Raw genomic sequence first — 115,343 nt, forward strand, 5'->3', positions numbered from 1 at the left:
ATATCGACCTATGGAATCGCGGCAGAGTCACCGGCGACTTCGCCGATCAGGCTCATCGCTCAAAGCAAGTCTGGTTTTGGGAGCTGCCATGATCAAACGAGCGCTGCTGGCGGCGTTGTCGAGCAGTCTTTTCCTAAGCCTGAGCGCTTGCGCCGAACAGACCGACCCTGCGGCTGCACAAAGCGTTCAGGTCGATCTCGCCGGCCAGACCCTGACCCTGGAAAACCACGGTCAACGTTGTGCCTTGCGCAAACCAGACCAAAGCCTGCTCACGCTGGACATGCCGTGGCCCTGCCACTTGAGCGTCGACCGTAAAGGCTTGCCACGCGTCGAGCGTTTTAACAACGCCTTGATCATCATCGTGCAGCATTTCGAACCAGAACCGGCGCCCAGCACTGAATGTCGCTCTCAATACCAAGCCATCAGACAAATCGAAGGCCGGCTGGAGGCATCGATTGTGGCCGGTGGCGGCCGTTGCATGGCCGGCGCCCTTGATCAGAAAAACTTTGTGGCCCTTTTTACGTGGTAACCGAAATCGCCACCCGCGATCGCCTGCAACCGTCCCTGCTGGACCGGTTGACCGACGACGATCCGACCAACCCCAAGGAAAGCGCCGACAAGCGCGTGCTGTCGCTCACCCAGTTGAAAGCCTCGGTGCTGCGTGACCTGGCGTGGCTGCTCAACACCACGTCATTGCTCGACGCCGATGCCACGCTGCATATCCCGGCGGGCACCTCGGTGGTGAATTTCGGCCTGCCGGCGCTGGCCGGCAACAGCGCGTCGAACGTCGATGTCTCGGCCCTGGAAACCTTGATCCACCAGGCCATTGCCACCTTCGAACCGCGCATCCTGCGTCACACCCTGCGGGTTCGGGCCCGGGCGACGGCCGAGATGAACCACAACGCCTTGAGTTTCGAGATCGAAGGCGACCTCTGGGCCCAACCCGTTCCGTTGCGTCTGATGCTGCAAACCGACCTGGACCTGGAAACCGGCCACGTGCGCGTGGTCAACGCCGACCAGCGGAGACGCCCATGAACCCGCGCCTGCTGGAGCTGTACAACCAGGAACTGCACCACGTGCGCGAAAGCGCGGCGGAGTTCGCCAAGGAATACCCCAAGATCGCCAGTCGGCTGACGTTGTCCGGCATGGACTGCGCCGACCCGTATGTCGAGCGCCTGCTGGAAGGCTTCGCCTACCTGACGGCGCGGGTGCAGCTCAAGCTCGATGCCGAGTACCCGACCTTCACCCACAACCTGCTGGAAATCGCCTACCCGCATTACCTGGCGCCGACACCGTCGATGACCGTGGTGCAAATGCAGGCCGACCCGGACGAAGGCTCGCTGAGCAGTGGTTTCCCGCTGCCCCGCGATACCGTCCTGCGCGCCGCCCTGGGTCGCGAAACCCAGACCTGCTGCGAGTACCGCACCGCCCACGCGGTGACGTTGTGGCCGTTGCAGGTCAGCCAGGCCGAATACTTCGGCAACCCGTCCGCCGTGCTCGGGCGCCTGGCCGCCAGCGAACCCAAGGCCAAGGCCGGGCTGCGCATCACACTGCGCACCGGCGCCGAGCTGCCGTTCAACAGCCTGGCCCTGGACAACCTGCCGCTGTACTTGAGCGGCGCCGACGAACAACCCTTCCGCCTCTACGAACAGCTGCTGGGCAACGCCTGCGCGGTGTTCGCCCGCAAGCCCGGCGGCGACTGGGTGGAGCGCCTGCCCCAGGATGCGTTGCGCTCGCGGGGTTTCGACGATGCCGACGCTGCGCTGCCGGTGGTGTCGCGGGCCTTCCAGGGCTATCGCCTGTTGCAGGAATACTTCGCCCTGCCCCACCGCTTCCTGTTTGTCGATTTCACCCAGTTGAGCCGCGCGGTCAAACGCTGCGACGGCCAGGAACTGGAGTTGATCGTGCTGTTCGACCGTCACGACCCGAGCCTGGAAGGCAGCGTCGGTGCATCGCAGTTCCTGCCGTTCTGCACCCCGGCCATCAACCTGTTTCCCAAGCGCCTGGATCGCATTCACTTGTCGGAGCGGGTCAACGAACACCACGTGATCGCTGACCGCACCCGACCGATGGATTTCGAAGTGCATTCGCTGAGCGGCCTCACCGGCCACGGCACCGGACCGGAGCAGCCGTTTTTACCGTTTTACGCCGTGCGCGATCCGTCCCGCTACGGCCGCGACCAGGCCTACTACACCGTACGGCGTGAGCCGCGCGTGCTGTCCAGCGACCAACGGCGCAACGGCCCGCGCTCGACCTACATCGGCAGCGAAACCTTCGTCAGCCTGGTGGACAGCCAGCAAGCGCCGTACCGGCATGACCTGCGCCAACTGGGCGTGACCGCGCTGTGCACCAACCGCGACCTGCCGCTGTTCATGAGCGTGGGCAACGGCAAGACCGACTTCACCCTGGCCGACAGTGCCCCGGTTGGCGCCGTGCGCTGCGTGGCAGGTCCCAGTCGCCCACGGGCCAGCCATGCCCACGATGCCAAGGCCTGGCGGCTGATCAGCCAGTTGTCGCTGAACTACTTGTCGTTGAGCGAACAAGGCCAAGGCGCCGCCGCCCTGCGGGAACTGCTGCGCCTGTACGGCGACAGCAACGACGCGGCGCTGCAATTGCAGATCGAAGGCCTGCGCGAAGTCAGCAGCAAGGCCTGCACCCGGCGCTTGCCGATGCCCGGCCCGATCGTGTTCGGTCGGGGCCTGGAGATCACCCTGGAATTCGATGAAAACGCGTTTCGCGGCACCGGGGTGTTCCTGCTCGGTGCGGTGTTCGAGCGCTTCCTGGCACGCTACGTGTCGATCAACAGTTTTACCGAGACGGTGATCCGTACCACCGAACGCGGCGAGATCATGCGATGGAAAGCCAAGCCCGGACGTCGTCCGACCCTGTGAGTACCCTGGAGGCGATGCACCAGGAACCCTGGGAATACGACTTCTTCCAGGCGTTGCGGCGCATCGAGTGCGAATCCCCCGAGCTGCCGCGCCTGGGCCATTCCCTGCGCCTGGCCGATGACCCGCTGCGCCTCGGGCAACAGGCCGACTGCACCTTCGCCCCGGCCACCCTCGCCTCGGTGCAACCGGGCGGCGACGGTACACCGGCGCGCCTGGAGCAATTCTTCTTCGGCCTCGGCGGCCCCAACGGCCCGATGCCGCTGCACATCACCGAGTACGTGCGCGAACGCCAGCGCAACAACGCCGACAGCACCAGCAAGCGCTTCCTCGATGTGTTTCACCATCGCCTGCTCAGCCTGTTCTACCGGGCCTGGGCCGAAGCGCGGCCGACGGTCAGCCATGACCGCCCGGACGACGACTATTGGTCGGCGCGCCTGGCGGCCCTCAGCGGCCGGGGCATGCCGAGCCTGCTCAACCAGGGGCTGATTCCCGACACGGCGAAGCTGCACTACAGCGGCCACCTGTCGGCGCAAACCCGCTACCCGGACGGCTTGAAGGCGATCCTCAGCGAGTACTTCGGCTTGCCGGTGGAGATCGAAGAATACGTCGGCCAATGGCTGGAACTGCCCGAACGCAGCCGCGTCGGGGTCAGCGCTCACCAATTGGGCGTGGACTTCTGCCTGGGCCGTTTCGTGTGGGATCGCCAGCACAAATTCCGCATTCGCCTGGGGCCACTCAAGCTCGTTGACTACATGGGCATGCTGCCCGGCAGCCAACCGTTCAACGAGCTGGTGGCCTGGGTCGCCGAATACCTGGGCCACGAGCTGGACTGGGACCTGAACCTGGTCCTGGAGCAGCCCGAAGTCCCGGCACTGCAGCTCAATGGTCGTTTCCGCCTGGGGTTCAATACCTGGCTGGGCCGCCCCGAAACAGATGCCAACGATTTAATACTGGCCCGGCATTACGCCGAACAGGCCAACACCTCACAGACCTCAAGGAGCCATGAGCATGGGTGAAATCAGTCGCGCCGCGTTGTTCGGCAAACTCAACAGCGTGGCCTACAAAGCCATCGAAGCCGCCACCGTGTTCTGCAAGTTGCGCGGTAACCCTTATGTGGAACTGGCCCACTGGTTTCACCAGTTGCTGCAACTGCAGGACTCGGACCTGCACCGCATCATCCGCCAGTTCAACATCGAGCCGGCGCGCCTGGCCCGTGACCTGACCGAAGCCCTGGACCGCCTGCCACGGGGTTCGACGTCGATCACCGACCTGTCCTCCCACGTCGAAGAAGCCGTGGAACGCGGCTGGGTCTACGGCAGCCTGATGTTCGGCGAAAGCCAGGTGCGCACCGGTTACCTGGTGCTGGGCATCCTCAAGACCCCGAGCCTGCGCCACGCGCTGCTGGGCCTGTCGTCGGAGTTCGACAAGGTCAAGGTCGAAGCCCTGAGCGAGCGGTTTGACGAATACGTCGGCGACTCGCCGGAAAACGCCCTGACCGCCAGCGACGGCTTCAATGCCGGCGCCGTGCCGGGCGAAGCCAGCGGCGCCATGGCCCCCAGCGCCATGGGCAAGCAGGAAGCCCTCAAGCGCTTTACCGTCGACCTCACCGAGCAGGCCCGCAGCGGCAAGCTCGACCCCATCGTCGGCCGTGACGAAGAGATCCGCCAACTGGTGGACATCCTCATGCGCCGCCGGCAGAACAACCCGATCCTCACCGGTGAAGCCGGCGTGGGCAAGACCGCCGTGGTCGAAGGCTTTGCCCTGCGCATCGTCGCCGGCGACGTGCCGCCGTCCCTCAAGGACGTGGAACTGCGCAGCCTCGACGTGGGCCTGTTGCAGGCCGGCGCGAGCATGAAAGGCGAATTCGAACAGCGCCTGCGCCAGGTCATCGAAGACGTCCAGGCCTCGCCCAAGCCGATCATCCTGTTCATCGACGAAGCCCACACCCTGGTGGGTGCCGGTGGCGCCGCCGGCACGGGCGACGCGGCCAACCTGCTCAAACCAGCCCTGGCCCGCGGCACCTTGCGTACCGTGGCCGCCACCACCTGGGCCGAGTACAAGAAGCACATCGAAAAAGACCCGGCCCTGACCCGCCGTTTCCAAGTGGTGCAAGTGGCCGAGCCGTCGGAAGACAAGGCCCTGCTGATGATGCGCGGCGTGGCCTCGACCATGGAAAAACACCACCAGGTGCAGATCCTCGACGAAGCCCTGGAAGCCTCGGTCAAGCTGTCCCACCGCTACATTCCCGCGCGCCAGTTGCCGGACAAATCCGTGAGCCTGCTGGACACCGCCTGCGCCCGCGTCGCCATCAGCCTGCACGCCGTGCCGGCCGAAGTGGACGACAGCCGTCGGCGCATCGAAGCGCTGGAAACCGAGCTGCAAATCATCGCCCGTGAGCACGCGATTGGCGTGGTCATCGGCACTCGCCAGACCCACAGCGAAAACCTGCTGAGCGCCGAACGCGAGCGCCTGGCCGAACTGGAAAGCCGCTGGGCCGAAGAGAAGACCCTGGTGGACGAACTGCTCGCCGCCCGCGCCACCCTGCGCGAGCGCGTCGGCGTGGTGGACAGCGAGGATGGCAGCGAGACCAGCCACGAGCTGCGCGAGAAACTGGTGGACCTGCAACAGCGCCTGACCGCCCTGCAAGGTGAAAACCCGCTGATCCTGCCGACCGTGGATTACCAGGCCGTGGCCTCGGTGGTCGCCGACTGGACCGGTATCCCGGTGGGCCGCATGGCCCGCAACGAACTGGAAACCGTGCTCAACCTCGACCAGCACCTGAAAAAACGCATCATCGGCCAGGACCATGCCTTGCAGATGATCGCCAAGCGCATCCAGACCTCCCGCGCCGGCCTCGACAACCCGAGCAAGCCGATTGGCGTGTTCATGCTCGCCGGCACCTCCGGCGTGGGCAAGACCGAAACCGCCCTGGCCCTGGCCGAAGCCATGTATGGCGGCGAGCAGAACGTCATCACCATCAACATGAGCGAGTTCCAGGAAGCCCACACCGTGTCGACCCTCAAGGGCGCGCCACCGGGCTACATCGGCTACGGCGAAGGCGGCGTGCTGACCGAAGCCGTGCGGCGCAAACCGTACAGCGTGGTGTTGCTGGACGAGGTGGAAAAAGCCCACCCGGACGTGCATGAGATCTTCTTCCAGGTGTTCGACAAAGGCGTGATGGAAGACGGCGAAGGCCGGGTGATCGACTTCAAGAACACCTTGATCCTGCTGACCACCAACGCCGGCACCGAGTTGATCGCCCAGGTCTGCAAGGCCCCGCAGAACGTGCCCGAGCCGGAAGAAATCGCCAAGGCCCTGCGCCAGCCGTTGCTGGAGATTTTCCCGCCGGCCCTGCTCGGCCGCCTGGTGACGATTCCGTACTACCCGCTCAGCGACGAGATGCTCAAGGCCATCACCCGCCTGCAACTCAACCGCATCAAGAAGCGCGTGGAGAGCACCCACAAAGTGGCCTTCGACTACGACGACGCGGTGGTCGACCTGATCGTCTCGCGTTGCACCGAAACCGAAAGCGGCGGGCGCATGATCGACACCATCCTGACCAACAGCCTGCTGCCGGACATGAGCCGCGAGTTCCTGACCCGCATGCTCGAAGGCAAGGCCTTGGCCAGCGTGCGGATCAGTGCCGTGGATAACGAATTGCAGTACGATTTCAGCGACGCGGCCTGACGGTAAGGAACACCGTACAACCCTGTGGGAGCGAGCTTGCTCGCGATAGCGCAAGTTCATTCAACATCAATGTTGACTGATACGCCGCCATCGCGAGCAAGCTCGCTCCCACAGTGGCATCTTCCACAGTGGGGTTGCGTTCCTTCAGCCATTACAACTTGCACGAGACACTCGATGTTATTCAACCAAGCCTCACGCCTGGCCAAGATCACCAGCCCCCTCGGGCCCGAGGTCCTGTTGCTCAAGGACATGGGCGGCGGCGAAGAGCTGGGGCGGCTGTTCAACTACGAGTTGCAGCTGCACTCGCTGGACAACGCCATCGACTTGAATCAGCTGCTCGGCAAGCCCATGTGCGTGAGCCTGCAACTCGATGGCGGTGGCGAGCGCTACTTCCATGGCATCGTCGCCCGGTGCAGCCAGAACGTCGACCAGGGCCAGTTCGCCAGCTACCAGGCCACCTTGCGCCCGTGGCTGTGGCTGCTGACCCGCACCTCCGATTGCCGGATTTTCCAGAACCTCACCATTCCGCAGATCATCAAGCAGGTGTTCCGCGACCTTGGGTTTTCCGATTTCGAAGACGCCTTGAGCCAGTCCTACCGCGAGTGGGAATACTGCGTGCAGTATCGCGAGACCAGCTTCGATTTCGTCAGCCGCTTGATGGAACAAGAAGGGATTTACTACTTCTTCCGCCATGAACAGGGCCGTCATGTACTGGTACTGGCCGACGCCTATGGTGCCCATGCCACGGCACCCGGCTACGGTTCGGTGCCGTACTACCCGAAGAATGAGCAACAGCGCGAGCGCGATCACATCCACGATTGGCACCTGGCCCAGGAAGTCCAGCCCGGCTCATTGGAGCTCAACGACTACGACTTCCAGCGCCCCAGCGCGCGCATCGACGTGCGCTCGGCCATGCCGCGCCCGCACATCGCCGGCGACTATCCGCTGTACGACTACCCTGGCACCTACGTGCAAAGCGCCGACGGCGAACACTACGCCCGTACCCGCATCGAAGCCTTGCAGACCCTGCACGAGCAAGTCGAGCTGGCCGGCAATGCCCGGGGCCTGGGTTCGGGGCATCTGTTCAGCCTCACCGGCTTCAGCCGCCAGGACCAGAACCGCGAATACCTGATCGTTGGCGCTCGCTACTACCTTTCCCAGGAAAGCGGCGAAACCGGTGGCGGCGCGCCGACCGCGCAGTTCGAAAGCAGCCTGACCTGCATCGACGCCCAGCAAAGTTATCGCCCGATGGCGACTACCCATCGGCCCATCGTCAAAGGCCCGCAGACCGCGTTGGTGGTCGGCCCCAAGGGCGAGGAAATCTGGACCGATCAGTTCGGCCGGGTGAAGGTGCATTTTTATTGGGACCGGCACGACCAATCCAACGAAAACAGCTCCTGCTGGATTCGGGTGTCACAGGCTTGGGCCGGGAAAAACTGGGGCTCGATGCAGATCCCGCGCATCGGCCAGGAAGTGATCGTGAGCTTCCTCGAGGGTGACCCGGACCGGCCAATCATCACCGGCCGCGTCTACAACGCCGAACAGACCGTGCCTTACGACCTGCCGGAAAACGCGACCCAGAGCGGCATGAAAAGCCGTTCGAGCAAAGGCGGCACGCCGGCGAACTTCAACGAAATCCGCATGGAAGACAAGAAAGGCGCCGAGCAGTTGTACATCCATGCCGAGCGCAACCAGGACATCGTGGTCGAGGTGGACGAGAGCCATTCGGTGGGCCACGACCGCAACAAAAGCATCGGCCATAACGAAACAGTGACCATCGGCAACAACCGCCTGCGCATCGTCAAGCAGGAAGACATCCTCTCGGTGGGCCAGCGCAAGACCGACAGCATCAGCCAGAGCTACGTCATCGAAGTGGGCGAGAACCTGCGCCTGGTGTGCGGTGAAAGCATTCTGGAGCTCAACGCCAGCGGCCAGATCAACCTGACCGGCGTGCAGATCAGCTTCTACGCCAGCGGCGATGCCGAGTTCAACACCGGCGGCGTGCTGCACCTGAACAACGGCGGCGGCCCCGGTGCCACGCCGGACGGCCAGGGCGTCAAGGGCAGCATCGACGCCAACATCAGTGCCGCGTTCCCCAAGGGCTAACTTCGAGATTTATGCGCCATGACTTACCGCCTCAATGAATTCCAGCTCCAGTTGCCGCCCAGCGAGTTGCTGGACGCGACGATCAACATCCTCAAGTTCCCTGAATTGGGCACCTCTTTGATCGTCAGCCGCAGCCTGCTGGCCGACGGCGAGACCCTGCAAAGCAACCTCGACGACCAGCTCAAGCGCCTGGAAAAACAAGTCCAGGACTTGCGCTGCCAACCAGGCGCCACCCTGCGCGTTGGCGCCAACCAGGAAGTCGAAGCTATCGAGCTGCGCAGCCAGTTCAACAAAGGCAACGAAAAGGTCTTCCAGTACCAATTGGCGCTGGTACTGCCGGGCACCCGCAAGATGCTTGCCTTGAGCTATGTGAAGGCGGAAAAACTCGGCGACGCCGAAGCGGCGCATTGGGCAACAATCAAGGGGTCGCTGTTGTTCGACGTTCCGGCTTGATGAGCACCTTGCATGTCTGATGCACTCTGGGCCGCCCGGCTGGGCGACGCACTGAACCACACCTCGATGATGGCCGATATCCTCGGCGGCGTCTTGGAAGTGGCCGCGAACATTGCGATCACCGCCGTGGCGACAGCGGCCGTGGTGGCCGCTACGGGCATCACTGTTGCCACGGGTGGGTTGGGTTGTTTCCTGCTCGGCGCCGTGGTGGGCGCCGTCGTCGGCCTTGCCATGAGCAAGACTGGAGCCGATAAGGGCTTGAGCGATATATGCGAGGGCATCGGCAACGCCTTGTTCCCTCCCACGGTGCAGGCCAACATCCTCACCGGCTCCACCAACACCCTGACCAACAATATCCCGGCCGCTCGAGCCGCCGGGGCGATTCAATCCCATGTCGCGCCAGCCGGTACCGAGCTTGAGGCCCCCGAGCCAGAAGCCGAACCCAGTTACCTGGACATGGCCGAGCATTTCTTTTCGCAGATGTGGCGTCCCACCGTCGCCACGCCCGCGCCCGGTGCCGTGCCCAAGCCGCTGGACATGATCGCGTGCATGAAGCATCCGCCTATGCCGCCGCAGTTCCTGGCCGAAGGTTCGGACAAAGTCACCATTAACGGCCAGCCCGCCGTGCGCAGCGGCGATCGCAGCACCTGCGATGCGACCGTGGTGTCGTCCGGGTTGATTTCCCCTGACGTGACCATTGGCGGCGGTTCGGTGGTGGTGCGCGAGATCCGCAGCGGCAAGACCCCTGGCGTAGGGTTGGCCGTCACCGCCTTGCTGATGCTCAAGGGCGGCAAAGGTAAATTCCTCAGTAACCTGCCGTGCATGCTGGTGGGCGGTGCGGCTTCCATGGCCGTCAGCAGCGCGATGGGCGCAGTGGCCAACGCCGCCATGGGCTCATCGAACCCCGTGCATGCCGCCACCGGGGCCAAGGTACTGGGCGATGTCGAAGAGATGGATTTCGTCCTGCCCGGCATCTTGCCGATCGACTGGCAGCGCTTCTATAACAGCCGCGACGAACGCCATGACGGGATGTTCGGGGCAGGTTGGAGCGTGCCCTATGAGGTACGCGTCGAAATCCTGCCTCACCCCGAGGGCGGCGAAACACTGGTCTACACCGATGAACAGGGCCGGCGCATCGACATGGGCTCGATTGCCCTGGGCGGCGCCGTGTTCAGTGCCGGTGAAGGCCTCAGCGTGCGGCGCCATGCCAACGGCGAACTGCTGATCGAAAGCGCAGACGGCTTGTACCGGCTGTTCGAACCCTCGCCCGCCAATGCAGCGCTGCTGCGCCTGAACCAACTGGGTGATCGCAACGACAATCGCATCTACCTGGACTACGACGACACCGGACGCCTGGCGCAATTGCGCGACACCTTCGACCTGACCCGCATCGCGCTGGCGTATGACCAGCGCTGGCCGCAACGGGTCAGCCGGATCGACCGCCTCTACGCCGATCAACGCCGGGAAGTGTTGATGCACTATGACTACGACGGCCTGGGCAACCTGGAACAGGTCCGTCAGTCCAACGGCCAGGTGAAACGTCGCTATGCCTACGATGCCGGGCGGCGAATGGTGGAACACCAACTGCCCACCGGGCTTCGCTGTTTCTATGAATGGGCGCTGGTTGAAAACCTGGAATGGCGGGTTGCTCGTCACTGGACCGACGCCGGCGATGCCTACACCTTCGACTACGACCTGGTCGCCGGCACCACCCGCATCACCGACGGATTGAATCGCATCAGCACCCGTCGCTGGGATGCCCGCTATCAGATCACCGAAGCCACCGACGCGCTGGGCCGCACCTGGACCTTCCAGTGGAACGACGAAAGCCAGTTACTGGGGGCGACCGCTCCCAACGGCGGGCAGCATCAGTTCAGCTATGACGAAGCGGGCAACCTCTGCGAAACCCGCGACCCGCTGGGGCGTAGCGAATCCACACTGTGGCTCGAGCACTGGGCCCTGCCCCTGGCTGAAACCGATGCCGCGGGTAACACCTGGCAGTATCGCTATGACTCACGGGGCAATCGCATTCGGGAAACCGACCCGCTGGGCAACATCACCCGCTATCGCCACGACGCCCACGGCCAGGTGGTGGAGGTCATCGACGCCACCGGCAAAAGCAAAACCATGCGCTGGACGGCCCTTGGGCAACTGAGCGAGCACACCGACTGTTCGGGTTACACCACACGCTTGAGCTACTGCGAGCGCGGGCTGTTGCTCAGCAGCACCGATGCGCTGGGGGAGCGGACGCTTTTCAGCTACGACGATCAAGGCCGCTTGCTTAGCAAGCAACTGCCGGACGGGCGCACCGAGCACTACCAGCGCGATGCGAGCGGACAGTTGATCGGCTATAGCGACCCGGCCGGGCACACGACGAATTTCCAGCACACCCCAAGCGGTCAGTTGCAGGTACGCACCGACGCCCATGGCCGCCGGGTGGAACTGAGCTACGACCACTACGGGCGCCTACTGGCGCTGACCAACGAAAATGGCGAGTGCTACCGATTTACCTGGGACGCCGCCGACCGCTTGAGCGCCCAACACAGCCTGGATGGCAGCCTCAAGCGCTACGCCTACGACCCGCTGGACAACGTCACCCGCGTGGAAGCGCTCGCGGTGCCCGGCAGCACCGACCTGGACCTCTCGCCACACGCCCCCATCATCCATGAGCTGGAGCGCGACGCGATGGGACGGCTGGTGGCAAAAGTCACCGAAGACGGGCGTACCGAGTACAGCTACGACGCGCTCGACCAAGTCAACGCCATCACCTTCACCCGCCAGACCGGCGAAGTGCAAACCGTGGGTTTTGGTTACGACGCGTTGGGACAACTGGTGACCGAGCAGAGTTGGGCCGGATGCCTGGAACATCGCTACGACGAACTGGGCAACCTGACCCAGACGCTGCTTCCCGATGGCCGTTGGCTGAACCGCCTGCACTACGGCAGCGGCCACCTGCACCAGATCAACCTCGATGGCCAGGTCATCAGCGATTTCGAACGCGACCGTCTGCACCGCGAAGTGCTGCGCACCCAAGGACGCCTGAGCACCCGTAGCGAATACGACCGCAGCGGTCGCCTGCGCGCCCGCCAGCGCCGACAGCAAGGCCAATCCACATTGCGGCCCCCAGCGGCGCAATCGCTGTTTGGCTATGACGCCAGCGACCAGTTGGTGGAACGCTTCGACAGCCAACCCGATGCCGCCCATCGCCAGTTACTGCACTACGACGCCACCGGCCGCATCCTCGCCAGCCAGGACAACCTCCAGGGCCAGCGTGAAGGCTTTGCCTATGACCCCGCCGCCAACCTGCTCGACGGGCTCACGACCGGTGCAGGGCGGGTCGCGCATAACCGCCTGTTGACCTACCAAGACAAGCGCTACCGCTATGACGGTTTCGGTCGCATGGTCGAAAAACGCAGCGCCCGGCGTGGCGTCCAACGTTTTCGCTACGACGCCGAACAACGCCTTGTGGAGGTTCACAACGATAATGGCTCGGTCGTCAAAATGACCTACGACCCGCTGGGTCGACGCATCGAGAAGACCGAATACGACCGCCACGGCACTGTGCTCGGCTGCACCCGTTTCACCTGGGATGCGCTGCAACTGTTGCAAGAACACCGCGACAGCCAGACCAGCCTCTACATCTATGTCGACGACAGTCACGAACCCCTGGCGCGCGTCGACGGCCTGGGCGACCAGCAGAAGGTCCGTTATTACCACAACGATTTCAACGGCCTGCCCGAACAGCTTTCGGAAGCCGATGGCCACACACTCTGGCGCGCCCGCCACCAGATATGGGGCGGCACGGCCGAAGAATTGCGCGAACCCTATTACATCGAAGAGCAGAACCTGCGTTTCCAGGGCCAATACCTGGACCGCGAAACCGGGCTGCACTACAACACCCTGCGCTTCTACGACCCGGACATCGGCCGCTTCACCACACCGGACCCCATCGGCCTGGCGGGTGGGCTGAACCTCTACCAGTACGCGCCGAACCCGGTGAGTTGGATCGACCCGTCAGGGCTGATGAAATGCTCGACGCCACCCAAGGGTCGCAAGGTCAACCGGACGGTCTATCGCTTTGAAGAGCCAGGGCGCATCAGCACCACGTGGACAGCGCACAAATGGAACGTCGCAGCCCGGCACCGCTACACCGCCCCGGGGCTGGGCGGTGTCTATGGCGCCAACTCACGCAAGACCGCCATGGGCGAAGTCAATCACTGGGGTGTGGACCTCTCCACCCGGGTGCTGGTGAGCAAGAAAGTGCAGCTCAACAATGTCCTGGATCTGACCCGGGCCGATGTGCGCAAGCAATTGGGGGTTTCCCTCAAGAGCATCACCGGCGATAAATACACCCAGACCCATCAAATCGGCGCCTGGGCCAAGGCTAATGGCTATGATGGGATCCTGGCGCCGTCGGCGCGAAACCCGACCGGCAGCAACTTGATTTCCTTTGCGGGTTTTTAGAATGGGACTGGAAGACGAATACGTCGGCGACGCCGATTGGCAGACGTTCGTGCGGCTGTACGAAGAAGACTACCTCGACGACAACGCCCGCACGCTGGCCAAGGCCATGGACGAGCACCTCGACATGGCCGTGGTGCTGTACGGCAAAAGGGGGCTCAAGGAAGGTTTATGGTGGCTGGAACAGACCGTGCCCGCCTTGGGCAACAAACGGCCGGCCGATTGCCTCAAGACCCCGAAACTGATCAAGCGCCTGAGAATGGCCTTGATGAGCATGCCGTAACCCACAAGGACACCGGTGCAATGGAAGGCATCAAATTGCTTGAACACACGTTTCCCCGCCACCCTACCCGCCTGAGCGCCCTGCATGTCTGACGCGCTCTGGGCCGCCCGCCTGGGCGATGCACTCAACCACACCTCGATGATGGCCGACATCCTCGGCGGCGTATTGGAGGTGGCGGCCAACATTGCGATCACCGCCCTGGCGACCGCCGCCGTGGTCGCGGCCACGGGCATCACCGTGGTCACTGGCGGCCTGGGCTGCTTCGTCCTGGGCCTGGTGGTGGGCACCATCGTCGGCCTGGCCATGAGCAAGACCGGGGCCGACAAAGGCCTGAGCAATTTATGCGAGGGTATCGGCAACGCCTTCTTTCCGCCCACGGTGCAGGCCAACATCCTCACCGGCTCCAAGGACACCTTTACCAACAACATCCCCTCGGCCCGCGCCGCCGGCGCTGTTGTTTCCCATGTCGCGCCGGCCGGCACCGAGCTGGAAATGCCCGAGGCGGAAGAGGAAGCCGAAGCCAGTTACCTGGACATGGCCGGCGATTTTTTCTCGCAGATGTGGCGCCCCACGGTCGCCTCCCCCGCCCCCGGTACGGAGACCCGGCCGGAAGACCTGGTGATCTGCACCAAGCACCCTCCCATGCCGCCGCAGTTCATGGCCGAAGGTTCGGACAAGGTCACCATCAACGGCCAGCCCGCCGTGCGCAGCGGCGACCGCAGCACCTGCGATGCGACGGTGGTGTCGGCCGGGCTGATCTCCCCCAACGTGACCATTGGCGGCGGCTCGGTGGTGGTGCGTGAGATTCGCAGCGGCAAGACCCCGGGCGTGGGCCTGGCGGTCACCGCGTTGCTGATGCTCAAGGGCGGCAAGGGCAAGTTCTTCAGCAAACTGCCGTGCATGCTGGTGGGCGGCGCGGTGTCCATGGCTGCCAGCAGCGCGGCGAACGCGGCCGCCAATGCCGCCATGGGCTCGTCGAACCCGGTCCATGCCGCCACGGGCGCCAAAGTATTGGGCGGTGACGAAGAGCTGGATTTCGTCTTGCCCGGCATCCTGCCGATTGACTGGCAGCGCGTGTACAACAGCCGCGACGAGCGCCGTGACAGTTTGTTCGGCGCCGGCTGGAGCGTCGCCTACGAAGTCCAAGTGGACATCCTGCCCCACCCCGACGGCGGCGAAACCCTGGTCTACACCGATGAACAAGGCCGGCCCATCGACATGGGCTCGATCCCCTTGGGCGGCGCGGTGTTCAGCGCCGGCGAAGGCCTGGCCGTGCGCCGCCATGTGAACGGGCAACTGCTGATCGAAAGCGAAGACGGCCTGTACCGCTTGTTCGAACCTTCGCCAGCCAACCCATCACACCTGCGCCTGAGCCAACTGGGCGACCGCAACGATAACCGCATCCACCTCGACTACGACGACGCTGGCCATCTGGTATGGCTGCGCGACACCTTCGACCTGGTGCAGGTCGAGCTGATCCGCGAAGGCGAACGCGTCACCCAGATCGAACGCCTCTACCCGGACCAAACGCGAGAGGTGCTGGTCAGCTACGCCTACGACGCGGCCAACACCCTCGCCGAAGTGCGCGACGCCACCGGCCAGGTGCAACGGCGCTTCCGCTACGACGCCGGGCAACGGATGGTCGAGCACCAGTTGCCCACCGGCCTGCACTGCTTCTACGAATGGGCCCTGATCGATGATCAGGAATGGCGCGTGGTCCGCCACTCGACCGACGAAGGCGACGCCTACCAGTTCGACTATGACCTCAAGGCCGGCATCACCCGCATCAGCGACAGCCTGCAGCGCGTCAGCACCCGGCACTGGAACAGCCAGCACCAGATCATCCAGTTCAGCGACAACCTCGGCCAGACGTGGCTGTTCGAGTGGAACGATGAGCGCCAGTTGCTCAGCGCCACCGATCCACAGGGCGGCCAGTACTCATTCAGCTACGACGACGCCGGCAACCTCATCAGCGAAACCGACCCGTTGGGCCGCAGCGAATCCACCCTCTGGCTCGAACACTGGGCCCTGCCGCTGGTGGACACCAACGCCGCCGGCCACAGCTGGAAGTACCGCTACGATCAACGCGGCAACTGCACCGCGGAAACCGACCCGCTGGGCCATGTCACTCGCTATCGCCATGACGCCCACGGCCAGGTCGTGGAAATCATCGACGCCACCGGTAAAAGCAAAAAACTGCGCTGGAACCCGTTCGGGCAATTGGTGGAACACGTCGATTGCTCGGGTTACCCGACGCGCTTCAGCTACGACGCGCGCGGTTACCTGCAGACCATCACCGACGCCCTCGGCGAACGCACCCAATTCAGCTACGACGCCCAGGGGCGCCTGCTCGGCAGCCAATTGCCGGACGGCCGCACCGAGCACTACCAGCGCGACACCGCAGGCTTACTCACCGGCTACACCGACCCGGCCGGGCACACCACGCGCTACCAACACAACCGCCGCGGCCAGGTTCGCCAACGCACCGACGCCCAGGGCCGGCAGGTGCAGTTCGCCTACGACAGCTTCGGCCGGCTGCAAGCGCTGACCAACGAGAATGGCGAGAGCTACCGGTTTGCCTGGGATGCCGGGGATCGGTTGACCGAACAACAAGACCTGGATGGCAGCGCCAAGCGCTACGACTACGACCGCCTCGACAACGTCGCGGCAGTGACGGCGATTCCGGCACCGTACGGCACGGGCCTGGCGCTCATTCCCGAAACACCACCGGCACCCATCGTCCATCGCCTGGAACGCGACGCCGCGGGCCGGCTGATCGCCAAAGTCACCGACGATGGCCGCACCGAATACAGCTACGACCCGCTGGACCAACTCACCGCCGTCACGTTCACCGACCTGCAAGGCAACGCCCAGACCCTGAGCTTCGCCTACGACGCCCTCGGCCAGTTGCTCGTCGAAAACAGCGCCGCCGGCAGCCTGCAACACCACTACGACGAACTCGGCAACCTGATCCAGAGCCAACTGCCCGATGGCCGCTGGGTCAACCGCCTGTACTACGGCAGCGGCCACCTGCACCAGATCAACCTCGACGGCCAGGTCATCAGCGACTTCGAACGCGACCGCCTGCACCGCGAAGTGCTGCGCACCCAAGGGCAGATCAGCACCCGCAGCGAATACGACCGCAGCGGCCGCCTGCGCGCACGGCAACGCCGTCACAGTAGCCAACCCTCGCTGTTGCCGGCGGCTGTGCAAAAACACTTCGAGTACGACCCCGCCGACAACCTCATCGGCAAACTCGACCAGCAACCCACCGCGCAACAGCGCCAGCTCCTGCACTACGACGCCACCGGCCGCATCATCGCCAGCCAGGACAGCCTGCACGGCCAGCGCGAGACCTTCACCTACGACGCCGCCGCCAACCTGCTGGACGGCCCGGCCCCCGGCGCCGGGCTGGTGGTGCATAACAAGCTGCTGACCTACCAGGACAAGCGTTACCGCTACGACGCCTTCGGCCGAATGATCGAAAAACGCAGCGCCAAACGCGGCGTGCAGCACTTTGCCTACGACGCCAACAGCCGCTTGATCGAGGTGCGCAACGACGACGGCAGCGTGGTCAACATGGCCTACGATCCGCTGGGCCGGCGCATCGAAAAAACCGAACACGACAGCAATGGTTACCCGCTGGGCGAAACCCGTTTCACCTGGGATGGCCTGCGCCTGTTGCAGGAACACCGCCACCAGCAAACCAGCCTGTACCTCTACGAAGACGACGGTTACGAACCCCTGGCCCGCGTCGACGGCAGCGGCCCGCTGCAAAAGATCCGCTACTACCACAACGACCTCAACGGCCTGCCGGAACAACTCACCGAAGCCGACGGGCACAACGTGTGGCAGGCCACGTATCGGGTGTGGGGCAATACGCTGGAAGAAGTGCGCGAGCCGTATTACATCGAAGAGCAGAATTTGCGGTTCCAGGGGCAATACCTGGACCGGGAAACCGGGCTGCATTTCAATACGTTCAGGTTTTATGATCCGGATGTGGGGCGGTTTACTACGCCGGATCCGATTGGGTTGGAAGGTGGGCTCAATCTTTACCAATACGCTCCGAACCCTATCGGTTGGGCGGATCCATGGGGCTGGGCGTATGCCGGGGTAGATTTCACGGGAAGCAGTGATCTGTATCCGATTAAAGGCGCACAAAAAAATATCGTGACGATCAAGATGCAAGGCTCCAGGTCGCGTGACTTTACTCAAGCCTATAAAGAAGCCGGTATTCCAAGGAGTGCCAAGAAGGACTATACCTGGCACCACGTCGATGACTTCGACCCTAAAACGGGTAACACAACGATGCAGCTTGTCAGGAAATCTGCCCATGAAGCCACCTATCCCCATGGCGGTTCAGTTGCGCAATATGAGAAACATTTCAAAGTTAATTACGACAGCAGCGAATCAGTCCTAGCAGCGTCCAAGAAAGGCTGGCTCGCCAACAAAATTCCCAACACCAAAGTCAAACCTGGGCGCTGCTCATGATTGGAGATTTCGATGCTTGAAAACAAATTCTCAGATTACGAAAAGGCCATTACCCCGGCGGATTTGGACCAGCTGGAGTCCGTGATCGGCAAGAAGCTACCGGCTCCCTTTCGAAACCATTACCTCAAGTACAACGGCGGCATGCCGGAACGAGCTTATTGGGTCAGCGAAGACTTTTTCGACCCCATCGAAGTCGCCTCTTTCAGGCCGATTACCTATGGTGAACCCACGCTACTGTCCACCTACCAATTGATGCTGAAGAAACAAGTTCTGCCTGCACATCTCCTTCCTTTCGCAGACGACCTGGGTGGCAATTTCTTTTGCTTGAACCTTGATTCGGGAGCCATCAGTTATTTCACGACTGACACGTTTGATAGTGACCTCAGCCCAGAAGAGAACCAGGCTGAATCCGAGAAGCCTATTTGCTCGAACTTCCTCCGCTTCGTTCAAGGGCTGATCGATGAGGAAGATTTGGACGAGGAATAAATCAGCGAACGCCACAGCGTTGATCTGAAGCGCTAATCCCGTGGCGAGGGAGCTTGCTCCCGCTGGGCGGCGAAGCCGCCCCAAAACAAGCTGACACATTTCTCCGGAAAAACGCATCAGCCGGTTTACGACGGCTGCGCCGCCGAGCGGGAGCAAGCTCCCACGCCACGGTGTTTGACCAGGAATGTGCTGCAGCCTTCGCGAGCAAGCGCGTACAAATGATTGGCGGTGCGCCCCCACGTGAAGCTCGACCTGCGCGAGAGTTCTGAAATGCCCGATGGATTGATCACGGCCAACTCACCTTAATTTTTATCGGCGACCCCGCCATCTAGCGCTTTTGAGATGCGACGCCTAGGCGTCCGTTTCACCTTGGAAATAGATTACGGCCACTCATCAAATTTGTTTGACGGTACGCTTAAAGGCGAATAGCCTTACCCCTGAGCGCGAAACCAGTTGCCTCCCAGCGGCTATAACTGGCGTAGGAACCCCGTCGATGGCTGGGACATCAGCGTAGGGTGAGACCTCCACACCCCTGCTTGAGGGTGTGTATATGAATATCAAGCTTAAAATTCAAGGGCTACTGTCACCAGTAGCCCTTTTCTTTGCCTGTCACAAAAGGGTGTAGCGCTTGTACAGCAGCTCGCCATGGCGGTGCTTGTTGAGCGACTTCGCGTCAGTGTGCATGAAGTTCCACAGCATCTGCCCCTCGAAGAACACAACGCTTACCAACATCTGCCGCTTTGACTCATACGCGCCGATGAATGCCAGACGATCAGTGCCGTCAGTAAAGGCCACTTTCCACACTTCTAGCGGCCCTGTGAGCGTATCTAGAGCAAGTCTCACGTAGCGCTCACGGGCATCCTGTCGCTTTTCGACGATGTGATAAATGCTGCTGCGCAGAATGGTCACGTCGCCCATGGGCGTCTCGACGGTTAGGGACAAGATCGCAGGGTCAACAAATCCCAGGTACTGAGCCGTCACCTCGATGGCGTCTTCATGGCTGGTCGCCGCAATCACTTCCTCAAGGGCATGTATACGCAGTTCACGCGCCAAAGTACGCAGGTCGGGAAGATTGCTATCAACCCAAGTGGGCTGGCCCTTTACCTCAGAAATCCCAGGTAGGAGATTGTCCGTGCTCAACGTCGTCGCTCAATCTTGGCGGCGGTTAGGGTTGATCTGCTATTTGCTAGCGACGTCAGGCGGCGATCTGTCGCGACAGTTTTAATTCTCTGAAAAGACCTCAGCGAAACTTGGAGGGAGCTTGCTCTCTCACCACGGTGTGCGTACACCTGAAGCCAGGTATGTAGGGGCCGCCTTCGCGAGTAAGCTCGCTCCCACGGGGAGACTGTCACCACCAGGACGGCCCTTCCTCCAAAACATCACGCAACCGAGCCGCACCAATACGCCGCTGCTCCGGATCAAACGCCAACGCCATTCGCAGCGCCGGCCAGCAGCGCCTGGGCAGGTTGCGCGGTGCCTTGAGCCCGCGTTCCAACCGGGCATCGCGAGCCTGGGTAGCGGATAAGCGTTGGAACGGGTGTTTACCGCTCGCCAGTTCATACAGCACGCAAGCCACACCATAGACATCGGCAGCCGCTGACAGGGGCGCACCTTCAAGCAGTTCAGGCGCCGCGTACCCTGGCGTCCAGGCGTTAAGCCGCTCACGGTTCAGGTTCGGCAGGTGCTGCGAGGGCCCCTCCTCGGCCAGGCCCAAGCCAAAATCGAATAGGCGCAGGCCTTCCTCGCTCAACATGACGTTGCTCGGTTTCATGTCGCCATGCAGCACGCCCCGGTTATGGGCGTACGCCAGGGCATCGAGCAGCGGCACGGCAATCGCGTTCAGCTCAGGCCAAGGCAGCCCGAGGGGCCGTTCGCACAGCAGTTGGTCCAGGGTCAGGCCGCGCATCAGTTCCATGGTGATGAAAGCCCGCCGTTGGGCGGCATCCACTTCGAAAGTGTAGGGACGCAAAATATTCGGGTGTTGCAACCGCCGCATCAGGGCGAACTCGCGGTAGAGCAGCGCACTCCCATCGGCTGACGCGTCGAAGGCTTCACTGAGCATCTTCAAGGCAAGATACGGATCGGGATCGGCGTATTGTTCATGCAACAGATCCCGCGCGCGATAAACAACACTCATGCCGCCCGCCCCAAGCAAGCGCTCGAGGCGATAGCGCCCTGCGAGCATGTCCGGTGCTTCGCTGGCGCAACGCTGGTTGGACTTCACAACAGGTGCCGCGTTGGCGAAGGCGAAATACGTGGGATGACCACCCTCTTCATTCACGGTCGGATCACGACGGCCGTCAGGTTATCCCGCGCCGGGCCATGCAAGACCTCATCGAAAAGCTGCTCCAACACCCTACGTGGCGAGGCCAGGCCCAAGGCATTGCCAAGGGCTTGCGCGCCAAGGCCTTGGTACAGGCCGTCACTGCACAGCAAAAACGTATCGCCCGAGTGAACATCCAGCTCCAGCACCCCCAACGTCAGTTCTGGCGCGGCGCCCACCGCGCGAGTCAATGCCTTGGCCGCAGGATGGGTACCGGCTTCATCGCGGCTGATGTGTTGCGTGTCCATCAGTTGCTGTTGCAATGAGTGATCCTTGGTCAATTGGTACAACCGGCGACCGCGCCACAGGTAACAACGGCTGTCGCCCGCCCAAATGCAGACCCCGCGGTTTCCTTCCAGCAACAGCACCACCACCGTGCTGCCGGTAATACCGGGATGATCTTCAGTGACGGTAAGCTCCTGGCTCAGCCGTCGGTTGGTCCAGCGCAGGCACTGGCGCACCGCTTTCGAACGTTCATCCAGGTCCTGGTACAGCGGCAGTTCCGTCAGGTTGGCAACGATCAACTGGCTGGCGATGTCACCGCCCGCGTGGCCGCCCATGCCGTCGGCGACCGCCCACACGCCTTGGTGTGGGCCGTCGAGAAAGGCATCCTCGTTGCGTGCCCGGGTCTTGCCAGGATCCGTGCGCGCGGCGCTGCGCCAGGAGCCGGGCGTCTGTTTCACAGCTGCACCGGCAGGCGAAATGTGCGCAGCACACTCATGTCGAAAGGATTCGGTGTGCGTTGGCTTGTCAGTAGGTAATTGGCGCGCAGGCCACCCATCTCCGCCTTCAATACACGGACATCGCGCCCGATCAGGTATTCGCTCTGCATCAGGTCGAACAAACGAAACAGCGACCACGGCCCGGTATTCTTCTCAATGCCGACGCCGCGACCGATCATTTTGTCCAGCACCAGGGCGGTTCGACCATTCTGCGCGTCGCTCGGCCAGGTAAACGCCATCGGCAGGATCGGACCATGGCGGTACTCAAGCGTCTGGTCGCCAAAACGGAATTCAGCACGGCTCACCGCCGGATCCAGGGTGTACGGCTCAAGCTTGAACTGCACTTGCGGTTCGGTCGGGTTGTCGGCGAAAAAGCTCCGGCGGATGGTATGCACGGTCGCCATCTGCTCCAGATAGACCCGGGACATCGGCAAGCTCTGGCCGTCGATGCTGCGCAGGCGATAGTGTCCCGCGGGACCGCTGACGAAGGGTTGCATGTAATGGTCGAAGAATCGATCGACGATGCCCTGTTCCTTGAAGAATTCCCGGAAGTCATTGAGCGCGACGTCGCTGGCACTGTGAGCGTTGAACGGGTATCGCTTGTTGATCGCCTTGCCGTAAAAACTGTACAGCTCGCTCTGATAACGCTGGTTCAGGTAGCGGTACGAGTCGTTGAGCACCAAGCGCCAGCTGTCCTCGGCCAGCACGTTGAACCACGCATTGACCGGCCGCGGCAGGCGAGCAGAGGCGTTGCGCAGGCTGCTCAACGCATCGCGCTGCCCGCCCATGCGGTGCCTGGCCAGTTCGAACGCCGCTTGCTCCGGCGCACTGGCCCGGGCCAGGTTCGCCAGTTGCAATTGCACTTCATCAAGGGCCCGCAAGGCCTGGATCAGATCAGCCGTGGGCCCTCCCTCCCCGTCCAGCAAGCGATGCAGCGGTTCGAAACGCCGTCGCAAGGATTTTTGCGCGGTATCCGGCAGATGCTCGGCCACCGACGTAGCGGCTCTCCCAGTCACGGCGGCAAGTTTTGTAACGACCTGTCCTCCCTTCCCGGCCGCAGGCGTCAGTTCGTCGAGTTGCTCGGCAACCGCCTGGAGTCGAGTGTTCTCACGTACTTGTACCAGCAGCCGCAGGATCGGCGAATGAGCCGAGGTCAGGCCCGCGAGTTGCTCGGCGCCTTCACCCGCATGGCTGATGGTTTGCAGGGCGACCTGGCCGACCGCTTCGCTCCAGTGGTCGGCATAATCACGAAAATACAGCTGCTCCAGTTCGACCATCAGGCGACGCATGTCCATGCTACTGAGGCCCTCGCCTTCACCCAATACCCAGTTGTCCCGCAGCAGTTCGGTGACCAGGGCCGCGCCCTGGACCGAAAAGTAGCGTTCGTAACCCTGACGGGTGTAGAAACCGGGAATCACACGGTCGGTACCCACCAGCAACGCACCTTGTGAACCCAGGTGTTGGCTGAGTCGGTAGGGCGGCAGAGGACTGGCCTGTTCGTGCAGCATCCTGTACACGACGGCGGCCAAGGACTCACGACGAAGGGCCTCCCGAGCCTGGGCTACCAGCGGCTCGTTGAGCACATGGATGAAGGGCAGCTCCAACAGGCGCGCGAAGTGAGCATTCAAACGCTCTTGCAACGCCATGTTGCCGGGGTAACGAAGCGACCCATCGTTGGCTACCCGATCCTTGAGCCAGGCAATATCGCGACGCTCTTTCAGGCCCAGCATCAAATACGCGCGCAGGCTGTTGAGCAGTTGCTCGCGGTCAGCTCGGTTGTTGCGGACATGCTCCTCCAGCCTCTGCGCAATTTTCGGCAAAAATTGCGCCTGAAGCTCGCGCTCGTAAGCGTCGGTCACCGCAGCCTCGATCGCTTCCCCCTGATACAGGCCGACACGCTCATGCAACGGCACCGCACTGTAGGGTGGGAAAACCCGAGTCGCCTCGAAACGGGTATCCAGTGATTCGAGCATCGCGGTCCAATCATCAGCGTTTACCTGGGCCGACTGCTGCTGGTCCCAGCGCTGCGCCAGTGTGCGCAAGCTGTCCAGGCGCTCGTGGTTGGTTGACAAACCGTTCGCCCACAGCAATCCGCACAGGCCAACGACCGTCAGCGCCCCAAGGTACAAGGCCCGCTGTCCCCAATGGATACGACGGCGTTCGCGTTGAACGAGGTCGCTCAGATCAGCTTCCGGAAAGATCACCCGGCTAAGCAAGTGATGAATGAACCGCGAGCGCCGGCCAGGTGCGGTATGGCTGGCACCCAAGCCGACATTGCCAGGTTCGACGGTCGAGGTCGCCCTGCGGTCCGGCGACGATGCGCAGGTCAAATAGAAACCACGCAACGTCCCGACGTTGCCGCTGAACGCCTGCTCGACCAGCAGGCACAGGCTCGCGCCGAGCTGTCCCAGTTGATGAGGAAAATCAAGCATGCGGCTACGGCGCAGCGTGTCGCGTTCCTGATGCATGCGCATGATCATTTGGCTGTTGAGCCGATGCAACAGCGCCTCGAACTCGGCACGTAACACGGTGATTTCGCTGCTGCGCTGTTCCCGGCTGAAACTCGCCCCCAGCACCTGGTCGTTTTCCTCGCGAGTCAGCGAATCAAAGAACTCATTGAAGCCGGGCACGCTGTCCGCTTTGCTCAGGACCAGGTAAATCGGGACATCGATGTGCAGTCGCCGTTGCAGTTCCTGCAGGCGACCGTGAATCTGGCGGGCCAGCGTGGTCACTTCGTCCTCGCTGCCTTGCAACAGAAGCTCGGTCGGCACCGTCACCAGTACACCGCCCAACGGACGACTGCGGCGACGCTTGCGCAACAGTTCGAGCAATACGGCCCAGCCGTGGCCGTCGACCTCACTGTCCGTCTGGGTCAGATAGCGCCCGGCAGTGTCGACCAGCACGGCGTGTTCGGCAAAATACCAATCGCAATACCGAGTGCCGGCTGCGTCGCTGGCAGCGCTGCGCTCTAGCCTGCTGAGAGGAAACTCCAGGCCCGAGCACTCCAGCAGACGGGTCTTGCCGCTGGCGGGCGGGCCTATCAGCAGGTACCAGGGCAAATCGCTGCGGCCGGCATAAAGGTTCGAGGATGTTGACGTGGTCAAGGCCTGCTTGAAGCGCGAGCGCATTTCGCGCCGCTCATCGTCCATCCTGGCTTGGTGCAGAGCCCGAGCCTGATCGGGAGCATTTTGTTGAGGCCCCGTGTTTGAAGCGGCGCGCCCATTGACGAAAACCATACCCAGGCCCCAGCCCAGCGCCAGCACGCTGGCGGTCAGCAATCGCGCCGTCGGGCTCGCCCAGAACTTGTAGTCATTGACGGCCAGGAGTGGCCCGGCGAACCACACCAACAGCGTGATACACAGCACCAGCAGCAGTGTCCAAACCCAGGTCTGGCGCACCCAGGCGCCAGCCTTCCTGAAAAACAATTTCATGACACGTCCCTGTTTACGGCAGCGGCTGAGCAGCGACCGGTTCTGGCAGTTGATAAAGTTGCAACACGCTTTTGCGTTGCTCATCCAATACCCAGGCGAAACTCGAATACATCACCCCCAGGCAGACCAGCGTGAACACCGCCACCGTCCAGGCCGGTACAATGCGCACCGGACGGCGTCGCGCACCGTCGAAGCCTGCCCAGTGAGGCGACAGTTCACGCGGGGTGTCGCCACGGGTCTGGAGAATCAACCGATACAGGGCGTCGCGCAGGCTTTCGAGTTCGAGCATCCCACGGGTCTGAATCCGGTATTTACCCTCGAAACCCAGGGACAGGCACAAGTACAACAACTCCAGCATGGGCAGGTGCTTGATGGGGCTCTTCGACAAGCGCTCAAGCAGTTGAAAGACTTTCTCGCCACCGAAGGTTTCATTGTGGAAGGTGCTGAGCAGGCTTATTTGTGACCAGCCGCCCCCGTGGCCCCATGGCGTGGTGACAATCGCCTCATCGATCACCGTGCACAGCACATAACGCGCGGCGATCAACTGACTGTTTTCAACACCGCCCTGCAAGGCACAGGCTTCGAACTGCTCCAGGCCGCGCTTCAGCTCCCCTTTAAGGGCGTGCAGGTCCTCGCGTTCGCGACCGTGCTTGAGCTGCACCATGTGCGACAGCAATCCGGACGCCGCCGCGACCAATGGATTGAGGCTGACCGTGAATGCCTGGGACTGCGGCAGGTGCGCCGCGTAAATCATTCGCGCTTGCAACTGTTCGAAGCGCGGCGGCGCGGCAGCGTCGGTCAAGGGCTCTGAAACAGGGCGTTGTCCATGGTGATCGAGCAGGACCGTTTTTTCGTCCTGAAAATGTTCCTTATCCATTTGGTTCAGTTCCTGATGGCCCAAAAATTCAGTTCAAGCTCGGCGAAATCACCGCTGACATGGAACGCAAAACCTGCGGAGCGCTTCAGTTGCGCCAGGTCTTCGGAGTTGGGCTCGAGAATGAAATAGGTTTTGTTGGCATGGAATGCAATCTGCCGCGGGGCCACGGGCAAAGGCCTGATCTTGATGCCGGGCAGATGCAGGTTGACCAACTGGCGGATGCGCTCCACCGAACCGACCTTGAGGTGCGCCGGCAACCGATGACGCAGTTCTTCGCCGTCGCAGTGGGCACTTGCCGCCAGTACGAATGAAGCGGTGTCCAGCAGTGACAGATCCTGCACCGGCGAGACGATGATTCCGTATTGGCGCGGCTGCAGTTGCAGCTCGATAGCGTGTTGCTCGAGCACCATCGACAGAACCTGGCGAATCGCTTGCATCAGGCCTCGAAAACAAGCGCCTTGGTCGCTGTGCTGGTAGCGGTTGTCGAGTGGCGGGCGCTTGCTGTCACTGGAGAACGTTGCCAAGTCACCCAGCAAGGCCAGCAGCGCTCGGAACAGTGTTTCGGGGTGCACCTGCTCCAGGTCCAGGTAATGACGCAGCAACAGTTCGCTGCGGTTGATCAGTTGCAGCATCATGAAATCGCCGACTTGCGCACCACCGGTCTTGCCACTGAAGCGGGCCCGCTCGGCCAGGCTATCGCCACGATGAGCAAGCATGCCGATGATCTCCTTGAGGCACGCCAGCAAATAATGGGAGGAGCGGGCCTGGATGAAGGTCGGCACAAAGTTCGGATCGAGCCTGATGACGCCATCGGCGGTGGTATCGAGCACCTCGCAGAGCTTGAGCTTCACGAACGCATGGTCACTCTGCTGCTCGCCCAACAGCAGGCGCAGGTCCGGACGGCCGCAACTGATCTGGCTTGCGCCGGCATCCCCGGCGTTGGAGTCGGTCACTTGCGCATCGTAGAGGGTGTAGCGTGCCAATACATCAGACTGCTCTGGACGACGGGACTCGATGTGATTGCCGGTCACCAATGGCAGCGCGAGGTAGATCGGTGTATTGCGGGTATTGGACGGTACTTCCAAGGCCAGCGGCTCGGCGTTGCCACCCAGCTCGAACAGACTGCCGTCCGGCAGGACCCCGCTGGCCTGGCTGACCACCAGTTGCCCCATGTTGAGGAATTGCAGATCGATCTCCAGCGCCAGGAATCCCCAGGCGTAGCTGGCCAGCAACCGGGTGCGAACCTTCAACTGGTGGTCGAAGTAGCGATCGTTGTGTTGCAGATGTTGCGGGCGCAACAGCATGCCTTCCTGCCAGATGACCTTATCGTGATTCATCGCTCATCCACCTTGGCCAGTCGCTCCAGTGTGTTGGCGATCCCATCCTCGTCGAGGGTCAGGTTCGCTTCGGTCAACTGCGTCGCAGCAGCCGGCAGTGTGTAGCGCCAGCGGGCGTGTGGCAGGTCACGGTACGCCGCCAGTATGCCGACGTAACGGCCATCTCCGCTGATAGCGAGCCTGAGCTCGACGGTTTCGCCTGGGCGCAGCTCCAGCTCCTCGCTGGAAACCAGATCCGGGGCCAGTGTTTCCCTCGGGCGCTCATAGAGGCTGAAGAAATCTGCGTTTTCATAAGCCACGGGGTGCTTGAGTTCGAACAACCGCACCACCACGGGCGATGGTCGTCCATTGAGGTCGGGGTTGAGTCGATCGCTGGCCGTGAGCGTGAGGTTGAGCTTGGTCATCGTCGAAAAGGGCGACAGCGTGGTGCAACCGGCCAACAGCAGGGTCGTGGCGAGCGCTGCCAAAATCTTGGATAAGTGCATCGTGCAGTGCGGCATGGGCATCATCCGTGGTGATCGATTTGCAGGCCGGCAATCAAGCGAACCTGTTCTTCATAGGTCTGGGCCTGGCCCAGTTCGCTTTTCAACGCCGAGCGCGTACGCAGGCTCTGTTGCAAACCCTGGATGCTTTGCTTGAGCAGCAACGCGGCATTGATCGCCAGGGCTTCGCGGGCCTCGCCATCCAGGCTTTCGAGATCCATGCCCAGGGCGGTACCGAAGCGCTGCCAAAAACCTTCGTGGGGGTGATCGATAACGTCGGTGGGCGCGACTGGTTCAATGGGTGCTTCGACCAACTCCGGCCACAGCAGGCTTTCCATGTCGATGCGCGCATAATCTGGCCGCCCAAGGGCGTCCGGCGACACGACAGCTGGGTTTATCAGCCCATCGATGTCCAACAAGGCCCGCTCCTGCTGATCCAGCGCCTTCAGCGGGTCGAGCTCCAGAAAGGCGTCGTCCGGAATGAGGCTGTCGACCGGCACCGGACGACTCGCTGCGGCAAGGTTGCCCGCCGGCCCGGAGACAAGGCGAGCAAGGACCTCGAAATCGCCCATGACGTAGGCATTTCCATCCCGTATCGGTACCGGCTCGCCCTTGGGCAGGCGCGCGCCGCTTTCGCGATGGGTCGTGCCGTTGCCACTGGTGTCGGTCAGGAAAAATATGCCGTCACGGAAACTGACGTGCGCGTGACGCTTGGACAGCAGGCGCTCGCGGTCAGGGATGACCCAGTGGCAGCCATCGCCCCGTCCGATCACGCCACCGGCCGGCCCAAAAGTCTTTCGGCACAGCCGTGACGGGACGAACTGGTTGGCGTTCAGCATTTCGAAAACAAGTTCCATCTATCAAAGGCTCCTTGGGGTCACTTGCCGCGATTGACCGCCTGTGGATCACCCAGAGGGCGATAACCACTGTCGTTGAATTTGTAATTGGCGTTGCAACCGCCCAGGGCGAATGACACGAAAACCGCCAGCAGGACGGCTCGCCAGGGAAAGACAGGCATCTAAAAGTCTCCAGGAATGAAAGGATCGGGCTGGAACGGCTACGAATAGGCCGAGGACAGGGTCAATCATTGAAATCACTGCGCTGGACGTTCAGGCGCGCGAGGCGATAGATCAATGTGCGCAGCGGCAGGCCGAGTTCGCGGGCGGCACGGGTCTTGTTACCCGAGTGCTCGCGCAGGCAATCGATCAGCAGCCCACGTTCGATCTGCTCCATCCGCTCACGCAGGTTGATGCGGCCGCGCTCGGAGGGGGGCTCGATGTGCAGCGCAAAATGCTCGATGAGCAGTTCGCCGCTCTCGCACAGGAGCACCGCCTTTTCCACGACGCTCTTGAGTTCACGCACGTTACCCGGGAAGCCGTAGGCAGCCAGGTGATCGAGGGCCGCGTCTGACCAACGCACCGGAGCACGCTGCAGGAGCGTGCAAGCCTTCTCGGCGAAATGCCGCGCCAGCTCAATGATGTCGCCATCGCGCTGACGCAACGCCGGTAACTGGATCGGGAATTGTGCGAGACGGTAATACAGGTCTTCGCGGAATTTGCCCTCCTCCGTCAACTGCTTCAGGTCGCGGTGAGTGGCGGCAACGATGCGCACGTCGACGTGATGGGTGTCGTTGGACCCCAACGGACGAATTTCTCCCTCCTGCAGCACGCGCAGCAATTTGGCTTGCAAGGACAACGGCATGTCGCCAATTTCATCGAGCAACAGCGTGCCACCGTTGGCCGCGTCGAACAGCCCGGCACGGTCCCGGTCGGCACCGGTGAACGCGCCCCTGCGATAGCCGAACAGCTCACTCTCCAGCAGATTCTCGGGAACCGCCGCACAGTTCTGCACGACAAACGCTTTGGATCGACGCGGGCCGTGTTCATGAAGGACCCGGGCCACCACCTCCTTGCCGGTGCCGGTCTCGCCCCGCAGCAAGACGGTATAGGGGCTGTTCAGCACTTTACTGATCAATGAGCACGTCTTGCGCATCGCCATGCTCTTGCCGATCAGGCCGTAGCTGATGCCGCTCGGCAGGCTTGAGGTGACGGATACGGACTCGTCGACAGGACGGCGCAGGCGCTGCAGCAGATGCATCTGGCCCAGGGCAAAGGTCCCGAGATGCCCTAAGGATTCAGCAACCCCATGCAGGTCGAGGTGCTGATCGCTGGCACACAGCAACAGCCCCCTGGCACGAGCCTGCGGGTCGACCAGGGGTACACACAGCAGTGACTGCCAGGGTGTGGCCCGGGCTGGCAGGAAGTGAGTTTCGTGGACGCTGTCGCTCAACGCACCGAGGCACACCACACGGTTCTGGCCCAGGGAAAACTGCAGCAATTTCTCAGTGTGATAATCGGAAGGCAGACTTTGCGGGTCACGAAACTGCAACTGGCCTTCCAGGCATTCGGTGTTCATTTCCAGGCGGCTGCCGGTGGCATCGAGCACGTACAACTGCACCAGTTCGCAACCGCTGAGCCGCGCCACGCCCTGGATGAAGTTCCCCATCAACGCCCCACCGTCCGCCAAACGCGAGAGGTGGGAGAACTGCGCCAGGAGTGCTTCGGCATAGTCCAACGGCTGCGAGAGCGTCTTGAACATGGCGCCCATCTCAGGAGAACTCACACGTGACGCCGGCTTCACCCTTGAGCACCGCGTGTACATGCCGTAGCGGTTCGCCGCCGGCCATGGCCGCGAGCAAGCGGTCGGCCACCAGCGGCATCAGGTATTGGTCGAGCAGTTGGTCAATCAGCCGCGCACCACGGTCATTGCGACTGCAGCGCTCGACCAGGTGGTTTACGAGGTGGTCGCAATAACTGAAGCCCAACTGACGACGATGCAAGCGCTCGCCCAGACGGTCGAGTTTGATTTCCACCAGCTCACGCAACACCAGCCCAGTGACCGGGTAATACGGCACCACGCACATGCGGGCCAGCAGCGCTGGCTTGAAATGCTCGCTGAGGATCGGGCGAATGGATGCTTCGAGGTGTTCGGCACTCGGTTGTGCGCCGTTTTCGCACAGCGCGTCGATACGTTCACTGCCCAGGTTCGACGTCATCAGAATCAGGGTGTTGCGAAAATCAATCTCCCGCCCTTCCCCATCGTTGGCCAGACCCTTGTCGAAGATCTGGTAGAACAGGTTCAACACGTCCGGGTCGGCTTTTTCAACCTCATCAAGCAACACCACGCTATAGGGCTTTTGCCGCACGGCTTCGGTAAGCATGCCACCTTCGCCAAAACCGACGTAGCCGGGCGGCGCGCCGATCAGCCGGGAAACGGTGTGTTTCTCCTGGAATTCGGCCATATTGATCGTGGTGATGAAACGCTCACCGCCATAGAGAAGGTCGGCCATGGCATGTGCCGTTTCGGTCTTGCCAACGCCACTGGGCCCCACCAACAGAAATACGCCCACCGGCGCGTTGGGTTCGTTCAAGCCTGCGGCGGCGGCGCGCATCGCTCGGTCAAGGGCCTGCACAGCCGGTTCCTGGCCACGAATACGCGCACGCAGGTCCGTGGCGAAACGGGCGACTTTCAGATTGTGCTCGCGCGCCAATTGCGCCAGCGGCACACCGGTCCACGCGTTGATCACCTCGGCGATCAGTCGCGGGCAAACTTCGAAGCTGACCAAACGTTCCTGGTTTTGCGCAGCCACCAGCGTGCCGTGTGTTTCATCCACCGCCGCTTCCAGGGCTTCAATACTGAGGGCCTGATCCACTGCGCTTTCCCGTGCCCTGGCCAATTGCTGACGCAACGACAGCAAACGTTCCGCGAGGATACGTTGCTCGGTCCATTGGATTTCCAGGGTTTGGCGCTCGTCTTCGATGGACGCCAGACGTACTTCCAACGCTTCCAGCGCCTGAAGGTCAATCGATAAGCCTGCCTCTGCATCGCGCCGCAGCGCCCGGCATTGGCGCTCGCCTTCGGCCAGTTCGCCGCGCAATCGCTCCAGGCTTTGTGGGGCTGCGGCCAAGCTGATGCGCACGCGAGCGCAGGCGGTGTCTAGCACATCCACGGCCTTGTCCGGCAACTGACGACCGGCCAGGTAGCGCGCCGATAATTGCGCCGCCGCGACCACCGCATCGTCACGCAGGTAGATGCCGTGGCTGTTCTCGTAGGTACGGGCCAGGCCCCGCAGGATGGTCACCGCTTCGCTGACGGTTGGCTCGTGCAATTGCACCGGTTGGAAACGGCGGGCCAGGGCCGGGTCTTTTTCAAAGTATTTTTTGTACTCGGTCCAGGTGGTGGCCGCGATCGTACGCAGCTCACCCCGGGCCAAGGCCGGCTTGAGCAGGTTGGCCGCATCGGCGCCCCCGGCGTTGTTGCCCGCGCCAATCAACGTGTGGGCCTCGTCGATGAACAGAATGATGAGTTTGGGCGAAGCCTTGACCTCGTCGACCACCCCCTTGAGACGACGCTCGAATTCCCCTTTGATACTGGCGCCGGCCTGCAGCAGCCCCATATCCAGCGAAAGCAGTTCAACGCCCTCAAGCACCGGGGGTACGTCCCCGGCGACGATGCGCAACGCCAGCCCCTCGACGATGGCGGTCTTGCCCACCCCGGCTTCACCGACGACGATTGGGTTGTTTTTGCGGCGCCGAACGAGAATATCGATCATCTGCCTGATTTCGTCGTCGCGACACAGCACCGGGTCGAGTTGGCCTTCACGGGCTTGTCGGGTCAAGTCATGGGTAAAGCGCGCCAGCAGGGAATCGTCCGGCGTGGCGGGCTGGCCGGCAACCGGTTGAGCCTGTTGCGACAAAGCGAACGCTTTCAGCCGGTCAATGTTCAGCCGATTAAGCAGCGCCAGATAAGCACTCCCGGCGTAGCGGAGCGGATTGCGCAGCAACGCCAGGAGCAACGCGGCTTCTCCGACCTGGCTGCGGCCGAGTTCGAGATTGGCCACCAGCAGCGCATCCTGCAACCACTGCACCAGCTCCGGGGCGAATACCGGGTTGCGCGAAGCGCTGTGCCCCATCCGCGGTTGCAGGGCCGCGCTCAGTTCGCCGGCACTGACCTGGGCATCCTGCAAGGCGTGCGCGAGCAGGCCCTGCGGACGCTCCAACAAGCCCAGCATCAGGTCCTCCACCAGGACCTTGTCGGCGCCACGGGCCACGCACTGCTCGGCCGCGCGCTCCAGATCGCGCCTGGTTTCGGCGTCCAAAGCCTGGATCAGTTGCTGAAGGTCTACGTTGATCATGTCATCCATTCCTAATGAATTTTGCTGCCAAGGGTCACCATGCCATCGGCGCGCTCGTGGCCCAGCCAACTGGTCCATCCCAGGCGGCAGGTGTTCTGTTCACCGATGCATAGAGCACGAATCTCCTGCTGGCGCAGGACCAGGCGAATGTCATATTCAAGGGGATCACGCAGGGTGAATCGCATCAGCGAGCACAACGGCTGGTAACCGCTTCCGATGGGCAAAAATTCGTGGAAACGCTGCCAGTCCAGCTCGCAGATATGGATCCGGAACTTGCCGCTGCGGTCGCGCACCCGTTCGCCGAGTACCAGGTCTTGGCTGAGCAGGCTGTTGGCGCTTCCCAAGCGATTGCGCTGTTCGTCAAGGATGTCCACATGCCGCTCGATGCACTGTTCGAGGTTCAGTTCGGCGTGCTTGAAGTAGTAACGCAGTACGGCCTCGATCAGTGCCGCCGAATGGGCACGCAAGCTCAGCAAGCCCAGGTATGGCAGTAGACGTTTCCAGTTCAGTTGGCTGGCCTTGCGAATCTCTTCGCCCCCCAAGCCGATCAACGCGTACAACTGTTCGGAAAATGGATCTCGGGCACCGCTCTGAAAACTTGCGCAGTAACGGTACTTGCGCCAGATCGGCAACATCAGTCGTTGGAGACGATGATGAAAGACGTCGAGAAAGTCGCGTGTCGGGTTGTCCTTTTCCTCCCCCAGGGCCTGCTCACCATAGAACGCCGGCAGCGGCGACCCCGCCCCCACCAGTCCGACCAGGTTCAAGCACAGACGCGCCCGCACCTGGCCGTGTTCGTCGAAAAACTCCACACGATCGATGTCGCTGGCCGGGAACCCCAGGCTTGGGTTGGCCTGGAACTCCAACCGGTCGTACAGCGCGTCATCATCCAGGCCAGGGTGAACCTCGCGCAGCCGATCAATGACCAGCAACACGGCCTGGAATAACGAGTACTCGCGTATTCCTCGTGTCAGTACGCTTAGAGAAGCGGCTGTTGGCCCATGCGGGGTGTCCATTGGTACACCTCTCCCTGTGTGCTGTTCACCCGCAGTTCGTGGTACGAATTGAGGCTGGCATACAACGCGAAGAACTCGTTGAGGACCGAGGCAAAGACGAACAGGTCGCCCTCGCCGATATAACCCTGTGGGTCGATGGTCAGTTCGGTGCGCAAGCCACGCACCGGTAAGCCCCGGTGCAGGCGATCGACGTGCTGGTGCCGGATCGACTTGAGCCCCTCCAGCAATCGCTTGCTGACTTTCTCTGCCTGCTCGTCGTGGTAACGCGCAAAATCGTAGCTTTCGAGAATCACCTTGAGCGCATTGACGTCTGCCAGCGACAGGTAGTTGAGTGACATGTTGCTGATCAACTTCCAGAGGAAGTCGTGATTGAGTGGCGGCGCGAAGCTTGACGTGACCGGACCGATGTTGCGGAAACTCAGCGCCTCGGGGCTTTTTTCGCCGGGTTGGTCGATGTCGCCCGGCTTGAGCTGGCGCGGCAGGTTCCGATTGGTGCACATCAACTCGATGGACAGGGTTTCATGCGGGTGAGCGTGCCGGACACCAAAGCCCAGGCAAGTGTCCAGACCGCCGTGCAACAACGAAGGCCGCTGACGAACGCTGTAGTAAGGGCGGCTGTGGGGCACATCGAAGCTTGAATCGTGCTCGAAAGACTCGAACGGCACATAGGCCTGATAACCCAGCCCTCCGGGGCTCCAACCGGTAACGCTTTCGACCGAAAACACGCCGCAGTGCGCCTGGTCGTAATCGGCCGGCAACAGCAGGTACTCATCCTGTTTGCCGTCCAGGCGGATCGGCTGGGCATCATGCTTGAACAGATTGACGATCGGCGTGCAGTACAGCTTGATGTTATCCAGCGTTGGGCGCATCCGCTGGATACCACTTTTACCAATATCGAAGCGCAACTCCAGGCCTCGCATCTGTTCGATGTTGCCATGGGGCAAGGCGTTGATCACGTCGAGGCCATTGATGTCGACGAACAGGAATTTGTCCTGGAAAGCGAAATATTCCTGCAGGTAGCGATAGCCGCGAAAGGTATTCAGCGGATACGGGACCAGCGCTTCCTCTTCGGCAAACCCTACCGGCTGCACACGGTCGGCGGGGAGCCTGAACGTCATTGGGCTGCCATCTGCCGCCCGCAGGGCCACACCCGTGCCGTCCAGCGGGATCAGCTCGATACTTCCAAGGTTACGCAACAGGCTGAGATAGAGCATCTGGCTGATGTAGCGCTCGCCGGTCAAGTGCAGGCGCAAACGGTTCAGTTGCAGCTCGCCCACATGACCGTCGCAACGCATTTCCAAATGCAGACTCAACAGCGACCCTTCCCCTTTCACGGAATAACTCAACCGAGTCAGATCAAGCGCCAGGACGTCGGTGGGGTAACACGTCAGGAAACGACAACGCACCTGTTGGACAGGTTTGCTTTCGACCGGCGTATCGCGCTCGACCCGCAGCGCGGGGCCGGATCGCTGCAGCGGATCGAACTGCAAAATGCCGAAGGCTGGCAATGGCCGCATGTAGTTCGGCCACAACAGCTGCATCAGCGAATGGCTCAGCTCCGGCAACTGGTCATCGAGCTTCTGGCGCAGTCGCCCGGTCAGAAATGCAAATCCTTCCAGTAACCGCTCTACATCCGGATCCCGTCCGGCCTGTCCCAGGAAGGGAGCCAACGCCGGGTTACGCTCGGCGAAACGTCGACCCAGCTGGCGGAGCGCCGTCAGCTCGCTCTGGTAGTAATGATTGAACGACATCAGTGGCTATCCTTGACCTTGACCTGCCCGCTGCCGTCCAGGCACGCGGAAAAACTGACCTGCCGCTTGATCCCCTCCACATCCAGCAAGGCGTCGATGCGCAAGGACAGGCGAAGCTGATCGGCGTTACTCGGCATTGAAACGACGCAGACATTGCGCAGACGTGGCTCGTAGGCCTTGATGAAGGTCTCGATCGCTTTGCGGGCCTGGCTCCCCGCGTCGTGCAGGCTCAAGCGCATGTCATTGAGATCCGGCAGCCCATAATCCGCGAGCGTCTGCACGCTACCCGCCCGGGTGCTGAGCATCTTCGCCAGATGCGCAGCCACGGAGGTGACGATGCAAGCCTCGCGGCTCAAACCCGCGCGCTTTTCAGAATCACCGGCCAGGCGCTCAAACAGGCTGCCGTAAGTCATGGGTGCTTACGCCTTGTCCAGTTTGCCAACCAACGACAGTGTGAAATCGGCGCCCATGTACTTGAAGTGAGGCCGAACGTTGAGGCCAACGCGGTACCAGCCCGGTTCACCGTCCACGTCACTGACAATGATCTTCGCCGCACGCAACGGACGGCGGCCACGGACTTCGGCACTCGGGTTCTCCTGGTCGGCCACGTACTGGCGGATCCAGTTGTTGAGTTCACGCTCCAGGTCCGTACGCTCTTTCCAGGATCCCAATTGCTCGCGCTGCAGCACCTTCAAGTAATGCGCCAGGCGATTGACGATCATCATGTACGGCAACTGGGTACCGAGCTTGTAGTTCAGCTCGGCATGCTTGTCCTCGGCGCTGTTACCGAAGAACTTTGATTTCTGCACGGAGCTGGCGGAAAAGAACGCGGCATTGTCACTGCCTTTGCGCATGGTCAGGGAGATGAAGCCTTCCTCGGCCAGTTCGTATTCGCGACGGTCGGACACCAGGACTTCGGTCGGGATCTTGGTTTCGATTTCGCCCATGCTTTCGAAGTGGTGCAACGGCAGGTCTTCGACCGCGCCACCGCTTTGGGGACCGACGATGTTCGGGCACCAGCGGAATTTGGCGAAGCTGTCGGTCAACCTCGTACCGAACGCGTACGCCGTGTTGCCCCACAGGTAGTGCTCGTGGCTGTTGGCAACGGCTTCCTTGTAGACGAACGATTTGACTGGGTTCTCCTGCGGATCGTACGGGGTGCGCAACAGGAAGCGCGGTACGGTCAGGCCGACATAGCGGGCGTCTTCCGATTGACGGAAGCTCTGCCACTTGGCGAATTGCGGGCCTTCGAAATGGTCTTTCAGGTCCTTGAGGTCTGGCAGCCCAGTGAAGCTCTCCAGGCCGAAGAATTCCGGACCGGCCGCGGCAATGAATGGCGCGTGGGACATGCAGGCGACACTGGACACGTACTGCATCAATTTCACGTCCGGCGAGCTTGGGGACATGAAGTAGTTAGCGATGACCGCGCCCACCGGCTGCCCGCCGAACTGGCCGTACTCAGCGGTGTAGATGTGCTTGTACAGGCCCGACTGCATGACTTCCGGCGAGTCCTCGAAGTCGTCCAGCAAATCGTCCTTGGACACGTTGAGCATTTCTATCTTGATGTTTTCGCGGAAGTCGGTGCGGTCCACCAGCAACTGCAAGCCGCGCCACGCCGACTCCAACGCCTGGAATTGCGGATGGTGGAGGATTTCGTCCATCTGGTGACTGAGCTTGGCATCGATTTCGGCGATCATGCGGTCAACCATGGCTTTCTTGACCGGCTCGCCGCTGTTTTGCGGCTTGAGCAACTCTTCGATGAACGCGGATACACCGCGCCTGGCAATGTCGTAGGCTTCATCGTCCGGGGTCAGGCGGGTTTGGGCGATGATACTTTCCAGAATGCTGTAATCCGCGTTGTCCTGGCTCTGCTGCTGTACTGCATGGGTACTCATGTTTCGGCTTCCTTGGCTGAAAGAATCAAGCGCTCTTCGCTGTGGTATCCAGACCCAGCTCATCCAGTACGCGACGGCGGGAATCGTCATTGGCGAGTACGCCTTCGATGGCTTTACGAAACGCCGGCGCGTTGCCCAATGGCCCCTTGAGCGCCACCAACGCGTCGCGCAGCGCCATCAGTTTGCTGAGTTCCGGTACTTGCTCGACCAGGCTCGCCGGGTTGAAGTCTTTCATCGAGTTCAAGCGCAGCTGTACCGCCAATTCCTCAGTACCGCTCTCTGCCTGGAGACAATTCGGTACGCTCAGGGTCAAGCTCAGTGCTTGCTTGGCCAGCACTTCGTCGAAGGTCATCTTGTCGATGCCAATCGGCTTGCGATCCTCGATCTTGCGTTCGTCCCTGCGGTGGGTGTAATCACCGATCACCAACAGTTTCAACGGCAGCTCAATGTCTTCCTGAACGCCGCCGGTGGCAGGTTTGAAGGTAACGTTGATGCGTTCCTTGGGGGCGACCGAGCCTTCTTTGGCCATGACTTTCTCCTTCTTTCAATTTGTGACCCGGAGGCCTATTCAATGACCCGTTCCAGGTCGAGGTGACACAACCTGCGATAGGTCTCTTCCTTGCACTCACGTACAGAGTGGTTCTGTGGCAACAACTCGCAGCAACTGTGCAACAAGTGCAGCACCTGCAACTCCAGGGTGGGTTCCCAGCTATTCAGGCCTGCGTTTCGTAGCGTCTGATCGAGCGCCTCCAGTTGAACCTTGGTGAGTTCGTATTTCCTGGCCGAGAAGCACAGGCGAGCCAGCGCGAACTGCCAGAGGAATCGCTCGCGTGCTCCATGGGCGCCTTGCATGGCTTGCCTGAGCAACTTAACGGCAGGCTTGAGACCGTCCTTGCGCAGGATCGCCTCGGCCTCCTCCAGCGCCAGCTCCCAAGGCGCCTGGTTGTCGGCGACATCGGCTGTGGGTGCCCCGCCGGGCCTTTGCAGGTGAGGCATGACCTGGGCAGCGATCCAACCCCGGGTGGCCGAATCGGCGAACGGCGTACCGTCATGCCAGCGCAATTCGATAATGCCCGGCAGGCGCTGGATGAATAATGCGAAGTGGACTTCCACTTCGCGCATGGCCAACTCGGCGTTCAGCCCTTGCAGGCATTCCCAGGCAAGCCTCTGGCCATCGAACCAGAACGGTGCCGTCGCCAGGCTCGCCTCGATCTCCACAAGCAGGTCTGCGTAATCACCCTGCTGGAGACGGTCCTGATAGGCCTTGAGTTTGTCCGCCGGCAGGCCACGCAACTGGGTGACCTGCTCGGCGTTGCGCTCGGGCAATACATCGATGGCCAGCCAGAGCAAGGTACGATTCAGGCGCAGGGCACGAGCGTCAGTCGCTTTTTGCTTGAGCCACCAGGTGCATAACGGACGCGCACCTTCCTGCTGGGCGCGCAGGGCCTTGTGGGCTTCTTTTTCGTTTTCGATCGGAGTGCCGGGCGTGAGCAATTGGGTGGCAACGTGCTTTACCTGGGCCACGACCGTTCCAATGGCACCAGGCTGCGAGCGGTTTTCGGTGGCCCGCTGGATCATGGTGTTGAGGCGCCGACACAGCGGCAGCAGGAGAGGCGCGTCATCCCCCAAGTGGGCGCTGCAAGCAGCGTCGAGGCCTTCCAGTTGTTCCGCCAGATGACGGAACATCGGCAACTGCTCCTTGATCGCAAGGTCATCGCCAAACGCTTGTTCCAGGCGAGGCATCAGCCAATTGATGCTGGCGGCACGGGTTCGGTTTTTGAGCGGATGAATGTCCTGCCAATGGTGCTTGCAAAGGTGCTGCAAAAGACCGAGACCCGCCAACAGCCCCGGGAACGACTCACGCTGATACAGCGCCCAAACCAGCCAGGTCGCCACCCGCAGATCCTTCGAGTGGGTGCGCAACAGCGCTTCACCTTTCTCAAGGACCTTCAACCAGTCGACCCGGCCACTTTCGTGCATCGATTGGGCTTTGCCCACCTCGCGTTCCAAGGCTTCGTATTCATCTGAAAAACGCACATCCGCCCCCACAAAACTCTCCTTGGAAACGGGGGTTTTGGCGAGCATCAGATAATAGGCGGACAGTTTTTCGGAATACGACATTCACGACCCTGTGAAGACAATTCGGTTTGTGGCATGGGTTGTTTGGACGGCATGGCTATTCAAGGTAAATATTCAGTTTCGCTTGTAGGAAGTTTCGCTAAATATAATCCAGCCACTTCGCTCTGAACTCACACCGCTTTCTTACCAGTCGAACGCGGCGAAGAATGCCAAGGTTTTCAGGATAAAAAAGTAGGAGCTTTCCTTTTTTCAAAGAAACAAATCCAAATAGGCATTCGCTGAAACATCCGAAGACGAAGCGGTCGTTGACAACGTTTGACCTTTCCAGTCCAGCCAATGAAAACCACTTCAAACTATTTCCTTCGCAGTCTCTTTTTCTTCTAGAGAAAAGTCCTACATCCTTTTCTTTTTCTACCAGCGCCTGCGCGCGCGTCCATCAAGGCTGCTTCAATGAGAGCAGGAGTTAAAGCCACAGTCCAAGGACGTTCGCATGTTCCATACCCTTGATTTGCCCAGCTTCCGTCTCACGATTACGGATCTCAAACATGATCTTCAAGTCGTGGCCTTCAAAGGCTACGAAGCCATCAGCGCACCTTATTCGTTCGACATTGAACTCGTCAGCGAACAAAGCGATATGAATTTGAAACATTTATTAAACAGGCAAGCCTTTCTAACATTCGATAAACAGGGAAGCGGTGTTCACGGGTTGGTTTATCGCGTTGTACAAGGCGATGCCAGCAATCGCTTGACGTATTACAAAATAAAACTAGTGCCACGACTGGCTTACTTGGAACACCGCACCAATCAGCGAATATTCCAACAAACCAGTGTGCCGCAAATCATCACAACGATTTTCAAGGAGCACGGCATTCTCACGGATGCTCATCGCTTCCAGTTAAATGCAAGTTATCCGCCTCGTGATTACTGCGTGCAATATAGAGAATCCGACTTGCACTTCATTGAGCGCCTGTGTCACGAAGAAGGCCTGCATTACCATTTCCAGCACAGTGAGTCGGGCCATCAGTTGGTATTGGGTGATGACCAGACCGTGTTTCCCCGACTCGAGCACCGCACTGTTTATAAACACGGCAGCGGTATGGTTTACGACGATCCGGTTATCCATCGGTTCGGCCTGCGACTGGAAACCCGAACCAGCCGCGTCACGTACCGTGACTACGACTTCAAGAAGTCGGCATTTCTATTGGAGAGCAGCTGCCAGCCTAGCCTCGAAGAGGTCCGGCCGGACTTGGAGGCCTATGATTATCCGGGTGACTTTACCCAGGAAAAACGCGGCAAGTTACTGAGCCAGAGGACCTTGGAGCGCTACCGCGCCGACTACGTCCAGGCAGAAGGAAAGAGCAATCAGACGGCACTGGCGACGGGACACTTCCTGGCATTGAGTGAGCACCCTCGCCAGGAATGGAACGACTTATGGCTCCTGACCGAAGTGCATCACGAAGGCAAACAGCCGCAAGTGCTTGAGGAGATAGCCCCCAACGACACGGGCAGGAATGAAGCCCACTTCAACCAGGGCTATCGCAATCGCTTCGTTGCCACGCCTTGGGACGCGATCTTCCGTTCGCAGAGGGTTTATCAAAAACCACGTATATCGGGCAGCCAGACAGCAATCGTCACGGGGCCCAAAGGCGAAGATATTCACTGCGACCCGTATGGGCGGGTCAAGGTCCGGTTCTTCTGGGATCGCGCGGGACACTTCGACGACGGCAGCAGTTGTTGGTTGCGCGTCGCTTCCAATTGGGCAGGTAACCGCCACGGCGGCGTCACGATCCCGAGGGTGGGCATGGAGGTGCTGGTGACCTTCATGGAAGGCGATCCCGACAAGCCTTTGATCAGCGGGTGCCTGACCAACAGCGCCAATGCCGCGCCCTACCCGTTGCCGGTGCACAAGACCCGCACGGTGTTTCGTTCTTGCAGCTCGCCGGGCAGCCAAGGCTTCAACGAGTTGCATCTGGAGGATCGCGCAGGTCAGGAGCTGATCTATCTGCGGGCCCAGCGTGACATGGAACAGAAGGTCGAAAACGACAGCCGCCTGGAGATTGGCAACGAACGGTGGGAAACCATCAAGGGTAACAGCATCACCGTGCTGCACGCCGAGGAACATCGGACCACTGCCGCCGACCGCACGGTCCGGGTCGAAGGCAATGATTACCTGCGCGCCGCCAACCGCCACACCCGCGTCGATCAGACAATGGTCGTCGAGACCGGGCAACACGTGCATATCAAGGCGGGCGCCCATCTGGTCCTTGAAGCGGGTGCGACCCTCAGTTTGAAAGCCGGGGGCGAGCACATCGTGATCGACCACAGCGGCGTCTACAGCAGCAGTGCAATCCAGCTCGGCGGCGCGCCCAAGGCCAGTACCACCGCATCGTCGTTCACGCCAGGTTCGACGGATCCCTCTCCGGTGCTCGCCCCCACCCAACGCGCCCTGATAGCGGCCAGCAAAGCAGCGGGACTGGATTTCTGCCCCATCTGCGAGGCTTGCCGCGAGGGCTTCTGTCCAACGGAAGCCGCCGCATGACTCGCTCATTCCCCCATCGATGGCTGATCGAACAGCAACGCCTCGGTCATGCTTTGTGCATCGTCCTGGACTCAGAAAATGAACATCCCATGCGCCAGACATTGCTCAAGAGCCGTCGTCCCGACCAATACCTGAGCATCTATGGTCAAACCCTGGTTGCCGAGCTGGGTGACGCCGGGCCCTTTGTCTTCAGCGTCGAGCGGCCCGGCGACGAACCTATCAATGAATTGCTCGACCGGCCGGACAGCCACTGGGGATGGCTTGCCAGCCTTCCCGAAGGGGGCCTGCCAACACTGGTGGGACACTGGCGTGAGCGATTGATCATTGGGGAGCGTCCTCAACAGGCGCTGTACCGCTTCCATGACAATCGCGTCCTGGCCCGGGCGCTCAAACATTTGCCCGTTGAAGCCTATCCGGCCTACCTCGGACCGGCGCTCAGTGTCTGTTATTGGCAGGGCACGGGTTGGGCAAGCACGCGCAACCCGGCACCGGGGATATATCCGGTGCCTGATTCGCCGCTCTGGTTGCAGGTGCCTGCTACCCCGCAGCAAGCGGCACAAGCTCGTCTGCTCAATGCCCGCCGTTTCCTGTTGGCCGAGCATGTCCAGGCCTTCGCCACACTTGCTGAACAACAGGACCCGGAGGCGTGGTTGCGCGCCACGCTCGATCAAGCCGGGGCATGGCACTGGCAGGCGCCTGAGCAGCTGGAGTTTTTGCTGACCCAAGGCCTGCAAGCACCCGCCCATCATCTGGCGTCGTACTGGCAAGTACGCCCGGCCGAAAGACCCGACGAGCATTTTGAACGGGTGCGCCTGATGACGGCGTTCTGGCAAGGAGACGCGCAACTATGAAACATGCCCTGCGAATTGCAGGTTTGAGCGGCTGCCTGGTGATGGCGACAGGTTGTGCCGCCAAACAATCGAACACGTTTATTTTCACGGCAGATTTGCCGCCTGACTTTGCCTACCGTGCAGCGGTGTACTACATACCCGCCCCAGGCGAAACCTGCACCGTCGAGACCCGATATAACAAAGCGCCGGTGTTCAACAGGGAGTGGCGCAAGGCCTACACACCTGATTCCGAAATCGTTATTCGCCGAACCCGCATGGGCTGCCCGTTGGTAGTCAATCGCATCGAGCTCGAAATCAACGCCGCCTACGGCAAGGATTGGAGCGATATCAGTCAGGACTCGGCCAATGTCGTGATTCTCGATGCCCTGGAAGAACAGTACAAAGGTGTTTTCAGCGAAGCGGGCGAAAGTACTTTTTACGGCCAATGCCAATGGTTGTTCCGCACCTCGGGCAAGCCTCGCATCCTCAGGAAAATCCTCGACTGCAAAAAAACCAACCCACAGGGCGAGCTTGGGCGCGGGCGTCCTTTCTCGGCGTACACCCTTGCTCAACTCCCGGGTAAAACCGTGAGGATGAAGATCACGTTGGCCCGCGAAGAGAAACCCTACATGGGTGACACCTGGGTGAAGGTGCCTGACGGCTGGAAGCGCTGCATGGGCGATAGTTTCGAAGACCCATACGCATTTTGTTTCGGTAATGACAAAGACTTCAGCGGTTTTCAGATGCCCGACGGACGCAAATGCACTATTTACCCCGGTTGTACGGAATAAGGAGATCACGTATGACGTCGTTTCAAAAGGAATTGGAATCAAGGCTAAGCAGTCGCATTTTGACCTGCCCTGTAGGGGGTAGATGGACCCGTTTTCAACTCGTCGATGAATTGGGCTCTGGTGAGCCTTATGCGGGGCTGGGCTATGTTGCTATCGACTCGGAGGGACAAAAATATCCAGGCAACCTGGATGCCATGGGGATCGGCAAGGTCACCAACCACTACGCCGGGCCAATTGCCCTTACCTTTGAGCAACCGTATCAAGAGCAGGAAAAATGCTACATCGAGCTTCAGCGCAGAGCTCACTACCCCCTCAAGATCACCGAACTGCAAGTCCGTGCCGAGCAAACCCGCTACCTGAACCCAAACGCCACCCGCACCCGGGAAAACCCGGCACAAGCCTGCGCAGACGATTTTTTCCAGGTGGAAGTGCGGCATCTGGTCAAGCACGTCGCCCATCTGCCCCCCGAGGTGTATCGCCATTACCCGCACCCGGCAGGGCCGGCACGGCTGATGGGCGAACATGGCAAGCTCGGCGTAGCGCTGATGCCACAAAAACACACAGTGCTGGAAGTTCGACCGTTGCGTGCGTTGCGACCGATGCTGTCCACCGCCCCCGAATTCTGCGCGCTCAACTTGTACCAACTGGCCCTGATGTCGACATTGACCTATTGTCCCTTCGGCCAGAAACCCGACAAGGCCCCAATAACAACGGCAGTGGACTTTACTCGACAGCCGAGCGTGGGCAACTGGTTCGCCAACGCATTGGCCAAGTCCGAGGAACTCGGGGAGTTCTATCCAGGGCAAACAAAACCCTACTACCCGCTGTATGAAGACGTGCCCTACTCCAGACGCCTGGAGATCGTGCCATTCGACCCGGCCCTCTACGCGGTCAACGATCCTGAATTGGGGATACATCAGGAGCATCCCGCCAAAGTCCATTTTCTCGACGACACCGGCGAGCAAGACGGCACGAACACCCAGGCCTACATCACCCACAACGACGAGCTGATCCTGATAGCCGTGCGTGGCACCCAGCAACTCGCCGACTTTCTGCGCGACGCCGATGCGCGCCAAGTGCCGTTTGAAGAAGGTGTCGGGCAGGTACACCGAGGGTTCTATGGCGCCGCCAAGAAAGCAGCGGCTTTCGTGACGAGCTACCTGGACCGGTTCTACGCCGGGCAAAAACTGCTGATCTGCGGCCACAGCCTGGGCGGCGCGGTGGCACTGCTGCTCGCCGAAATGTTGCGGCGCAGACCGGAAGGCTACACCCTCCAGCTCTACACCTATGGCGCACCTCGCGCCGCCGATGCCACCTTCACAAAAAACGCCGAACCTCTGGTGCATTACCGAATGGTCAACCACAACGACCCGATACCCAGCGTGCCGGGCAGTTGGATGAATACCAAAGGAGGCGTTTATGGCACGGGGTTGGCCCTTGCATTCGCCAACGTACCGGTCGGCCTTTCGGTGTTCGTCGCGGGCATCACCCGCTGGACGGGCGAACCGTATGAACACCACGGCATCTTGCGGCATTTCCTGCCGGTGGAATTCGATCGCAAGGAACGCTCTTCGATCCTGTGGATGCCTCGTTGCGACACCATCATCCAACACGCCGCCTGCGAGGTGGCCCTCGAGCATAAACATGGCTTGCCGGACCGCCCGGCATTACTGGCCCAACTCCTCCAGACCGGCAATCACTTCATGGTTCCCAGCTACATCCCCGCTTGCTGGGCGACCTTGCGGCGCTGGCAGGAAGCGCATATCAGCGAAGGCACACTGGCGACAAAACGCGAATATGAATGGATCGACACTGCGCTGGCACGGATTACCCAACAGCTGCGTGATGAAGAGCGTCGCCTGGCGGGAAGGGGCGCGCCCAATGGACGTAGCGAAAGCGCCCTCAACGTTGCGCTCATCCGCGAGGTCGACAAGCTGCACAGTACGCGCGCGCGCCTGGCGACACTGCGTACCGCGTCGGTGAGCGAAAAAGACGTCTATGGGAGCTTGTCGAAACAACCTGAGCAACTGGCACACAACCTGGCCCGCTGGCAGGCGCATCCGGAGAACAGGGTGGCCGAGCAACTGGCGATGGCACCGGCCACGGATGACGACGGTGAATTGATCCATGGTGGTCACGGGTATGCCATTGGTGAACCGTATACGCTGGATCTTGATTCCATCAGTTGAACGGCGCGGCTGCCAACCTATGGCGGCTGCGCCCGTGGCGTCGGACTGGCAGAAATCGAAACTCAAATGGCCTGACTCAGGTTATTCAATTACCTTGGAACTCTGGCATGACCTCCGGAGTAGCATTGATTGACCCAGATTGTTCATTACCGTGACCTACGTACTGGAACGTGTCTCTACACTCACAAAACACTACGAGGCTGCCTGACCGATGGCTAAAACTGTTCCCTTGCCTAAGCCCGAGCGTGACTTGCTGCTACTGCACATCGAGCTGAAGTGGATGACTCCAACGATTTGGCGTCGGTTCGCAGTGCCTGAAAACATTACCTTGGGCAGGTTGCATCAGGTGATCCAGATCGTGATGGGTTGGAGCGACTACCATCTGCACGAATTTGAAATTGCCGGTGAGAATTACGGCGTGCCCGACCCTGATGGCTGGGGGCCGCCGGTGCATTCGGAAGCTCGTAAAACACTGATCAAGGCACTGAACGGAAAGCGGACATTCAATTATCTCTATGACTTCGGTGATGAGTGGCATCACCGTATCAAGGTCGAAAAAACATTACCCGCTACTGCGTGTCCTCAAGTGCCGTACTGCCTCGAGGGCGCCAATGCCTGCCCACCGGAAGACGTGGGTGGAGGGCCGGGTTACGAAGTGTTTTTAGAGGCCATGACTAACCCTGAACATCCCGAGCACGATGCTACGGTGGAATGGTACGGGGAGATCTTCGACCCGACGTTTTTTGATTGCGAACGCGTGAACCAGTGGTTTAAACGGATCAAGGTCTGAGTGGCAGGCGGGTGTAGTACGGATGTTTACCTCAGATTAGGTAGGTAACTTGCTGCCGCCATCGCGAGCAAGCTCGCTCCCACAGGGGGATTGGCGGTGTGTGCTCATTCTGTGATCACATCGGGGGATCAACGACGCTCAGCCTGTGGCGAGGGGATTCAGCGAAACGTCGCACCGCCCCGCTGGGCTGCGCAGCAGCCCCAAAACGACCGGCGCATTCCTACAGAAAAACCGCTGCGCCACCGAGCGAGAGCAAGCTCCCTTGCCCCGAATCCTGGGCATTACGGGGCCTTGTTTATTCTCCCTCCGCAACGCCTCCACCAAGCTACGAATCCTTGCGCCATTGCCTACAACTACGCCAGAATCCGCCCGCTTGTGCGCCATGCCCATGGGTTCTATCGTTTCCCTGCCACTGCCCATCAGTGGTCGGGTTTAGTAGCCCTGGTTGGAAATACATAATGGTTGCATGAGTCTCATCAGTCAGGCGTCGCCTGCACTTGATGGTGGCTGTGCGCATGGCGCCTTCGGGCGCGCCGGGCTTTTATGTATTTTCCACCGGTCTACTAACTTGCGCACAGCCGCCACCCTTCGTTTAGTAGCGAGATGGTTGCGGCCTACTACTAAATGGAAAAATGCATATGTTCAAGATAACTCCGAACCCTCCAGAAACTGACTCAACGTCTACCCATTCCGGTCGTAAAAACCAAAAGCACGACGAAACCACCAAACGCGTCTTGGATCACTACCTGTTACCCAAACCGGAAAAACCCGAAGATGCATCCAAACCGGGCCAGCTCTTCACCGTGGCAAAAAACGCCGACAACGAATGCCTGCTCGCCAACCTCAGCGAAAACCTGGCATCCGCCGACGCGATGATCAGCAACTTGGCTTTCGACCTCGAGGGTCCCCGCCGCCACATCGCCCTCGGCATCCAGCAATTGATCGAGATGAGTTCATTGTTGGCGAACCGAGTGCTGGATAACGTCGACCCACGCTAGCCGCTATACCACCCGTGGCGAGGGAGCTTGCTCCCGCTGGGTGACGAAGCCGCCCCAAAACAGGCTGACGCATTCTTCCAGACAAACCGCATCAGCCGGTTTACGACGGCTGCGCCGCCGAGCGGGAGCAAGCTCTGGCCACGGACCTCTTACATCCGTTAGATCAGGCTGCAATGTGCCGCCGCCATCGCGAGCAAGCTCGCTCCCACAGGGGCTCCATGCCCCAACCCCGCGCACACCCGCGCCAACAAGGGGCGATTTACGGTCAAACCTTTTGGCCATTTCGATCCCCTTTTGGCCTCTCCTGCCGTTCTCTGAAACGCCTCCCGCCGCAAGACTGTGTCTAAACCGACCAGCCTTGCGGAGAACAAAAAAATGCTGACGATCTATTCCGACGATCACCACCTGCACCACGGCCGCTGCGAGTTGATGGACGGGCAACTGATGCCCTGTTTCGAGATGCCGTCCCGGGCCGATCATGTGTTGGAGCGGGTCAAGGCGCAGGGGCTGGGGCCGGTGGAGGCGCCGCAGGATTTTGGCCTGGGGCCGATCCAGCGTATCCACAGCGCGGCGTACCTGGAATTCTTCAAAGGCGCTTGGGACCGCTGGGCCAAGTACAACCGCGACGGCGATTTGTTGCCCTTCACCTGGCCAGCGCGGACCTTTCGCACGGTCATCCCCACCAGCCTGCACGGCCAACTGGGTTACTACAGTTTCGACGCCGGCGCGCCGATCACCGCTGGCACGTGGCAGGCGGCCTACAGCGCCGCGCAAGTGGCCCTCACCGCCCAGGCGGACATCCAGCGTGGTGCGCGCAGTGCCTTTGCCTTGTGCCGCCCACCGGGGCACCACGCTGCCGGTGATTTGATGGGCGGTTATTGCTACTTGAACAACGCCGCCATCGCCGCCCAGGCCTTTCTCGACCAGGGCCACAAGAAGGTCGCGATCCTCGATGTGGATTACCACCACGGCAACGGCACCCAATCGATTTTCTATGAGCGCAGCGATGTGTTGTTCACGTCGATCCACGGCCATCCGGAGGCGGAGTTTCCGTTTTTCCTGGGGTATGCCGACGAGCATGGCGAGGGTGAAGGCGAGGGTTTCAACTTCAACTATCCTTTGCCGGCGGGCTCAGGCTGGGACACCTGGAGCGCGGCGCTGGAGCAGGCCTGCGGGCAAATCCGGGGCTATGACGCCGACGTCATCGTCGTGTCCCTGGGCGTGGACACCTTCAAGGACGACCCGATCTCGCAATTCAAGCTCGACAGCCCGGATTACCTGGCGATGGGCAAACGCATCGCGGCGCTCGGCAAACCGACGCTGTTCGTGATGGAAGGCGGTTACGCGGTGGCAGAAATCGGCATCAATGCCGTGAACGTTCTTGAAGGTTTCCAAAGCGCCCAATGAGGAACAACAGCATGAACAGACTCAAGCGTTTAATGGCTCCGGCCGTGTGTGCCGCGCTGCTTTGCGGCGCTGTCCAGGCCGAGGAGCGCACCTTGCGCGTCTACAACTGGTTCGACTACATCACGCCCAAGGCCTTGGAGGATTTCAAGGCGCAGAACAGTCAGGTCAAGCTGATCTACGACATCTTCGACACCAACGAGGCCCTAGAGGCCAAGCTGCTGACGGGCAATTCCGGCTATGACGTGGTGGTGCCGTCCAACGTGTTCCTGGCCAAGCAGATCGAAGCCGGGGTGTTCCAGCCTCTGGACCGCAGCAAGCTGCCGAACTGGAACCACCTCGACCCCAAGCTGATGAAGCTGATCGAAGCCAACGACCCGGGCAACAAATTCGCCGTGCCCTACATGTACGGCACCATCCTGATCGGTTTCAACCCGGACAAGGTCAAGGCCGCTTTGGGCGACAACGCGCCGGTGGACAGTTGGGACCTGATCTTCAAGGAAGAGAACATCAGCAAGCTCAAGCAGTGCGGCGTGGCGCTGCTCGATTCGCCGTCGGAGATCCTGCCCCTGGCCTTGCAGCACCTGGGCCTGGACCCCAACAGCAAGAAGGCGGCGGACTACACCAAGGCCGAAGCGCTGATGATGAAAATCCGTCCGCACATCACCTACTTCCACTCATCCAAGTACATGGCTGACATCGCCAACGGTGATATCTGCGTGGCGGTGGGCTACTCCGGCAGCTTCTCCCAAGCGGCCAACCGCGCCAAGGATGCCAAGAACGGCGTGACCGTGGACATGCGTCTGCCTAAGGAAGGCGCGCCGATCTGGTTCGACATGCTCGCCATCCCCAAAGGCGCGAAAAACCCGGACGACGCCTACACCTTCATCAACTATCTGCTGCAACCGCAGGTGATCGCGCCGGTCAGTGATTTTGTCGGTTATCCGAACCCGAACAAGGACGCCACCGAGAGGGTCGACCCGGCGATCCGCGGTAACCCCAACCTGTACCCGACTGAAGCGGCCATGACCACGCTCTACACCCTGCAACCGTTGCCCAGGGATGCCGAGCGTGCGCGCACGCGTGCCTGGACGCGGATCAAATCTGGACAGTGAGGTTTAATGCTGTGTGAGCGCTTCGCGCTCAAGCGGGAGCAAGCTCCCTCGCCACGGGGTTGGCGTGCGCCATAGGCGTACGGCGCGCTATACATAGTTACCACCTTCCCTGTCTTGTGCCGCCCTAGCATGGAGTCCCCCAGCGTTTCGCTCCGGGACTCCACGTCGCACAAGTCAGGGAGACTCCGATGACACAAAGCTCTGCACCCACACGCCTCAAGCCCGCAACCGACCCCAAGGACACCGTGCTCAACCGGCTGCTCGCCGGCCCCACCTACCCCGAGGTGGCCGCCATCCTCCTGCGGGACGGCCTCAGGAAGCTCTACCCCACGCTCAACCTCGACCCACACACCACCGTGGTCGGCGAGCCGGCGTGGGACATCGTCGACGGCGAAATCATCGAACGCCCGACGCGCTATGAAACCCTCAGCGACATGCTCGCCGGACTGTTGAACGACAGCAGCCCGACGCTGCTGATCGAAGGGCTACACTTTTTGACCCAGCTCCCCCTCACGACCCCCGACGTGCATTTGCCCGTGCGGATCGACCAGATCGGGCGGCTGATCAACGAACTGCAACCGGCCATGCTGACGGCCTGCCAGGAACAGCAATTGGCCTATTGGAATGCCTCCGTCGACGACGCCGGCCCGCGCTGGCATGAACTCTCCGGTGCGCTGCGCACGGCCTGGGACGTCACGCGGGTCAAGGGTTGGAGTGAAACTGAATGCGCCATGGCCAGGTATTTGTTCCGTTATCCCGAACGTCAAGGCCGCCAGGACAATCCCCTCTATGACGCCCATGCCTATCTGATCGATATCGACGGCATCGACGGGGATCACGTGCAACGCATGAGTGACAACAGCATCGTGGTGCTGATCGGCAAGATCGACAACAAGGAAGTCATCCTCAAGTACTCGATCTTCAATGGCTATGAACGGTTCGACACCCAACAGGCACTAGGGCAATCGCTCCCCGCCCATCTGGGTCCGGACAGCGTCCGGAACATCCAATGGCGGCTGTATGAGCCCGACGGCAATATCTTCGATTACAAGGCCTGCGGGATGATCGCCGAGCAGGTCAGAATCGTCGGTACTGCTAACACCTCGGACACGGTTACGTTCCGTGAAACCAACCAGTCCACCGTGGAGGTCGGTGACGAGACTGTGGAGGCCTGGTATCAAAAACAGATGCCCCATTGGTTGCTGAAGGCCTCGCCATCCGACCTGGTGCTGTTTGCCCAGCACATGAAGGACCTGTCGATCTTGAGTCACGCCCATGCCGGCAAAACCTACCTGGACGATATTCCTTCCATCAAGGCCTACGCGCTGAACGCCTTGAAAACCCAGATGGCGTCGGAACATGCCGACGCCTCGAAGCTCGATCTGGAAACCATCGAGATCGAGGTGCGCAGCCCGGTCATCTGGGGGAGCTTCGTGGTGCCCGGCAGGGTCGACACGGCCCGGTTCAGCCTGGTGGAGCTGGCCTTGCAAAACCTGATCGCGCTGCCCCTGGGCAACAAAACCGTCAAGTCGCTGGACGACAGTGAGCTGCCCGAATGGATGACCGTCACCTACCTCGAGAACCTCATCACCCAAATCGATATCGGTCGCGTTTATCCTGAACGGGTCAAGAGCAAGTTGCTCGACGATCCGACGGAGTCGGCCCGCCGCGAAAAACTCTACACCGACCAGTTGCGCATTCAGTTGCCGATGCTGGCCTTGGAAAGCAAGATCCGTGGCCAAGGTAACCTGGACGAAAAGGGCTACCGTTACGTCGCCGCCCTGATGGAACCTGACGAAGCCGATCGCAAGGTGGACGGCAACCCTATCGTCCTGCGCCAACTGGCCTTCGTCCCGGAGCTGCAATTGGGCAGCTCGGAGGACGTGGTGACCAATATGTTCGTCATCGGCCCCCAGGATTCGAACGCCGGGCCCTGCCTGTTGTATCGGCCGATGCTCGAACCGCAGTTGTGCCAATACCCGTCGTTCAGCAACCTGCTGTATGCGATCAGGCAAACGCCTGCCTTGCGCCAATCGGTGCTGGCCTGGTTGCCCGATGGGGTGCGTGACGATTACGGCCGATACGTGTTCCCGGACCTGCTGCCCTCCCCCTGGAGCATCGTGGCGTTCGTGGCCGCGCCGTTGACGTCCTTGGCCAATAGCGGCCCCATCGGCTTGACCGACAAGACCCTGGGGGCGGATTTCCTGCCGCTGTTGTTCAAAGCCAACGCCCAAGCCTTGGTCGAGTTGGCCGATCGTGAGTCGATCTCCAACCACGAGAGTCGCTGGCAAACCTTCAAGCGTGCCGGCTGGCTGATGCTGAACCTGGCGTTGCCTTACCTGGGAACGGCCGTCGGCACAGCGGCGTGGCTCTGGCAGATCCTCGACGAGATGGAACAGCTGACACAGAACCGCGAAGGGGCCGACAGCCAGGCCAAGTGGGAGACGTTCACCGACCTGCTGTTGAACATCGCCCTGGCGATCATTACCCACACCATCGACCGCGCCAGGGCCGCCCGACGTCCGCGCCGGCCAGAGGCACCGGAAGTAGTGGTGCACGAACTGGAAAACCTGCCCAAGCCAAAACCTGAGTTCGTGATAGAGCAACAGGTGCCGCTTGCCAGCACGGCGTTGCCAACCGAGCACTACGCGACCATTCGTTCCAGCGGCGCCTTGATGGGCCGGTCGAGGGACAGCACCAAGCTGCTCGACAGCTTCAGCCTCGAAGCGCCCCAGGACCCAGGCCAACGCCAGACCGAGGGCGCGCTCAAAGGGCTCTATGAGCAGGCCGGCGACTGGTACGCCAACTTGGCCGGCAAATGGTTCAAGGTGCTGGTAGAGGGCGAACAGGTATCGATCATCGATGAGAAGGACCCTGCCCGCGCGGGCCCTCCCCTGATGGGTGATGCACAGGGCGAGTGGCACGTGGATACGCGTCTGCGTCTGCGCGGCAGCGGGTCGCAAGGGGTCAGGCAGAAAGTCATCGCCGCGGCGACACGTCGCCGAATCGAGCTGTTGCTGGAACTGAACCTGTTCGAAGCCAAGAAGCCGCAGCACCAGAAGCTGCTGACCATGCAGGCGCAGGAAATGAACGAGGCGACGGGCGCAGCCAAGGAAACCAAGCGCGACACCTACGTCAACACCTTGAAAGCCCAGCGGGAAAACTACGAAAAAGCCTTGAAGATCCTCTTGGAATGGCCGGTGTTCCAGTCCCGGCCCGACTACCCCCGAACGCGGCTCGGCTACCTGAACGCGCAGATCAACTTCACCTTCGTGGAGATGGATGCGCTGAACGAACGCTTCACCCCGGTCATGGGCAAGGCCAAGGCCATGATCACCTCCGGGGTCAAGGTGCTGGAGCAAGCGCATATCGATACCGCCGAGAGCATGATCCGCGTCGGTGACGACATGATCGAGCGCCTGGACTACATGGAAACCCGCTTCGCCGAGCTCAAGGAGGTGGGCCACGAAGGCTTCGAGTTTGTCCGACGACACCGTAAAAAGATGCCGCTGTACACGAGTGACGACCTGCAACTGATCAAGCTCGATATGTTTCGCCACCTCTGCCTGTCCCTTGAAAGCGTCGAGTCGATGCCCGAGGGCTGGGAGGCCATCAACCAGATTGTCGATAACGCCACGGTGGCGTACCAAAGCCTGCGCGACGCGATCGATGAGCGCAGCGTGATCCGCTTGGACGAGCAGATCGACGCCTTTGGCAGCCTGATCGAACAGTTCACGGCCATCGACGAACATCTCCAATACCTGACCAATGAATACAAGGGCAGCGCCCGCCCGATACAACTCACTCGACTGCGCACCGGGATTGGCCTGGCCAAGAAACGCACATTGCGCCATTTGGCCGCCGCCCTCGATGAACGAAGCAACCGGCGCATCGCAACCTCGCCTTACGACCTGCGCCCAAGACCCCGGAAAAAATTCATCCGGGCGCGCTTCTGGGGGCTCGTCAGTGGCGAACCGCGTTTATCGAAAACCCTGGAGGAAACCGATTGGGTCGACGTGAAGAATCCGTTTTCGGGCGAGATCATCGTCACGTTCCACCGCAAGGAAACCGGCGAGTGGATTCCTCACGTCAAGCCCGACGCCACGCCGGCCGCCGTCCCGGCATTGGCCACCAGCATCATTAAGGGCACCGACCTGATCAACGGATTGACGGCGTTCAAGGCACAGATCGAGCAAACCGTAGAGCAGACGCACCAAACGCCCGCCGGCATCGGGATGATCCTCAACGCCCATGCCGGCAGGATGGAAAAAGTCAGCGCGGCCATTCAAAAGGCCCTCGACCAGGCGCAAGGCGTCGAGTCCAACGAGACAGCGGAGCTTCCCGCCGTACAACGGCGCTCGGCCGAGGCCTTGCGCCTGCAATTGGAAAAGGAGGCGAGCGCCCTTCACGTCCTGGGGTTTGAAACCGTACTGAACGTCATCAAGCGCCGCCCACCGACCATGAGTGGCGTCATCTGGCTTAAAAGCCGCAACCAGATTTCCATCACCAAGCAAAAGGCCCGGCAACGGATCAAGACCCCGCCGTACGGCTACCTCGACCGGTATGAAATCAAGGACCTGAAAACCAATAAAACGCTGTGGTTCGCCGACTTCCGTTACTCGACCAACTGGGTGCCGGCCTATGCGTTTCTGTCCGGGCGCTTGAAAACCCTTGAGCAAATCGACCAGAAGGCCTCCCCCCTCGTCCCCACCAAGGCGTTCAACCAGCGTCAATTGATCGACCATTACCGCAGCGAAATTGCCGCGGACCAAGCCAAGGAGGTGTTCTTCCAGAAAAAACACGGGTGACCCGGACGCCGTACGGCTGCATATACATAGTTACCACCTTCGCTGTCATGCCCCTCCCTAGCATGGAACCCCCGAAGCACTCGGCTTCGGGGGGGTCCACGTATCACCAGACAGGGAAAGTAAAATGACAGAAACCGTCGCAACCACCATGAGTTTTACCTCCGAAGTCAGCCTCAGGGAGGCGGTGCTCAATCAAATGCTTGCAGGGCCCACCTCCTCGGAGGTTGCCAGCCTGCTGCTGCACAAAGCCCTCAAGAGAATGTACTCGACGCTGGACCTCGATCCACACAACACGGTGGTCGGCGAACCGAATTGGGACGTCGTCGACGGCAACATCGTGGCGCTTCCCACCCGCTATAAATCCCTCAGCGATCTGTTGGCCGAGCGCGTGGGTGAGAGCGAGTCGACCTTGCTGATCGAAGGGCTGCATTTTCTGACAAAGCTGCCCCTCACTTCTCCGCCGGTGCATCTGCCGGTGCGTATCACCCTGATCGGACTGCTGATCAACGAACTGGTCCCCGCCATGACGTCCGCTTTCCAGGAACAACAACTGGTGTACTGGAACACGCCGCTCGGCACCTCTGGCCCCCGCTGGCATGAGCTTTCCAGCAACCTGCGCAAGCTCTGGAACGTCAGCCAGGTCCCGGGCTGGACGGCGACTGAATGCGACATGGCCAGGCAGTTGTTCCTTTACCCGGACCTGCAGGACCGCAAGCGCCATGACCGCTATGACAGCCATGCCTATTTGATCGATATCGATGAAATGGACGGCGACAGGGTCAGCCGCGTGAACGAAAACTCGATCGTGGTCTTGATCGGAAAGATCGACCGCAAAGAAGTCATTCTGACGTACTCGCTGCGCAACGGTTATGAGAAGTTCGATTCACAAGACGCATTGGGTCAATCCCTGCCGACTCATCTGAACAGCGCCAACCGCACACAAATCCAGTGGCGGCTGTATGAACCCGACGGCAATGTCTTCGATCACAAGGCCTGCGGGCTGATCGCCATGCAGGTCAAAGTCATCGGGGACCCCGGGTTCCTGGAAGGCCTGATCGCCGACGAGAGCGCACAGGCGGACAACGACGGACCGAACAGGGATAACGAACCTGCCGAGGACTGGTTTCAGAAACAGATTCCCGGTTGGTTGCAAGCCGCGTCGACATCCGACCAGTTCCTGTTCGCCCAACACCTGAAGAACCTTTCGGCGCTGGGCAGCGCCCATGCCGGCAAGACCTACCTGGAGGGTATTCCCTCCATCAAGCAGTACGCGTTGAACAGGCTCAAGCAGCAGATGCTGTCGGACCATGCCGACGCCTCGACCCTCGACCTGGAAAACATCGAGGTCCAGATACGCAGCCCGGTGGTCTGGGGGTCGTTCGTGGTCCCCGGCAAAATCCAAACCACGCGGTTCAGCCTCGTTGAGCTGGCCTTGCAAAACCTGATTGCGCTGCCCCTGGGGGACAAAATAGTCAGGTCACTCGACGGCCATGCGTTACCCAAATGGATGACCGCCGATTATGTCGAAAATCTCGTCACCCAAATCGACATCGGTCGCGTTTATCCCAACCTGATCAAGCACACACTCCTCGACGATCCGGCCGAATCCACCCGGCGCGAAAACCTCTACACCGCTCAGTTACGCATCCAGTTACCGCTGTTGGCGCTGGAGAGCAAAATCCGTGGCCTGGGGGACATCGATGAACGGGGTTATCGCTATGTCGCCGCGCTGATGGAGCCCAAGGAATCCGAGCGCCAGGTCGATGGGCAAACCATCGTCCTGCGCCAATTGGCGTTCGAATCCAAGCATGCACTGAGCACCTCGGCAGACGTCGTCACCAACATGTTCGTGATCGGCCCGAAAGATCCGGATGCAGGCCCCTGCCTGCTTTATCGACCGTTGCTGGAGCCGCAGCTGTGTCAGTACCCGGCGTTCAGCAACTTGATCTACGCCATCCGGCAAACCGCCTCCTTGCGCCAATCGGTACTGGCGTGGCTGCCCGATGGGGTACGTGCCACTTACAGCCGGTTCGTTTTCCCCGGCGCCCTGCCTTCGCCCTGGGCCATTGCAGAGTTTGCGGCCGACCCTGTGTCGTCATGGCTCAATAGCGCCCCCATCGGTTTGCGCGAGGAAACCCTGGGGGCTGACTTCCTGCCGCAGCTGTTCAAAGCCAACGCCGATGCCTTGGTCGAGCTGGCCGATCGGCAATCGGTGTCCAACAGCGAAAATCGGTGGGCCACCTTCAAACAGGCCGGCTGGTTGATTTTCAACCTGGCGCTGCCTTATCTGGGCAGCGCCGTGGGCACCGCGGCCTGGCTCTGGCAAATTCTGGACGACCTTGAAACGTTGACCCAGAGCGACGAAGCTTCCAACCGCCAAGCCACTTGGGAAGCCTTCGTCGACCTGCTGCTGAACATGGCCATGGCGATCACGACTCACGCCATCGACCGCGCCCGGGAAAACGCGGACAGCCGTCGACCAGCGGCGCCAGCGGTCGTGCATGAATCGCAAAGCCCGACAAAACCTGAACTCGTGATCGAGCGGCTCGCCCCGTTAACGCACAAAAAACCGTCACCTGAGCACTATGACGCCATCCGCGCCAGCGGTGCCTTGACGGACCAACCGGCAAAACGCGCCAAGCTGCTTGAGTCCTTCAGCGTGAGCGAACCTGAAAACGCCGAACAGCCCATGATCGAAGGCGCGCTCAAAGGGCTCTACCAGCAGGGCGGGAACTGGTACGCAAAAATCGCCAGCCAGTGGTTCAACGTGACGGTGGAGGGCGAGCATGTGTCCATCGTCGATGCAAACGACCCCACGCGTACCGGTCCGCCCCTGATCAATAATGCAGCGGCAGAATGGCATATCGACCCTCGCCTGCGTTTGCGCGGCAGCGGCTCAAAAGGCGTCAGGCAGAAAGTCATCGCGGATGCGAAACGCCTCAGCAACCGACTGCTTGCCGAACTGAACCGGTTCGAGGAAAGGAAAACCCAGAACCAGAAGCTGCTGACCATGAACGCCAAGGAAATGAGCCAGGCATCGGGCGCTTCCAGGGAGGCCCGGCGCAACGTCTATTTGAGTACCTTGAAAACCCAGCGGGAAAGCTACGAAGAAGCGTTGGAGATTTTGATTCAGTGGCCCGTCTTCCAATCAAGGCCCGACGCACCTCAAGCCAGGCTCGGTTACCTGAACGCGCAAATCAACTTCACGTTCGAAGAGATAGACACCTTACAGGAGCGATTCGCCCCGGCCCTGAAAACCGCCGTGGACATGACCACCTCAAGCATCGAGCACGTGGAGCAAGAACACGTTGATGCCGCCGACAGCATGATCAGAATCGGTGACGACATGATCGAGCGCCTGGATTACATGGAGACGCGCTTCTCCAGGCTGAGGAAGGTCGGGCGCGAAGGCGTTGAACTGCTCCGGCAACACCGGGGGAGGATGCCGTCCTACACGAGCGATGCGATTCGGCTCATCCAGTTGGACATGTATCGCCACCTTTGCTTGTCACTGGAAAGCATCCCCGACATTCCCGAAGGCTGGGCCGACATGAACCAGCTTGTCGATAACACCACGATCGCATTTCAAAGCCTGCACGACGCCATCGATGAACGCAGCGTGATCCGCCTGGACGAGCAGATCGATACATTCGGCAGCCTGACGGAGCAGTTCACCGCCATCCAAGAGCATCTCCAATACCTGGGCGAGGAATACAAGGACAGCGTCCGTTCAACCGAACTCAATCGACTGGGCAGGCAGGTCGGCAATCTTAAAAAACGGGCGTTGAATCAGTTGGCCCGCGCCCTCGATGAAAGAAGCAACCGGCGAAGCGAAGCCGGCCCTTATCGGGAACGCCCAAGGCCCAGGAAGAAATTCATCCGGGCGCGTTTTTGGGGCCTGGTCAGCGGGGAACCCCGTTTGACCAAGACCCTGGAAGAAACCGATTGGGTCGATGTCAAACACCCTCTCACGGATCGCATCATCGCCACCTTCCATCGCAAGGAAACCGGCGAGTGGCTGCCCCATGTGAATACCGACACGCCGTTGGCCGTCCCGGCGCTGGCAACCAGCATCACCAAGGGCAAGGCGCTGCTCGACGGCTTGGTGGCGTTCAAGGCCCAGGTCGAGCAATACACGAAGAAGCCAGAGCGGTCACCCACCGGTATCGGCCTGCTTCTGAACGCACACGCCAACCGAATGGAGAAAGTCGCCATCGCAATCACCAAGGGCCTGGACAGTGCGTCGAACGAAACGGTGGGTATTTCGGCAGAGCAACAACGTGTGGCGCAATCCACGCGCACGGCACTCAAGAAGGCGTCGAAAACCCTTCACGACGAAAGCTTCGAAACCGTACTGAACGTCATCAAGCAACGGCCGCCGACCATGAGCGACATCATCTGGCTTAAGAGCCGAAACCAGATTTCCATCACCAAGCAAAAAAATCGGCAACGCATCAAAGTCCCTGTCCATGGCTATCTCGACCGGTATGAGATCAAGGACCTGACCACCACTAAGACCCTCTGGTTTGCCGATTTCCATTACTCGAGGAACTGGGTGCCACCTCATGCGTTCCTTTCCGCGCGTTTGAGAACACCTGAGCAGGTCAGTCAAGGGATAAGCGTCGAGTCCACCCAGGCACTTAATCCGCGGCAACTGATGGAGCATTACCGCAGCGAAATTGCCGTGGATCAGGCCAAGGAAGTGTTTTTTCCAAAACAATCATGACGGTAAAAACCAGGGCATCCACAGATGTCCTGGTTCCGCGTCTTCAGATTTTCCAGGCGGTCGCCAGGCCCGCCAGCGCGATGTCTATCGCCGCTGGCGGGACGGCCGCGAACCCCAGCACCAACCCGGCGCGCACCTGGGACGGTGTTGTCGCCGGCAACCAATAGCCACTCAAGCCATTGACTTCCACGCCTGCGCTGACCGCTTGGGCGATCAGTTCGCGCTCACGTTCAACGCTGTCCACCGGCACCGTGACATGCAGCCCGGCCACCACGGTGGGCATCGCACCCACTCCCGCGATCGCCTTCGGCCAGCCCGCCAGCAACGCATCACGCCGGGCCAGGGCGGCTCTGCGCATGCGCCGGATATGCCGCTGGAAATGCCCGGCGGCCATGAACTCGGCCATCACCGCCTGGGTGCTGACTTCAGAATGGCGCACGTCCACGGCGCGGCGCCGGGCGAAGGCGTTGACCAGGCCTGGCGGCAGCACCAGGTAGCCCAGGCGCAGGGCCGGGAATGCTACTTTGCCGAATGTGCCGACATAGAGCACCCGCCCCTGACGATCCAGTGCCGCCAAGGGCGCCAGGGGCGCGCCGCTGTAGCGGTACTCGCCATCGTAGTCGTCCTCGACGATCCAGCCGTCGTTGCGTTCGGCCCAGGCCAGCAGTTCCAGGCGCCGTGGCAGGCTCATGACCACCCCGGTCGGGTATTGATGGGACGGGGTGACATAGGCCAGCCGACAATGGCTCAACCCACCGAGCGCCGTGCAATCCAAGCCCTCGCCATCCACCGGCACGCCCCGGACATCGGCACCGGCCACGGCGAACGCATGCCCGGCCGCGCGATAGCCGGGATTTTCCACCGCCACGACGTCGCCCGGGTCCACCAGCAGCTGTGCACAAAGGCTGATGCCCTGCTGTGCGCCACTGGTGATCACAATTTGTTCAGCCGTGCAGTGCAGCCCCCGGGAGCTGCGCAAATAAGCGGCGATCAGCCCGCGCAAGCGCGCGTCCCCTTGGGAATCGCCATAACACAGCTGTTGCAGGTCCGGCTTGCGCCAGAAAGCCGCATTCAGCTTGGCCCAGACGTCGAAAGGGAACAGATCGAAAGCCGGCACACCGACCCTGAATGCTCGCGGCGGGCCACTGGGCGGCTGGGGCAAATGGTGGTTTTCGACGCGGTTCAACGCGTCGCTGTGGATAACTTTACTGGATGGAACCACAGGCAAATCCAGCCAATCTGTGGATAAGGTTGTGGGTAAGCCTGTTGAAAACCCTGTGGATACTTTTGTGGATATGTTTTTCAGCGGCAGTGCCGTCGAGGACAGTTTGGCCACGTAAGTACCGTCACCGACCCGTCCTTCGATGAAACCCTCGGCGTAGAGCTGGTCGTAGGCCCGCACCACGCTGTTGCGCGAAATCGACAAGGCCGCCGCCAGATCGCGGCTGGCCGGCAGGCGCGTGCCGCTGGCCAGGCGTCCGTCCAGCACCCGGGCACGCAACGCCTGGTAAAGCTGGCGGCTGAGCCCCTGGCGGCGGTCCAGCTCGATGCCAGCGGGGTTGAACGACAGTGGCGGCACGGCGTTGTGCATGACAGCCCTCACGAATGGACCTATCGAATTGGCCGGAAGTGGCTCTTACAACAGACCAATAGCCTGCCTAGGATGCTCGCATTCGCCAAGGAAAATCATCATGTACAACCCCAAAGCCTTTGCCGTCGAAGACCTGCCTCAACTGCACCAGATGATGGGCGATTGCCGCCTGGCCGTGTTGGTCACCCACGGTGAGCACGGTTTGCAGGCCAGCCATTTGCCGCTGTTGCTGGACACGCAACAGGGGCCGAACGGCAGCCTCTACGGGCACATGGCCCGGGCCAATCCACAATGGCGCGACCTGGAAGCCGGCGCCGAGGCCCTGGTGATATTCGCCGGTGCCGAGGCCTACGTCAGCCCGGGCTTCTACCCGAGCAAGGCTGAACACGGCAAGGTCGTGCCGACCTGGAACTACGTGGCCGTACACGCCTACGGCAGCGCCGAGGTGTTCAGCGACGCGCAACGCCTGCGCAACCTGGTCAGCGCCCTCACCGACCGCCACGAAAGCGCTCGCGCCCTGCCCTGGAAACTCGATGACGCACCGGCCGAGTACATCGACAGCATGCTCAGGGCCATCGTTGGCTTCGCCCTGCCCATCCAGCGCCTGGAAGGCAAGCGCAAGCTCAGCCAGAACCGCAGCCCGGCGGATGCCGCCGGGGTACGCAACGGCCTCGCCACCAGCCCCGACCCGCAGGACCAGGCCCTCGCCCACCTGATGCCTGAACCATCGTCCAAGGAGTGAACATGAGCCGAATCGAAATCCGCCGCGTCAGCGCCGACGATCACGCCGCCTGGCTGCCGTTGTGGCACGCCTACCTGCGTTTCTACAACACCGAACTGCCGGAGGCGGTCAGCCAAAGCACTTGGCAGCGCTTGCTCGATGAGCGTGAACCGACCCATGCTGCCCTGGCCTGGCAAGGCGACACGGCGGTAGGCCTGGTGCACTTTATTTATCACCGTTCGAACTGGAGCATCGAGAACTCCTGCTACCTGCAAGACCTGCTGGTGACGGAACAAAGCCGCGGCACCGGTGTGGGCCGCCAACTCATCGAGTTCGTCTACGCCACCGCCAAGGCCGATGGTTGCTGCAAAGTGCACTGGTTGACCCACGAAACCAACGCCACGGCGATCCAACTGTACGAGCGCATCGCCGAGCGTCCAGGCTTCATACAATTTCGCAAAGCCCTTTAAGGAACGCCGCATGTCGACTTCACTCGCTGATTGGAAAGGTGTCCCGGCGCCGTCTGCGCAATTGCTCGAAGGGCGTTTCATCCGCCTGGAAAAACTCGACCCGGCACGGCATGCCGACGGCTTGTGGCAAGCCCTCGAAGGCCCCGGGGCCGACCCGAAACTGTGGGATTACTTGCCCTATGGCCCGTTCAAGGAGCGCGGCGCGTTCGATGCCTGGCTGGATAATCATGCGGCCAACAGCGACCCGTATTTCTTCAGCGTGATCGACCGCGCCAGCGGCGAGGTGCAGGGCATTCTCAGCCTGATGTCCATCGTCCCGGCCCAAGGCCGCATCGAGATCGGCCACGTGACCTTCGGCGCGCCGATGCAGCGCTCGCCGAAAAGCACCGAGGCGGTTTATCTGCTGGCCAAGGAATCGTTCGCCCTGGGTTATCGGCGCCTGGAATGGAAATGCAACAACGCCAACGCCCGCTCCAAATACGCCGCCGAGCGGCTGGGGTTCACGTTCGAGGGCGTGTTCCGCCAGCACATGGTGGTCAAGGGCCAGAACCGCGACACCGCCTGGTACTCGATGCTGGACTCGGAATGGCCCGCCATCGGCGCCGGGTTCGAACGCTGGTTGAGCGACGAGAACCAGCGCGAGGACGGGCAGGTGCGTGGCTTGGTGGAGTGTCGATCCTAAGTCAGCTGCCGATCACCTACCCTGTGGCGGACTGTAATCCACAACCCTGTGGCGAGGGGATTTATCCCCGTTGGGGTGCGAAGCAGCCCTGAAACCTACCGCCTCGGTGGGTCAGGTTGATTGTGTCCAGCCTTTTGGGGGCTGCTGCGCACCCCAGCGGGAGCAAGCTCCCTCGCCACGGTTTTGGTTGGAAACCCAAGGCCCGCCACAACACAACCTCTGTGGCGAGGGAGCTTGCTCCCGCTGGGGTGCGCAGCAGCCCTAAACCTACCGCCTCGGTGGCTCAGGTGATTGCGTTCAGCCTTTTGGGGGCTGCTGCGCAGCCCAGCGGGAGCAAGCTCCCTCGCCACAGAAGCTGCGGAACACCCGTTGGCCAAGGCAGTATCGCGTGGAGAAAAAACGTGCTCCTCCAAGTCACTCAGATTCCGACGCTTTGCGTGCCGCCAGGAATGACCGGAGCGATTCGGGGGTCGCCCCCGGTCCGGCGTATTGCCAGGCCCAGTCCGGTATCGTTCCATGACGACTCAGGTAAAGCGCGAGCGTCAGGCGGCTGTGTTCGGCAAGCGTTCCTGGAAAGTCAAAGGTGTGCAGAAATGCCAGGACCTGTCTCGGGGTTACGTTATAAGTGCCGAGAATAACCTGATGGGCACGGGCTTCATCGGCGGCAAGGCTGTCGATCAACGCACTGGTGAACGCCGACTCGGAACTCAGCGAATCACGCTGCGCCAGTGTTTGCCGGATATTCTCATCGCTGAACTGCGGCCCCACCAGGTCTTCCCAGATTCGCCGGGCGCTACGCGCTGAGATACCGGGCATGGTTTGAATGGATTGCCAGAGGTACGGAACCTCGAACAAAACCGCGATCCGGCTGTTGGGAACCCTCTGCCCTGTCATGCTGAACAAACCCGTGGCATTCGACATATTGCTTTTATCGAGATAACGCACGCCTTGGACAAAATCCCAAAACTCCACTAATTCATTCTGACGGTAAACAAGGTTGCGTAGATTGCTATCACTGAACGGCCCCATCCAATCAATGTCAATGCGGCCCCATCTCACCATCTCTTGATAACGGCTGCTGGCATATTCGGCAATGATCTGAAGTCGCGTGCTATTCAATGCCGGATTACGTATCCATGCCGCAAGATTCTTCACCGGAAACAGGCCGCCCAGATTGGAGCCGATCACGGGACTGCGCAGGAGGATCTGGGCCCGCCTCAACAAGGCGGGGTGACGCCCGAGGGTCACAGTGAGCAGGTCCGTGAGGTCCTCGACCCTGTCGTAGTATTTGAACTGGTCCATCAGATCATCGTCGTCGATGACCTTGCCTGTTTCATGCTCGTATCGACTACTCACTTTTTCGAGATCATCGTGATCTACCAGATACTTACCATCGAGTCGTTCTTCGAGCTGATCGGGATTGAGCCGACCATGCACGGCTTCATCGTATTTGACGAAGGCCATGTCATTGCGAGGATGATGGTCTGTCAGGTCACGGGCCCTGACACCGTACTCGAGCATGATGTGCACCACGTCCTGAGTGAGCATGAGGTATTCATTATTGAGCAGCTCGGCGATTTCCCGACTGTTGATGGGCTGCAGCAGCACATCCTCGAAGAACGCCTGCAAGGCCTGATCCTTTTGCGCGTAATACGGAATGCTGCTCAGCGCCAGGATTCCCGGCGGGCGGGGTGATAAAAATTTCCCAATGTATTGCAGGATCTCCGGCGGCAAGTCAGCCACTTGGGCCTGGTTCAATACCCTGCGCTCCATTTCTCTTGCATACAGGTTCAAGTAATTGCGCAGCGGCTGGAACAAGCCATTTGGATTGTCACCGCCATAGATGATTCGGGTGAGATCGAGCACGGCCGACTCGTCCATGATATCTGCCAGCGTCCGTGCGTTATCAGAGAGCGCTTGCTGGATGCCGGAGGGTTGCGCCACCAGGTAGTCATGCACCTCCGGGTGCAGATCGATGTAATCGGCCAGGTCGTTGCGCAATCCCTGCATCGAAAACCGCTCCGACGCCGGCCCCTCATTCAGTCCCCGGGCGGTGGCATTGAAGAAGCAGTCACCGTTGGCATCGAACTCGACGACCTCGTCACCCAACATCAGGTTGTAATGGTTCTCACCGATTCGGGTCAAGACGACATCGGTGTCTGATCTCAGCGGATGATCGATCGCCGGATAAGCCCGTTCGACCTGTCCGGGCGTAAAACGCACGGACCAGTCCTGCCGGTCCGGTCTTTGCTCGATGATCAACAAGCTGCGGTTGCGTGGCCAATTCGGCAGCCGGGTAATGAGGGCCGGGACCAGATCCATGATCTCGACGTCCCACTCGCCAGACGTGCGCACCAGATCGGCAGCGGTGCGAGACGATGTGGCAGACCTCTTGGGATTCGAGGGGCCTGGCTGAGGGGACATCTCCCGTGAGCGCTTCCCACCGCCCCAGCCGTGTCCTACCGAGCGCCACTCGCCATCGGGCATGCGCGCCACGGTACTTCTGCTCACGCCACTGGAGCGGATGCTCAACCCCGTAACCGGGTCGACAATGGTGGCCTCGGTGGCCCTCAACCGCGTATGGTCGTGCACCCGGAACACCGTCCCGTCGGGTTGCCGCACATACACCGGGCGGGTCACGCTCCCCGTGGCGTTCTGCGTGATCGTGGGGCGATAAAACCCCTGAGGGTCCGGAGTGACGCCTTGCAGCAGCGACGTATCCGTCACGGCATAACGACGATAGAGCGCCTCTTCCAGCGGCAGCCCGCCCAGCGCTTCGGCCGGGTTTTGGCGAGCCGTCATCGCCAGGAAAGTGGACCGGCCGCGTACCGGCACGTTCACCCCACCGGACAACCCTTTCTGCACATGGTTTGCCACGCGATCGACGAACGCCAGGGTGGGCAGGTTCGTGGGCACGGCACCGGTCCTGAGCACCAGCAAGCCGGTCTTGATGGCGCGCTTGAGCATCTGGAAACCGGGCACCAGCAGCAGGCCGGCCAGGTCAAAGATGATCTCGACCGTCATCATTGCCAGCTTCGCCGCGGTTTGATGACTGATGTCCCGGTTGCTGTTGGAGCGGTGATCGGCGTAGGCGCTTTGGAATTCGACGTAGGCTCGGTGGAGTTCTTCAAAAAGATCGCCGCTGAACAACACCCCACGAATCAACGGCCGACCGCCTTGCTGCCCCAATGAACGCTTTATCTGCGTGGGGTCCAGCGTGGAAATACGCGAACGGAAATACGCCTGCCATTTTTCTTCCGGCAACAGCCCGGCAATGCCGTCGCTCAGGTCGGCGAACTCACGGAAATCATCGCCACCGGGGCTGTCCGGGAAATAAACGCCCACGGTGCCCTGGATATCCGGCCCGTCCTGATCGGTAAAAATCAACACACCATCGATGCTGACCGCATTATTGAGCGAGCCTTGCTGTCCTCCAACGCCCACGCTGCCGCCCAGCGCCAGGCCATGGACGCAGACCTTGCGCCCATCGACCCAAGAGCGCCCCGCCGCTGTCGGCGAACGCAAGACCGCGTCCAGCCAGCAAGCCACCCGCTTGCGCGACCTCGGTGGGTCGAAGGCCTTATCGAGCACCGTGGTCTTGAACACCTCGTCGCCCCTAAGCGGAGCCTCGTAGCCCTTGAATTGCAAATTGGCCAGATACGCCGCCTGCCAGGCGGCCTTGTATCCAGGTTTATTCATCTCCTTGCGCAGCAGGGTTTCATAACGGCCGCCAACATCGAGATGGCTCGCCATGCCGGCCAGTTGCTTGCCCGTCAACGTGACAAAAAAACCATTGGCCGGGTGCCTGATACGTTGGCCATGTCGATCGAGCAGATAAACCGGCAGGACTTCCCTCATCGCATTCGGGTATTGATGCGGGCGCAGGTTATCGAGCATCAACTGGGTCAGGCTGCTGGTACGGAACTGGCTCGGACGGGTTCCGCCGCCCTGGAACAGCGTGACCATGGTTTTGTCCGGGTCCGGCTCGATGCCCGGATACACGGTGCGCTCAAGGTATTGCCTGATTTGCTGGCGCGCGAACTGCAGCAGCGTCTGCACACCGCCGCCCAAGGCATAGACCGCCTTGAACACCTGCCCTTCCAGGCGACGATACTGGGATTGTTCGGAGCGGGTCGCGGCCTTGTAGAACCCAGGGCGATTGTTCTCCGCCAGGGTTTGCTGGCGCACCGCCAGGGGCCCGGCCAGTGCCAACATGGGCAGGCCCAGCGCACTTTCCGCACGTTGAGCGAAGGCGCTCAATGGGACGGTCTCGTTGCCTGGCGCGTTCAGCACCGTGTCCAGGGCAGCGCTTTGCAACTGCAGCAGGTCATCGGCCGCGACTTCGAACACATGCCCGGACAGCTCGGAGGAAATGTCGAGGATCGTGCGCTCCTGCCCATCGAAGGTCGGCTGCACATTGCTGATCAGGTCCTGGACAGAACGGAAGCGCTGTATCCCGCCTTCCAGGGAGTACAGGAACAACGTCAGCCGATCGGTAAACTTGATCACCATCGCCGCGGGCCATTTCTGCGGCGCGGCCGTGCCCATGTCCAGCATGACGGTATAGACGTGGGGGATGGGGGTCAGCAGCAAACGGTTTCGGTCCGCCTTGGCAGGATGGGTGGTGATGATGTCCAGCAGGCGGTCTTCATCTTTGTGCTGGATGCGCTCACTGGGTGTGAGTTGGGTGGCAGGCCCCCGATCAACTTTGTACAGGTCGAAAAAATGCAGGAATCGCAGGGAAAGCCAATGAGCAAGAGCCGCAGCCGTGGTGGGTAGCTCAAGGGTGCCCTCGCGGTAGCGGCGATTGCGAAACTGGGTCAAGTCGTCGCGAAACTGGCGCTTCACGCGTTCATTCGTAGTGGGGTTGGCGCGATAGAGCACCGCCTCCATGGCCCGTAGATCCTGCGCATCCAGCGGGCCGACAAACAGGCTGTCGGCCTCCTTTACCGAGCCTGGACGGCTGAAGAAACCCACGCCGCCGCCCGTATAGGTCGTCGGGGTGTCTGTTTGCAAACATCGCCACAGGACGTCGGTAAAACTCTCCGAGGTCGTCAACGAACGCCTGCCGTTCGAGTCGGCCGTAAAGTGACTCACATAGCAAAAGTCCGGATCGATCTCTTCAGGCCGTGCGGCGCGTAACTTGCGCGAAGGGATCTTGGTTTGCAGCATGTCGACCAGCAAACGCTTGAGCACGGTGTCGAACGTGGGAAGGCCGGCGAACAGACGCGCCAGTTTCGCCTGGTTGGTGTCCAGCAAGCCCAATAACCGCGCCTGCTCTTTTCCCTTGGGGCTGAGCAGATCGCCTTGAGCCTTGCTTTCGGGGCCGCTGGGTGACACGGGGGTGGGTTTAAGAGGGACAACCGAGGTATTCGATGGCGCGCCCGGCTCATCTTCGGGGAAAGTAGACATTCAAGGGTCCGGTTTTGATTGAGGAAACCGGACCCTATCCCGTGGCTGAAGCGCAAATGGCATAGATATGTATAGGCATCGCCGCGCGAGCGACGAGAATCGTAAGCTTGGATGTCCTGCCGGCAGCTCAGTCCAGCTGTTGCGCCAACACCGCAATATGCTCCGGCCCGATCCCGCAGCAGCCGCCCAGGTGATTGGCCCCGCGCTTGCGCCAGTCCGCCGCCCATTGCAGATAACCCGGTGGGTCGAGGTCTTCGCGCAACGGGTCCAATCCGTCGTTGGCCGTCGCTTCCTTCGGCTGCGGTGGGAAGGCGTTGGCGTAGGCACCGATGTCGATCTTCACCCCCAAGCGCTCGAAGGTGTCCCGCGCCGCATCGATGGCCGCGCCGATCACTTCCGGCTGGCTGCAGTTGAACAACAGCACTTCGACGCCCAGTTCGGCCGCCACCGCCGCAGCATCCGCCACCGGCTCGCCGGAACGCAGGCGCGGCACTTCATCGGTGTCTTCGTCTTTCAGGGTGAACGACAGCCAGAACGGCTTGCCGTCCTTGGGCAGCCCGGCGTGAATCGCCCGCGCTTCGACCGTGGAGCTTTGGGTCTCGGCCAGCCATACGTCGACATGGGGCGCCAGGCCGTTCACCAGAGGCGCCAACAGTTCACTGGCGCGGGAGGCGTCGAACAGATCCGGCCGATAGGAACCGAACAGCGGCGGCAGCGACCCGGCCACCCGCACCGCTTTGCCTGAGGCCCGTACCGCCCGTTGCGCCAGCTCGCCAGCCAGTGCGGCCAAGGCCTGGCCTTCGGCGGCGAACCGCGCCTCGCCAATATGAAACGGCACCACCGCATAGCTGTTGCTGGTGATCACCTGGGCGCCGCTGGCAATGTAGGCCGCGTGCACGGCTTCTACCGCCTGGGGCGCTTCGCTCAAGGCCAGGGCCGACCATTCGGGCTGTCGAAACGGCGCGCCCCGGCGTTGCAGTTCGCGGCCCATGCCGCCATCGAGAATGACTGTCGTTGCTGCGCCCATATGCGATTCACTCATAAGCTTATGAAAAATACTCACTATCGGAGTCCTTCTTATAACTATTTAATACGCACCAATCGGTTAACTACAACTTATTTTTCTACCCAGGGATTTCACGTGAAACTACAACCATTGCTGGCCCTGGGCCTGACTCTACTGGCCGCCTCGTCGCACGCCTTCGCCGGCGCCACCCTGGATCGCATCGAGCAGAAAAAAGAGCTGGTCGGCGTGCTGATGGAAAGCTATCCGCCCTTCTCGTTTCTCAACGATCAGAACCAGCTCGACGGTTTTGACGTGGATGTCGCCAAGGCCGTGGCGCAGAAACTGGGGGTGAAGCTGCGCCTGGAAACCCCGTCCTGGGACGTGATCGCGGCCGGTCACTGGAGCGGGCGTTATGACATCTGCATCTGCTCCATGACGCCGAGCAAGGCCCGCGCCGAAGTGTTCGATTTCCCGGTGCAATACTACGCTTCGCCAGCGGTGATCGTGGTCAACGCCAAGGACGACCGTATCCACGGCGCCAAGGACTTGAGCGGCAAGAAGGTCGGCCTCACCAGCGCCTCCAGCTACGAGAGTTACCTGAACAAGAACCTGGTGATCGAAGGCGCCGAGGATACCCAACTGAGCTATCCGTTCGAGGATGTGCAGATCGCCCCATACGACACCGACAACGTGGCGTTCCAGGACCTCGGCCTGGGCGCCGGAGTGCGCCTGGACGCGGTGCTGACCAACCTGGTGACCGCGCAGCCGCGCCTGACCGAAGACAAGCGCTTCAAGCTGGCCGGCGAGCCGCTCTATTCCGAACCGAACTCGGTGGCCATCGAAAAGGGCGACGCCCAGTGGGACAGCAAGGTGCGTGAAGTCTTTGCCCAGTTGAAACAGGATGGCACCTTGAGCAAACTCTCGCAGAAATGGATCGGCGCCGACATCACCCAATGACTTCTTTTCCACCCCTTCAGCCACCGCCTTCGGTGGCTGAATCACGCCTGCAAAAAATCTTCGGTTTTCGCACCCGGCTGTACCTGACCTGGGCCGCCATGCTGGTGCTGTTCGCGAGTTTCTTCCTGAGCTTCGACCTGAAGTTCTCCATCATCCTCGACAAACTGCCGAACCTGCTGGGCGTGCACCTGGCGCCCAATGGCTTTTTGCAGGGTGCGGTACTGACGTTGTTCCTGTGCCTGTGTTCGATCGTCGCTTCGTCATTGCTGGGCTTCATCACCGCCCTGGCGCGGCTGTCCAGCAGCGCGGTGGCATTCGGCATCGCCAGTTTCTACGCGTCGTTCTTTCGCGGCACGCCGCTGCTGATCCAGATCCTGCTGATCTACCTGGGCCTGCCCCAACTGGGCGTGGTCCCGGGCGCCATTGCCGCTGGGATCATCGCCTTGTCGCTGAACTACGGCGCCTACCTGAGCGAGATTTTCCGCGCCGGCATCCTCGGCGTCCCCAACGGCCAACGCGAAGCCTCACTCGCCCTGGGCCTGAGCGAAACCGTGATCTTCTGGCGCGTCACCCTGCCCCAGGCCATGCGCACCATCATCCCGCCGACCACTAACCAATTCATCTCCATGCTCAAGGATTCCTCGCTGATCTCGGTGATGGGGGTTTGGGAGGTGATGTTCTTGGCGCAGTCTTATGGTCGGTCCAGCTATCGCTATATCGAGATGCTGACGACGGCGGCGATTATTTACTGGTTGATGTCCATTGCGTTGGAGCTGATTCAGGCGCGGATGGAGCGGCATTATGGGAAGGCTTATCTGAATAATCGCTGAGCTGGGGTGGGATTTTAAGGTCGGTGTGTATATCCGTTGCTGCGGTAACGGCCACTTAGGGTTCCGCCCTGACGGCGGGTCACTTTTGAAAAGCCCGGAAGCCGGCCCACTCAAAAGTAACCAAAACGCTTCTGCCCCACCACTTGGCACCTCGCCTAGGCTCGGTGTGCCCTCACTCCGGCATTGTTCCGTGGGCCCGCCGCGAAGGGCCATCCATGGCCCAGCGCGGCTATCCCGGCATCCATGCCGGATGCCCACTCCACAATGCCTGCGTTCGGCCAGCGTGGTTAACGGGGCGTCCCAGATCAACGTCCACCGCGAGGCGGCCTGATAGCCGACCTGGCTCTTGATGGGGACCGCGTTTCTCCTGTGGGAGCGAGCCTGCTCGCGATGAGGCCAGTCAGCCCAACTTCCATGTAGCTGAACCACCGCCATCGCGAGCAAGCTCGCTCCCACATTCAATCTCCAGCGAACACAAAATTCATATCCAACACAGAACCACTGTGGGAGCGGGCTTGCTCGCGAAGAGGCCGGCCCATCCAACATCTTCATCGACTGTGACACCACCTTCGCGAGCAAGCCCGCTCTCACAGGAGAAATGCGATCCCACCAAGAGCCAGGTCGGCTATCAGGCCGCCTCGGGGTGGACGTTGATCTGGGACGCCCCGTTAACCACGCTGGCTGAACGAAGGCATTGTGGATGCCGGGTTAGCCGCGCTGGGCCATGGACGGCCCTTCGCGGCGGCCCACGGAGCAATGCCTTCGTTCAGGCATGCCGAGCCTAGGCGAGGCACCGAGTGGTGGGGCAGAAGCGTTTTGTTTACTTTTGACTGGGCCGGCTTCCGGGCTCTTCAAAAGTGACCCGCCGTCAGGGCGGAACCATAAGCAGCCGTTACCGCAGAAACGGATATACACACCGACCTTAAAATCCCACCCAGCTCAACGGCTAAGCAGAAAAATCCGCCTGAGGTGCAACCGAATCGCTAGCAGGTGAAGTTTGGAGATCGCATCCACCGATGCTCCACCCCAACACTTCCAACGCATCGCAACCGTCCTGTAACAACAGATGCGCGGCGTTGGCGAAGTGCTCCAGGTCATAACCCTCGGCGTTTTTCAGGCATAGACAGGAAACGCTGTTGAGCAAGTCTCGAGCGGCTTTGATGCGATGCGAAGCAGTTTCCAAAAGATCGGAGGCACCGGCTTCCGTGCCGATAAACAGTGTGGCGCCAACGCTGGTATTGGCTTGAAGGGGATGGTACTTGATCATCGGGTTGCTCTCTTGAGTTGGGAGCTACCACCGTTCGCGGCTAAACGAATGAGGGTGGCAGCTGTACGCGGGTTAGCCGACCGGACAAGAGAACCCGGCACACCCGAAGATGTCCCCCGCACAGCCGCCATAAATGTAAAAACACAGGCAGCAAAAAGCGCCGCCATTGGGGGCGCCCGTGCACTCTTGTTCGACCGGCTAAGATCGATCACCGATCTGTCGGTGACGAGAGAACTATAGGCGAGGCCCTAACGATACAACGCTGAGTTTCTGTGTCTCGGAACCATCCTACGCGAAACGCAGAATGGGTTTACAAAGCTCAATTTTGATCGGCCGGAAGCCTACCATTGCGAGCCCAATCTGTATCGAGCAGTTGACCAGTTGCGCTTCCGATTGAGCGCTGCCTGACTACGCCTCGTCTTCGTCCCAACGATTTAAACAAGGCATCCGAGAGCAATGGTTGCTCCATCAAACACCGGTCAAAAAGAAAGATCTGTGCCGGTCGTAGGGCAAAGCCTTGAACCATGAAAGCCAACGAACCAACACACTGATCGCAGCACAAGCAGCCTACACATTTCATCCGCCGAATCTTTCCCATGACGAGGAGATGGCTGGCATCGCCGCCCAAGGTGAAATTTTTAAAGTGCGACCTCCTTCATGAGAGGCCACATTCAATGCCGACCCAACACCTATACCTGCCCCAACATCTTGCTCTAGCAGTAGCCTTGGCACTTGGTTGCGTAGATGTTTCGATGGCTCAGCAACCTGCCGATGTCCCCACGACTGCCGAGCTGCAGGAGCGTCTCAAGGCGCTCGCAGAAGCTCCAGATACCAAACATCACAATGTCGATAAACCTCGCAAAACTGGCATGAAACTGACCAAAGCCAACGACTTGGTCAACGTCAGCGCAAATGGTGCGTTCGGTGGGATGGTTGATGGAGGTGGCGGAACCAACGTGTTGCGATTGGGCGACGCCGCGCACTCCAAATTGCCTAAAAGCCGTAATTTCCTGGCCATGCACGTCACGAAAGGCGAATGGGAGCACACCGGGAGCTTCGCTGGCTGGGGAGTGATCGAGCCGACAACCGGATTGATCAACACTGGCCATATAGACGGTCAGATCGGGATTTTCGGTGAACTCAATAACAAGGGGACCGTTGCGAGCAATGTTTCTGTCGAGTCAGGCGCGCGCATGGTGAACTCCGGAACGGTATCCGGTCGCGTGGTTGTTCGAGAGAACGCGACATTCAGCGGCAACGGGACAGTCGACGCGCTGGACGTGGCGGGCCTGATGGAAGTCGGCCCTGAAATGGGCGCTCCTTCGGTCGTCAACGATCTCAAATTTTCCAAGAGCGCGACGCTGGTCTACGGCATCGATGCAGAGAAAGGCAGCGCCACGATCAAGGTTGGCGGCACCGCGACGCTAGGCAATGCGACTCTGAAGATCGCGGCCGTACCAGGCGAATACATCGACACGAACAAACACATCGTGATCAAGGCGGACAAGGTTGAGGGGGAATTCGGAAAAATCATCAACGACCTCCCACTCGTAACGGCAACAGCGGACTACTCCACAGGAAACCAGGTTGGCCTGACCTACGCACGCAATGTGGTTCCAATCGAGGACATCGCGACCACTGAGAACGGCAAAATATTTGGAGCCAGTGTCCTGGAGCCGCAACCGCCCAAATCGTCGGTACCAGAACCCGCCGAACCAAAAACAATCGCCAGCACCACATCCGCCCCCAAACCCAACGCCGTCATCAACGCCCTGCTCGGCAGCAACCGGGGGACCGCCGCCGATGCCCTCGACCAATTGAGCGGCTACAACACCGCCGACCTGGGCAACGCCACCCTAAGCAGCATCGAACCGATCAGCAGCGCAATACTCTCGGCCATGGACTCGCCCCACCCCACAAGCGCACAGGACGACGGCCAAGTCTGGGTCCAAGCCATCGGCAACAGCGGCCGCATCGGCAGGCAACTGGGGAGCTATGCCCTGAAGCACACGACCAAGGGCTTGGTGCTGGGAACCGACTGGACCGTTAACCCCGATTGGCGCCTGGGAATCATCGGCGGCAAGACGCAAACCCGGTTGGACAGCCGTCAATTCGACGGTCGGCTCGACAGCTGGCTGGTGGGTGCCTACGCCCTGCGCCAGGACGGGCCGTGGGCGCTGCGGCTGGGTGCCGTCTATGGCAGTCATGACGGCAGCACCAAGCGCCACGTGGCCTATAACCGTTTCAGCGACCACCTCAAAGGTCGTTACGATGCCAACACGCAACAGGTCTTTGGGCGAATCGGCTACAACCTGAACGCAGGTCATTTCGCTATCGAACCCTATGTCCAATTGGGCTATCAACGCTATCAGCGTGATCAATACGCAGAAAAAGGAGGCGATGCCGCGTTGCAGTTCGATTCCCGCACTCAGGATCATTACCACAGCGACCTGGGCCTGCGCCTCGCCCGGCCCTTCCCGCTCGACCAAGGCATGCGCCTGACGCCCCGCTTGAACCTCGGCTGGAAACACCTGTACGGCGAGACCAAGGGCCGCTCCCATCAACGCCTGGCCAGTGCAGGCACTACGTACACCGTCAAAGGCATCGAACTGGACCGTGACAGCCTGCTCCTGGACGCCGGGCTGGACCTGGCCGTTTCGCCCCGGCATACCCTGGGCCTGAGCTATCGCGGCGAAACAGGGCAGGACAACCGCAACGGTGCGCTGATGGGTCAATGGCGAATGATGTTCTGACCTTCTCGCGGAATCGGCATAGGGGACGGCCTTCATAGGCCGTTCCCCTGCCACACCACCCGGCATGCGGGTCCGCACCGGGCGGTTCGAGAGATTGAGGTCAGGAGAGACGCGGTAAACCCAAGCTGTCGAACCAGGCGATACTCAGCACACGGTTCAGCTCATACCGGCTGTTGCTCCACCAACGGCGAGCATTCCCCGCGATCTTCCTCGCGACTTCCACACTCGCCCCCAGTGCCCGCAACGCCCGGTAGGTCGTCGTTCCGCGCTTCCATTGCTTGAGCTGGATTGCTCGTAATCGGTGCCGTATCCATTCGTCCAGCTCGCGCCAGACGGCTGGGGTTTGCGACAGTCCGAAATAAGCTTTCCAACCCAGAATGTAAGGGCGCAGATCATCGACGATCTGCTGCAAACTACGGCCACATGAGCGTCGGGTGTGCCAGCGTATTCGCTGCTTGAACTGCTTTTGCGCTTTAAATGAGACGGCTCGCTTGGCTTCGCCCTGAGAGGCCCAGAAGGCGTATCCCAGAAACTTGCGACCGAACGCACTCGTCACCGCACTCTTGCTCTCGTTGACGCTCAAGTGCAGCTTTTCATACAGACACTTGAGCAAGGACATCACTCGCTGCCCGGCCTTCTGACTGCGAACGTACACATTCGCATCATCGGCATAGCGCACAAAACTATGACCTCGGCGTTCAAGCTCTCGATCCACTTCGTCCAGCAGCACGTTCGCCAGCAACGGCGACAGCGGGCCGCCTTGCGGCGTCCCCAGGCGGCTTTTCTCGACCACGCCATTGATCAGCGTTCCCGCATCCAGATACGCACGGATCAGGCGAATGACCGCCTGATCTGCTATCCGTTTGCGTAAGCGATCCATCAAGATGTCGTGGTCGACCCGGTCGAAGAACTTCTCCAGATCAACATCCACTACCACCTTGAGCCCCGCAGACACATGGCGCTGAGCCGCCAGGATGGCGTCCTGCGCACTGCGCCCCGGACGAAAGCCGTAGCTGTGTTCACTGAAGGTTGGATCGAGCAGTGGTTGCAGGACTTGCAGCAGCGCTTGTTGAATCAACCGGTCGGTGACCGTTGGAATGCCTAACTCGCGTTCACCGCCGTCAGGCTTGGGAATGACCACGCGCCGTACCGGACTGGGCCGGTAGACGCCTGAAAGAAGCTGTTCGCAGATCACAGGCCATCGGGACTGCAAAAGTTTGGCGGTCTGTTCAATGTCCAAACCGTCGACTCCAGCAGCTCCTTTGTTGGCCCTGACTCGTCTCCAAGCCCGTTTCAGGTTCGCTCTCGCAAAGGCCCGTTCCAGCAGCCCTTGCCCTGCGTTGTAGGATTCATCTTGCGGGCAATTGACCTCGTCGCTGATGGAGGCACTCACGGCTTCACCGCTCGCGTCCCTCCCATCCGCCCCGCGTTTGGCAGGCATCTGACTTCCGGTCTTTCGCATCAACATGGCCTATGACGCTTTCTCTCGTTCGGCCCTTCGTCAAAAAAGAAAAAAAGACTACTACGGCCTCTGCTGACTTCTCGCTCCGGTTTGCACCGTCGCCCTTTCAGGCATAAGGCGAGATCTCCCCAGGTAAGAACGCAATCCTTCACCGCACAGCCGCCGGATCTACGCAGCCGCCCTTTGACCACAAGAGTTTCGCGGTTTTTGGCCCGCTCACCCTGGTCGGCTTCGCCTTATATCCGGTTCTTGTTCATCGGCTCACGGCTTCGCTCCACGCTTCCTCCCCACACTCGGTCGCCCTCATGCAGTTGCGCTTCACTTCATTCGCTGTGGTCAGCTTACGGCGGGACTTTCACCCACAAGATTGCGCCCATGCTGGGCGCACCAAAAAAAAGGGGAGCACATGCCCCCCCGAGGTTAAAACGTTGTATCGAGGCTGTTCAGTCAGCCTTCGATCTCGATCAGGATCTCGCCCGGGTTGACCCGGTCGCCCTTGGCCACATGAATGGCGGTGACCTTGCCGGCAATGGCCGCCTGCACTTCGGTTTCCATCTTCATGGCTTCGGTGATCAGCACCGCTTGGCCAGCCTTCACCACGTCGCCCTCCTTGACCAGGACATCGACGATGTTGCCCGGCATGGTGGTGCTGACATGGCCCGGCGCAGTGGCTTGCTTGCGCTTGCTGCTGCCGCCGCTGACAAACTCATTGAGCGGTTCGAACACGACCTCTTCGGGCATGCCATCGATGGACAGGTAGAAGTGACGCTTGCCTTCGGCCTTGACGCCCACGCCGGTGATGTCGACTCGGTAGGTTTCGCCGTGAACGTCGATGACGAACTCGGTTGGCACGCCTTCGCCGCCCGCGGAGCTGACGCTGCCCGCCTCGGGGATCGGCAGCAGCACTTCCGGGGTCAGCGTGCCGGCTTCGCGTTCTTCGAGGAACTTGCGCCCGATGTCCGGGAACATGGCGTAGGTCAGTACGTCTTCTTCGGATTTGGCCAGTGCGCCGATTTCGCCACGCAGCTTGGTCATTTCCGGCTTGAGCAGGTCGGCCGGACGTACATCGATCACGTCTTCGCTGCCGATGGCCTGACGGCGCAGCTTCTCATTCACCGAACCCGGAGCCTTGCCGTAGCCACCCTGCAAATAGAGCTTCACTTCGTTGGTGATGGTCTTGTAGCGCTCACCGGCCAGCACGTTGAAAAACGCCTGGGTGCCGACGATCTGCGAGGTCGGGGTCACCAGCGGCGGAAAGCCCAGGTCTTCGCGCACCCGTGGAATCTCTGCCAGCACCTCGTTCATGCGGTTCAATGCGCCCTGCTCTTTGAGCTGGTTGGCCAGGTTGGAAATCATCCCGCCCGGCACCTGATTGACCTGGACGCGGGTGTCCACCGCCGTGAACTCGCTTTCGAACTGGTGGTATTTTTTGCGTACCGCATAGAAATACAGGCCGATTTCCTGCAGCAGTTCCAAATTCAGGCCGGTGTCGAACTCGCTGCCCTTAAGGGCCGCAACCATCGATTCGGTGCCCGGATGGCTGGTACCCCAGGCGAAGCTGGAGATCGCGGTGTCGATGTGATCGGCGCCGTTTTCGATCGCCTTGAGCTGGCACATCGCGGCCAGGCCAGCGGTGTCATGGGAATGGATGAACACCGGCAACGACTGCTCGGCCTTCAATGCCTTCACCAGCTCGCCAGTGGCGTACGGGGTCAGCAAACCGGCCATGTCCTTGATCGCCACCGAGTCGCAACCCATGGCTTCCATCTGCTTGGCCTGGGCCACAAACGCCTCGATGGTATGCACCGGGCTGGTGGTGTAGGCGATGGTGCCCTGGGCGTGCTTGCCGGCGGCTTTCACCGCCTCGATGGCGACCCGCAGGTTACGCACGTCGTTCATCGCATCGAAAATACGGAACACATCGATGCCGTTGACCGCGGCCTTGGCCACGAACGCCTTGACCACGTCATCGCTGTAATGGCGATAGCCCAGCAGGTTCTGACCACGCAGGAGCATTTGCAGGCGAGTGTTGGGCAGCGCCGCGCGCAGTTGGCGCAGGCGCTCCCACGGGTCTTCCTTCAGGAAGCGCACGCAGGCGTCGAATGTCGCGCCGCCCCAGACTTCCAGCGACCAATAGCCGACTTTGTCGAGCTTGTCGCAGATCGGCAGCATGTCTTCGGTGCGCATGCGGGTGGCAAGCAGCGATTGGTGGGCGTCGCGCAGGATTGTGTCGGTTACGTGGATCTTCTTGGACATTGTCATGGTTCCTTACAGGCCTGCGTGGGCGGCAATGGCGGCGGCGATGGCCAGGGCCAGCTCTTCGGGTTTGCGCTTGATCGAGTAGTTGGTCAGTTCAGGGTGGCTTTCAACGAAGCTGGTATTGAACTGGCCGCTGCGGAATTCCGGATTGCGCAGAATCTCCTGGTAATACGCGGCGGTGGTCTTGACCCCCTGCAGGCGCATGTCATCCAGGGCTCGCAGGCCACGGTCCATCGCTTCTTCCCAGGTCAGCGCCCAGACCACCAGCTTCAGGCACATCGAATCGTAGAACGGCGGAATGGTGTAGCCGGTGTAGATCGCCGTGTCGGTACGCACGCCCGGGCCGCCAGGGGCGTAGTAGCGGGTGATCTTGCCGAAGCTGGGCAGGAAGTTGTTTTTCGGGTCCTCGGCGTTGATACGAAACTGCAACGCAAACCCCCGGTGCAGGATGTCTTCCTGCTTGACCGACAGCGGCAGCCCGGAGGCGATGCGGATCTGTTCGCGGACGATGTCGATACCGGTGATTTCTTCGGTGATGGTGTGTTCCACCTGCACCCGGGTGTTCATCTCCATGAAGTACACCTCGCCTTCGGCGAGCAAAAACTCCACGGTGCCGGCATTCTCGTAGCCCACGGCCTTGGCCGCGCGCACCGACAGGTCGCCGATGTAGGCGCGCTGCTCGGGGGTCAGTTGCGGGCTCGGGGCGATTTCGATCAGCTTCTGGTTACGGCGCTGAATCGAGCAGTCACGTTCGAACAGGTGCACCACGTTGCCGAAACTGTCACCCAGGATCTGCGCTTCGATGTGCTTGGGATTGACGATGCATTTTTCCAGGAACACTTCCGCCGAACCGAATGCCTTGGTGGCTTCGGAAATGACTCGCGGGAAGGCCTGTTCGAGTTCTTCACGACTGTTGCAACGACGGATACCGCGACCGCCGCCGCCAGACGTGGCCTTGAGCATCACCGGGTAACCGATCCGATCACCTTCGGTCAGCGCTTCTTCAATGCCCGATACGTTGCCTTCGGTGCCCGGCGTGACCGGCACACCGGCCTTGATCATGCTGCGGCGCGCTTCGGTCTTGTCGCCCATGCGGCGAATGACTTCCGCCGACGGGCCAATGAATTTGATGCCGCGTTCCGCGCAGATGTCCGCCAGCTCGGCGTTTTCCGAAAGGAAACCGTAGCCGGGGTGCAAGGCGTCACAGCCGGTTTCCACCGCCAGATTCACCAGTTTGCGCGGGTTGAGGTAGCCGGCCAGCGGATCGGCGCCGATGCTGTGGGCCTCGTCCGCACGCTTGACATGCAACGCATGGCGGTCCGCGTCGGAGTAGACCGCGACCGAGCGAATGCCCATCTCGGCGCAAGCGCGCACGATGCGGACGGCAATCTCACCACGGTTGGCGATCAGGATCTTTGTTATCAATTGGAGGTTCCCTTGAGCCGGTGATACCACGGCCTGGGGTCCAGGCCGACGCGTGACCAGATGTAACAATTGGTCGCAGCTCCACACTAGTCCTGGCTGTTGATTAACAAAAATGAATAATTATTGGGTCATGCATAAGCAAAGACTTATAGTTGAATGACCCGTCTCGCCCCAGAGTGTTTAGAAAATGCGTAAGTCATTGATGCGTATGACATTGCGTCAGTTGCAGATTTTCAACGAGGTGTGCGACCTGAGGTCCTACAGCCGTGCGGCCGACGAAATGTCTCTCACACAACCGGCCGTTAGCCTACAGATTCGATCCCTGGAAGAGCTGATTGGCCAGCCGTTGTTCGAGTATGTTGGCAAAAAACTCTACATGACCGAAGCCGCCGAAGCCCTGCAACGTGCCAGCCGAGACATCTTCGGGCGCCTGGAAAACCTCGATATGCAGCTCTCGGACATGCAGGGGTCGCTGCAAGGCCAGTTGAAGCTGGCGGTGGAGTCCAGCGCCAAGTACTTCGTCCCGCATTTGTTTGCCGCGTTCAAGCGCCAGCATCCGGAGGTCAACCTGAACCTCACGGTGGTCAATCGCGGCCAGGTCATCCGACGCCTCTCGGACAACCGTGACGACCTGGTGATCATGTCCATGGTGCCCCAGGACATGGGCCTGGAATTCCTGCCCTTCCTCAACAATCCGATCGTCGCCGTGGCGCCGCCCGATCATCCACTGTGCCACCTGGGTCCGCTGCGCCTGCAGGACCTGGAGCCCTACACGCTGCTCTTGCGCGAACCAGGGTCCGGCACGCGGCTGGCCTGCGAGGAATACTTCAAGGAGAAACGGGTGCATTTCACCCAGACGCTGGAAGTGGCGTCGGCGGAGGCCCAGCGCGAGTGCGTGGTGGCCGGGCTGGGCGTAGCGCTGTTAACGCGCCACGCCGTGAGCCGGGAGCTGTCGTCCGGCGCACTCATTGAGTTGCCGGTGGAGGAATTGCCGCTATACCGCAGTTGGTGCCTGGTGCAGGCCAGGGCCAAGCGCCTGTCACCGGTAGCCCATGCCTTCCTGGCCTTCGTTCGCAGCGAGCGCGCTCAGATCATCGGCCTGGTTGAGCGTTTCGACGGGAAGCCGCCGGCGTTGCCTGCCAGTAATTGAACTCTACCGCGTCAGGAAATTCGCTGATCTCGGCCAGAAGCTGGCGCTGTTCATAGCGGTCTTCGATGGCACGACGGAACGCCATGCGGCGCTGGTCTTCCTGCTGACGACGGGTTTTGACGGCGCTGCGTTCTTCGTAGGACTGGGTCATGTCGAGACTCCCAAGACGTATACGGGAGCTTTACGATGACGGCGCGCGATGACGGTTTGGCGGCGCGTGCGTTACAGAACGATGAATTCGGGCAAACGATCCCTGTGGCGAGGGAGCTTGCTCCCGCTGGGCCGTAGGAGCTGCCGAGCGAAGCGAGGCTGCGATCTTTTCAAGCTCAATTGAGTATTAAGCGAAAGATCGCTGCCTTCGGCAGCTCCTACCGCGGTCGAGCGGGAGCAAGCTCCCTCGCCACAAAGAAGCCCCTCAACTTCAGGGCTCGGGATTCAGTCGTCCAGCGCCTTCACCGACTTGGGCGACAGCCGCAGGCTGCGAAGGCTGCGCTTCACGCTCTTGAGGTGGTTGACCAGGCTCGGGCCACGGGCCATGGCGACGCCCATCGCCAGTACGTCGATCACCACCAGGTGGGCGATGCGCGAGGTCAGCGGCGTGTAGATCTCAGTGTCTTCGTGCACGTCGATGGCCAGGTTCACCGTCGACAGTTCCGCCAATGGCGTCTGGCTCGGGCACAAGGTGATCAGCGAAGCACCGCTTTCGCGCACCAGGTTCGCGGTGATCAGCAGATCCTTGGAACGCCCCGACTGGGAAATGCAGATCGCCACATCGGTGGGTTTCAAGGTCACCGCCGACATGGCCTGCATGTGCGGGTCGGAATAGGCCGCTGCCGTCAGCAGCAACCGGAAGAACTTGTGCTGGGCATCGGCCGCCACCGCGCCCGAGGCGCCGAAGCCATAAAACTCGACACGCTGGGCCTGGGACATGGCCGTGACAGCTTTTTGCAACGCCACCGGGTCGAGCTTCTCGCGAACCTCCATCAGCGTATGCAGGGTGGTGTCGAAGATTTTCAGGCTGTAGTCCGCCACTGAGTCATCTTCATGGATCGCAAACTGACCGAAGCTCGCGCCGGCGGCCAGGCTTTGCGCCAGCTTGAGTTTCAGGTCCTGGAAACCCGAGCAACCGATGGCCCGGCAGAAGCGCACGATGGTCGGTTCGCTGATGCCGACGCTGTGGGCAAGATCGGCCATGGAGCTATGCATCACGGCCGCCGGATCAAGCAGTACGTGATCGGCGACTTTCAGCTCCGACTTGCGCAGCAAGTGGCGTGACTGGGCGATGTGTTGCAACAGGTTCAAGGGGCTGGACTCTTGTTATGGGCAGATGCCGGGATGTAGCAAGCTTGTAGTTATACTACAAGAATTAGCGCTTTGCCCGTCCAAAACGTAACTGGATTGCCTCGCCGCCCCTTGTTTTGGCCGAGGATCGCCAGATGTAGCAGCCTGTGTCGTAGCGCAAGCCCGAACACTACTTCCCGCCAGGCAATAAAGTCGTCCGGCAGGAAGTTCTGGTCGGGATCAGGTTCATTCAATCCAAGTGTTGCATCCGCAACAACCCGGCCAGCCCCTCAGCTTCCACCGGCCGGCTGATCAGATATCCCTGCACCTCGTCACAACGCTCGTTCCTGAGGAAATCGAGCTGTTCCTGCCGCTCGACGCCTTCGGCCACTACCTTGAGCGACAGCCCATGGGCCATTGCAATGATTGCCCGGGTAATGGCGGTGTCCACGCTGCCCTCGCCCAGCCCGCGAATGAATGCCTGATCGATCTTCACGTAGTCCACCGGGATACGTTTGAGGTAGCTCAAAGAGGAGTAGCCCGTGCCGAAATCGTCGATCGCCAGTTTGACCCCGAGGTCACGCAATTGCTGGAACGTGGCGATGATGTGTTCAACGCTGTCGAGCAACTGGCTCTCGGTCAACTCCAGCTCCAGGTACTGGGGCGCCAGGCCGGTTTCCTCCAGCACTTGTCGCACCAGGCTGACCAGCTTGCCCTGGCGCAATTGATGCACCGACAGATTGACCGACACCCTGATCGGCTCAAGCCCCTGTCGCTGCCATTCGCACGCCTGCCAGCAGGCCTGGCGCAAGACGAACTCGCCAATCGGTCCGATCAATCCGGTCTCTTCGGCCAGGCCGATGAAATCCCCCGGCGGAACCCGCCCCATGGCCGGATGATCCCAGCGCACCAGCGCCTCGGCGGCGTTCAGGCGACCGGTCGCCAGGCACAGTTTTGGCTGATAAAAGACCTTCAGTTGCTGCTCTTCCAAGGCCTTGCGCAGTTGGTTTTCCAGTTGCAGGCGCTCCAGTGTGCTGGCCTGGAGACTCTCGGTGTAGAACTGGAAGTTGTTGCCCCCCAAATGCTTGGCATGTTGCATGGCCATGTTCGCCTGATTGACCAACGTGGCAATTTCCCGCGTGTTGTCAGGCAACAAGCTGATGCCAATGGAGGCACTGAGCACCAGTTCATGACCTTCGGTCGTCAGCGGCACGCGCAGCTTGGCGGCCAATCGGGTCGCCACCCGCGCCAGGCTTGAAAGGTTGCCGTAGGCATCGAACAACACCGCAAACTCATCGCCGGATAACCGGGCGATGGTATCCGCCTCGGGCAGCGCATTGATCAGGCGCCGCGCCATTTTCTGCAACAACTGGTCGGCGATGTCATGGCCTAGGCTGTCGTTGAGCAATTTGAAACGGTCCAGGTTGATATGGAGCAACGCCAGGCTGCGCCGTCCCCCCTGGCGCACCCGTTGATGAGCTTCGTTCAGGCGCTCACGGAACAGCGAACGATTCGCCAGCCCAGTCAGTTCGTCGTAATGGGTCAGGTAGCGCATCCGTTCTTCGGACTCGCGTCGTGCCGAAAGATCGGCGAAGAAGCCCACGATATGGCTGACATTTCCCCGAGCATCGCGCACGACGTTCAATTGCAGCCACTGCGGATACAGCTCACCGTTGGCCCGCGCCTCCACCAACTCACCCTGCCAGGTGCCGTGCAGCTTTAGCGACTGGCGAATGATGGGGTAGTGCCGGCGCGCATCGCGGCTGCACGGCAGGTCAACCACGCTGCGCCCGAGCATGTCCTCGATATTGAAACCGGTGACCCGCGTGAACGCCTGATTGGCGGCGAGCAGCAGGTAGTTGGGGTCGAAAATCACAATGCCTTCGCTGGCGGCCTCGAACACCGTGGCCGCCAACTGCCGTTGCTGCTCAAGTTCCTTGCTGGCGCTGATGTCGCGCCGGGTGCCAACCATGCGCAACACCCGCCCGCTCGCGCTGCGCTCCACAGCCCGGCCGCGGTCTTCGATCCAGACCCAGTGACCATCGCCGTGACGCACACGGTATTCGATCTGGTAATCCTCGCTGCGGCCCTTGAGGTGTTCGACCAGGGCCCGCTTGAGCGCCGGCACGTCCTGGGGGTGCAGGCGCGGAGTGAGGTGGCTGAGCATCGCCGTGACGTATTCGGGCTCCAGGCCGAACAGTTCCTTGAGCTGGGTGTGATGGACTTCGTCAGTTTGCAGGTTCCAATCCCACAACCCCAGCTCACTGGCCTTGAGGGCCAGGGCCAGGCGCGCCTCGCTCTTGCTCAGGGCCTGGCTGGCGACCTCCAGTTCAAGACTGCGCTGCGCGACACGCGCCTCCAGGCCAATCTGGGCCGCCCGCAGCTTCTCTTCGGCCGAGCGACGTTGCTCGACCTCCCGGCCCAGCGCCTCGTTGAGCAAGGCACTGCGGGTCTGGGTTTGCTGCAGATGCTCGATCAGGGCCTGGTTCTGGAAGCGTCGCAGCATGCCACTTTGGATCAAGCGATTGACTTGCCAGGCCACCACGCTCAGGGAAACCAGCACAATCAGCCCGAGCCAGCCCCACCCACGTTGCTGCTCATCGCCGCCCCAGAAGAGATAACCGATGGCCGGTAACAGGCAGGGCAAGGCGAAGGACAGGAACGCCGGAAGACTCACGGCATAGGCCACGCTGGCCGAGAGGGCGGCCGCGCCAATCAGGCCGAATACCCAGGCCTGTTGCTGGAAGCTGTCGGCCGGAACCAGCGCGATGCCGGCCCCGGCCAGCGTCAGGCCGGTCATCGCCGAGCCCAGCAAAAACATACGCAACCAGATCGGGTGCGCCTGGCGACTTGGCATCGCCGAATCGAAAGCCGCCACCTGGATCACCCGCAGCGCCACCAGTGACAACAGCCAGACGAGCCAGACGCTGACCAGAAAATAGCGCCGCGGCTCCCATAACAGCGCGGCGCAGACCAGACCGTTGAGCAGCATGAACAGCGTGGGCAGCAATGAGCCTTGATACAGCAGACGTGTGCGCTCGACCGCCATCTCCATGGCGTACTGCTTGCAGATGACCCGCGGTTCCACACAGGGGCCCGCCGGATCGTAATTGAGGGTCATTGGCACTGTTCTTGTTCTTATTCAGTGAAGCGTGGAGAACCCGAAACGAGCACCGAGCATACACAAGCCATGGGCCATCCCACACTGCCCCAACTCATAAAAATACGGAAAAAAGTCGCTATTTCATTGGGTGACGCCGCTCCCGAGCGAGTCCCGCCAACGCCTGTAGCCTGTGACCCGCCGGTCATCACCGAATGGTCTTTTATCGGCTGATGCAAAGCTCGGTTTGCCCGGGGTGACGTCGCACCCTAGAATGCCCCGATGCGCGATGATCTCTCCCTTCTGCTGAACTCCCTCAACGATGCCCAACGTCAGGCCGTAGCCGCCTCCGTGGGTCGTCAGTTGGTCCTGGCCGGTGCCGGCTCCGGTAAAACCCGAGTGCTGGTGCACCGTATCGCCTGGTTGATCCAGGTCGAGAACGCCTCGCCCCATTCGATCCTGTCGGTGACGTTCACCAACAAGGCCGCGGCCGAGATGCGCCATCGCATCGAACAACTGATGGGCATCAACCCCGCCGGCATGTGGGTCGGTACCTTCCACGGCCTGGCGCACCGCTTGTTGCGGGCGCATTGGCAGGAAGCCGGGCTGAGCCAGACCTTCCAGATCCTGGACAGCGACGACCAGCAGCGGCTGGTCAAGCGGGTGATCCGCGAGCTGGGCCTGGACGAACAACGCTGGCCGGCCCGCCAGGCCCAATGGTTCATCAACGGCCAGAAAGACGAAGGCCTGCGCCCGCAACACATCCAGGCCAGCGGCGACCTGTTCCTGGCGACCATGCGCAGCATCTACGAAGCCTACGAGGCGGCGTGCCAGCGGGCCGGGGTGATCGACTTTTCCGAGCTGCTGCTAAGGGCCCTGGACCTGTGGCGCGACCACCCGGGCTTGCTGGCCCACTACCAAAAGCGCTTCCGGCATGTATTGGTGGACGAGTTCCAGGACACCAACGCCGTGCAATACGCCTGGTTGCGTCTGCTCGCCAAAGGCGGCGACAGCCTGATGGTGGTGGGTGACGACGATCAGTCGATCTACGGCTGGCGCGGCGCCAAGATCGAGAACATTCACCAGTATTCGGCGGACTTCCCCGACGCCCAAGTCATCCGCCTGGAACAGAACTACCGCTCCACCGCCGGCATCCTCAAGGCCGCCAACGCCCTGATCGCCAACAACACCGGGCGCCTGGGCAAGGAACTGTGGACCGACGGCGGCGAAGGCGAGGCGATCAACCTCTACGCCGCCTTCAACGAACATGACGAAGCCCGCTACGTGGTGGAAACCATCGAGAGCGCGCTGAAAACCGGCCTGGCCCGTAGCGACATCGCCATCCTGTACCGTTCCAATGCCCAGTCGCGGGTGCTGGAAGAGGCCTTGCTGCGCGAGCGGATCCCCTACCGCATCTACGGCGGCCAGCGCTTCTTCGAACGTGCTGAAATCAAGAACGCCATGGCCTACCTGCGCCTGATCGAAGGTCGCGGCAACGACGCGGCCCTGGAGCGGGTGATCAACGTGCCGACGCGGGGCATCGGCGAGAAAACCGTCGAGGCGATTCGCGACCACGCGCGCCACAGCCACGTGTCCATGTGGGAAGCCATGCGTCAGCTGGTGACCAACAAAGGCGTGACCGGTCGCGCCGCCGGCGCCCTGAAGGCCTTCATGGACCTGATCGAAGACCTGGCCGCCAAGTGCGGGGACATGCCCCTGCATCTGATGACCCAGACCGTCATCGAGCAGTCCGGCCTGATCGCCTACCACGAAGCGGAAAAAGGCGAGAAAGGCCAGGCCCGGGTGGAAAACCTTGAGGAACTGGTCAGCGCCGCGCGCAACTTCGAGAACACCGAAGAAGACGCGGACCTGTCGCCCCTGTCGGCCTTCCTGGGTCACGCCTCCCTGGAGGCCGGCGACACCCAGGCCGACGAACATGAAGACAGCATCCAGCTGATGACCCTGCACAGCGCCAAGGGCCTGGAATTCCCCTACGTGTTCCTCGTGGGCATGGAGGAAGGCCTGTTCCCCCACAAGATGAGCCTGGAAGAACCAGGACGCCTGGAAGAGGAACGGCGCCTGGCCTACGTCGGTATCACCCGCGCCATGCAGAATCTGGTGCTGACCTACGCCGAAACCCGACGTTTGTATGGCAGCGAGACCTACAACAAGGTCTCGCGCTTCGTACGTGAAGTGCCGAAGGGCCTGATCCAGGAAGTGCGGCTGTCCAACAGTGTCAGCCGACCGTTCGGTGGCGGCCAGCAACAAAGCACCAGCAGCCTGTTCGGCGGCAGCGACATCCCGGAAACCGGCTTCAGCCTTGGCCAGACCGTGCGGCATTCGGTGTTCGGCGACGGGGTGATCCTCAACTTCGAAGGCGCCGGCGCCCAGGCCCGGGTGCAGGTGAACTTCAGCGAAGGCAGCAAGTGGCTGATGCTGGGGTATGCCAAGCTCGAAGCGATCTAGAGATTTGTGCAGGACCCTGTGGGAGCGAGCTTGCTTGCGATAGCGGTCGATCAGTCAATATTGATGCTGACTGACACACCGCTATCGCGAGCAAGCTCGCTCCCACAGTTGTTCTGGCGGACGTCAAAACATTTCCGATAGAACTTGTTCCCCTTTCCTACAGCCCAAAGCGAACAGGCCCTCTTGCATAGCTGAAGCTGAACCTCACCTGTCACGCAAAAGCCCGAAACACTCTGCTGCTAGCCAGCAACAGTTCAGCTGTGCAACATGGCGCGCGTGCTATCCACAAATGGGAATGCCTTTATATGAAACGTTTTCTTAGCATCGCCATGGCGTTGTGCATCGGCCTGACGATGGCCATCGACGCCAATGCCGCCAAGCGCTTTGGCGGTGGTAAAAGTTCGGGAGCAGCCCCGACTCACCAGACCAGCCAGATGGCGCCGTCTTCTGCCGCCGGCTCCACTGCTGCCACCGCAGGCGCGGCCGGTGCCGCGGGCGCTGCCGGTGCCGCGGGCGCTGCCACCAAGGCCAGCGGCGCTTCGCGCTGGCTCGGCCCTCTGGCCGGCATCGCCGCCGGTGGCCTGCTCGCCTCCATGTTCATGGGCGACGGCTTCCAGGGCATGCAGATCTTCGACATCCTGATCATGGCGGTCATCGCCTTCCTGGTCTTCCGCTTCATTGCCGCTCGTCGTCGCAAGCAGCAGGAGCAACTCGCTCCAGCCGGCCACGCGCCGATGCAGCGTGAAGCGTTCAACCCGCAGCAGCCTGCCAGTGGTTCGATCTTCGGTGGTTCGGCAGCGCCTGTGGCCGCTCGTCCGGTCATCAATGCGCCAGCCTGGTTCAACGAGCAACGCTTCATCGAAGCCGCGCGCAACCACTTCATGTCCCTGCAGCAGCATTGGGACGCGAACGAAATGGACAAGATCTCCGAGTTCGTGACCCCGCAACTGCTGGAATTCCTCAAGCGCGAGCGGGCCGAGCTGGGTGATGGCTTCCAGTCCACCTACATCGACAACCTGCAAGTGCAACTGGATGGCGTCGACGATCGCGCCGACAAGACCATCGCCACCCTGACCTTCAGCGGTGTGTCGAAGGATTCTCGCTTCGACAAGGGTGAAGCGTTCAGCGAAAGCTGGAACATGGAACGTGCCCAGGGCGATGACCAGCCTTGGCTGGTGGCAGGTATCCGCCAGAACGGTTGAACCTTTGCCCGTTTTGCATGTTGAAATAAAAGAACCCCGGCCCAGGCCGGGGTTTTCTATTTCGCGGTTGCATCTATAGCGAGCTACTGTATAAACCGCTCCATATAAACCGCGCCATCGAGAAAGAGGATCCCCGGACGTGGAAGAAATCATCGAACAATTGCGTGAAGCCAACGAGCCCGTACCGGTCCCGCTGGAATTGCCCGACGAAGACTTGCTGGTAGAGATCGAAGAGCAGCTGTTCATCGATATCCCATTCGTCTTCAGGGAGTTTTTGCTGACCGTCAGCGATGTCGTCTACGGCAGCCTGGAACCGGTGACCGTCACCGATCCACAATCCCACACCTACCTGCCGGACGTGGCCGCCAATGCCTGGGATGCCGGTGTCGACCGCAGCCTGATCCCGATCTGCCAGGACGGCGACGATTATTATTGCGTCGAAGAGGACGGCACCGTGGTGTTGTGGCAGGCCGAAGAAGAACTGATCGCCGAGGAAACCTGGGAATCGGTCTGGCACTGGGCCCGGGACGTCTGGCTGGAAAGCTGAGCCGCACCGCCGGTCAATGCCCGGACGACTCCTTGTGGTTGTCCAGGGTTTCAAGCAAGGCCACCTGCATCCGCGTATGCAGGCGGATGAACCAGCGCCAGAGCAGTGCCGCCACGGCAGTCGCCACCACGGCGATCAGTACGAGCAACTTGTTGGTCGGCAGGATGCTGGCCGACAAGGCTGCCAATAGCAGGAAAATCACCAACAGCGAGAGAATCGGGATCACTTCGGCGATCACCCGACGCACGCGCTGGGTGTGGCGGCCAGCCATCTCCGGCTTCACGCCCATCTCCGCCAGCAGCATCGACAGCGCCTTGAGCTTGCGATACGCGGCGATCAGGAACGGTAGCGACAGCAGCAACGCCCCACCCCAGATCAATGCTTTCTGCCAGCTCGGGTCGCTGATCCATGCTTGCAGGTAAGCCGACATCCGCTCGGCGAAAAAACCACCCGAGACAAAAATCGCAATCACCAGCGCCAGGTTGACACCGACCTGCAGCAAAATCCGCCGGATCATCGACGCCACCATCGCCCCTTCACCGTGGGGCTGGATGCTACGCAGCCATTCGCCATACATCCCCAGCACTCGTGTCAGCCGTTGTGGCATGACCGCCGCCAACTTGACGGACAGCGGGTCGGCAGCTCGAATCAGGTACGGCGTCAGCAGTGTGGTCAACACCGAGACAGCGACCGCAACCGGGTAGAGGAAATCGCTGGTGACCTGCAGGGTCATCCCCAACGACGCGATAATGAAGGAAAATTCGCCAATCTGCGAAAGCCCCATCCCAACGCGCAGCGAGGTGCGTCCGTCGTTACCGGCGATAAAGGCACCAAGGCCGCAGGACAACATCTTGCCGAGCACCACAGCGCCCGTGATCACCGCAATCGGCCAGGCGTACTGCAGCAATATCGCCGGATCGAGCATCAGCCCGATGGCGACGAAGAAGATCGCGCTGAACAGATCACGCACCGGCTCCACCAGTCGCTCGATCTTCAGCAGTTGCCGGGATTCGGCCATGATCGCACCGATCAGGAACGCCCCGAGTACCATGCTGTACTCCAGCTTCACCACCAGCAGGCAGAAGCCGAAACATAGGCCCAACACGGTAATCAGCAGCATTTCGTTGCTGTCGAACTTCGCCACGTAGGCCAGTACCCTCGGCACCAGCAGAATGCCGATGACCAACGCGACGATCATGAACAGCGACAACTTGCCGACGGTGGAAAACACCTCGCCGGAGCTCACGGTGCCGCTGACGGCGATGCTCGACAGCAAGGCGATGATGCCGATGCCCAGGATGTCCTCGACGATCAATACCCCGAAAATCAGCTGCGCGAAGCGTTCGTTCTTCATCTTCAGGTCGTTGAGGGCCTTGACGATGATGGTGGTGGAGGAAATGGCCAGGATCGCGCCCAGGAACAGCGAGTCCATGGCGCTCCACTCGAACCAGCGGCCGATTTCATAGCCGATCCAGATCATCAGCACAATTTCGAGGAACGCCGCGATGAAGGCCGTGGCGCCGACCTTGAACAGTTTACGCAGGCTGAATTCCAGGCCCAGGCAAAACATCAGGAAAATCACCCCGAGCTCGGCCAGGGTCTTGATCGTGTCTTCGTCGTGGATAAAACCGAACGGTGGCGTATGCGGGCCAATGATGAAGCCGGCCACGATGTAGCCCAGTACCACCGGTTGTTTGAAACGATGAAAGAGTACGGTCACCAGCCCCGCAACCATCATGATGATCGCCAAATCCTGAATGAAGCTGATGGCATGCATGTTGGGGCTCCCTGTTCAAAATGACTCACTGCAGAGCTGGAAAATCCGTTTCCTCTGTAGGAATTGCCCTCGCAACGGGCTTTTGAAGGGTAACACCGCGACTTCTGACAAAAAGACGGTGCAATATATGGAAACAGATCCATCGGCGCGTGACGGCAACCACAGGCGCAGCGTCCCGATATCGGTGGTTTTTAAAACCTGGTGCCCTGTTCGCAGGCCACTCCCCAGCACCCGTAGAGGTGCACTCCCGAATGACTGCCTTGAACCGTGAGTACGTTATGGAACCCGGAAATGCCCAGCTGTCGATGACGGTGTTGATGACCCCCGATATGGCCAACTTCTCTGGCAATGTCCATGGCGGCACCTTGCTCAAATATCTCGACGAAGTCGCCTACGCCTGCGCCAGCCGCTACGCCGGGCGCTACGTGGTGACACTGTCGGTTGACCAGGTCATCTTCCGTGAGCCGATTCATGTCGGCGAACTGGTGACCTTCCTGGCCTCGGTGAACTACACCGGCAACACGTCAATGGAAGTCGGCATCAAAGTCGTGACCGAAAATATTCGCGAACGCTCGGTGCGTCACACCAACAGTTGCTTCTTCACCATGGTTGCGGTGGATGACCAACGTAGGCCCGCGACCGTGCCGCCCTTGCAGCCGCAGAACAGCGAAGAAAAACGCCGCTACGAACAAGCCCAGCAACGCCGGCAAATCCGTCAGGAACTGGAGAGGCGCTACCAGGAGATCAAGGCGGACGGGCCTTAACCAGCCACTGGAAAACAACTGTGGGAGCGAGCTTGCTCGCGATGAGGCCATTACATTCAACATCAATGTCGACTGTTAGACCGCCATCGCGAGCAAGCTCGCTCCCACAGGGATTTGCAGCTGCAATCAGAGGCTGATTGGCACAGCCTCGAACCGCACCCGTGGATGGGCGATCCGGTCCTGGGCGCGGACCAGCTCCAGCTCATAGCTTGTGCAGGCCTGAGTCTCCAGCAGCACTTCGTGCACCGCCGCCGCGGTGAATTCGAACGCCGCCACGAGGCTGTCCCCCAACAGTATCCGCGCCAGGAACAAGCCCGACGTCAGGTCACCCACGCCCACCGGTTGACGCGGGAAAGCCAGCAGTGGGCGGCGCAGGTGCCAGTTGCCATCTGCGGTCACCAGCAGCATTTCGAAACTGTCATCGGGTTTGCCGGGGTAGGCCAGGTGCTTGACCAGCACCGCCTTCGGCCCACGGGCCAGCAACGCCCGAGCCATGGCCAGGCAATCGAGCAACGACTGGGCCTTGCGCCCCGAAAAACTGTCCAGTTCCAGTTGGTTCGGGCACATGAGGTCCGCCACGGCAGCGGCTTCTTCCAAGAGAAATTCGCTCACCTCGGGCGCCACGATGCAGCCCTTCTCCGGGTGCCCCATGACCGGGTCACACAGGTACAGCGCCTTGGGATTGGCAGCCTTGATCCGCGCCACACCCGTCAGAATCGCCCGCCCCTGGGCCGCGCTGCCCAGGTAACCGGACAATACCGCATCGCAATGCCCCAGCTCACCGATGGCTGCGATGCCTTCTACCAATGCCGGTATCTGCTCTGGCGCCAGCACCTCACCGGTCCATTGACCATACTGGGTGTGATTGGAAAATTGCACGGTATTGAGCGGCCAGACATTCACGCCGACCCGCTGCATCGGAAATACCGCGGCGCTATTGCCAGCGTGACCGAACACCACGTGGGACTGAATGGCAAGCAGATGAGGCGTACGTTTCATGCGGGAAATTTCCGTAAAACGATTGAAATTCAAGCCGCGCAGTATGCGACTAAACGCAGCCTGTACGACAGACCGGCGAGACAGTTAAGCTGACCGCAACTTGTTGGAGCACTTCGTTCATGCTGACCCTTGGAAACATCTTCGTGCTGATGCTGCTGGCCGCCGGCGGTGCCTGGCTGTGGCACAACCATGGCTTGCGCGAGCGGGCGTTGGCGAGGGTCATGCAGCATTGCACCAACCTCAAGATCGAGCTGCTGGACGGCAACGTGGCGCTGAAAAAAATCGGCTTCGTGAAGGACGCCAATGGTCGACGACGATTGGCTCGCGTCTACACCTTCGAGTTCACCGTCACCGGCGAAAGCCGTCATTCGGGCACCATCACCCAATTTGGTGCCCACAGCGCACACATAGAGCTGGCGCCCTACCCGATGCCCTTCGAAGAAACACCGCCAGCGCCCATTGAACCCGTCCAGACCAGGCCCAGGGCTGAAGTCATCGAGCTGAGCCAGTGGCGCCAGGAACACAACAAGTGGAAGCCTTGAGACAAGGCTGACTCAGGCACACCGACAACTCACCAGAGCGGCTTGCAGGCGATCAACGTCCTGCGGCTGATCGAAAATCAGCTCGATCCGGGAATCCTGGCGCCACTCACTGGCTTGCCAGCCCAGCGCAGCTCCCTCCAACGCATTGGCTGAAACCCAACCATCGAGGCTGTGGATAACCATCTTCGCCCGTTTCCAGTCCAGGCCTTGGAGGCATCGCGTCAGCGCCGCTGCGTCGAATCGTTGGCTTGGGTGCCAGCGCCAGCCGATACTCCAGCCACCGTCCTGCTGCTGATGCAGGCAGATTGGCTGCGTCGGGTCGGTCCAGATGGCCGGGATCTGGCCCAGACGCTTGGGCAGGTTCAAGTTATCCACAGCCCCACTGCCCCGAACCTCCAAGCCTGGCAATCGATCGATCGGTAATGCCGCGTGTTGCGTCCAGTACAACGCACGCCCAGAGAGCTGCGCCGTCACCCGTTCGCGATCGGCTTGCGTGAGGGTCTCGGACTTGTTCAGCACCAGCAGTCCGGCATCTGCCAGGGTTTGTCGCTGCGCGTCGGGCAAGGGCTTGCCCTCCGCCATCGCCCGGGCATCCAACACCAGCACACAAGGTTGTACCGTGAGCACGCCGAGCCATGGCGCCTCACTCAGTTGCCGCATCAACTGTGCCGGATGGCCCAGGCCCGAGGGTTCGATGAACAGCCGATCCGGTCGGGCCTTGCGTAGAAGGCGACCAAGACCGATCTGAAACGGCGCGCCATTGACGCAGCACAAGCAGCCGCCGGCCACTTCGCCCAGTGCGATACCATCGCCAGCCTGGGTCAGTAATGCGGCATCCAGGCCGATCTGGCCGAACTCGTTGATTAGCACCGCCCAGCGTTCATTGGCCGGGCGCTGGGCCAGCAGATGCCTGATCAGGCTGGTCTTGCCGGCGCCCAACGGGCCAGCGATGACATGGGTGGGAATGTGCTGCAACATAATCGACGGTTTTCGATGGAGGTGAATATGCGAATGATCGGCTGGTTGTTACTGGCACTGACGTCGGACCAGGCGCTGGCCCAAGCCTGCGTGGTTCACAGCCAGGCGGAGCGACTCGATGTGAAAGTCTGCCAACAGAACCGCAGCATTCCACAGAAGCTGTTTGCCGATGGCTTCTGCCAGCCGAACCTTGCCGGCCAGAAGGTCGAAGTGCAATACGTCGATCAATGCCCTGGCGGCGCGTTCGGCGTTTGCAGCAACGCCCAGGTCGCCAATATGCCTTACCGCCAGGATATTCACTATTACGGCGTGGCGACCGATGCCGCTTACCTGCAGCCATTTTGCGAAGGGCAAAGCCAAGGCACCTGGCTCAAGCCTTAAGCCAGCCAATCCAGCGTGAGAATCAGGCGACGCTCTCCCGGTGCGGGCTCCGGCGAGCGATGGATCAGGCCAAACCCCTCATTACCGTGCCATTTCTCGCCCTTAAGCAAACCGACATCGCCGCAACCAAACTGCTGGATCACGCGCGGATCAACCGGCTCGGCCTCAGGTTGTGCCAGGCGCCGGCGATCCATGACCTCTTCCTTGAGCCATTGGCTGCCGACGCCCGCATAGGTGGTCAGCAGCCGCACCGGCACGTGGTCAACGTGGAAGCGCGGGCACATGGCCTTGTCCAGCGTACGCAGGCGCAGACCGACACGTTGGGCGCCCAGCAGGCAGGCAAACGCGCTGACCAACCAGGAGACATCGGCGATAAAGCCTTCATAGCCCTGCAGGTCGCTGAAACCTGCGGCCAGGCCGTGCAGCGCCGGCTGGGTGTCTTCCTCTGGCAAGTCGAGCACCCGTGATTCGGCCAGCGGCTGGGCCATTGCCAGCACCATGGCCGCAAAATCGCTGATGTGTGCCGGAAGCTGACGCTGCCAGACCGCCAGGTTGGTGCCGTCGTCCAGGATCTGCGTGAATACCCCTGGCGTATCACCTTGGACCTGTCGTACCTGCGTCGCTCGTTTCAGACTGGGCGCCAGCATCACGCGGCAACCTCTTCATGCCATGGACCGAACGGATCCGGCAACAAACGCCAACTTTCGACGCCTTGGGCCATTTCCGCATCGGTGAGCAGGCAAGCGTCCAGTTCAGCGGCGAGTTGGCCAAAATCAATGTCCTGACCAATGAAGACCAGCTCCTGACGGCAATCGCCTGTGGCAGCCAGCCAGTTCTTCATGATCGCCGCTGTGCTCTCTTCATCCTGCGGCCATTGGTTTTTCGGCACGAACCGCCGCCAGCGCCCGGCGAAGCCATGCCGCATCAAACCTCCGGCCTGGGACCAACTGCCCGCCTCCTCTGGTTTGCTGGCCAGCCAGAAGAACCCCTTGGAGCGCAGGAGTTTGCCATTGGGCCACGGCCGGTCGATGAAGTTGAAGAACCGCTGGGGATGGAACGGACGGCGTGCCCGATAAGCGGTCGAAGCGATGCCATATTCCTCGGTTTCTGGCACGTGCTCACCGCGCAGTTCCTGTAGCCAGCCAGGTGCCTGGGCGGCGCGTTCGAAGTCGAAGAGGCCTGTGTCGAGGATTCTGCCCAGTGGCACCTGTCCCATGACCATGGGAATGATCTGCGCCTGGGCGTTGAGGCGCTGCAAAATCGCGGTCAATTCTTCCCGCTCGTGCTGGCTGATCAGGTCGATCTTGCTGATCAGAATCACGTCGGCGAACTCGATCTGTTCGATCAGCAGGTCGGTGATCGAGCGCTCATCCTCCTCACCCAGGGTTTCGCCCCGTGACGCCAGGCTTTCGGCGGCCTGGTAATCCAGCAGGAAATTCACCCCATCGACCACTGTTACCATGGTGTCAAGTCGTGCCACATCGGCCAGGCTTCGGCCTTCTTCATCACGAAACGTGAAGGTTTCCGCCACTGGCAGCGGTTCGGAAATGCCCGTGGATTCGATCAGCAGGTAATCGAAACGTCCTTCCCGGGCGAGTTGCCCGACTTCTTCGAGCAGGTCCTCACGCAACGTGCAGCAGATGCAGCCGTTGCTCATTTCCACCAATTTCTCTTCGGAACGACTCAGGGTGACATCCCGCTGGACTTCGCTGCCATCGATGTTGATCTCGCTCATATCGTTGACGATCACGGCAACTCGCAGATTGTCGCGATTGCGCAGGACGTGGTTGAGCAGCGTGCTTTTACCGGCACCGAGGAATCCGGACAGCACGGTTACGGGAAGGCGATTGGGCATCGGTATATCCTCATCGGGCGGCCGCTTCGACGACGGCTCATTTCCAGGGTTTGGCTAGGTTCAGGGTCTGGATAGTTTTTATGTTATAGTATAACAATACGATTCAGCCAGCCCCGCCGGTCCTCATTGGTCTGAGATCAATCCATGCACAATCATCTGAAAATCGTTTTTGCCGTCCCGCTGTTGCTGTGGGCGCTAGGCGCTGCGGCCCAAAGTCCACTCTTGGCGAACTGCACTCGCAGCGCGAATTTGCTGGCCTGCGTAGATATGCAAGGCAATGCCTATAGCGTCGCGACGGCTGGAAACACGATTTATTTGCGCGGCTTTGAAGCCGCCAGTCGCCGTTATTGGGCACAAACAAATAGCCGTTACGGTCAGCTCACATTCTTTACCGGCTTGGCGTCAGATGGAGAAAGTTGGGTTGGGTACAGTCGGCGTGTGGGCTGGACAACTCTCAATCGCTTTTCAAGCTCGGGCGGTAGCACCGGCGCATTTACATGCGGCCGCATGAACGGCTGTCAGGACTCATCGCGCTGATGTTTCACGTGGAACGTAGGCGGTTTTTGGGGAGATGAAACTCCTTTCATGGAAAAGGTTTCTAAAAATTTACTGTTATACTATAACATCTAATTTTGAACCTTCGATGGACCTTGACCATGAATGCGTTAACGCTGCCCGACGTGGCTGCGCAGGTTTCACGTCAAACCCTGCCCCTTGATTGGGTGGGCATGTGTGGCATCGCAACGCCGGTGTTGATTGACGGCCAGCGTATCAGTGCAACGGCCGATGCCGGTGTCAGCCTCGATGACGGTGAGGCGCGGGGCATTCACATGTCACGCTTATACCTGGCGCTGGGGTTACTTGAAGAGACGCCACTTTCGCCAGCGCTATTGCGTCGAATCCTCGAACAATTTCTCGATAGTCACGAAGGCTTGTCCCAAACGGCTTCACTCAGCGTGCATACCGATCTACTGTTAAAACGTCCGGCGTTGATCAGCCCGTTGGCAGGTTGGAAAGGCTATCCAGTGAGCATCGAAGCTCACTTGAAAAACACAATGTTCCACGTGGAACTGAAAATTCAGATCCCCTACTCCTCGACTTGCCCTTGTTCGGCAGCCCTTGCCCGGCAGTTGATCCAACAGCAATTTGTCGACGACTTTGCTAACAAGCAACTTGAGCATGCCGAAGTCCTCGCCTGGCTGGGTTCATCGAACGGCATTGTCGCCACCCCCCATAGTCAGCGCAGCACGGCGACCTTGAACCTGCGCCTGGACGCCGCTGTTGACGAATTACCGCTGCAGTCGTTCATCAACCAAGCCGAAGCAGCCCTCGGCACCGCCGTGCAAACCGCCGTCAAACGCGCCGATGAACAAGCATTCGCCCTGGCCAACGGCCAAAACCTGATGTTCTGCGAAGATGCCGCGCGGCGATTGAGCACGGCCCTGGCCCGCTCATCGGCGATCACCGCTCTGGATGTCCGCGTCGTGCATGCCGAAAGCCTTCATGCCCATGACGCCGTGGCGCAAAGCCGCTGGACCCGGGAGCCATCATGATCAACTGCCAAGCACTGCGCTGGGGTGCCCCCGGACACCCCCTCACACCGCCCCTCGCCATGGAGCGACCGGCGGGCAGCCTCACCGCCATCATCGGTGCCAACGGCTCGGGCAAAAGCAGCCTGTTGAAAGTGCTTGCGGGGCTGCAAAAGCCGCTAGCCGGCAAAGTCGCGTTGAATGTTCCACGGCGTGGCGGGGTTTCATTCCTGCCTCAGCAGCAACATTTGGATCGGCAATTTCCCATCAGTTTGCAAGACCTGGTGGCGGCCGGTTCTTGGGGCAATCGCCACACACCCGCCATGCGTCGACAGTTGCTGCAGACCGTACTGGACGATTGGGCGCTGAACGGCCTTGAGCATCGTCCGCTGATGGCGCTGTCGGGAGGCGAGTTGCAACGTGCCCTGCTCGCGCGCTTGGGCTTGGCCGAAGCGCCCTTGCTGTTGCTCGACGAACCCCACGCCGCCCTCGACGAACAAGGCCAGGCGCTACTGTGGAAACACATTCATCGCTGGCACGCCGCAGGCAGGACCCTCGTGGTGGTGTGTCATGACCTCGCCGCGGTACGCCAACATGTCCCTCATACGTTGGTGATCAAAAACACCGGCTGCGTGCTGGGCCGCAGTGTCGACTTGATTGCCCAACAACCCCAAACGTGGGTGGCCTGATGCTCGCGGCCACGCATTTCTGGCAACCGTTCCAAGAGTTTCTCTTCATGCGCCGGGCCTTGCTGGGGGGGCTGGTGTTGGCGTGTAGTACTGCGCCGTTGGGTGTGTTCCTGATTCTTCGGCGCATGAGCCTGATTGGTGACGCCGTGGCTCACGGCATCCTGCCCGGCGCCGCCCTCGGCTTCTGGTTTGCCGGGCTGAGCCTACCGGCCTTGACCCTGGGCGGCCTGGGCGCTGGCCTGAGCATGGCCGGGCTCGCCGCCTGGATCACCCGTCGTACCGGCCTGCGAGAGGACGCCAGCCTCGCGGCGATTTATCCCATTTCTCTGGCGGCGGGTGTCCTGATCCTCGGCATCGCCGGCAAACGCCTGGACTTGCTTCATCTGCTGTTCGGCTCGGCCCTGGCGGTAGACGGCCCGACACTCACCGGCATGGTGTGGGTTTCCGGCGCCAGCCTGGTGGCGATGGCGTTGATCTATCGACCACTGCTGCTCGATACCCTGGATCCGCTGTTCCTGCAAACCGTCAGTCGACTCGGCCCGTTGGCCCATGGTGTGTTCCTGACTCTGGTGGTGTTGAACCTGGTGATCGGCTTCCAGGCCATCGGTGCGCTGATGGTGGTTGGCTTGATGATGCTGCCGGCCGCCGCGTCACGATTCTGGAGCCGTCGCCTGCCGCTGCTGATGCTGATCGCCGGGCTGCTCGGTTGCCTCTCGGTTTGGCTTGGCCTGCTCTTGTCGTTCTATTACTCACTGCCCAGCGGGCCGTCCATCGTTCTGGTGGCAGGCGTGTCGTATCTGTTGTCGGTGGTATTCGGTCCGGTGCACGGTTTGTTGCGCCGCCCGCCTTTGCTCACATCCCAATGAGGTGTCTCCCGATGCGCGTTCTGCTCGTGCTACTCAGTCTGATGCTGTCCATGTCCGTGTTCGCCGCCGAAAAACTCCAGGTAGTGACCAGCTTCAGCATCCTCGCCGACATGACCCGACAGGTCGGCGGTGAGCATATTCAAATCACCAACATGGTCGGGCCGGACGCCGATGCACACACCTACGAACCCACGCCAGACGACGCCAAGGCGTTGCTCAGGGCAAAACTGATCATCAAGAATGGCTTGGGCTTCGAGCCGTGGCTGGACCGCCTGGTGACCAGCACCGAAACCAGCGCCCCGGTGATCAGCGCCAGCCGCGGCGTCATCCCGCGGTCACTGGATGAGGATGGCGAGACCATTCCCGACCCGCACGCGTGGCACAACCTGGCGAACGCCGAGCTGTACGTCAGCAACATCACCAAGGCACTGGAAGCTGCCGACCCGGCCAACAAGGCCGATTACGAACGCAACAGCCAAGCGTACCTGAAGAAAATCTACGCCCTGCTCGCCGAAGCCAAGGCCAAGCTCGGTGCGTTACCTGCCGGTAATCGCAAGATCGTGACCTCCCACGATGCATTCGGTTACCTGGGCCAGGCCTATGGCATCGAGTTCATGGCCCCCCAGGGTTTGTCCACCGAACGTGAACCGTCGGCGGCGGAAGTCGCGGCGCTGATTACTCAGATCCGTCAGGCCAAAGTCAAAGCGGTGTTCATGGAAAACATCAAGGATGCGCGTCTGCTCAAGCAGATCGCCGACGAGAGCGGCGCGCACATCGGCGGCACGTTGTATTCCGACGCACTCGCCGCCAGCGGACCGGCCAGCACGTTTACCGGCCTGTTTGAATACAACCTCAACACGTTGTATGAGGCGTTGAGTCGGCCTTGATCGAGCACTGTGGGAGCAAGGCTTGCCCGCGATGAGCGGTGATGCGCTTAGCGATTCACCGAGTTGTCTGCATCGCGAGCAAGCTTTGCTCTCACAGGTTCAACAAGGATTCCCTCATACCCGATTCAAGCCCTTGGCTTGACCGTCCCGCAATCCTGCCCCAACCATACCGCGCGCGTGTCGAGGCTGCCGTTCTGCTGGATGCCGGTGGCATTGAACGTGCCGTTGACCTTGGTGGTGAATTCACGATCGCTCTGGAAGGTCGCGACGCCATTACCCTGGGCTTTCGGGCAACTGAAGCGAAACTTCCACTGATTACCGGTGCGCTCGGTGATCTGCTGCTTGCAACCCGATTGCGGGTCTTGCAGCGGAATGTCATTGGTTTGCACCTGCGCCGGGGTCAGGCACACACGAATGCCCTTACCGCCCATAGTGATGCCTTGCTTTTCCAGCATCGCCCGTTGCTCCGGGGTCATCTGGGTTTGCAACTGGCCGAGGATCAGTTGCAGGTCCGGCAGGTTCTGGTTATCGACCTTCATGTTGCTGGTGGTCAATTCCCACAAACCCGGTTGGAGCATCTGCGCCTGAGCCGCCATCGGAACCGACAAACCCATCGTCAAGGCCACACCCAGCAGACGAACATTCATTACACGAACTCCAGAGGACAAGTGGCCGTTAGACGCCGCCCACGGGCTTCGGTTCAGGGCCCGAACCTGTGAATTAATTAGCGACATTCGCCCTGGAACATGGTCTGTTAAGCATTGAAACTTCAGGAGCAAGGCTGCCCCATGGATTATTTCGGCCCGCATGTTTTCGGTTACCTGATCGCGCTGCTCCATACCCTGGGTTCCATCGCTGCTGTCCACGCCGTACTGACGGTGCGTACAGCCCAGGGCTCGATTGCCTGGGCCTTGTCGCTGACCTTCATTCCCTACCTGACGTTGATTCCTTATCTGGTGTTCGGCCGCAGCACGTTCGATGGTTACATCAAGGCGCGCCGACAAGCCAACGAAGAGATGCGCAAGGCGATCTCCGAGCTGAACTGGCGCCCCTGGGTCGAAGAGGCCCTGACCGCGCGCGCCTCCCAGGCCTACGCCTCGTTACGGGCCATGCCGAAACTGGGACGCACGCCGTGCCTGGCGAATAACCAGGTACGTTTGCTCGTCAACGGCCATGCCACGTTCGAAGCGATTTTCCAGGCCATCGAGCAGGCACGACAGGCCGTGCTGATTCAGTTTTTCATCATCCATGACGACCGCCTCGGTCAACGCCTGCACACGCTGCTCCTGAAGAAAGCCGCCGAAGGCGTCGCCGTGTATCTGCTCTATGACCGCATCGGCAGCCATTCCCTGCCCCACCGCTACGTGCAGGCCTTGCGCGACGGTGGCGTCCATGTAAAAGCCTTCGCCACCCGCAGCGGCTGGCTCAATCGGTTCCAGGTCAACTTTCGCAACCATCGCAAGATCGTGGTGGTGGACGGCGTGCAAGGGTTCGTCGGCGGGCACAACGTGGGTGACGAATACATGGGCGATAAACCGCCCCTGGCCCCGTGGCGCGACACCCATGTGCAAGTGAGCGGGCCGGTGGTGGCGAGTATGCAAGAGTCGTTCGCCGAAGACTGGTTCTGGGCGGCCCGTTCCCTGCCCCCGCTGATCCTGCCGGACAGCTACCCGGACGACGGCGTGCTGTGCCAGTTGCTGGCGAGCGGCCCGGCCGATGACTATGAAACCTGTTCATTGTTTTTCGTCGAGGCCATTCACGCCGCCAGCGAACGCGTCTGGATCACCACACCCTACTTCATCCCCGACGAAGCGGTATTCGCCGCCTTGCGCCTGGCGGTACTGCGCGGCGTGGATGTGCGCATCCTGCTGCCGTCGCGGCCCGACCACAAGATCGTCTACGCAGCATCCAGCCTGTATGCGTTTGAAGCGGTGCGGGCCGGTGTGCGGATGTTCCGTTATGGGCCGGGCTTTCTGCATCAGAAAGTGGTGTTGATCGATCGCGAAATCAGCGCCATTGGCAGTGCGAACCTGGACAACCGTTCGTTCCGCTTGAACTTCGAAGTCATGCTGCTCACCGTGGATATCCCGTTCGCCAGCGAAGTCGAACAGATGCTCGAAGAAGACTTTGCCCAAGCCCAGGAAATCGACACACAGGAAAGCCGGGAGACCCACCGCCTGCAGAAGGTCGGCATGCGGATCGCCCGGCTTATTTCGCCGATTCTCTAAGGCCTGTAGATGTCGTCGCGGGTCCACGGCAGCTCATGGCTACCGTCGGCATGGGCCTTCACCGCCAGGATCTGGTGGAGGTTGATCCAGCCCTTGGCGAACGCGTAAGCGCAGCCGGCCAAGTACAGACGCCAGATCCGCAATGCCTGCTCCGACACCTCCTTCGACGCTGACTCGAGGTTGTCCTCCAGGCGTTCACTCCAGTGATCGAGCGTGCGTGCATAGTGCATACGCAAGCTTTCCACATCGACGATCTCCAGCCCCGCTTCGCTGATGTGGGCGGAAATCATCGACAGGTGCGGCAGCTCGCCGTTGGGGAATACGTACTTCTCAATGAACTCGCCCGCGCCGCGACCGACCGGACGCCCGTCGGTGTGCTTGGCGGTGATGCCATGGTTCATCACCAGCCCACCCTCACGCACCGCGCCGAACAGCGTCTTGCAGTACTGTTCCAGATTGGCGTGGCCGACATGCTCGAACATACCCACGCTGACCACTTTGTCGAAGCGGCCGTCCTGGGGCAGATCGCGGTAATCCAGCAGTTGCAACTCGACCTGATCCTCCAGGCCTTCGGCCTTGACGCGTTCCCGGGCCAGCGTCAGTTGCGCCTTGCTCAGGGTAATGCCGAAGACCTTGGCGCCAAACTCCCGCGCGGCATAACGCGCCAGGCCACCCCATCCGCAACCGACATCCAACAGGTAGTCACCCGGTTGCAGTCGCAGCTTGCGACACAGGTGGCGGAACTTGGCTTGCTGGGCCTGTTCGAGGGTTTCGCTGCCCGTCTCGAAATAGGCACAGGAATAGGCCATGTCGCTATCGAGCCATAGCTGATAAAACGCGTTGGAAAGATCGTAGTGGTAGGAAATCGCCTTGGCGTCGGTTTCCTTGTCGTGGACCGAGCGCACCGGCTGGTTGTCGGGATCGTCATCCACCAATGCCTGGCTCAATTCATCGCAGACCCGAATGACTTCGTGGATAGAACCTTCGAGCTCCAGCTTGCCTTCGACAAACGCAGCCCCCAATGCGTCCAGGCTGGGGTGGGTGAATTGCGCGACCATTTGTGGGTCCTTGACCACAATCGTGACGCTGGGGTCGTCCCCCAGTGAAAATTCATGGCCATCCCAGAGCCGCAGCCGAAGCGGTAGATGCAGATTCTGTAAGGCCGGTGGAAGTTGCGCGAGCATGGAAAATCCCCCTTGTTTCAGACGTCTGAAATGAGGGTAGACCATGCTAGAAAAATAGCAGGCTATCGAATTTATAGCCTTTTTCTATCGCTGTCCCAAATCACTCCTGTGGTGGGTCACTGCTGCGGCGGTACGCCCTCTCCAATAGCAGACTGCACGGGTGACGCACAGTTCGCCTGAAGCTATCCAACGGTGCCCTTCGCTTGGATCTTGAGCAGTGGCTCCTGGAACCGCAGCAAGCGCCCGGCATTACCTAACACTAGCAGAGTGCTGAGATTGTGCAGCAGCGCAGCGATCATCGCCCCCGCCGCCCCCAGCCAGCCGAAGGCGGCAAAGGCAACGATGGCCAGCGTCCAGCCCAAGCCAATGATCACATTGACCTGCAACGTGCGCCGACACTGGCGACTCAGTCGCACGCAGGTGCCGAGACGCCGCAGGTCGCTGCCAATCAGCACGATGTCTGCCGACGCCAGGGCAATGTCCGCACCGCCCGCGCCCATGGCGACGCCCACCACCCCGGCCTTGAGGGCCAGAGAATCGTTGATGCCATCGCCTACCACCATGGGGCGGAACCCATGGTCGATTTCCGCCATGACCCGCTTGAGTTTGTCTTCCGGCAAGGCCTGGGCTTGCACGTCGCCGATGCCGACATCCCGGGCCAGGGTCGCGGCCACGCTCTGGCGGTCGCCGGTCAACAACAACTGACGGCCCAGGCCCAACTCCCGCAGTTCGGCCATGGCCACCTGTGCCTCCGGCTTGACGCTGTCGGCCAACAGCAGCCAGGCGAGGAATTGCCCGTCCAGGGCCAGGCCGGCAATCGGGCCGTCGTGCTCAGGGACCGCCGAGGTTTGAATGCCCAGCTGTGCAAACAACTCCGGCCGACCAAGCGCCGCTTCGCCCTGGGCGGTCATCGCGACCACCCCCAACCCCTGACGCTCGCGAATGTCCGTCAGTGCCAGGCAATTGTCCTGCTCCACCAACCCTGCCAAGGCACGACTGACTGGATGACTGCTGGCCGAACCCAGGCTGGCGGCCAACGGCAGCAGCAACGATGCGTGAGCATCCTGGGCACGGTCGATGGATTGCAGGCGCAGGACGCCATAGGTCAAGGTGCCGGTCTTGTCGACCACCAACGAAGTCAAATCCGCCAGTTCTTCCAGGAACGCCGAACTGCGAATCAGGATCCCGTGGCGCGCCGCCACGGCGATCCCGGCAATGGCAGTGGCCGGCGCCGACAACACCAACGCGCAAGGACACGCGGCCACCAGTACTGCCAGCATCGCCTGGGCATCGTTGGTCACGAACCAGGTCACTGCCGCCAACAGCAACACCAATACCAGATAACTGCCGGCGTAGCGTTCCAACAAGCGGGTGATGGGTGGCTTGGAGCGTTCGGCGTTTTGCATCAGGGCGATGACTTTGCCCAGGGTGGATTCTTCACCGGTGCGGGTCACCTCCAGGCGCAGCAGGCCATCGAGGTTGATCGCGCCACCAAAGACTTCCGTGCCGACCACCGCCTCCAGCGGCACCGACTCACCGGTGATGGGCGCGGTGTCGAGGCTGGCCTGGCCGGACAGCACTCGACCATCGGCCGGCACCCGGTCACCGGCGCGCACCTCCACGACATCGCCAGGCTGGAGCGTCGCGTTGTCGACATCGATGATCGAGCCGTCGGCCTGTACCTTGCGACCTTGGCTGCGGGTCAGTTGGCCGAGGGCATGGATCGCCTCCTGGGAACCGATGACACTGCGCTCTTCCAGCACATGGCCGAAGATCATGATGATCGGCAGCAACGCCGCCGTCAGCAGATCGCCGGTGGCCCAGGCGCCAAGCATCGCCAGGGCGATCAGTTGGTCAGTGATCCCGTGCAGGCTTGGATAGCGCAAGCTGTACCAGGCCGAGCGCATCACCGGCACCGCCACCAGCAGCGAGGCGAACCCCAATAGCAGCTGGCTGACACCACCCTGCTCCGGCGACCAGCCGCGCCAGGCCAGGCCCAGGGCGAGCAAACCGAGGGCGAGCATCGCCAGGGTCAATTGCCGAGCGGCGATGCGTTGCTCGGTCGAGGACAACATCGGTACAGCAGGCGTTTGAGCGGTCATTGGCCGGCTCCCTGGATGATCAGGCGGGAATCGTCTTTCGGGTCGACCGTGGTCACCGAACCGGCCTGACGAAGGATGGCGGGCATGCGTTCGCGATACAGGCGCAGCAGCATCTGTGGATCGCTGCCTTGGGTCTTCGCCAGGCCGAGCACCGTGGCCGTGTCGGCCGACGCCTTGGCGAGCCGTTCGCTGGCCTGGGCATGGGCGACTTGCACGGCACGATCAGCGTCCTGACGAGCGGCCTGGGTGAGTTTTTCGGCTTCGGTGCGCGCGTTCGCCACAGCTTTATCGGCCTGCTGGCTGGCGGTCAGGACCGCGTTGAACGCACTCACCGCCGGCCCGGGCAGACTCGATTGCACGTCGACCCGCACCACTTCGATGCCCAGCCCCTGCCCTGTCGCCGCCAGGTCAGCCAGGCGTCGGTTAAGTCCCTGCACCAGATCGCCCCGCAAGCGTTCGCGGCGCTCGGCGGCCTGGTTGTCACTGCCCATCAGTTCGGGACGAGCCACCAGAATCGTGTCCAGGTCCCGGGCTGCAGTCAGCGCCACGGCACTGCGGGTCGCCAGTCGGTCCAGTGCCGGCAGCACATGTTCACCTTGCAAGACGAAAGCGTAAGGGTCGGTGACTTTGTAGAACACCCGCACATCCAGTTGCACCACGCCAGCATCACCGGTCAATAAATAACCAGAACCGGCCAACGCATCGCTGACCGGCGTGGCGAAACTGGCCACACGATCAGCCTGCAAAGCCGCGTCCGAGCGCAGTAGATTTTCCACCCGCCGCTCAAGCACCCGATCCGCTGCCGGCAGTAGAATCACTTGTTCCACAGGACGCGGCCACGCCAACAAGAGGCCGGCATTCTGGATGCGATCCAAGGCACCAAAGTGCAGCACCACTGCACGATTCTGCGGATCGATTTGCCGCACGTTGGAGAACACCCAGGCCAAAGCCGCCAGCACCGTGACGGCGTAAAGTGCCAGAAACGCCAAGCGACTGGCCTGGATCCACGGACTGGATAACTCATTTGTTCCACGTGGAACCACACTCATGGTTGTGTTCCACCCTTGCCTTCCATAGAAGCAGGACCGTCCACCAGGACACGGAATGGCGCGGCGTCGGTACGCAAAATCAGCTTGGTACCTGGGCTGACGATGGTGCCCAAGGTGTCCAGCGAACGGAGCAGATTGTAGAGCTGGGGAGAACCGGCGTACGCCCGGCCATAAATCTCGGCGGCTTCTACCCGGGACTGCGCTTCGATATCCGCGGCTTTCACCGTGGCATCAGCTTGCACGACGCGGGCATCACGTTCCGCGGCGGAGCGAATCTGCGCCGCTTCGCGCTTGCCGATGGCAGTGCGTTCGGTGGCAATGGTTTCGCGCTCGGCCCGCATGCGATCCACCGTTGCGGTCAGCGTCACCGAGGGCAAGGTCAGACGTTCGATACCGACTTGCAACACTCGCACGCCGTAAGTGGTGAGCAACTGTTGATCAATCTGCTGACGCAGTTGGGCTTCGAAATCGGCGATGCGCACTTGGCTGGCATCGGTGTTGACCAGGTTCGCCAGATCAAAACTGGCGGCCGTGGTTTCCAGCGCCGAGCCGACAAATGTGCGGATCTGCCGTGCCGCTTCGTCCGGTTGGTTCTGCACCGCGCGCATGAAACGCTGTACGTTGTCCGGGTCACCCTGCACCTGCCAGGCCACGTAGGCCTGGACAATGATCCGCAGTCCGTCGCGGGTTCCGACATCCTGCAGGCCGCTGGAGGTGGTGCGCAATCGCAGGTCCACCGGGATCGCCGCCTCGAACGGCGCCGGCCAGCGCCACCCCAGGCCGGGTTGCAGCAGCACCCGGGCCGGATTGCCGAAACGGGTGATGACCGTGGCCTCCCCCGAGCGCACTTGCACCAGGCTCGCGGCCGCGACGGCAAATGCCACCAGCAGCACCGCCCAGCCCATCCGCCGCCAAGGAAACGGCCCGGCCTGCTGCGGGTCGCCGTGATGGTGGTGATGATGGCCATGGTGATGACCGGCATGGCCGTGATCGTGACCGGCGTGGTCGTGGTGACCGTGTGAAGGGGACTGGCTCAATGGGCAGCTCCTGGCGGGACAGGGTTACGCGGCGACGCGGGGTCGGCCGGCAGCGTGAAGGTACGCAAGTCGATGGTCGGTGCGTTGCTGCTACCGCCCAGGCGATGATCGAGAATCAGCAACTGGGCATTGCCGAGGCCCTGGCTCAGTTGGCTCAAGTAATGTTCCAGGACAAAAGCGTGCCCCGCGGTGGCGTAGGCTTTGCGGTCGGCGTTGAAGCGCAAATCGGCAGCTTGGGCGGTTGCGTTGATTTCCCGCGCAGTGGCAGTGGCCTGGTCATGGGCGATGCTGACCTGCAATTGCGCCTGGTTGGTCTGTTCCGCCGCCGCGCCACGCTCCCGAGCGATCAAGGCCTGGGCACCGATCTGGGCCGCCTGCACACCGTGGTAGGCATTGGCCGCACCGGCCGGCGGATGAATCGCCTCCACCACCGTTGCCAGGATTTCCACCCCGCTGTCGAGGGACTGCAAGTCCGCCTGAACGGCGCGACCGATTTCGTCGGCCAGGCTCACACGGTCCGCGCCCAGCAAACCATCCAACGTACGCGAAGCGAACTCATGCACCAGGATGCGGCTGGCGGTGCTGCGGATCAGCGTCGGCACATCGGCGCTGTTGTAAGTCGCCGCCAGCGCCGCGGCATCCGTCAGGCCGATGCGATAGACAAAGCGCACATCCATGTTGACGATCTGGAAGCTCTGCTGGTCGGCACGACGGCTGGCAATGACCTGGGATTTGTCGTTCACATGACTGGCGTCCCACAACCGATTGGCGATTGCCGGCGCCGGCCCCTCCGCCGGTTCGGCCTCGGCCACCGCGCGACTATCCGTAACGCTGGTCGCCAGTTCATGCACCACGCCATTCTCGACATTGAGTACCCTGCCCCACGGCCAAGGCAAGGCGGCGTGCAGGCCAGGGCCGAATACTTCCACCGGTTTACCGAAGCGCTCATAAATGCCCCGCCCCTGCAACGGCACTTCGTGCAAGCCCGTCAACAACCAGCCCACCAAGGCCACCAACGCCAACACCGGCAAAAAAGCCCGGCGCATGTAGCTGAAGGCCCAGATCTGGCGAAGGTCGATGCCGAAACGGTTATGCAGTTCATGTTGCAAAGCCAGCCAGGGTTGCGGCGGCCAGCGCAGCAGATCGGCAATGACACTGCGGCCTAGCAGCGTCGGCTCAAGGGTGTCCCGGCGGGGGCTGAACAACGACAGCACCGCGCGCAGCAACAACTCCGCCGCCACCAGCCCCGGCAACAACCCCATCAACACCGCCAGGCGCATCGGCCAGATGGACGTTTCTGCGGCGAACAACAAGCACAAGGCGCCGAGCACCAGCACGATGATCGCCACCCGCGTCAGTTGCGCCAGCGCTGGCGCTTCCGGCCATTCCACGGGGGACTGCTGGGCCAATTGCCGCTCGAACACCAATAACCCGAACGCCAACAACAACGATAGCACCGCCCCCACACTGGCCGAGACGCCAAGGGCGGCAGCCGGCAATTGCAAGTTCCAGGCTTGCTCCAGGCTTAGCAATACCAGCACGGCCCAACCGGCCAGCCACAACGCAGGCGCCCCGATTTGCTTGAGCACGCCGACTGAACGGGCACCGATGCGGTCCAGCAGTCGCTCATACCAACCCAGGTTATCAACAGGCTCGTTTTCCGCCGGCAGGTTATCCACAGCCGGCAACAGCGCCTTGCTGCGCCATTGCGTCACCCACCAGGCGGATTGCAAGCCCGCCACCAGCACCAACAGTCCCGCACCTTGGCTGACCAGCAAGGCCGGCCACAGCGATTGCGGCGAAAACACCCCGATAAAAAACGCCAGGACCAGGCCCAAGCCCGCCACGCTTCCCAAGGCGTAGGCGATCCGCTTCAAGCGGTGCCCTTGAAACGACGCTCGCTGGAAACGCGGCCATTCGGCCACTTGCGCCCCCTCGATATCTAGATCGACTTGCATACCACCCCAGCTTTCGTGGCGATCAAAATCCGGGCCCGTGGACAGATGCCACCGACGCTCTGTTATAGGCCGTTACCTTATAACGATTGCTGTGAAATTTCCGTTTTGAATTCTTCATGACAAGGCCCAGACCGACCTCTTGACTTAAGCCTTGACCGAAATCTCTGGAAACGCTCATATTACGTGCATAATTTTTTATCAGGCCAAGCGGGAGAACAGTGATGAGCAACTACGACGTGGTCATTCTGGGCGGCGGCCCCGGCGGGTATAACGCGGCGATTCGGGCCGGACAGTTGGGTTTGAAGGCTGCTTGTGTCGAGGGCCGAGCCACCCTGGGCGGCACTTGCCTGAACGTCGGTTGCATGCCCTCCAAGGCGCTGCTGCACGCCTCGGAACTGTACGAAGCGGCCACGGGAGCGGAGTTCGCCAACCTGGGCATTGAAGTCAGCCCCACCCTCAATCTTGCGCAAATGATGAAGCAGAAAGACGAAAGCGTGACGGGCCTGACCAAGGGCATCGAGTTTCTGTTTCGCAAGAACAAGGTCGACTGGATCAAAGGCTGGGGCCACATCGACGGGCCGGGCAAGGTGACCGTCACCGCGGACGATGGTAACAAGACCGAACTGAACGCCAAGGACATCGTCATCGCCACCGGCTCGGAACCCATGCCGCTGCCAGGCGTGGCCATCGATAACCAGCGCATCCTCGACTCCACCGGCGCCTTGTCCCTGGGTGAGGTGCCCCGGCATCTGGTGGTGATCGGCGCAGGCGTCATCGGCCTCGAACTGGGTTCGGTCTGGCGGCGCCTGGGCGCCCAGGTGACTGTGGTGGAATACCTCGATCGCATCTGCCCGGGCGTGGACGGCGAAGCCGGCAAGACCCTGCAACGGGCCTTGGCTAAACAAGGCATCCAGTTCAAGTTGAGTTCGAAGGTCACCGGCGCCATTCCCTCGGCCAGTGGCGTGCAATTGCAGATCGAACCGGCCGCAGGCGGCGAAGCACAGACCCTGGACGCCGATTACGTGCTGGTCGCCATCGGCCGTCGGCCCTACACGCAAGGGCTGGGGCTGGAGAACGTCGGGTTGAGCACCGATAAACGCGGCATGCTCGCCAACCAGCGTCACCGCACTGAAGCACCCGGCGTCTGGGTGATTGGCGACGTGACGGCCGGCCCCATGCTGGCCCACAAGGCCGAAGACGAAGCCATGGCCTGCATCGAACAGATCGCCGGCAAAGCCGCCGAGGTCAACTACGCGCTGATCCCCAGCGTCATCTACACCCGTCCGGAACTGGCCAGCGTCGGCAAGACCGAGGAGCAGCTCAAGGCCGAAGGCCGCGCCTACAAGGTCGGCAAGTTTCCGTTCACGGCCAATAGCCGGGCCAAGATCAACCACGAGACCGAAGGGTTCGCCAAGGTCCTGGCCGATGAACACACCGATGAAATCCTTGGCGTGCACCTGGTGGGCCCAAGCGTCAGTGAAATGATCGGTGAATACTGCGTGGCCATGGAGTTCAGCGCCTCGGCCGAGGACATCGCCCTGACCTGCCACCCGCACCCTACCCGCTCGGAAGCGTTGCGCCAGGCGGCCATGAATGTGGAGGGGATGGCGACGCAGATGTAGGAACACGCCCCACTGGCGATAACACCCGCCCCTGTGGGAGCGAGCTCGCGATGGCGGCATTACAGGCGCTACAAGGGCGTATGTGATGTCCTCATCGCGAGCAAGCTCGCTCCCAAGAGGGTTCTTTATCTCAGGAGGCCGACATCCGCGCCTTGCGCCGGCGCCGACTGATCAGCCCCAACCCCAACGCTACCACCAACACGACCCCACCCACTTCCAGCCAAACCTTGTAAGGTCGCAGCGCCGAGCGGATCGGGTCCAGGGCCTGGGTCACGTAGCGTTTGTTCGCCGTGCTGAAATCCGGTTGCTGGCATTGATGACCAAAATCCCCGGCCCAATCCACGTACGGGCCTTCCTTCACATAGCGCTGATACAACGCGCTTTGCTCCTCAAGGCTGGAGTTGTACCCCACCGCTTTGCACAGCACCGCCGCGAACGCCTGGCTGGTATGGGGCAGATAATCCGCCGCCTGGCTCGCCAGCGCCGCGGCGACAAACCGATAGTGATAACGCATGTCCGGCTGCGCGGCGCTGGCCTGCTGGCGTTGCACTTCACCTTCGGCCACCAGCGGCCCGACGCTCAGCTCGACCGGTTCCAGGCTGTAATTGCCGCCCAGGCTGGCGTAATCCGGTGCCATCTCATAGCCGAGCAGCTCCATGCCCCAGTTGCGCGCCATCCCGGACGCATGGAAATACGCCTCGGCCCGCCGGGTTGGCCACCATTTGGACTCCGCGTCCTGGCGCAATTGCCCATAGGCACGGGCCTTGTTCTGCAGGTCGGCGTTATCGAAATAAGCCGGCGCCTCCTCAAAGCGCCCTTCCCTCAACAAACGACGGCCCAGCAGATTGCGCAGGCTCGCGGCCACCGGTAGCGGCACATAGTTGTCCCGATCCTCCTGGCTCAACGCCGGTGGGGCCGGGACTTGGGCATCGACGTACTGTTTGAGCTCATCCACCGTGAGCACGCGCTCAGCCACTGCGGCAGCGTCGTACCAATAGTTGCTCTGGCCGCGATAGAGCTGATCGAAAGCTTGCAGATAATCACCGCGCTGCAAGGCCAGGATCGCGCTTTCACCTTCGACCCGGCATTTGGGTTGCACCGATTCGTAATTCCAATCCGGTGTGCGCCGGCTGCCCCAGGATTCATCGTTCGGAAATGCCTGGGCCGCCTTGGCATAAGCCGCCGCCGCGGCCACCTTGTCGCCGTCGCGCAAGGCCAGCTTGGCGCGCACCCACCAGGCCAGGCCTGTGTCGGGAGCCTTCTGCACAAACGCCTGGGCGCTGGCGTAGTCGCCATGCTGGTAACTCACCGCCGCCAGACGGTCGGCATCGTCCAGGTTGTCCCGGGCGTTGGCCTGCAGCAGTTTGACCAGCCTTTTCTCGCCCGAGGGCTCTTCACCGTCCCACCAGCCGATGCGGCTGAGCAGGTAGGCGGTGACCAGTCGCTGCACCGACTTGGTCTTGAGCAGTTCACTCAAGCGTTCATCCGACTGGACACTCAAATCACCGGCCAATTGCAGCAACGAGCTGTAGCCGACCGGGGATCCTTGCAGGTTCTGGATCGCGTACAGGCCGATGGCGCTGTCCCAGTCGTCGGCGGTGTAGGCCACCCGGGCTTCTTCGCCCAGGCTGGCGATGCCCAGTTCCAGTGGATCGCTGAAGCCGGCAATGCTCATTTCCCGGGCCTGGCGAAACGCTGCTCGCGCCTGATCCCGCAAGGCCACAGGGTCGCCGCTGCCCGCCTCGGTACTCACGGCGAACAAGGCCCGTCCAAGGGAGTACGCGGCCCAGGTGCTGCGCAACCGACGCTGGTCAGCCGGTAACGCCAACAGTTGCTGGAAGGCTTCCACGGCACGCTGATGCTCGCCGACGTTAAAAGCCGCCGCGCCGAGCGCATACAGGCGCAGCTCACCCGGCAGATTAGCCGCTTCAGCCGCCACCTGGTCGATATCGGTCAGCGCCCGCAAGCGCTCCACCACCGCTTGTTGCGGCGGGGTCAAGCCAATCCGCTCGGCCTGGTTGCGTTGCTCAACGTAGGAAGGCAGGTCGTCATAGCTGTAGTCCGGGTTGCGCGTCGCCTCGGTGGCCGGCTTGAGCCCGGCAAGCGCCTGGCCGAGGCGGCTGACCTCGAAGCGAAAGCTGCCTTCGGGTAATTCCGCCA

80 protein-coding genes and 1 pseudogene (2 of these 81 running past the window's edge) are annotated in these 115,343 nt (G+C 61.1%); 42 read left to right on the plus strand and 39 right to left on the minus strand.

Translation table 11 applies throughout. From position 1 onward, the window contains the following. From AC515T_RS28445 to AC515T_RS28500, 12 genes are all read left to right on the plus strand, one after another. Positions 1-92 carry the 3' end of a type VI secretion system amidase effector protein Tae4 gene (locus AC515T_RS28445; protein WP_122567586.1) on the plus strand. The gene continues 349 nt to the left of window position 1, outside the view, so the window shows 92 of its 441 coding nt (coding positions 350-441); its start codon lies off the left edge, out of view; it ends in the stop codon at positions 90-92. After that, complete coding sequence (locus tag AC515T_RS28450) at positions 89-529, plus strand: hypothetical protein (protein ID WP_496530847.1); 441 nt, start codon at positions 89-91, stop codon at positions 527-529. Before AC515T_RS28445 ends, AC515T_RS28450 begins: the two co-directional genes overlap by 4 nt. Next, positions 523-1,035, plus strand: coding sequence for a type VI secretion system baseplate subunit TssE (gene tssE, locus AC515T_RS28455; RefSeq protein ID WP_496530848.1), 513 nt, complete (start codon positions 523-525; stop codon positions 1,033-1,035). Before AC515T_RS28450 ends, tssE (AC515T_RS28455) begins: the two co-directional genes overlap by 7 nt. Beyond that, entirely contained in the window at positions 1,032-2,891 is a 1,860-nt protein-coding gene (gene tssF / locus AC515T_RS28460) for a type VI secretion system baseplate subunit TssF (protein WP_496530849.1), read from the plus strand. Before tssE (AC515T_RS28455) ends, tssF (AC515T_RS28460) begins: the two co-directional genes overlap by 4 nt. After that, a complete protein-coding gene (tssG, locus tag AC515T_RS28465) occupies positions 2,855-3,907 on the plus strand; it encodes a type VI secretion system baseplate subunit TssG (protein WP_060740015.1) in 1,053 nt (350 codons plus the stop codon). Before tssF (AC515T_RS28460) ends, tssG (AC515T_RS28465) begins: the two co-directional genes overlap by 37 nt. Further along, the gene (gene tssH / locus AC515T_RS28470; RefSeq protein ID WP_496530850.1) at positions 3,900-6,578 is read left to right on the plus strand and encodes a type VI secretion system ATPase TssH; all 2,679 of its coding nucleotides are present in this window, start codon (positions 3,900-3,902) and stop codon (positions 6,576-6,578) included. The genes tssG (AC515T_RS28465) and tssH (AC515T_RS28470) overlap by 8 nt, the downstream gene beginning before the upstream one ends. Positions 6,579-6,752: 174 nt before the next feature. Continuing rightward, positions 6,753-8,684, plus strand: coding sequence for a type VI secretion system Vgr family protein (locus AC515T_RS28475; protein WP_496530851.1), 1,932 nt, complete (start codon positions 6,753-6,755; stop codon positions 8,682-8,684). A gap of 18 nt (positions 8,685-8,702) precedes the next feature. Beyond that, the gene (locus AC515T_RS28480) at positions 8,703-9,137 is read left to right on the plus strand and encodes a DcrB-related protein (protein ID WP_496530852.1); all 435 of its coding nucleotides are present in this window, start codon (positions 8,703-8,705) and stop codon (positions 9,135-9,137) included. A gap of 12 nt (positions 9,138-9,149) precedes the next feature. Further along, positions 9,150-13,601 carry an RHS repeat-associated core domain-containing protein gene (locus tag AC515T_RS28485; RefSeq protein ID WP_496530853.1) on the plus strand — a complete coding sequence of 1,484 codons (4,452 nt, stop codon included), beginning with the start codon at positions 9,150-9,152 and terminating at the stop codon, positions 13,599-13,601. A gap of 1 nt (position 13,602) precedes the next feature. Continuing rightward, the gene (locus AC515T_RS28490; protein WP_305468844.1) at positions 13,603-13,881 is read left to right on the plus strand and encodes a hypothetical protein; all 279 of its coding nucleotides are present in this window, start codon (positions 13,603-13,605) and stop codon (positions 13,879-13,881) included. Positions 13,882-13,965: 84 nt separating this feature from the next. Further along, positions 13,966-18,372, plus strand: coding sequence for an RHS repeat-associated core domain-containing protein (locus AC515T_RS28495; RefSeq protein ID WP_496530854.1), 4,407 nt, complete (start codon positions 13,966-13,968; stop codon positions 18,370-18,372). A 12-nt stretch (positions 18,373-18,384) separates the two neighbouring features. Beyond that, a complete protein-coding gene (locus AC515T_RS28500) occupies positions 18,385-18,858 on the plus strand; it encodes an SMI1/KNR4 family protein (RefSeq protein ID WP_496530855.1) in 474 nt (157 codons plus the stop codon). Between the two features lie 609 nt (positions 18,859-19,467). Here the strand turns inward: AC515T_RS28500 and AC515T_RS28505 are convergent. The 17 genes and pseudogenes from AC515T_RS28505 to tssA form a co-directional block, all read right to left on the minus strand. Further along, a complete protein-coding gene (locus AC515T_RS28505) occupies positions 19,468-19,998 on the minus strand; it encodes a PBECR2 nuclease fold domain-containing protein (RefSeq protein ID WP_496530856.1) in 531 nt (176 codons plus the stop codon). A 208-nt stretch (positions 19,999-20,206) separates the two neighbouring features. Beyond that, positions 20,207-21,139 carry a serine/threonine-protein kinase gene (locus AC515T_RS28510; RefSeq protein ID WP_496530857.1) on the minus strand — a complete coding sequence of 311 codons (933 nt, stop codon included), beginning with the start codon at positions 21,137-21,139 and terminating at the stop codon, positions 20,207-20,209. Then, on the minus strand, positions 21,136-21,864 hold the full coding sequence (locus tag AC515T_RS28515; RefSeq protein ID WP_496530858.1) for a PP2C family protein-serine/threonine phosphatase: 729 nt from the start codon (positions 21,862-21,864) through the stop codon (positions 21,136-21,138). The genes AC515T_RS28510 and AC515T_RS28515 overlap by 4 nt, the downstream gene beginning before the upstream one ends. Then, positions 21,861-25,334: a type VI secretion system membrane subunit TssM gene (gene tssM, locus AC515T_RS28520; protein ID WP_496530859.1), complete on the minus strand. Its 3,474-nt coding sequence runs from the start codon at positions 25,332-25,334 to the stop codon at positions 21,861-21,863. Before tssM ends, AC515T_RS28515 begins: the two co-directional genes overlap by 4 nt. 13 nt (positions 25,335-25,347) lie before the next feature. Further along, positions 25,348-26,211, minus strand: a complete 864-nt coding sequence (gene icmH / locus AC515T_RS28525; protein WP_496530860.1) for a type IVB secretion system protein IcmH/DotU — start codon at positions 26,209-26,211, stop codon at positions 25,348-25,350. A 5-nt stretch (positions 26,212-26,216) separates the two neighbouring features. After that, positions 26,217-27,548, minus strand: a complete 1,332-nt coding sequence (gene tssK / locus AC515T_RS28530; RefSeq protein WP_496530861.1) for a type VI secretion system baseplate subunit TssK — start codon at positions 27,546-27,548, stop codon at positions 26,217-26,219. Then, positions 27,545-28,048 carry a type VI secretion system lipoprotein TssJ gene (gene tssJ / locus AC515T_RS28535; protein WP_496530862.1) on the minus strand — a complete coding sequence of 168 codons (504 nt, stop codon included), beginning with the start codon at positions 28,046-28,048 and terminating at the stop codon, positions 27,545-27,547. The genes tssK and tssJ overlap by 4 nt, the downstream gene beginning before the upstream one ends. A 59-nt stretch (positions 28,049-28,107) precedes the next feature. Continuing rightward, positions 28,108-28,887 (minus strand): annotated as a pseudogene (gene tagH / locus AC515T_RS28540) (type VI secretion system-associated FHA domain protein TagH); the annotation flags it as partial. Between the two features lie 20 nt (positions 28,888-28,907). Continuing rightward, the gene (locus AC515T_RS28545) at positions 28,908-29,048 is read right to left on the minus strand and encodes a type VI secretion protein (RefSeq protein ID WP_496530863.1); all 141 of its coding nucleotides are present in this window, start codon (positions 29,046-29,048) and stop codon (positions 28,908-28,910) included. Between the two features lie 62 nt (positions 29,049-29,110). Continuing rightward, positions 29,111-30,628, minus strand: a complete 1,518-nt coding sequence (locus AC515T_RS28550; protein WP_496530864.1) for a sigma-54 interaction domain-containing protein — start codon at positions 30,626-30,628, stop codon at positions 29,111-29,113. A gap of 10 nt (positions 30,629-30,638) precedes the next feature. Further along, positions 30,639-33,224, minus strand: a complete 2,586-nt coding sequence (gene tssH / locus AC515T_RS28555; RefSeq protein WP_496530865.1) for a type VI secretion system ATPase TssH — start codon at positions 33,222-33,224, stop codon at positions 30,639-30,641. An 11-nt stretch (positions 33,225-33,235) separates the two neighbouring features. Continuing rightward, complete coding sequence (gene tssG, locus AC515T_RS28560; protein ID WP_496530866.1) at positions 33,236-34,240, minus strand: type VI secretion system baseplate subunit TssG; 1,005 nt, start codon at positions 34,238-34,240, stop codon at positions 33,236-33,238. Beyond that, positions 34,204-35,991, minus strand: coding sequence for a type VI secretion system baseplate subunit TssF (gene tssF / locus AC515T_RS28565; protein WP_496530867.1), 1,788 nt, complete (start codon positions 35,989-35,991; stop codon positions 34,204-34,206). Before tssF (AC515T_RS28565) ends, tssG (AC515T_RS28560) begins: the two co-directional genes overlap by 37 nt. Beyond that, positions 35,991-36,404: a type VI secretion system baseplate subunit TssE gene (gene tssE / locus AC515T_RS28570; RefSeq protein WP_496530868.1), complete on the minus strand. Its 414-nt coding sequence runs from the start codon at positions 36,402-36,404 to the stop codon at positions 35,991-35,993. The genes tssF (AC515T_RS28565) and tssE (AC515T_RS28570) overlap by 1 nt, the downstream gene beginning before the upstream one ends. A gap of 6 nt (positions 36,405-36,410) precedes the next feature. Beyond that, positions 36,411-37,886 carry a type VI secretion system contractile sheath large subunit gene (gene tssC, locus AC515T_RS28575; protein WP_496530869.1) on the minus strand — a complete coding sequence of 492 codons (1,476 nt, stop codon included), beginning with the start codon at positions 37,884-37,886 and terminating at the stop codon, positions 36,411-36,413. Between the two features lie 25 nt (positions 37,887-37,911). Next, complete coding sequence (tssB, locus tag AC515T_RS28580) at positions 37,912-38,415, minus strand: type VI secretion system contractile sheath small subunit (RefSeq protein WP_496530870.1); 504 nt, start codon at positions 38,413-38,415, stop codon at positions 37,912-37,914. A 35-nt stretch (positions 38,416-38,450) separates the two neighbouring features. Then, positions 38,451-40,007, minus strand: coding sequence for a type VI secretion system protein TssA (tssA, locus tag AC515T_RS28585; protein WP_496530871.1), 1,557 nt, complete (start codon positions 40,005-40,007; stop codon positions 38,451-38,453). 448 nt (positions 40,008-40,455) lie between these two features. Between tssA and AC515T_RS28590 the strand changes: the two genes are divergently transcribed. The 10 genes from AC515T_RS28590 (at position 40,456) to AC515T_RS28635 (ending at position 60,155) form a co-directional block, all read left to right on the plus strand. Continuing rightward, a complete protein-coding gene (locus AC515T_RS28590) occupies positions 40,456-42,504 on the plus strand; it encodes a type VI secretion system Vgr family protein (protein WP_496530872.1) in 2,049 nt (682 codons plus the stop codon). Beyond that, positions 42,501-43,355 carry a DUF4123 domain-containing protein gene (locus tag AC515T_RS28595; protein WP_496530873.1) on the plus strand — a complete coding sequence of 285 codons (855 nt, stop codon included), beginning with the start codon at positions 42,501-42,503 and terminating at the stop codon, positions 43,353-43,355. Before AC515T_RS28590 ends, AC515T_RS28595 begins: the two co-directional genes overlap by 4 nt. After that, positions 43,352-44,125 (plus strand): hypothetical protein, encoded by a 774-nt coding sequence (locus tag AC515T_RS28600; RefSeq protein ID WP_496530874.1) that lies wholly within the window; start codon positions 43,352-43,354, stop codon positions 44,123-44,125. The genes AC515T_RS28595 and AC515T_RS28600 overlap by 4 nt, the downstream gene beginning before the upstream one ends. Before the next feature lie 11 nt (positions 44,126-44,136). Beyond that, positions 44,137-46,314, plus strand: a complete 2,178-nt coding sequence (locus tag AC515T_RS28605; protein ID WP_496530875.1) for a lipase family protein — start codon at positions 44,137-44,139, stop codon at positions 46,312-46,314. Positions 46,315-46,525: 211 nt separating this feature from the next. After that, positions 46,526-47,104: a plasmid pRiA4b ORF-3 family protein gene (locus AC515T_RS28610; protein WP_496530876.1), complete on the plus strand. Its 579-nt coding sequence runs from the start codon at positions 46,526-46,528 to the stop codon at positions 47,102-47,104. A gap of 638 nt (positions 47,105-47,742) precedes the next feature. Next, positions 47,743-48,102, plus strand: coding sequence for a DUF6124 family protein (locus AC515T_RS28615; protein WP_496530877.1), 360 nt, complete (start codon positions 47,743-47,745; stop codon positions 48,100-48,102). Between the two features lie 375 nt (positions 48,103-48,477). Continuing rightward, on the plus strand, positions 48,478-49,509 hold the full coding sequence (locus AC515T_RS28620) for a histone deacetylase family protein (RefSeq protein WP_496530878.1): 1,032 nt from the start codon (positions 48,478-48,480) through the stop codon (positions 49,507-49,509). 11 nt (positions 49,510-49,520) lie between these two features. Further along, entirely contained in the window at positions 49,521-50,621 is a 1,101-nt protein-coding gene (locus AC515T_RS28625; RefSeq protein ID WP_496530879.1) for a polyamine ABC transporter substrate-binding protein, read from the plus strand. Between the two features lie 188 nt (positions 50,622-50,809). Then, a complete protein-coding gene (locus AC515T_RS28630; RefSeq protein WP_496530880.1) occupies positions 50,810-55,429 on the plus strand; it encodes a dermonecrotic toxin domain-containing protein in 4,620 nt (1,539 codons plus the stop codon). A gap of 124 nt (positions 55,430-55,553) precedes the next feature. After that, positions 55,554-60,155, plus strand: a complete 4,602-nt coding sequence (locus AC515T_RS28635) for a dermonecrotic toxin domain-containing protein (protein WP_496530881.1) — start codon at positions 55,554-55,556, stop codon at positions 60,153-60,155. Between the two features lie 43 nt (positions 60,156-60,198). On the opposite strand, the gene pdxR is transcribed toward AC515T_RS28635, so the two are convergent. Then, positions 60,199-61,746 carry a MocR-like pyridoxine biosynthesis transcription factor PdxR gene (gene pdxR, locus AC515T_RS28640; protein ID WP_496530882.1) on the minus strand — a complete coding sequence of 516 codons (1,548 nt, stop codon included), beginning with the start codon at positions 61,744-61,746 and terminating at the stop codon, positions 60,199-60,201. Between the two features lie 100 nt (positions 61,747-61,846). Here pdxR and AC515T_RS28645 point away from each other — a divergent pair, with 100 nt between their 5' ends. Genes AC515T_RS28645 through AC515T_RS28655 form a run of 3 tightly spaced genes read left to right on the plus strand, consistent with a single transcriptional unit; the run spans position 61,847 to position 63,619 of the window. Next, the gene (locus tag AC515T_RS28645; protein ID WP_496530883.1) at positions 61,847-62,488 is read left to right on the plus strand and encodes an FMN-binding negative transcriptional regulator; all 642 of its coding nucleotides are present in this window, start codon (positions 61,847-61,849) and stop codon (positions 62,486-62,488) included. 2 nt (positions 62,489-62,490) lie between these two features. Further along, positions 62,491-62,937 (plus strand): GNAT family N-acetyltransferase, encoded by a 447-nt coding sequence (locus AC515T_RS28650; protein ID WP_496530884.1) that lies wholly within the window; start codon positions 62,491-62,493, stop codon positions 62,935-62,937. A 10-nt stretch (positions 62,938-62,947) separates the two neighbouring features. Next, a complete protein-coding gene (locus AC515T_RS28655; RefSeq protein ID WP_496530885.1) occupies positions 62,948-63,619 on the plus strand; it encodes a GNAT family N-acetyltransferase in 672 nt (223 codons plus the stop codon). A gap of 414 nt (positions 63,620-64,033) precedes the next feature. Here the strand turns inward: AC515T_RS28655 and AC515T_RS28660 are convergent, their stop codons facing one another. Continuing rightward, positions 64,034-69,031: a dermonecrotic toxin domain-containing protein gene (locus AC515T_RS28660; RefSeq protein WP_496530886.1), complete on the minus strand. Its 4,998-nt coding sequence runs from the start codon at positions 69,029-69,031 to the stop codon at positions 64,034-64,036. A 127-nt stretch (positions 69,032-69,158) separates the two neighbouring features. Then, positions 69,159-70,058, minus strand: coding sequence for a homocysteine S-methyltransferase family protein (locus AC515T_RS28665; RefSeq protein ID WP_496530887.1), 900 nt, complete (start codon positions 70,056-70,058; stop codon positions 69,159-69,161). Between the two features lie 114 nt (positions 70,059-70,172). Here AC515T_RS28665 and AC515T_RS28670 point away from each other — a divergent pair, with 114 nt between their 5' ends. Further along, positions 70,173-70,994: an ABC transporter substrate-binding protein gene (locus AC515T_RS28670; RefSeq protein WP_496530888.1), complete on the plus strand. Its 822-nt coding sequence runs from the start codon at positions 70,173-70,175 to the stop codon at positions 70,992-70,994. Further along, positions 70,991-71,824, plus strand: a complete 834-nt coding sequence (locus AC515T_RS28675; protein WP_496530889.1) for an amino acid ABC transporter permease — start codon at positions 70,991-70,993, stop codon at positions 71,822-71,824. Before AC515T_RS28670 ends, AC515T_RS28675 begins: the two co-directional genes overlap by 4 nt. A 946-nt stretch (positions 71,825-72,770) precedes the next feature. Here the strand turns inward: AC515T_RS28675 and AC515T_RS28680 are convergent. After that, on the minus strand, positions 72,771-73,091 hold the full coding sequence (locus AC515T_RS28680) for a hypothetical protein (RefSeq protein WP_496530890.1): 321 nt from the start codon (positions 73,089-73,091) through the stop codon (positions 72,771-72,773). Positions 73,092-73,765: 674 nt separating this feature from the next. On the opposite strand from AC515T_RS28680, the gene AC515T_RS28685 reads away from it, so the two are divergent. Continuing rightward, positions 73,766-75,844: an autotransporter outer membrane beta-barrel domain-containing protein gene (locus AC515T_RS28685; protein ID WP_496530891.1), complete on the plus strand. Its 2,079-nt coding sequence runs from the start codon at positions 73,766-73,768 to the stop codon at positions 75,842-75,844. A 100-nt stretch (positions 75,845-75,944) separates the two neighbouring features. Here AC515T_RS28685 and ltrA read toward each other — a convergent pair whose 3' ends face one another. From ltrA to AC515T_RS28700, 3 genes are all read right to left on the minus strand, one after another. Next, positions 75,945-77,312, minus strand: a complete 1,368-nt coding sequence (ltrA, locus tag AC515T_RS28690) for a group II intron reverse transcriptase/maturase (protein WP_496529475.1) — start codon at positions 77,310-77,312, stop codon at positions 75,945-75,947. A gap of 441 nt (positions 77,313-77,753) precedes the next feature. Next, on the minus strand, positions 77,754-79,562 hold the full coding sequence (gene oadA, locus AC515T_RS28695) for a sodium-extruding oxaloacetate decarboxylase subunit alpha (RefSeq protein ID WP_496530892.1): 1,809 nt from the start codon (positions 79,560-79,562) through the stop codon (positions 77,754-77,756). A gap of 12 nt (positions 79,563-79,574) precedes the next feature. Then, the gene (locus AC515T_RS28700) at positions 79,575-80,990 is read right to left on the minus strand and encodes an acetyl-CoA carboxylase biotin carboxylase subunit (protein WP_025216234.1); all 1,416 of its coding nucleotides are present in this window, start codon (positions 80,988-80,990) and stop codon (positions 79,575-79,577) included. Between the two features lie 187 nt (positions 80,991-81,177). Between AC515T_RS28700 and AC515T_RS28705 the strand changes: the two genes are divergently transcribed. Continuing rightward, entirely contained in the window at positions 81,178-82,140 is a 963-nt protein-coding gene (locus tag AC515T_RS28705) for a LysR family transcriptional regulator (RefSeq protein ID WP_496530893.1), read from the plus strand. Here AC515T_RS28705 and AC515T_RS28710 read toward each other — a convergent pair. From AC515T_RS28710 to AC515T_RS28720, 3 genes are all read right to left on the minus strand, one after another. Then, on the minus strand, positions 82,082-82,291 hold the full coding sequence (locus AC515T_RS28710; RefSeq protein WP_080675527.1) for a PA3496 family putative envelope integrity protein: 210 nt from the start codon (positions 82,289-82,291) through the stop codon (positions 82,082-82,084). The genes AC515T_RS28705 and AC515T_RS28710 overlap by 59 nt on opposite strands. A gap of 284 nt (positions 82,292-82,575) precedes the next feature. Further along, positions 82,576-83,442, minus strand: a complete 867-nt coding sequence (gene hexR, locus AC515T_RS28715) for a transcriptional regulator HexR (protein WP_003187110.1) — start codon at positions 83,440-83,442, stop codon at positions 82,576-82,578. A gap of 229 nt (positions 83,443-83,671) precedes the next feature. Continuing rightward, a complete protein-coding gene (locus tag AC515T_RS28720; RefSeq protein ID WP_496530894.1) occupies positions 83,672-86,542 on the minus strand; it encodes a putative bifunctional diguanylate cyclase/phosphodiesterase in 2,871 nt (956 codons plus the stop codon). 261 nt (positions 86,543-86,803) lie between these two features. Here AC515T_RS28720 and uvrD point away from each other — a divergent pair, with 261 nt between their 5' ends. From uvrD to AC515T_RS28735, 3 genes are all read left to right on the plus strand, one after another. Further along, the gene (uvrD, locus tag AC515T_RS28725) at positions 86,804-88,987 is read left to right on the plus strand and encodes a DNA helicase II (protein ID WP_496530895.1); all 2,184 of its coding nucleotides are present in this window, start codon (positions 86,804-86,806) and stop codon (positions 88,985-88,987) included. A 305-nt stretch (positions 88,988-89,292) separates the two neighbouring features. Next, a complete protein-coding gene (locus tag AC515T_RS28730; protein WP_496530896.1) occupies positions 89,293-90,189 on the plus strand; it encodes a Tim44 domain-containing protein in 897 nt (298 codons plus the stop codon). 139 nt (positions 90,190-90,328) lie between these two features. Further along, positions 90,329-90,736 (plus strand): SMI1/KNR4 family protein, encoded by a 408-nt coding sequence (locus AC515T_RS28735; RefSeq protein ID WP_003187120.1) that lies wholly within the window; start codon positions 90,329-90,331, stop codon positions 90,734-90,736. A gap of 13 nt (positions 90,737-90,749) precedes the next feature. On the opposite strand, the gene AC515T_RS28740 is transcribed toward AC515T_RS28735, so the two are convergent. After that, positions 90,750-92,513, minus strand: coding sequence for a cation:proton antiporter (locus AC515T_RS28740; RefSeq protein ID WP_496530897.1), 1,764 nt, complete (start codon positions 92,511-92,513; stop codon positions 90,750-90,752). Between the two features lie 278 nt (positions 92,514-92,791). On the opposite strand from AC515T_RS28740, the gene AC515T_RS28745 reads away from it, so the two are divergent. After that, on the plus strand, positions 92,792-93,277 hold the full coding sequence (locus AC515T_RS28745; protein ID WP_496533203.1) for an acyl-CoA thioesterase: 486 nt from the start codon (positions 92,792-92,794) through the stop codon (positions 93,275-93,277). Between the two features lie 126 nt (positions 93,278-93,403). On the opposite strand, the gene pdxY is transcribed toward AC515T_RS28745, so the two are convergent. After that, positions 93,404-94,276: a pyridoxal kinase PdxY gene (pdxY, locus tag AC515T_RS28750; protein ID WP_496530898.1), complete on the minus strand. Its 873-nt coding sequence runs from the start codon at positions 94,274-94,276 to the stop codon at positions 93,404-93,406. A 119-nt stretch (positions 94,277-94,395) separates the two neighbouring features. Here pdxY and AC515T_RS28755 point away from each other — a divergent pair, with 119 nt between their 5' ends. Then, positions 94,396-94,818 (plus strand): DUF3301 domain-containing protein, encoded by a 423-nt coding sequence (locus AC515T_RS28755; protein ID WP_496530899.1) that lies wholly within the window; start codon positions 94,396-94,398, stop codon positions 94,816-94,818. 12 nt (positions 94,819-94,830) lie between these two features. Here the strand turns inward: AC515T_RS28755 and AC515T_RS28760 are convergent, their stop codons facing one another. Next, positions 94,831-95,796 carry a CobW family GTP-binding protein gene (locus AC515T_RS28760; RefSeq protein WP_496530900.1) on the minus strand — a complete coding sequence of 322 codons (966 nt, stop codon included), beginning with the start codon at positions 95,794-95,796 and terminating at the stop codon, positions 94,831-94,833. A 27-nt stretch (positions 95,797-95,823) separates the two neighbouring features. Between AC515T_RS28760 and AC515T_RS28765 the strand changes: the two genes are divergently transcribed. Further along, the gene (locus AC515T_RS28765; protein ID WP_496530901.1) at positions 95,824-96,177 is read left to right on the plus strand and encodes an NADH:ubiquinone oxidoreductase; all 354 of its coding nucleotides are present in this window, start codon (positions 95,824-95,826) and stop codon (positions 96,175-96,177) included. Here AC515T_RS28765 and AC515T_RS28770 read toward each other — a convergent pair. Together AC515T_RS28770 and zigA are read right to left on the minus strand one after the other, a co-directional pair. Next, the gene (locus tag AC515T_RS28770; RefSeq protein WP_496530902.1) at positions 96,174-96,824 is read right to left on the minus strand and encodes a DUF1826 domain-containing protein; all 651 of its coding nucleotides are present in this window, start codon (positions 96,822-96,824) and stop codon (positions 96,174-96,176) included. The two genes, AC515T_RS28765 and AC515T_RS28770, sit on opposite strands and share 4 nt — an antisense overlap. Beyond that, positions 96,824-98,032, minus strand: coding sequence for a zinc metallochaperone GTPase ZigA (gene zigA / locus AC515T_RS28775; RefSeq protein WP_496530903.1), 1,209 nt, complete (start codon positions 98,030-98,032; stop codon positions 96,824-96,826). The genes AC515T_RS28770 and zigA overlap by 1 nt, the downstream gene beginning before the upstream one ends. A 144-nt stretch (positions 98,033-98,176) precedes the next feature. Between zigA and AC515T_RS28780 the strand changes: the two genes are divergently transcribed. The 5 genes from AC515T_RS28780 to AC515T_RS28800 all read left to right on the plus strand — a co-directional run bounded on the left by AC515T_RS28780 (position 98,177) and on the right by AC515T_RS28800 (position 102,003). After that, complete coding sequence (locus tag AC515T_RS28780; protein WP_496530904.1) at positions 98,177-98,569, plus strand: glutamine synthetase; 393 nt, start codon at positions 98,177-98,179, stop codon at positions 98,567-98,569. Positions 98,570-98,688: 119 nt separating this feature from the next. Continuing rightward, entirely contained in the window at positions 98,689-99,585 is an 897-nt protein-coding gene (gene folE2 / locus AC515T_RS28785) for a GTP cyclohydrolase FolE2 (protein ID WP_496530905.1), read from the plus strand. After that, a complete protein-coding gene (locus tag AC515T_RS28790) occupies positions 99,582-100,250 on the plus strand; it encodes a metal ABC transporter ATP-binding protein (RefSeq protein WP_496530906.1) in 669 nt (222 codons plus the stop codon). Before folE2 ends, AC515T_RS28790 begins: the two co-directional genes overlap by 4 nt. Continuing rightward, positions 100,250-101,116 (plus strand): metal ABC transporter permease, encoded by an 867-nt coding sequence (locus tag AC515T_RS28795; protein WP_496530907.1) that lies wholly within the window; start codon positions 100,250-100,252, stop codon positions 101,114-101,116. The genes AC515T_RS28790 and AC515T_RS28795 overlap by 1 nt, the downstream gene beginning before the upstream one ends. An 11-nt stretch (positions 101,117-101,127) precedes the next feature. Then, complete coding sequence (locus AC515T_RS28800; protein WP_496530908.1) at positions 101,128-102,003, plus strand: metal ABC transporter substrate-binding protein; 876 nt, start codon at positions 101,128-101,130, stop codon at positions 102,001-102,003. Between the two features lie 125 nt (positions 102,004-102,128). Here AC515T_RS28800 and AC515T_RS28805 read toward each other — a convergent pair whose 3' ends face one another. Further along, the gene (locus tag AC515T_RS28805; protein ID WP_496530909.1) at positions 102,129-102,650 is read right to left on the minus strand and encodes a DUF3617 domain-containing protein; all 522 of its coding nucleotides are present in this window, start codon (positions 102,648-102,650) and stop codon (positions 102,129-102,131) included. Positions 102,651-102,791: 141 nt separating this feature from the next. On the opposite strand from AC515T_RS28805, the gene cls reads away from it, so the two are divergent. Next, entirely contained in the window at positions 102,792-104,231 is a 1,440-nt protein-coding gene (cls, locus tag AC515T_RS28810; RefSeq protein WP_496530910.1) for a cardiolipin synthase, read from the plus strand. Here the strand turns inward: cls and cfaB are convergent. The 5 genes from cfaB to hflK (AC515T_RS28835) form a co-directional block, all read right to left on the minus strand. Then, positions 104,228-105,415 carry a C17 cyclopropane fatty acid synthase CfaB gene (cfaB, locus tag AC515T_RS28815; protein ID WP_496530911.1) on the minus strand — a complete coding sequence of 396 codons (1,188 nt, stop codon included), beginning with the start codon at positions 105,413-105,415 and terminating at the stop codon, positions 104,228-104,230. The two genes, cls and cfaB, sit on opposite strands and share 4 nt — an antisense overlap. 182 nt (positions 105,416-105,597) lie before the next feature. After that, positions 105,598-107,517, minus strand: a complete 1,920-nt coding sequence (locus AC515T_RS28820; RefSeq protein WP_496530912.1) for a heavy metal translocating P-type ATPase — start codon at positions 107,515-107,517, stop codon at positions 105,598-105,600. Continuing rightward, positions 107,514-108,566 (minus strand): protease modulator HflK, encoded by a 1,053-nt coding sequence (hflK, locus tag AC515T_RS28825; RefSeq protein WP_496530913.1) that lies wholly within the window; start codon positions 108,564-108,566, stop codon positions 107,514-107,516. Before hflK (AC515T_RS28825) ends, AC515T_RS28820 begins: the two co-directional genes overlap by 4 nt. Next, positions 108,563-109,603: a protease modulator HflC gene (gene hflC / locus AC515T_RS28830; protein ID WP_496530914.1), complete on the minus strand. Its 1,041-nt coding sequence runs from the start codon at positions 109,601-109,603 to the stop codon at positions 108,563-108,565. The genes hflK (AC515T_RS28825) and hflC overlap by 4 nt, the downstream gene beginning before the upstream one ends. After that, positions 109,600-111,561, minus strand: a complete 1,962-nt coding sequence (hflK, locus tag AC515T_RS28835; RefSeq protein ID WP_496530915.1) for a protease modulator HflK — start codon at positions 111,559-111,561, stop codon at positions 109,600-109,602. Before hflK (AC515T_RS28835) ends, hflC begins: the two co-directional genes overlap by 4 nt. Positions 111,562-111,782: 221 nt before the next feature. Between hflK (AC515T_RS28835) and lpdA the strand changes: the two genes are divergently transcribed. Continuing rightward, entirely contained in the window at positions 111,783-113,183 is a 1,401-nt protein-coding gene (gene lpdA / locus AC515T_RS28840; RefSeq protein WP_496530916.1) for a dihydrolipoyl dehydrogenase, read from the plus strand. A gap of 130 nt (positions 113,184-113,313) precedes the next feature. On the opposite strand, the gene AC515T_RS28845 is transcribed toward lpdA, so the two are convergent. Further along, a protein-coding gene (locus AC515T_RS28845; RefSeq protein WP_496530917.1) for a hypothetical protein crosses the window boundary here: on the minus strand, positions 113,314-115,343 show its 3' portion. The gene runs 121 nt beyond the window's last position; only the last 2,030 of its 2,151 coding nucleotides appear in the window; the start codon falls outside the window, past its right edge; its stop codon occupies positions 113,314-113,316.

This window comes from Pseudomonas sp. FSO-7 (assembly GCF_059579345.1).

Excerpts from the sequence above, each read along its gene's own strand:
- AC515T_RS28450 (WP_496530847.1), top strand. The coding sequence starts at position 89 with ATGATCAAACGAGCGCTGCTGGCGGCGTTGTCGAGCAGTCTTTTCCTA.
- tssF (WP_496530849.1), top strand. The coding sequence starts at position 1,032 with ATGAACCCGCGCCTGCTGGAGCTGTACAACCAGGAACTGCACCACGTG.
- tssG (WP_060740015.1), top strand. The coding sequence starts at position 2,855 with ATGGAAAGCCAAGCCCGGACGTCGTCCGACCCTGTGAGTACCCTGGAG.
- tssH (WP_496530850.1), top strand. The coding sequence starts at position 3,900 with ATGGGTGAAATCAGTCGCGCCGCGTTGTTCGGCAAACTCAACAGCGTG.
- AC515T_RS28475 (WP_496530851.1), top strand. The coding sequence starts at position 6,753 with ATGTTATTCAACCAAGCCTCACGCCTGGCCAAGATCACCAGCCCCCTC.
- AC515T_RS28480 (WP_496530852.1), top strand. The coding sequence starts at position 8,703 with ATGACTTACCGCCTCAATGAATTCCAGCTCCAGTTGCCGCCCAGCGAG.
- AC515T_RS28485 (WP_496530853.1), top strand. The coding sequence starts at position 9,150 with ATGTCTGATGCACTCTGGGCCGCCCGGCTGGGCGACGCACTGAACCAC.
- AC515T_RS28490 (WP_305468844.1), top strand. The coding sequence starts at position 13,603 with ATGGGACTGGAAGACGAATACGTCGGCGACGCCGATTGGCAGACGTTC.
- AC515T_RS28495 (WP_496530854.1), top strand. The coding sequence starts at position 13,966 with ATGTCTGACGCGCTCTGGGCCGCCCGCCTGGGCGATGCACTCAACCAC.
- AC515T_RS28500 (WP_496530855.1), top strand. The coding sequence starts at position 18,385 with ATGCTTGAAAACAAATTCTCAGATTACGAAAAGGCCATTACCCCGGCG.
- tssM (WP_496530859.1), bottom strand. The coding sequence starts at position 25,334 with ATGAAATTGTTTTTCAGGAAGGCTGGCGCCTGGGTGCGCCAGACCTGG.
- icmH (WP_496530860.1), bottom strand. The coding sequence starts at position 26,211 with ATGGATAAGGAACATTTTCAGGACGAAAAAACGGTCCTGCTCGATCAC.
- tssK (WP_496530861.1), bottom strand. The coding sequence starts at position 27,548 with ATGAATCACGATAAGGTCATCTGGCAGGAAGGCATGCTGTTGCGCCCG.
- tssJ (WP_496530862.1), bottom strand. The coding sequence starts at position 28,048 with ATGCCGCACTGCACGATGCACTTATCCAAGATTTTGGCAGCGCTCGCC.
- AC515T_RS28545 (WP_496530863.1), bottom strand. The coding sequence starts at position 29,048 with ATGCCTGTCTTTCCCTGGCGAGCCGTCCTGCTGGCGGTTTTCGTGTCA.
- AC515T_RS28550 (WP_496530864.1), bottom strand. The coding sequence starts at position 30,628 with ATGTTCAAGACGCTCTCGCAGCCGTTGGACTATGCCGAAGCACTCCTG.
- tssH (WP_496530865.1), bottom strand. The coding sequence starts at position 33,224 with ATGATCAACGTAGACCTTCAGCAACTGATCCAGGCTTTGGACGCCGAA.
- tssG (WP_496530866.1), bottom strand. The coding sequence starts at position 34,240 with ATGGACACCCCGCATGGGCCAACAGCCGCTTCTCTAAGCGTACTGACA.
- tssF (WP_496530867.1), bottom strand. The coding sequence starts at position 35,991 with ATGTCGTTCAATCATTACTACCAGAGCGAGCTGACGGCGCTCCGCCAG.
- tssE (WP_496530868.1), bottom strand. The coding sequence starts at position 36,404 with ATGACTTACGGCAGCCTGTTTGAGCGCCTGGCCGGTGATTCTGAAAAG.
- tssC (WP_496530869.1), bottom strand. The coding sequence starts at position 37,886 with ATGAGTACCCATGCAGTACAGCAGCAGAGCCAGGACAACGCGGATTAC.
- tssB (WP_496530870.1), bottom strand. The coding sequence starts at position 38,415 with ATGGCCAAAGAAGGCTCGGTCGCCCCCAAGGAACGCATCAACGTTACC.
- tssA (WP_496530871.1), bottom strand. The coding sequence starts at position 40,007 with ATGTCGTATTCCGAAAAACTGTCCGCCTATTATCTGATGCTCGCCAAA.
- AC515T_RS28590 (WP_496530872.1), top strand. The coding sequence starts at position 40,456 with ATGTTCCATACCCTTGATTTGCCCAGCTTCCGTCTCACGATTACGGAT.
- AC515T_RS28595 (WP_496530873.1), top strand. The coding sequence starts at position 42,501 with ATGACTCGCTCATTCCCCCATCGATGGCTGATCGAACAGCAACGCCTC.
- AC515T_RS28600 (WP_496530874.1), top strand. The coding sequence starts at position 43,352 with ATGAAACATGCCCTGCGAATTGCAGGTTTGAGCGGCTGCCTGGTGATG.
- AC515T_RS28605 (WP_496530875.1), top strand. The coding sequence starts at position 44,137 with ATGACGTCGTTTCAAAAGGAATTGGAATCAAGGCTAAGCAGTCGCATT.
- AC515T_RS28610 (WP_496530876.1), top strand. The coding sequence starts at position 46,526 with ATGGCTAAAACTGTTCCCTTGCCTAAGCCCGAGCGTGACTTGCTGCTA.
- AC515T_RS28615 (WP_496530877.1), top strand. The coding sequence starts at position 47,743 with ATGTTCAAGATAACTCCGAACCCTCCAGAAACTGACTCAACGTCTACC.
- AC515T_RS28620 (WP_496530878.1), top strand. The coding sequence starts at position 48,478 with ATGCTGACGATCTATTCCGACGATCACCACCTGCACCACGGCCGCTGC.
- AC515T_RS28625 (WP_496530879.1), top strand. The coding sequence starts at position 49,521 with ATGAACAGACTCAAGCGTTTAATGGCTCCGGCCGTGTGTGCCGCGCTG.
- AC515T_RS28630 (WP_496530880.1), top strand. The coding sequence starts at position 50,810 with ATGACACAAAGCTCTGCACCCACACGCCTCAAGCCCGCAACCGACCCC.
- AC515T_RS28635 (WP_496530881.1), top strand. The coding sequence starts at position 55,554 with ATGACAGAAACCGTCGCAACCACCATGAGTTTTACCTCCGAAGTCAGC.
- pdxR (WP_496530882.1), bottom strand. The coding sequence starts at position 61,746 with ATGCACAACGCCGTGCCGCCACTGTCGTTCAACCCCGCTGGCATCGAG.
- AC515T_RS28645 (WP_496530883.1), top strand. The coding sequence starts at position 61,847 with ATGTACAACCCCAAAGCCTTTGCCGTCGAAGACCTGCCTCAACTGCAC.
- AC515T_RS28650 (WP_496530884.1), top strand. The coding sequence starts at position 62,491 with ATGAGCCGAATCGAAATCCGCCGCGTCAGCGCCGACGATCACGCCGCC.
- AC515T_RS28655 (WP_496530885.1), top strand. The coding sequence starts at position 62,948 with ATGTCGACTTCACTCGCTGATTGGAAAGGTGTCCCGGCGCCGTCTGCG.
- AC515T_RS28660 (WP_496530886.1), bottom strand. The coding sequence starts at position 69,031 with ATGTCTACTTTCCCCGAAGATGAGCCGGGCGCGCCATCGAATACCTCG.
- AC515T_RS28665 (WP_496530887.1), bottom strand. The coding sequence starts at position 70,058 with ATGGGCGCAGCAACGACAGTCATTCTCGATGGCGGCATGGGCCGCGAA.
- AC515T_RS28675 (WP_496530889.1), top strand. The coding sequence starts at position 70,991 with ATGACTTCTTTTCCACCCCTTCAGCCACCGCCTTCGGTGGCTGAATCA.
- AC515T_RS28680 (WP_496530890.1), bottom strand. The coding sequence starts at position 73,091 with ATGATCAAGTACCATCCCCTTCAAGCCAATACCAGCGTTGGCGCCACA.
- AC515T_RS28685 (WP_496530891.1), top strand. The coding sequence starts at position 73,766 with ATGCCGACCCAACACCTATACCTGCCCCAACATCTTGCTCTAGCAGTA.
- ltrA (WP_496529475.1), bottom strand. The coding sequence starts at position 77,312 with ATGTTGATGCGAAAGACCGGAAGTCAGATGCCTGCCAAACGCGGGGCG.
- oadA (WP_496530892.1), bottom strand. The coding sequence starts at position 79,562 with ATGTCCAAGAAGATCCACGTAACCGACACAATCCTGCGCGACGCCCAC.
- AC515T_RS28705 (WP_496530893.1), top strand. The coding sequence starts at position 81,178 with ATGCGTAAGTCATTGATGCGTATGACATTGCGTCAGTTGCAGATTTTC.
- AC515T_RS28710 (WP_080675527.1), bottom strand. The coding sequence starts at position 82,291 with ATGACCCAGTCCTACGAAGAACGCAGCGCCGTCAAAACCCGTCGTCAG.
- AC515T_RS28720 (WP_496530894.1), bottom strand. The coding sequence starts at position 86,542 with ATGACCCTCAATTACGATCCGGCGGGCCCCTGTGTGGAACCGCGGGTC.
- uvrD (WP_496530895.1), top strand. The coding sequence starts at position 86,804 with ATGCGCGATGATCTCTCCCTTCTGCTGAACTCCCTCAACGATGCCCAA.
- AC515T_RS28730 (WP_496530896.1), top strand. The coding sequence starts at position 89,293 with ATGAAACGTTTTCTTAGCATCGCCATGGCGTTGTGCATCGGCCTGACG.
- AC515T_RS28740 (WP_496530897.1), bottom strand. The coding sequence starts at position 92,513 with ATGCATGCCATCAGCTTCATTCAGGATTTGGCGATCATCATGATGGTT.
- AC515T_RS28745 (WP_496533203.1), top strand. The coding sequence starts at position 92,792 with ATGGAACCCGGAAATGCCCAGCTGTCGATGACGGTGTTGATGACCCCC.
- pdxY (WP_496530898.1), bottom strand. The coding sequence starts at position 94,276 with ATGAAACGTACGCCTCATCTGCTTGCCATTCAGTCCCACGTGGTGTTC.
- AC515T_RS28755 (WP_496530899.1), top strand. The coding sequence starts at position 94,396 with ATGCTGACCCTTGGAAACATCTTCGTGCTGATGCTGCTGGCCGCCGGC.
- AC515T_RS28760 (WP_496530900.1), bottom strand. The coding sequence starts at position 95,796 with ATGTTGCAGCACATTCCCACCCATGTCATCGCTGGCCCGTTGGGCGCC.
- AC515T_RS28765 (WP_496530901.1), top strand. The coding sequence starts at position 95,824 with ATGCGAATGATCGGCTGGTTGTTACTGGCACTGACGTCGGACCAGGCG.
- AC515T_RS28770 (WP_496530902.1), bottom strand. The coding sequence starts at position 96,824 with ATGCTGGCGCCCAGTCTGAAACGAGCGACGCAGGTACGACAGGTCCAA.
- zigA (WP_496530903.1), bottom strand. The coding sequence starts at position 98,032 with ATGCCCAATCGCCTTCCCGTAACCGTGCTGTCCGGATTCCTCGGTGCC.
- AC515T_RS28780 (WP_496530904.1), top strand. The coding sequence starts at position 98,177 with ATGCACAATCATCTGAAAATCGTTTTTGCCGTCCCGCTGTTGCTGTGG.
- folE2 (WP_496530905.1), top strand. The coding sequence starts at position 98,689 with ATGAATGCGTTAACGCTGCCCGACGTGGCTGCGCAGGTTTCACGTCAA.
- AC515T_RS28790 (WP_496530906.1), top strand. The coding sequence starts at position 99,582 with ATGATCAACTGCCAAGCACTGCGCTGGGGTGCCCCCGGACACCCCCTC.
- AC515T_RS28795 (WP_496530907.1), top strand. The coding sequence starts at position 100,250 with ATGCTCGCGGCCACGCATTTCTGGCAACCGTTCCAAGAGTTTCTCTTC.
- AC515T_RS28800 (WP_496530908.1), top strand. The coding sequence starts at position 101,128 with ATGCGCGTTCTGCTCGTGCTACTCAGTCTGATGCTGTCCATGTCCGTG.
- AC515T_RS28805 (WP_496530909.1), bottom strand. The coding sequence starts at position 102,650 with ATGAATGTTCGTCTGCTGGGTGTGGCCTTGACGATGGGTTTGTCGGTT.
- cls (WP_496530910.1), top strand. The coding sequence starts at position 102,792 with ATGGATTATTTCGGCCCGCATGTTTTCGGTTACCTGATCGCGCTGCTC.
- cfaB (WP_496530911.1), bottom strand. The coding sequence starts at position 105,415 with ATGCTCGCGCAACTTCCACCGGCCTTACAGAATCTGCATCTACCGCTT.
- AC515T_RS28820 (WP_496530912.1), bottom strand. The coding sequence starts at position 107,517 with ATGACCGCTCAAACGCCTGCTGTACCGATGTTGTCCTCGACCGAGCAA.
- hflK (WP_496530913.1), bottom strand. The coding sequence starts at position 108,566 with ATGAGTGTGGTTCCACGTGGAACAAATGAGTTATCCAGTCCGTGGATC.
- hflK (WP_496530915.1), bottom strand. The coding sequence starts at position 111,561 with ATGCAAGTCGATCTAGATATCGAGGGGGCGCAAGTGGCCGAATGGCCG.
- lpdA (WP_496530916.1), top strand. The coding sequence starts at position 111,783 with ATGAGCAACTACGACGTGGTCATTCTGGGCGGCGGCCCCGGCGGGTAT.